The sequence below is a fragment of the Streptomyces sp. NPDC026417 genome (assembly GCF_055567695.1).
This window is the reverse complement of record NZ_JBVHPY010000004.1, coordinates 288,040-373,680: the sequence shown is the minus strand read 5'-3', so window position 1 is coordinate 373,680 and position 85,641 is coordinate 288,040. Positions and strand designations below refer to the sequence as shown.

Here is an 85,641-nt window from a genome sequence, read left to right as displayed (position 1 = left end):
ACCCCGCGTACCCCCTTTTTTGGTGTGGGGGGAAACCCAAAAAAACCCACGCCACCCCCGCGCCCCGTCCTTCCACGCCCGCCCCCCGCGGTCGTCGTGCGTTGCGCCGGACGGGTCGACTTCCGCCGGCCCCGCTGTGGCACGGGTCCGGCGGCTGAGGGCCCGGTCAGCGCGTGAGGGGCGGACGGCCGTCCGCGGTCGGCCCCGCATCCCGCGGATCGTCGTTCCTGATGACCTCGCCCTGGACGACCTTGCCGTCGGGGCGGTGGATACGGGACTGCCGGAAGGCGTCCTCGAAGGCACCGGGAGACGTCCTGCGCATCCTGCGGTCGACCGCGCGCTCCGTGGAGGCACTGACCGCCTTCTGGACCGGCGGGATCAGCAGGAGGAGGCCCAGCACGTCGGAGATCAGCCCCGGGATCATCAGCAGGAGGCCGCCGAGCATCATCGGGCCGTTGCCCTTGGTGCTGCCGCCCGTGGGCGGCACACCGCTCTGCTGCTGTTGCAGCGTCTCGCTGAGATTGCGGAAGGCACGGCGTCCGGCCCGCTTGATCACGACGGCGCCGAGCACGAACCCGGCGATGATCAGCAGCAGGACCGTCCCCCCGCCCGCCGCGCCCGCGACCAGGGTCAGCACCCAGATCTCCAGCACCAGCCAGGCGGCGACGATGAGCGGCAGGAACGTGCGCAGCCGGGAACGCCGGGGCCGGGCGGGATGCGTGGGAGTCGGAGCGCCAGTCGTCATGCATCCAGTGTGCCTGGGCCCGGCTCAGCGCGGGATAAGGGGACGATCAGTCGAACCCGTGCGTCGGCCCGGTCAGGTGGACTTGCGGCCGAGCACCTTGCCGACCCGCTCCCCCACACCCCAGGTGGTGACCCGCCACAGGGCCTCCACCAGGATGTCCCGGCTCATCTTGGAGTCGCCCAGCTCGCGCTCGACGAAGGTGATGGGGACCTCGACGACGTGGTAGCCGGCCTTCACGGCGCGGCGGGCGAGGTCGACCTGGAAGCAGTAGCCCTGCGAGGCCACCTCGCTCAGCCCGAGGCCCTTCAGGGTCTCGGTGCGGAAGGCGCGGTAGCCGCCGGTGACGTCCCGGATCGGTACGTCGAGCAGGACCCGCGAGTACAGGCTGCCGCCGCGCGAGATGAACTCCCGGGACTTGGGCCAGTTGACGACCCGGCCGCCCGGCACCCAGCGGGAGCCGAGCACGAGGTCGGCACCCTTCAGGGCGGTGAGGAGCCGGGGCAGTTCCTCGGGCTGGTGGGAGCCGTCGGCGTCCATCTCGATCAGCACGCCGTAGCCGTGCTCCATGCCCCAGCGGAAGCCCGCCAGGTAGGCGGCTCCCAGGCCTTCCTTGCCCTTGCGGTGCAGCACCTGGACGTGGTCGTCCTCGACGGTCAGCTCGTCGGCGAGCTTGCCCGTGCCGTCGGGGCTGTTGTCGTCGGCCACGAGAACGTGCGCATCGGGCACGGCGGCCCGCACCCGGGCGACGATCTTCTTGATGTTCTCCGCCTCGTTGTAGGTCGGAATGATCACCAAGGCCGTCCCGAGGGGGCCGAACTGTCTCCCCTGGGCGCCTGCCGCGAGGGTCCCGTCGCCGTCGTTCACCACTGCCCCTTCATGTCCGTACGCAGGGGACCACCATAATGGCCGCGGCCTGCATTGCCGTGTCAGCACGTGGGTGTACGGGGTGTCTGTTCCCCCGGAGCGGGGAACCGGGGGGCGCCGGCCCGCCGCCGGCCGCGCACGCGCTGCGGATCGGGGCCCGGCGCCCTTCGGGCCGACCAGGGACCCGCTGGCTGCGGGTCGACCGAAAGCCGTTGTCTACTGAACGTCCGGGCCCCACCCGGGTCGCACCTTCCCCCGCGCTCGCGGGGAGCGGGGAGGGACCCATCCGGCCGGAACGCTCCCTCGCCCCGTGGCGCGGGCGCTGGGCCTGGCACCCAGTGGTGGTGTGCCGGTGCGGCACACCATCCCTGACCCAGTGGCGCTGCGTGCGGCTGAGTGACGTTCCCCGGTCGGACGTCCGATGGTGGACCCGCCGAACCTACCGGCCCTCCGCCGTCGGCTGTCAATAGCCGCCTGACCTGCGACGATTCCGTCAACTGCCTGGTCAGCGCGGAGGATGCGCAGGTCGCGCCACGCGGCGGCGCGCACCGGTCGGGGGCCCGCCGACCCGGGACGTCACTCCTCCGGCCGTACGAATACCGTCCGGCCGCCGACGACGGTGCGCAGGCAGACCGGGAGGTCGACGCCCGGGGTCAGGTCGGGCAGTCCGGGCGTGCCCGAGCGCGGGTCGGTGGACCAGCGCGCCACCCGGTCGTCGGGGGCCTGCACGACGAGGTCCTCGGTGCGCCACACGGCGTAGTCCGCGGGAGCACCGGGGACCAGGACACCCGCGTCGTCCCGTCCGACGGCCCGCCAGCCGCCGCGCGTATGCGCCGTGAACGCGGCGCGTACGGAGACCCGGTGCTCCGGGGTGCGGTGGAAGGCCGCGGCACGGACGGTGCCCCACGGGTCGAGCGGCGTCACCGGGCTGTCGGAGCCGAAGGCGAGCGGGACGCCGGCGCGCAGCAGTCCGGCGAACGGATTGAGCGTGCGTGCCCGTTCGGCGCCGAGCCGCTCGGCGTACATGCCCTCCTCGCCGCCCCACAGGGCGTCGAAGGCGGGCTGCACGGAGGCGGTGAGGCCGAACTCCGCGAAGGCGGCGACGGTGTCCGGGGTGAGCATCTCGGCGTGTTCGATCCGGTGGCGGGCGGCACGCACGCGGGCGAGGCCGACCTTGTCGGCGGCGGCGCGCACTCCGTCGACGACGGCGGTCAAGGCGGCGTCGCCGATGGCGTGGAAACCCGCCTGCAGGCCCGTCTCGGTGCACGCGAGGACGTGGGCGGCGACGGCTTCCGGGTCCAGGTACGCCGCGCCGGTGTGCCCGGCGTCGGTGTACGGCCGGTGCAGACAGGCCGTGTGCGAGCCGAGCGCCCCGTCGACGAAGAGGTCGCCCGCGGCGCCGGCCGCGCCGAGGGCACGCGCCCGGGCGATGCCCTCGTCGCCGGCCTCGGCCCAGTAGCCGACCACGCGGGGGCCCGGTTCCTCGGCGGCCAGGCGCAGCAGCCCGGTGAAGTCGTCCTCGGAGGAGATCTCGGGGCCCGCGCACTCGTGCACCGAGCCGATTCCGAGCGAGGCGGCGTGGGCCAGCGCGGCACGCTGCGCCGCGGTGCGCTGTCCAGGGGTGACGGCGGCGAACGCGGCGGCGCGCACGGCGTGGTGGGCGTCGCGGGTGAGCGGCCCGTCCGCGTAGCCGGCGCGTCCGGTGATGCCGGGGACCAGGTCGAGCAGGGCGGTGGTGACGACGGCGGAGTGCACGTCGATGCGGGAGAGGTAGAGCGGGCGTCCGCCGGTGGCCTCGTCGAGTTCGGCGCGGGCCGGGGGCCGTGCGTCGGGCCAGCGGGCCGCGTCCCAGCCGTGGCCGAGCAGGACCCGGTCGGCGGGGCGCGCGGCGGCGAAGTCGCGGACGAGGGCGAGGGCCGCGCCGAGGGTGGGGGCGCCGGACAGATCCAGGCCGGTGAGGGCGAGTCCGGTGGCGGTGGTGTGGACGTGCGCGTCGGTGAACGCGGGGGTGACGAGCGCACCGTGGAGGTCCACGACCTGGTCGACCCCGCTCGCGAAGGCGTCGGCCGCGCCCTCGGAGCCGACCCAGGCGATCTGCCCGCGTTCCACGACCATCGCGGTGGCGAAGGGGTCGGCGGGGCTGTGGACTTCTCCACCGCGCAGCAGCACGGTGTCCGACGGGGCGGTGCTCTCACTCATGGAGGACAGTCTCGCTCCTCGGGGCGCCCTGTCCGCGCGCGGGGCCCGGGACGGACTGCGGGCGTGTTCAGATGCGGGGCGGCCGCGCCTCGTACGGCGTGGAGAGCACCACGGTCGTGCGGGTGGAGACGCCGGCGAGGGAGCGCACGCGGGCGAGCAGCTCCTCCAGCTCGTGCGGGGTCGAGACCCGCACCTTGAGGATGTAGTTCTCGTCGCCCGCGACGCTGTGGCAGGCCTCGATCTCGGGGACCCCGGCCAGGCGCTCCGCGATGTCGTCCGGGGCGCTGGGGTCGAACGGTTTCACCGAGATGAAGGCGGTGATGGGCAGCCCGACCGCCTCCGGGTCGACGACCGCCGCGTAGCCGCGGATGACGCCGCGCTGCTCCAGCCGGCGCACCCGCTGGTGGACGGCGGACGTGGACAGACCCGTGGCCTTGCCCAGGTCGGTGTAGCTCATCCGCCCGTCCGCGACGAGCAGCTGCACGATCTGTCGGTCGAGCTCCTCCATGGCGCAAGAACCTACAGGGCCCTTGATCCCGGCGGATAGCCGAGCGGCCCAGGTCATACCCGGTTCGTGATGTGCGGAGGGACGGCCGGTGCGCCGGGCGGAAGGGGACGAACCCGGCGGTCCGGGCACCCGCGATCGGCATGTGACGAACGCCACAGCGCTGCGGCGGGCTGCGTGATGTTCTCGTGATTACCTCGCAGACGTGGCGGGAAGTGCTTGCTGTGGTCGAGGTCGCAGCGCCTTGTCGGCCCACCCGAGGGGGAGAATCCCATGCAGAGTCTTAAGCGCCCTGGTCGTACCGCGCCCAAGAGGCAGCAGCCGGTCGTCGAGTCCGAGCCGGAGGGCGTCGAACCCGACGCCCTGGACGGCGAGGACTTCGACGCGTACGACACCTTCGAGATGTACCGGGTGATCTGCCCGGACTGCGCGCAGCCGATCGCGCTGCTGGCGGACGAGGAGATGCTGCCCGAGCACGCGCTGTGCGCCTCGCCGTGGAACCCCTTCGGGCTCACGGTCTGCGCCGGCACGGGGCGGGCGGCGGCCGACGCACGGCCCGCCGACGAGTCGACGGAGCCCCAGGAGCAGGACACCGCGCTGCTGTTGACGCTGCCTCAGGGACTCGACTGGCGCAAGCAGCCCTTCTCCCACGTCGGCGGACCGGGCTCGCGCCCCATGCGGGTCCCCGTCATGCGGCGTCACGCCGCCTGAGCCGGTTCTCGTAGCCGCCCCGCACCGTGGCCCGAGGACGGCCGTGGTGCGGGACCGGTGCGTCCGGAGCCGCCGTGAGGGGCGGCCGGCACCCCCCGTACGGGCTCATCGCGAACTCAAGCCCGATTTCGCGCGCCGGTTACCTGCCCGCCGGTGCGCGCGTTGCCCGGGTATGACCCCCACCTTCCCGGCCACCGGGCGTCGGCGCCGCATCTACGTCCCGCCCCCGGCAGCACCGGTTCCCCCGGGGCCTTCGCAGTACCAGGACCCGCCCATCTACCGCGCGCTGATCCGGACCTGGGCCGACCGCGGCCGCACGCTGCCGGGACAGCACGACCCGGAGTGGGCCCGGCTGGCGGCACCGCCGGTCGGCCTGAGCCAGTTCGGCTCGGGCCTGGACCCGTTCAGCGTGAGTCCGGACCCGCGAGGTGACGGGCGATGACCATCCGCTGGATCTGATTGGTGCCCTCGACGATCTGGAGCACCTTGGCCTCGCGCATGAAGCGCTCGGCCGGGAAGTCGGCGGTGTAGCCGTATCCGCCGAGCACCTGGACGGCGTCCGTGGTGACCTTCATCGCCGCGTCCGTGCACAGCAGTTTGGCCATGGCCGCCTGCTTGGAGAAGGGCCGCTCCGCGTCGCGCAGCCTGGCCGCCGCGAGGTAGAGCGCCCGGCCCGCCTCGATCTGGGTCGCCATGTCGGCGAGCATGAAGCGCAGTCCCTGGAAGTCCGAGATCGGCCGCCCGAACTGCTGCCGCCCGGTGGCGTAGGCGACGGCCTCGTCCAGTGCCGCCTGGGCCACGCCGATGGCGCAGGCCGCGATGCCGAGCCGGCCGGAGTCGAGCGCGGAGAGGGCGATCGCGAAGCCCTGCCCCTCGTCGCCGATGCGCCGGTCGTCGCCGACGCGGACGCCGTCGAAGTGGACCTGCGCGGTCGGCGATCCCTTCATGCCCATCTTCTTCTCGGGCAGGGCGGCGCTCAGCCCCTCGGCGTCGCCGGGCACGAGGAACGCGGAGATGCCCCGGGCGCCCTCACCGCCGGTGCGCGCGAGCACCGTGTAGAAGTCGGCGATCCCGCCGTGCGTGATCCAGGCCTTGGTGCCCGTGATCACCCAGTGGTCGCCGTCCCGGACGGCCTTGGTGCGCAGCGAGGCGGCGTCGGAACCGGAGGCGGGCTCGGAGAGGCAGTAGGCGCCGAGGAGGCCGCCGCCGAGCATGGCGGGCAGATGCTCGGCCTGCTGCTCCTTGGTGCCGTAGTTCGCGAGCGCGTGGCAGGCGAGGGAGTGCACGCTGACGCCGAGGCCGACGGTGAGCCGGGCGGCGGCGAGTTCCTCCAGGACCTGGAGGTAGACCTCGTAGGGCTGGTCGCCCCCGCCGTACTCGGCGTCGTAGGGCAGTCCGAGCAGACCCGACTCCGAGAGCAGTCCGAAGACCTCGCGCGGGAACAGCCCGGCGTCCTCCTCCTCGGCCGCCTTGGGTGCGATCTCGCGCTGCGCGATGTCGCGGACGAGCGAGATCAGATCCCGGGCCTCGTCCGTGGGCAGTTGACGGTCCACCGGCTGCGGGGCGCGGTCGGGCATGGCGACGCTCTCCTCCCTGTCGGGCACATCGGCGGAACCCGCCTGGGATGGGGCGGATCCACCGGGTCTCACAGTGCCCAGCCGATGCTGCCCGTCCGGGTCGCGGAAGGTGCTGATCAGCGGCTGTGGCGCTGTGAGTATGCCCGATCGGAGGCACCGAGTCACCAGTTAACGACCGCTTACTAAAAGAAAGGAGAATTGGTCCGAACCATTGACGCACTGGTCTAGTCCTCCTACTGTTCCTGCAACGCGTCACCGCGTTCATGTCAAACGGCACGAGGGGGGTCCAGGCCGGGCGTCCCCGTACGAGCTCGGGAACCCACCCACAGGTCCGGCAGCACGGCCCCCACACGTTCCCCTCCCCCCACGAGGAGACACAGTGTTCAGACCGCACCGCACCCGCGTCCGCTTCCGGGCGCTCCTGTCCGCCGCGTGTTGCGCCGTCCTCGGCGCCGGGTTGCTCGCCGGCGCGGGCGCCGCGGCCGCCGACGCGTCCGGCACCGCCACGGCTGCCCGGGAGACCACCGCCGCGGCGGCCGGTTCCAAGGTCGTCGGCTACTTCACCGAATGGGGCGTCTACGACCGGAACTACCACGTCAAGAACATCGAGACGTCCGGTTCGGCCGCCAAGCTGACCCACATCAACTACGCCTTCGGCAACGTGACCGGCGGCAAGTGCGCCATGGGCGACGCCTACGCGGCGACCGACAAGGCGTACACCGCCGCCCAGTCCGTCGACGGCGTCGCCGACACCTGGGACCAGCCCTTGCGCGGGAACTTCAACCAGTTGCGCAAGCTCAAGAAGCTGCACCCGAACCTGAAGGTCCTGTGGTCCTTCGGCGGCTGGACCTGGTCGGGCGGATTCACCGAGGCCGCCAAGAACCCGGCCGCGTTCGCCCAGTCCTGCTACGACCTGGTCGAGAACTCCAAGTGGGCCGACGTCTTCGACGGCATCGACATCGACTGGGAGTACCCCAACGCCTGCGGCCTCAGCTGCGACACCAGCGGCCGGGCCGCGTACAAGAACCTGATGGCGGCGCTGCGTGCGAAGTTCGGCAGTGGCAACCTCCTCACCTCGGCGATCCCGGCCGACGCCACGAGCGGCGGCAAGATCGACGCGGCGGACTACGCGGGGGCGGCGCAGTACGTCGACTGGTACAACCCCATGACGTACGACTTCTTCGGCGCCTGGGACGCGACCGGTCCCACCGCGCCGCACTCGCCGCTGAACTCCTACACCGGGATCCCCAAGGCGGGCTACTACACCTCCGCGACGATCGCGAAGCTCAAGGGCCTCGGCGTCCCGGCCTCCAAGCTGCTGCTCGGGATCGGCTTCTACGGGCGCGGCTGGACCGGCGTCACCCAGTCGGCACCGGGCGGCACGGCCACGGGCCCGGCGGCGGGCACCTACGAGCAGGGGATCGACGACTACAAGGTGCTCAAGACCAAGTGCCCGGCCACCGGCACGGTCGGCGGCACCGCGTACGCCAAGTGCGGCAGCAACTGGTGGAGTTACGACACCCCGTCGACCATCGCCGGGAAGATGAGCTACAAGAACGCGCAGGGCCTGGGAGGCACCTTCTTCTGGGAACTGAGCGGCGACACCTCGAACGGTGAGCTGATCAAGTCGATCAACTGACCTCTTCGGCAACAGACTCGGGGCGGGGGTCCGGCGGCTCCCGCCCCGTGCTCAGCCGTCCCGCCGGGCGGCGGCGGGCGCCACGTACGAGGGGTCGAGTTCCTCCAGGGCCCGCAGTGCGCCGCCCAGCATCTTCACCAGCAGTTCGCGCATGGTGTCGCGGGGCAGGTCCCGGCGGCCGATCCAGTCCAGGGTCGCCCCCTCCACACTGCACAGCCAGGCGAGCAGCGCCATCCGCGGCAGGGGCGCGACGCGGGCCGGGGCTCCCCCGGCCGGGCCCGGGCGGGCGGGACCCCAGGCCCCCTCGGCGATCGTGGTGATGATCGCCTCCCGCACCCCGTCCCGGACGGCCTGCACCTCGGCGTCGAACCCCACCCCGCCGCTGATGATCGTGCGGTAGGCGGCCTGGTGCTGTTCGGCGAACCGGAGATAGCCGTCGATCGTGCGGTGCACCCGCTGGTCGGGTGGCAGGTCGAGACCGCCGGCCGCGCGGGATATCAGGTCCGCCACCGAGTCCTCGACGATGGCCAGGTAGTAGCCGCGCTTGGACTGGAAGTAGTAGTAGATCAGCCCCTTGGCCACCTGCGCCTGCTTGGCGATGTCGTCCATCGACAGCGCGTCGTAGGACCGGTCGGCGAACAACTTCCTGCCGACGGCGATGAGTTCGGCACGGCGCGCCACCGAGCGGTCGGTGCCGCGCGCACGGGGGCGGTCGATGCCGCGCTGCTGACTGCTCTTCAGTTCCGGCACGGGTCTCCAACTGCCGACGGGACATCGGCAGTATGGCAGACCCGCGTCACCTGCCCCTTCGACTCCGATCGACAACTCCGGTACCGGGTCGGGCACTTGGGCAGGCAGGATGCCGGGAGACCGCACGGTGGCAACCGGCCGCCGCGGGGGTCTGGCGGCTCAGAGCAGGCCGAGCTGGGTGACGAGCATCGCCAGGACCACGACGAGGGTCCAGCCGAGGACGTGCTCGACGATCTTCGGCCCGTCTTCCCTGGGACCGCCGGTGCGGGCACGGGCACGGGCGGCGGTGGCGGAGGTCGCGGTCATGGCTTCTCGCTGACGTCGTGGTGCAGGGGGTCCCCGCCCCGTCGGCTCCCCACCGACCCCGACCACCTTGCCATCGGACCGGCCCGGCGCGGTAGAGAGCTTGGTCACGCCGAATTGGCGACGGGTGCGAAAGCCCCGGGATTCCACGACGGACGGCGGGGCTGTGCGTCTCCTCACACGGCAGTGGGGCGCCGGAACGGGCGGCCCGCCGGCCGCACCGAGCGGGCCGAGGGGCGGGTGACCCGGTCGTACGCCCGGAGCGTCCGCCGGCGACCCGGCTCGCGATCGGCAGGTGGACCCGGTCCCGAACAGGCCGCGCGGGGCGGCCCCCGTCACCGGGGGCCGCCCGGCGCGCTAGCGGACGCCCACCGCCTGGAGCGCCTTGCGCTGCCGCGCGGAGGGATGTGCCGGGAAGTACAGGTAGCAGACACCGCCGGTGCCGGAGACGACCTTGCCCGAGGCGTTGTACCGCTTGGTCCTGAGCCAGATGTTCTCGAACTCGCGCCGGGCGTAGACACGGCGCACCGCGTCGTCGCTCGGCGAGGCGGGGTCGTTGGCGATCACATCGCCGTCCGCGGTGAAGCCGATCACGGTCATCAGGTGGCCCGACGTCCCGTACCCCGCTCCCGTCAGCTCCGTCTTGAGGAACGACTGGGACGTTATGGCCGGGATGCCGGCCGCGACGAGCGTCTCCAGGTCGGTGAGCGAGCCGAGCCGGGTGACCACTCCCTGGAGGTCCTTGTACGTCGCCGCGTAGGCGGCGTTGAAGGGCCAGTTGCCGCAGCCGTTGTACTGGTAGTCGAAGGTGAAGCGTGCCGCGTGGCACACCTGCGGGTCCTGGTACGCCGGGTCGACCCAGGCGAGCTGCTGCGCCGTGGGCCGGCGCCCCCAGTACTCGATGATCATCTGCGAGGACGTGGGGCTGCACCAGGCCTCGCCGCCGTTGTCGTACTCCGGGTACTGGCCCGCGTGGATCTCCTGCGAGTAGCGCGGGACCTTCAGTTCCCCGGCGGGGCCCGGCGTGGAGGCCGGGACGGTGAAGCGGTCGGGGATGTCGGAACCCATCGCGCCGACCCGCCACACCGTGGGCGTCAGCTTCGTGCCCGGGCTGCGGTACAGCGTCAGCCGCAGCCGGTAGGACACCAGGCGCAGGCCCGAGGCGGTGTCGTCGATGGCGAAGGTGTCCGTCCAGACACTGCTCCTGCCGTCGCTCTGGTCGTCGACCGAGGTCCGCCGGATGTCCTGGTCCCCGGCCGCCCAGCGGCCCATCACGTACCAGGGGGTGTCCGTGCCGTCGGAGTACGTGCCCGTCAGCTCGGCCTGGAGCCAGGTGCCGGCGGGGGTGCGCGCGTTCCAGGAGGCGATGACCTCGCCGGCGGGGACGGTGAGCCGGTGGACCGGCGACGTCCAGGTCGCGTACTCCCAGGCGGCGGTCTTCCCGGTGTGCGGGTCGGTGTACTCGGTGGTCCCGGCCGGGGTGGCGATCACCAGGCCCGGCCGGGCTCCGGCGACGGCCCGGGTGCCCCGGGCGGTGCCCGTGCGCCAGTCGGCGTACGAGGTCCAGGCGTGGTTGTCCACGAGGGCGTTCGGGGCTTTCGCTGAGCGCGTCGGAGTGGCGGCGGCCGCCGGTCCCGCCGCTCCGGCGGCCGCCGCGGCGACGGCCGCGGCGAGGACGGTTCTGCGGGACGGTTCGGAAGCTCTGGTCATGGGTGAGTGACCCCCGGTTGTCCGGAACGGGCGGTTCGACAGCACGGCTGTGGCCCAACTATGGATGCCGGGGACCGACTTCTGCCAGCACTTGGGGCCTCGCCGCGCCCACCAATATTGGTCGGGACCACTGGCATGACCTGGGCGTCCCCTGACGCCCCGTCCCGCGTGCCGCGCGGGCGGCGGCCCCGGCGCACGCGAGGGGCGCAGGCCGGGGCCGCGGGCGGGTGGGTCAGATGAGGTCCATGGCGGCGACCTCGTCGGGACGGCCGTAGCTCACCGGTCCCTGGAAGCGGCGGCGCGCGGTGGCGAACCACCAGACCGTGGCGACGACCAGCACCACGGCGAGGGCGATCGACGCGTAGTTGAAGGTGTCGACGGTGATCGGCGCGGCCTGGGGCAGCATGAACAGCACGCTGCTCAGCAGGATCCAGGTCACGGCGAGGACGCCGACCGGCCTGCTCCAGCGGCCCAGGTTCCACGGGCCGGGCCGGAACTCGTCCCCGAGTCGCAGCCGCAGGTAGATCGGCACGGCGTAGGCGAGGAACAGACCGACGACGTTGACACTGACGATCGCCGTGAACGCGGTGTGGGACCACCAGCCGGGCAGCACCAGCGCGAGCGAGCAGCCGACCGCCAGCCAGACCGCCTTGACGGGGGTGCGGGTGCGCGGCGAGACCGAGTGCCACCAGCGCGAGCCGGGCATCGCGCCGTCCCGGGAGAAGGCGAAGATCTGCCGGGTGTTGCTGGTGAGGTTGGCCAGGCCGCAGAAGAGCATGGCACCGATCACGATCAGCAGGATCAGCTTCGCGGTGCCCGCGCCGAGGCCGTCGAGGAGGATCTGCACGGGCGGCGCCGCGGAGCCGGCCACCCGGTCGTAGTCGTGAATGCTGTAGACGAGGGCGAGCATCAGGACGAGGCCGGTGATCGCCGACCAGCCGATCGCGCGGGTGATCCCCTTCGGCGCGTTGACCGTCGCGCGGACCGTTTCCTCCGACATGTGGAAGCTGCCGTCGAAGCCCGTGAAGGTCCAACTGGTCACGAGCAGGCCGAGCATGCCGCCGTAAAGCCCGTTGGTGAAACCGGTGTTGTTCGCGAAATGCGTGACGAACGAGGCCGACTGATGATCGTCGGGCATCACGACGAGGGTGCTGACGATCACGACGAGTCCGATCAGCAGCCACCAGACCGAGATCCGGTTGAGCAGCGCGACCATCTGGACGGTGTAGGTGTTGGCCAGGCCCTGCAGCACGATGATCAACGCGGTGATCAGGACCGTCTGGTGAGCCGTCGGCCGGTACGAGGACCACTGCAGCGCGACGAAGGCCTGGATGAAGGTGGCGGCCGCGTAGCCGGTGGCCGCCGTGCCGCCCACCTGACCGACGAAGTTCAGCCACCCCGTGTACCAGGACCAGGCGCCCTTGTGCCGTTTGGCGAGTTTCCCCGCGGAGAAATAGAGGGCTCCGCTCGTGGGGTAAGCGGAGGCGACCTCGGCCATCGCGGCACCGATGAAGAGCACCATGACGGAGACGCCTATCCAGCCGAAGACGAGAATGCGCGGACCGCCCGCATTCAAGCCGAATCCGAAGGACGAGAAAATACCGGAGATGATGTTGATGATGGTGAACGAGATCGCGAAGTTGTCGAACGCCTGGAATCGACGCGTGAGCTTTCGCGGATATCCCATCGCATGGAGCGTCGCATCGAGGGCCGCGGGGTCCTCGCCGCCGCGCGCTCTCGTGCGGGGGGCCGATATCCGTTCTGACACAACCGGACCTTTCGTGGGGGAGGAAGGATGTACCGGGTGGACGGGGACGGGGCGGGTCAGGCGGCGCCGGGCACCGGCAGTCCGCACGAGCGCCGGGCGCGGGACAGCTGCTCCGCGGGATCGCCGAACACGCTCCAGGGCATGCGTGAGGCGTACGGGCCCATGGCCATGAAGACGGCGCGCGCCTCGAACTCGCGCTGGGCCATGAAGAGCGCATGGGCCAGGTACGCCAGGTCGATCACCGGCGTGAACTGGTAGCCCGTCACGTGCGGGAGCCAGTTCTGGTAGATGCCGAGCGCCGTGGAACGCCACTGGGGCTGCTCCCAGACGCGATCGGCCAGCAGCTGGGAGGGGTCGTAGCTCTCGACCAGGGCCACCAGCGGCAGCAGCCGCAGGGGTGAGGAGGCGGGGGCCCGCTGGCTCAGGAAGGCGGCGACGTCCCAGGCCGCGTTGACGGAGCCGCCGTGCCGCGTGAAGAAGAACGCCAGGAAGCGGTGGTGGCCCTCACGGTTCCAGGGATCGAGCCGCAGGATGTGCGAGAACAGCTGCCAGGGGCCGGGCGGCGCGGTCAGCAGCCCCTGGGGGGCGGGTTCGCGGATCTGGTGCAGCCGGGCCATGGCCAGTTTCGCCACCGCCGGGGTGGGGTCGTACGGCGCCATCGTGGAGGCCCGGTCGCAGGCCGTCACGGCGATGCGCTCCAGCGCCTCGGCCCGCTCGTCGCGCGCGTCGGCGGCGCGCAGTGCCCGCAGCACCGCGACCCGGGCCCACATGAGCGCCGCTTCGGGGGTGGGCTCCTCGGCCAGCCAGCGCTCCGCGAGGTCGGAATCGGCGGCCTCGGAGGCCAGCACCAGTGAGCGGTGCGCGCGCAGTCCGAAGTCCTGCCGCGATTCGGCCAGCGCCTCGTGCGCACTCAGATAGCGGCCGGCCCGCACATCCGTGCAGACACTCGCGAGCCTGCGGTCGTCGGCCGCCGGATGCCACACATACTGCCCCTCGAATAACCCCGCGGTCATGTTCCCCTGTCCGTCCCCGTACGTCACCACGACACTGCGTCCGCCGCCGTGCTGAATTTCGGTCAGGGCCGGGCCGGGCCCCGCACGGACAGCAACCCGAACACTACTCAGCATCAAGCGGAATCGAAACGTCAGTTCCGAAATGGCAGGTTGTACGCCCCGGGGAACCGCGGGCGGGCCGGATTGCTCCGCCCGCCGACGCGTTCCATTCGGCACCATCCGCCTTCCTCCGAATTCGTCCGTTATCACCCCCTGTAGAATGTGCGGTCGGAATATGCAGACCCCTCGACCCGCCCCGGGAACCGCCATCCACGACCTCGCGTCCCGCATCCGCCTCCTGCCGCCCTCCTGCGGCCCCGTGCGCCTGATCGGCGTCGACGGGCACGCGGGCTCGGGGAAGACGACCTTCGCCGGACGCCTGGCGGGGGCCCTGGACGACGCCCCCGTCCTGCACCTCGACGACGTCGCCACGCACGAGGAGCTGTTCGCCTGGACCGGGCGGCTGCTGCGCGAGGTGGTCGGCCCGTTGAGCCGCGGGGAGACGGCGCGCTACCTCCCCTACGACTGGCATGCGCGGCGCTTCGGGCCGGCGCGGGCGCTCCCGCCGGCCCCTGTCGTCCTGGTCGAGGGAGTCGGCGCCGGGCGCCGGGCGCTGCGCCCGTATCTGGCGGGCCTGCTGTGGATGGAGTTGCCGCGCGAGGAGGCCTGGGCGCGTGGGCGCGGCCGGGACGGTGAGGCGCAGGAGGAGTTCTGGGGCGGGTGGGTTCAGGCGGAGCGCGGGCACTTCGCCAATGACCCCACGCGCCCCTTCGCGGATCTCCTGGTGCGGCAGTGCCCCAAGGGATACGAGGTACTGCCGGGGCCTTCCGAGGCCTCTCGGGCGGGCCACTTCCTCACTCACGGTGACGGGCCGTCCGCTGTGTGCTGAACTTGTGAAGACCCTTGCGGACGAAGTTGCCCGAGTGCTCCAACTCGGCTTGACCCAGGGGCCGTACAGGTCTTACGTTCTGAATGTGCGGCCTCTCGAAGCCGCCCTCAGACGCGAAGCCCCCGGTTGTTCCCCCGTGATCGGGGGCTTCGTTCTGTCCTCGGCCCGGTTTCCGGACGCTCCGAGCCCTCATTTGCTCACCCTGGGTCACCGAGGCGCGTGCGCCCCGTCCGCTCCCACCTCGCAGAACGAGGCGTGCGGCACCCTACGGTCCGGCGCCACCCCGCAGGTACGATGCCTTTCGGTGCGAGCTTCGGACGGCTGCTCTGCGCACCGAGGCAACTCCCGTCCGCGGCACAGCGGTTCGACGAAGGCTGTCGGCGGGCACCGGCCCGGCGGCATACCCATCGGGGGCACGGTTTGTGGGGGACGTGATGGACTTCGGCACGCAGGGCCCGGAGGCCCCGGCCGACCTCGCATGGCTGCGAGGCGTGGACGCCTACACGATGGGCGCCTATCCGCAGGCGGAGGAGGAGTTCCGCGCCGCGGTCCGCATCGATCCCGGGATGGCCGACGGCTGGCTCGGGCTGCATGCGCTGCGCGTGGACACGACCACAGCGCTGCTGCGCATGTTCCGCCACCGGGACCGCTTCGGCGAACAGCGCTCGCGCCACCGGCGCACCCTCAACTCCTGGTACTGGCTGGGCTGGTGGGTGCAGCCGGTCCTGGAGAGCCCGCGCGACCTGCTGCTCGCGCACGCCTCCCACTGGCTCGACGGCCGTCACGTCCCCGAGCTGGACCGGGCACTCGCCGGACTGCCGCCCGTCGACGCCGATCCGCAGGTGCGGTTCCTGCACGCCTGCCGGGCCTATCTGGTCAAGGACTGGGAGCAGTTGGTCCGGCACACGGACCCGCTGATCGACGACCCCATGCTGGGCATCGAGGCGGGCCTGTTCGGCGGGATGGCCCGGGTCCGGCTGGAGATGTTCGGGCACGCCGAGCCGCTCCTGTCGTCCGCGCTGATGCGCTGCCGCAGCGAGCAGCCGCAGCGCAAGGAACTGCGCTACTGGCTGGCGCGGGCGCACGAGGGCACCGGCCGGTCCGCGGCGGCCCTGCCGCTGTACCGGGCGGTGCACCGGGTGGACCCGGCCTTCATGGACACCTCCGCACGGCTGGCCGCGATCTCCGAGGGCGACGGGTACGACGAGGCGGCCGACTTCGCCGCGATCACCCTCGCCGGGGTCGGGCAGGACGTCCTGGAGGGGCCGGACGGAGTGGACCCCCTCTTCGGCACGGAGGGACGGGAGTTGAAGCTCTCCGAGCCCGATCCGCCGCCCACCGGGGCGCCGCCTCCCGAGCGGGACCCGGTGCGGGAGAAGGCCGTGAATCCGGTGCAGCCGCCGCCCACCGGGCCGACCGACCCGGCCCTCCTGGAGGAGGCGCTCGCCGAGCTGGAGGGCATGGTCGGACTGGAACCCGTCAAACGCCAGGTGAAGGCGCTGTCCGCGCAGCTGAACATGGCGCGGCTGAGGGCCGGGCAGGGCTTACCCGTGCAGCCGCCCAAGCGCCACTTCGTCTTCTCCGGACCCTCGGGCACCGGCAAGACCACGGTGGCCCGCATCCTGGGCCGGGTCTTCTACGCCCTCGGCCTGCTGGGCGGCGACCACCTGGTGGAGGCCCAGCGCGCGGACCTGGTCGGCGAGTACCTCGGCCAGACCGCGGTCAAGGCCAACGAGCTGATCGACTCGGCGATCGGCGGCGTCCTCTTCGTGGACGAGGCCTATTCGCTCTCCAACTCCGGGTACGGCAAGGGCGACGCCTACGGCGACGAGGCCCTCCAGGTACTGCTGAAGCGCGCCGAGGACAACCGCGACCACCTGGTCGTCATCCTCGCCGGCTACCCCGAGGGCATGGACCGGCTGCTGGCCGCCAACCCGGGCCTGTCCTCCCGCTTCACCACCCGCGTCGACTTCCCCTCGTACCGCCCGCTGGAGCTCACGGCCATCGGCGAGGTGCTGGCCGCCGAGAACGGGGACGTCTGGGACGAGGAGGCCCGGGACGAACTGCGCTCCATCAGCGGGCACGTGGTCGACCAGGGCTGGATCGACGAACTGGGCAACGGACGGTTCCTGCGCACGCTGTACGAGAAGAGCTGCGCGTATCGCGATCTGCGGCTGACGGGGTACCCGGGGACGCCGTCGCGCGACGACCTGTCGACGCTGCGGCTGCCGGATCTGATGCAGGCCTACGGAGAGGTCCTTTCCGGGCGGGGGCCGCAGGACCCGTCGGCCCTGTGACCCGGGGCCGGCCGCCCGCCGGGCGGTCCGTCGGCTCCCGCCTGCCTCCCCGTGCCGCCCCGGGCTCCCGTTCCGCCATGGCCGGTGGGGCTGGTTCCGGCACCGCGCCGCGGAACGCCGAAGGGGCCGGAGCTTCCCGGCCCCTCCCGCCCGCGGTGGATCAGCTCGCCAGCACTTCCTCCTGGGCCGCGCTCACGCGCGGCTCCGAGACGCGCACGGGCTGCGGAGCGTCCCGGTGGGCCGGGTCGCGGACCTCGCCCACCAGAAGTTCCAGGACGTCCTCCAGGGCGACCAGGCCGAGCACCTTGCCGCCGGCGTCGGCGACCTGGGCGAGGTGCGTCGCGGCGCGACGCATCACCGTCAGGGCGTCGTCCAGCGGGAGTTCGGCCCGCAGGGTGGTCATCGGACGCCACACGTGCTGCGGCACCGCCCGCTGCGACTCCTCCAGGTCGAGTACGTCCTTCACGTGCAGATAGCCCATGAAGGCACCGTTCTCCGCGGCCACCGGGAACCGGGAGTAGCCGGTCCTGGCGGTGAGCGCGACGACCTGGCCGGGGGTGACCGAGGGTCCCACGGTCACCAGGGAGGCGGCGTCGAGGAGGACGTCGGTGACCGGGCGGGATCCCAGTTCCAGCGCGTCCTCCAGGCGTTCCTGCTCCTCGGGCTCCAGCAGGCCGGCCTGCCCGGAGTCCTCGACGAGGCGGTTGAGCTGTTCGCTCGTGAAGACGGCCTCGACCTCGTCCTTCGGCTCGACGCGGAACAGCCGGAGGATGACCCGGGCGCACGCGCCGAGGGCCACGGTGACCGGCCGGCACAGCCGCGCGAAGGCGACCAGTCCCGGGCTCAGCCAGAGCGCGGTCCTCTCGGGCGCCGCCATCGCCAGGTTCTTCGGCACCATCTCGCCGATGACGAGGTGGAAGAAGACGACGAGGGCGAGCGCGATGACGTAGCCGAGGGGGTGGATCACGCCCTCCGGCAGCCGGGCCGCCTCGAAGAGGGGCTCCAGCATGTGGGCGACGGTCGGCTCGGCGACCGCGCCGAGCGTCAGCGAGCAGACGGTGATGCCGAACTGGGCGGCCGCCATCATCTGCGGCAGCCGCTCCAGGCCGTACAGCACCTGGCGGGACCGGGCGGTCCCCAGCGGCTCGATCTGGCTGCGCCGCACGGAGACGAGCGCGAACTCCGCGCCGACGAAGAAGCCGTTGGCGAGCACGAGCAGGGCGGCGAACAGGAGTTGGAGCAGGGTCATCGGACCGCCTCCACGGCAGCCGCGGCGTCCGCGGTCCTGACCAGCCGGACCCGCTCGGCGCGGTAGTGGCCGACCTGCCGGACGGACAGCCGCCAGCCGGGCAGCTCCGCCTTGTCGCCGGGGGCCGGAATGCGGCCGAGCAGGTCGGCGACGAGGCCGGCCACGGTCTCGTACGGGCCCTCGGGCACGACGAGGCCTATGCGCTGCAGGACGTCGACCCGGCAGCTGCCGTCGGCGTCCCACGCGGGCCGTCCGTCCTCCGGCGGCGCCGCCGCGATCTCGGGCAGGTCCTTGGCGTCGTGCTCGTCGCGGACCTCGCCGACGAGTTCCTCGACGATGTCCTCCAGGGTGACCACACCCGCCGTACCGCCGTACTCGTCGACGACCACGGCGATCGGCTGCTGACTGCGCAGCTGCTCCAGGAGGGGTTGCACGGGCAGCGTCTCGGGGACGAGCAGCGGGGCCTGGGCGATCCGGCCGACGGGGGTGCGCAGCCGGTCGTGCGCGGGCACCGCGAGGGCGTCCTTGAGATGGACCATGCCGACGATCTCGTCGATCCGCTCCCGGTACACGGGGAAGCGGGACAGGCCGGTGGCCCGGGTGAGGTTGACGACGTCCTCGGCCGTCGCCGACGACTGCAGAGCGCTGACCTTCACGCGCGGGGTCATCACGTGCTGCGCCGTCAGTTCGCCGAGCGACAGGGTGCGTACGAAGAGGTCGGCCGTGTCCTGTTCCAGCGCGCCGGCCTGGGCCGAGTGCCGGGCCAGCGAGACGAGCTCGCCGGGCGTGCGGGCCGAGGCCAGCTCGTCGGTGGGTTCCACGCCGAGGGCGCGCACCAGCCGGTTGGCCACGGTGTTCAGTGCGGCGATCACCGGGCGGAACAGGCTGGAGAAGATGTGCTGCGGGCCCGCGACGAAGCGTGCGACCTGCAACGGGCGGGACACGGCCCAGTTCTTGGGCACGAGTTCGCCGATCACCATCTGCACGGCCGAGGCGAACAGCATGCCGACGACCACGGCGACGCCGGGGACGGCGCCCTCCGGGACGCCGGCCGCGGTGAACGGGCCGTGCAGCAGCTCGGCGAGCGCCGGTTCGGCGAGCATGCCGACGACGAGCGAGGTGATGGTGATGCCGAGCTGGGTGCCGGAGAGCTGGAAGGAGAGCTCACCGAGCGAGTCCACGACGGTACGGGCCCGTCGGTCGCCGTCGGCCGCGGCGCGTTCCGCGTCGGGGCGGTCCACCGTGACCAGGCCGAACTCGGCCGCCACGAAGAACCCGTTGGCGAGAATGAGCAGGAACGCCGCCCCGAGGAGCAGCAGAGGGATGGTCATGATGCCGCCGCCTCGCCGAGTCGGGAGGGGGCGGCGCAGGTACTACAGGACGATCCGTCCATCGCTGGAGGGAGTCACTCCTCGGGTAGCAGGAGCCCCTGGGAACCGGTCGGAACCACAGGGGCGGGGACGCAGGCAAGCGCCTCCGTCACCAGATTAATCAAGACACGGGTCCGTGCGTCAGGGGAGAATCCCCTGAGTCGGCCCTGATTGTCTGTGAAACGGCTCTCGGTCTACCCCTCGGACTGCCGGGGGTCGTGGACCGAGCGGCTCTCGGCGAGCGCGCGCAGGGCGCGGGCGTCCTCGATGGCCCGCTGCTTGGCGATGCCCGGCTGGATGCCGAGGGCGGGCAGGCTGGTGCCGTCGCTGAGGTCGAGGAACACCCAGGGGTCGCCGGGGCGCAGGTTGACCTGCAGGATCTCCGGCCACGCGAGGCGCCGCCGGGTGACGATGTTCACGACGGTGACGCCGTTCTCGTCGGCGCTGACGCGGGGCCGGGCGAGCAGGACCAGGACGGCGCAGAGCAGCGCCCCGGTGAGGACGAAGCTGAGGCGCTCCCCCGGGCTGAGCTGCTCCAGCAGCAGCGCGACGGTCGTGATCACCACGAGGATCGCGACGCCGGCGGTGAGCAGCACGGCCCGGGTGCGGGACGGCCGGAAGGTGACGGGGAGGTCGGGCAGATCCGCCATGGGTGTGGTCCGTCCCCCGGTCAGAGCCGGCAGGCGTGGATGGCGGTGGTCAGGATGGCCCGGGCACCGAGCTCGTACAGGTCGTCCATGATCCGCTGGGCCTCCTTGGCGGGGACCATGGCGCGGACGGCGACCCAGCCCTCGTTGTGCAGCGGGGAGATGGTCGGCGACTCCAGGCCCGGGGTGAGGGCGACGGCCCGCTCCAGGTGCTCGGCGCGGCAGTCGTAGTCCATCATCACGTAGGTCCGGGCGACCAGGACGCCCTGGAGGCGGCGCAGGAACTGCTGGACCTTCGGTTCCGCGCTCTCGTCCACGTCACCGCCCACCCGGCGGACGACGACGGCCTCCGACTTCATGATGGGGTCGCCGAAGACCTCCAGGCCGGCGTTGCGCAGGGAGGTGCCGGTCTCGACGACGTCCGCGATGACCTCGGCGACGCCGAGCTCGATGGCGGTCTCGACGGCCCCGTCCAGGTGGACGACGGAGGCGTCGACGCCCTTGTCCGCGAGGTACTTGTCGACGATGCCCTCGTACGAGGTGGCGACGGTCATGCCGGCCAGGTCCTCGACCGAGGTGGCCGTGCCCGGCTTGGTGGCGAAGCGGAAGGTGGAACGGGCGAAGCCGAGCGGGAGGATCTCCTCCGCGTTGGCCCCGGAATCGATGAGCAGGTCGCGGCCGGTGATGCCGATGTCGAGCCGGCCGGAGGAGACGTAGATGGCGATGTCGCGGGGGCGGAGGTAGAAGAACTCGACCTCGTTCACCGGGTCGACGATCCGCAGCTCCTTGGACTCCCGGCGCTGCTGGTAGCCGGCCTCATGCAGCATCTCCCCCGCGGGGCCTGACAGGGAACCCTTGTTGGGGACGGCGATGCGCAGCATGAGGTCGGCTTCCTTTGTTCGTTGGTACGCGGGGTGCGGGAGCGGGGGTACGGCTCAGAGGTGGGCGTAGACGTCGTCGAGGGTGATGCCGCGGGCGACCATCATCACCTGGACGTGGTACAGCAGCTGCGAGATCTCCTCGGCTGCCGCCTCCTTGCCCTCGTACTCGGCGGCCATCCACACTTCGGCGGCCTCTTCGACGACCTTCTTGCCGATGGCATGGACCCCCTTCCCGACCAGTTCGGCGGTGCGGGAAGTGGCGGGGTCGCCGCTGGCGGCCTTGTGCTGGAGCTCGGTGAAGAGCTCCTCGAAAGTCTTCTTGGACATGGTGCTGCCTACCCTACGCGCAAGCGCCCGTGCCTCAGCGCCAGGGTTCGGATACCGAGCGCAGTGTGGCAGCGGTCGCGACGGCGGCGGTCACGGCCTCGTGCCCCTTGTCCTCGCGGGAGCCCTCGATGCCTGCGCGGTCGAGCGCCTGCTCCTCGGTGTCGCAGGTCAGCACGCCGAAGCCGACGGGGACTCCGGTGTCGATGGAGACCTGGGTCAGCCCCTGGGTGACGCCCTGGCACACGTACTCGAAGTGCGGGGTGCCGCCGCGGATGACGACTCCGAGGGCGACGATCGCGTCGTACCCGCGGCCCGCGAGGACCTTCGCGACGACCGGGAGCTCGAAGCTGCCGGGGACCCGGAGCAGGGTCGGCTCGTCGATACCCAGCTCGTGCAGGGCGCGCAGGGCGCCGTCCACGAGGCCGTCCATCACCTTTTCGTGCCACTGTGCCGCGATGACCGCGACCCGCAGGTCGCCGCAGTTGCGTACGGACAGTTCAGGTGCACCCTTGCCGCTCACGTCTCTCCTCAGCGTTCTTCTGTTGCTGTTACTGGTTGCCGCAGGCCGACACGGCGGTCGTGTCGAGCCAGGGCAGGTCGTGCCCCATCCGGTCCCGCTTGGTGCGCAGGTAGTGGAGGTTGTGCTCGCCCGCCTGTACGGGCATCGGCTCCCGGCGGGTGACGTCGAGCCCGTGCCGGACCAGTGCCTCGGTCTTCTCCGGGTTGTTCGTCATCAGGCGCAGGCTGCGGACGCCCAGGTCCTGGAGGATCTGCGCGCCGGCACCGTAGTCCCGGGCGTCGGCGGGCAGGCCCAGTTCGAGGTTGGCGTCCAGGGTGTCCCGGCCGCGCTCCTGGAGTTCGTAGGCGCGCAGCTTGGACAGCAGTCCGATGCCGCGCCCCTCGTGCCCGCGCAGGTAGACGACGACTCCGCGGCCCTCGGCCTGGATGTTGCGCAGGGACGCCTCCAGCTGGGGCCCGCAGTCGCAGCGCAGGGAGTGGAAGACGTCGCCGGTGAGGCACTCGGAGTGGATGCGGACGAGGACGTCCTCGCCCTCGCCGATCTCGCCGTGGACGAGGGCGACGTGCTCGACGCCGTCCACGGTGGAGCGGTAGCCGTAGGCCGTGAACTCGCCGAAGGCGGTGGGCAGCAGGACCTCGGCCTCGCGGCGCACGGTCGGCTCGGCGGTACGGCGGTAGGCGATCAGGTCCTCGATCGAGATGATCGTCAGGCCGTGCTTGCGGGCGAAGGGGATCAGCTCGGGCAGCCGCAGCATGTGGCCGTCCTCGCCGGCGATCTCGACGATCGCGCCCGCGGGGCGCAGTCCGGCGAGGCGGGCGAGGTCGACGGCGGCCTCGGTGTGGCCGTTGCGGACCAGGACGCCGCCGGGCTTGGCACGCAGCGGGAAGATGTGGCCGGGGCGCACGAAATCGCCCGCCTGCGAGCGGCCGTCCGCGAGCAGTTGCAGGGTGGTGGCGCGGTCGGCCGCGGAGATGCCGGTGGTCACGCCGTGCGCGCCGCTCGCGTCGACGGAGACCGTGAAGGCCGTCTTCATCGACTCGGTGTTGTGGTCGACCATCTGCGGGAGCTGGAGGCGGTCCAGTTCGTCGCCCTCCATGGGCGCGCAGATCAGGCCGCGGCACTCGCTCATCATGAAGGCGATGATCTCGGGCGTCGCCTTCTCGGCCGCGATGACGAGGTCGCCCTCGTTCTCGCGGTCCTCGTCGTCGACGACCACGACCGGGCGGCCGGCCGCGATGTCGGCGATGGCCCGCTCGACGGGGTCGAGCGCGAAGTCCTCGATGTTGTCGGTGCTGTACCAGACGGGCGCCGTGGTCATGCCGGGGCTCCTTCCAGGGAGGGCCGCGAGCTCCGGCGGGAGCGCAGCCACCAGTCGCGCATGCCCCACAGGACGAGCGCGCCGTAGACGACGTAGACGAAACCGGAGAAGGCGAAGCCGTTGGCGAAGTTGAGCGGGACGCCCACCAGGTCGACCAGCAGCCAGGCGAACCAGAACTCGACCATGCCCCGCGCCTGGGCGTACATGGCGATGATGGTGCCGACGAAGATGTACGCGTCCGGCCAGGGATCCCACGACAGCGTCGGATAGGCGGTGAACAGGCCCCCGACGGCCAGGGTTCCGACGGCGGCGCCGCCCAGCAGGCAGGCGCGTTCGCGCCAGGTGGCGAAGCGTACGGCGATGGAGCCGTCCTGCGCCTGTCCCCGGCCGCGGTTCCACTGCCACCAGCCCCAGAGGGCGACGACCATGACCACGAGCTGCTTTCCGGCGCTGCCGGAGAGGTGGGCGGTGGCGAAGGCGGCGAGCAGGATGACGCCGGACAGGAACTGGGCGGGCCAGGTCCATATCGAGCGGCGCCAGCCGAGCGCGAGGGCGATCAGACCGATCGTGTTGCCGATCATGTCGGACCACTTGATGTGCTGGCCGAAGAGGGTGAAGGCCTCGGAGTTGAGCCAGTTCACGAGGCCGCCCCCGGGGTGCCGGGCAGCCCGGCCGGCTGCTCCGCCCGCGCGCCGAGCAGCCGCTCGACGTACTTGGCGATGACGTCGACCTCGAGGTTGACCGGGTCGCCGGCCTGCTTGAGGCCGAGCGTGGTCAGCGCGAGGGTGGTGGGGATGAGGCTGACGGTGAAGAAGTCGGGGCCCGCTTCGACCACGGTGAGGCTGATGCCGTCGACCGTGATGGAGCCCTTCTCGACCACGTAGCGGGAGAGGTCCGCGGGGAGGGAGATCCTGACGATCTCCCAGTGCTCGGACGGCTTGCGCTCCAGGACCGCGCCGGTTCCGTCGACGTGTCCCTGCACGATGTGCCCGCCGAGACGCGCACCCACCGAGGTGGGGCGTTCGAGGTTGACGCGGGAGCCGACGGACAGGGCGCCGAGGCTGGAGCGGTCGAGGGTCTCGGCCATGACGTCGGCGGTGAACTCGTCGCCCTCGTGGTCCACGACCGTCAGACAGACGCCGTTGACCGCGATGGAGTCGCCGTGTCGGGCGTCCTGGGTGACTACGGGTCCGCGGAGCCTGAAGCGGGAGGCGTCGCCGAGATTCTCGACGGCGGTGATCTCGCCCAGCTCTTCGACGATTCCGGTGAACACTTCCCGGGTCCTCCCTGCCTCATGGGGCACGGACTCCGGGGCCTGTCGATGAGGACAGAATCAACGGACGACGCATCAGGGGCGACGCCGGACGGAAGCCTGTTCCGCGAGGAACGGACCTTCTACGACGGCGTGCATGATGCCCGCCCGCCGCGCACTGCCTCCCATCCGGACTTTCACCGTCGGTCCAGGAATTTCACCTGGTCAACCGGCCACTGGATGCGGCCGGGTCGCGGACTGTAACCGCCGGTTCGGAATTACACCGACCCCGGAGTGCGCTGCTTCTGGTACAGGGCCAGTGTGCCACGCCTGATCGGCACCCATGCGGGTGACGGCCTGTGGGCTGGCTCACAGACGGCCGCCATGGACTTCTGCGCGGGACTGGGCGGGGCCAACTCCCCTGCCTGCGAAGCCGCTTCCCATTGGTCCATACCTATTGACGCTTTGGTCTAGTCCTCTTTAGGGTCGGCGATCACGACCTCGCGATGCCCGTCCCCCGAGCGGCCCGGCGGCGGTGACGGAGGCCCTTGCCCCGCCGCCGGGTCTCACCACGCCCCTCCCGGACATCGCCCCGAGGGGGCGAGTTCCCCCGGCGTGCCGGCACCCTCCCGGCTCAGCCGGTGCGGGAGCGCGGGGACGGGGTGAAGAGGTCGTCCTGGGCGCCGTCGCGGGCCGTCAGCAGCGCGCCGCGCAGCACGGCGCCGCCCCCGAGCGCGCTCGCCCTGACCTCGGTCGGCAGCGGCGACATCCGCACGAGCCGCCGCGCGACCCGTGCGGCGAGCGCGTCCCCGCCCGCCTGCCCGGTCTCGCCGCCGAGGACCACGCAGCCGGGGTCCAGCACGGCGATCACGGACGCGGCACCGATGGCGATCCGGTCGGCGAGGCCGTCGAGGAACCCGGCGCACGCCGCGTCGTCGGGGGCTGCCGCCGCCCGCCGCACCAGCGCCGCCGCGTACGGCTCGTGCGGCGCCGCGTCCGCCGTGAGCCCGTGCCCGGCCGCGAGGGCCGCGATGGCCGCGGACCCCGCCAGCGAGTGGAAGCCGCCCTCGCAGTCCGTCGCGGAGGGGAGGGTCGTGGTGCCCGGGACCGGAAGGAAACCGATCTCGCCGGTGCCGCCGGAGGCGCCGCGGCGCAAGGCGCCGTCCAGCACGACGGCCGCTCCCGTGCCGTGGCCGAGCCAGAGCAGGACGAAGGTCTCGCGGTCGCGGGCCGCGCCGTCGCGCTGCTCGGCCAGGGCGGCGAGGTTGGTCTCGTTCTCCACCAGGACCCGGGCCGGCAGGCGTTCCTGCAGGGCGGCGACCAGCCGCCGGTGCCACGCGGGCAGCCCGGAGGAGTCGCGCAGTTCACCGGTGGCCGGGTCGATCAGACCGGGCGCGCCGATGCCGACGGTGTGCAGCCGCTCCGCGCCCGCCTCCTTGGCCGTCCGCTCGACGAGGGCGGCGGCCTGCTCGACGGCGGCCCCCGTCCCCGCGTCCCCGGCGATCGGCACCGACGCTCGCCCGAGTTCGGCACCGAGCAGGTCGGCCACCACGACCGTGACGCCTTCGGTGCGCACGTCGAGCGCCGCCAGGTGGGCCCGGTCGGCGACGATCCCGTACACCCGCGCGTTCGGGCCGCGCCGCTGCTCCCCCGACTCCCCCACGACCGCGATCAGTCCGGCGGCGCCGAGGCGCTCGACGAGGTCCGCGACGGTGGGCCGGGACAGCCCCGTGAGCTGCTTCAACCGGCCGGCCGTCAGGGGGCCCTCCTGCTGGAGGAGGCGGAGGGCGAGCCGGTCGTTGATGGCCCGGGCGGTGCTCGGAGATGCGGGCATGCCGGGATCCTTCCAGATCGGGAGGGCACACGGCGCCGGGCCACCGGTCCCTGGATCGACTATTTATCAGGCAGGCTTCCTGATAGTTTACGGCGACAGTGCGGGAGGGCGTCCGGGAGGGGCTGCGGCAGCATGGGTGAAGTGGTCTACGACAAGCGCGAGTTGAAGCGGGCGCGATACGCCGTGGCCGCCGTGTTCGCGGTGCACGGCGCCGTCACCGGTTCCTTCGCGACCCGGGTGCCGTGGATCCAGGACCATGCGTCGCTGGGTGCCGGACACCTCGGCATCGCGCTCGCGTTCCCGGCGATCGGCGCGTCCCTCGCGATGCCGCTCGCGGGCCGGATCACCCACACCTTCGGCGCCCGTACGGCGCTGCGCGGCCTGATCGCTTTGTGGACGCTCTCGCTGATCCTGCCCGCCCTCGCCCCGAACCTGCTCACGCTGTGCCTGGCCCTCTTCACCTACGGCGCCACGGCCGGCATGGCGGACGTCGCCATGAACGCGCTCGGCGTCGAGGTCGAGAACCGGCTGGACCAGTCGATCATGTCCGGGCTGCACGGCATGTGGAGCGCCGGAGCCCTGATCGGTTCGGCCGCCGGCACCCTCGCCGCCCACCTCGGCTCGGACGCGCGCCTGCATCACGCGCTGGCGTCGGCGGTGCTGACCGTGCTCGGACTTATCGCCTGCCGGTGGGTGCTCGACCTGAAGCCGACGGAGGACGAGGAGCCGCCGCCGCGCTTCGCGCTGCCGCCGAAGTCGGCGCTGCTCATCGGCGCGGTCGGGTTCTGCGCGGTGTTCGCCGAGGGCGCGAGCCTGGACTGGTCGGCGGTCTATCTGCGGGACCAGCTGGACACCTCGGCGGGACTCGCGGCGGCGTCCACCACCGGGTTCACCCTGACCATGGCGGTCGCCCGGCTCGCGGGCGACCGCGTCGTGGACCGCTTCGGCGCCGTGCGCACCGTGCGGGTCGGTGGCGTCCTCGCCACCCTCGGCGGCCTGCTGGTGGTGTTCGCCGGCCACCCGGCCGCGGCGATGGCCGGGTTCGCCCTGATGGGCCTGGGCATCGCGGTCGTCGTGCCGCTGGCGTTCGCGGCGGCGGGGCGCAGCGGACCCAACCCCAGCCTGGCCATCGCGGGCGTCGCCACCATCACGTACACCTCGGGGCTGGTGGCGCCGAGCGCGATCGGCACCCTGGCCCAGGCGACCAGCCTGATGGTGTCGTTCGGGCTGGTCACGGTGCTCGCCTGCGGGCTGGCCGTGTTCGCGGGCGTGCTGCGCGCCGGCGACCGCGACCGCCCTGCTCCGGTCAGTCCCCCGAGCGCAGCAGTTCCCGGCCCACGGCCCTGAACCGCTCGCTCCACGGCGCCGGGCGCAGTGTTCCGGCGTCGAGCCGGACGAGGACCCGGCTGCCGTGCGCGTAGGTCGTCGCGCCGTCCGCCGAGCAGAACCGGAAGCCGTAGGTCAGTCCGGTGGTGCCGAGCCGTTCGAGCCAGAGGTGGACGGCGTAGGCGCCGGGCCGGTTCACCGGGGCGTCGTACGTGATCCGCAGTTCCTTGACGGCGTTGCAGAAGTCGCCCGCCGCCTCCCAGTCGCCCTCGAACCCGAAGCCGCGCTCGTGCCACAGGGCGGTCCAGGCGCGCTCGACCATCACCGGGTAGCGGGCGTTGTGGAGCAGTCCGAGCGCGTCGAGGTCGTCGAAGTGGACGGTGACGGGGACGAGCCGGCCGTCGGTGGGGACGGAAACGGCGGGTGGTGCTGCGACGGTCACGGGCGGGGCTCCTGAGGGTGCCGGACGGGACGGTGGGGTCACCCCATACTAAGCAACCGCTCAGGAGCCCCCGGCGAGGAGGTGCAGGTCAGCCCGTTATCGAGTCCAGTTGCTCGGCGGCGGGACGCAGGGCCCAGAGGTCTCCGCCGGGCGGCGTCTCCAGCTTCGGCACGGCCGCCCGGGCGGCCCGGTCCCCCGCGTCCGCGGCGGCGTGCACGACGTCGCTCGCGGCGAAGCGGTGGAACTCCTGCTCCGGATACGGCCACGGCTCGGCACCGGTCGCGGCGGGCAGCAGGAAGTCGACCGCCTCGAACAGGCTCTGCCCGTCCGGCCCTTGGTGGGCCCAGAGGTCCACGCCGACGTGCCGCCCGACGGCGGCGAGCCGGGTGTGGGCGACCAGGTCGAAGGTGGAGTAGTGCCAGCTGCGCGTGCGGGCCAGCTCCTGCGGCTGGCTGCCGTCGGCGGCGATCTGCGGGTCGATGCGTACGGACCGCGCGTCCAGGACGGTGCGCCGCGCGAGGTCCGTGTCACCGGTCGCGGCCGCCAGACCGGCGAGCAGCAGGTCGTAGAAGGTGCCGTGGTTGTTCTTCGCGGCACGCTCCTCCGTGCCGAAGGCGCTGTCGGCCAGCCAGTCGCGGAAGCCGGTGTTCCAGGCGCGCATCGCGGCGCGGTCGCCCTTCGACCAGCCGGGGGCGCCGGCGTCCAGGATCGCGATCGCGTCGAGGACAGCGGTGTACGACTGCGAGAAGTCGATGATGCCGATGGCCCGGCCGTCGTACTTGCAGGGGATGAACTGGCCGTGGTCCAGGTCGGGATTCATCCGGGTGTCCGGGTCCAGGAACCACGTCCGCAGCACCGAGGCGGCCTTCTCGGCGTACCGCGGCCGACCGGTGTAGTACCAGGCCAGCGACAGGTCGTACGCCGAGTCGAAGACCTTCTCCACGTCCTGGCGGTCGGTGCCGGTGTCGACCTCGGGATTGCGCAGGCCGTCGCGCTGGACATACGGACAGCCCCAAGGGTTCTCCGCCGTCCTGGGCTGGGAGGGCCACCAGTACGGGGCCTGGCTCAGGTAGTCGTGCGGGTCGCCGCCGGGTGCGGGACGCGGCTTGTCGACGACGGTCCAGGGGCCCTGGTCCAGCCAGGCGTCGGCGCGGGCCGTCAGGTCGTGGAGCGCCCGCCGGAGCCGGGGGTCCCCGCGGTCGAGACGGACCTTGGCCTGCTGGAGCCGGGTGCCGTCGAGGACGACGGTCCTCGGAACCCGGGGCGCGGCGTGCGCGGTGGCGGCGGGGACGGCACCGGCCGCGAGGGCGACCACGGCCGCCAGGACCACGGCCGCCAGGACCACGGCCAGGCGCGAGCGTGCACTCATCTCGAACACTCCGATCAAGAATATGAACGCAGTTCATGAGTGGGACCGTGTGAGCGTAGGGCCGTCGAACAGCCGTGACAATGGTCCGGACCGATTCACGGACGAAGAAAGCGAAGCCTCACATGGATCTCGGCGTGCGCTGGAAGCTGCACGGTGACGGGCGCACACCCGCACCCGGAGCGGTGGTCCGCCCCGACGAACGGCTGTCGTGGCCCCGCACGGTCGGGCTCGGCGCCCAGCACGTGGTGGCGATGTTCGGAGCGTCCTTCGTGGCACCCGTGCTGATGGGTCTCGACCCGAACCTGGCGATCATGATGTCGGGTGTCGCGACGGTCCTCTTCCTGCTCGCGACCCGCGGCCGGGTGCCCAGCTATCTCGGCTGCTCCCTGTCCTTCGTGGGCGTCGCCGCGGTCATCCGCGCGCAGGGCGGCACCAGCGCCACGGTGACGGGCGCGGTGTTCGTGGTCGGCGTCGCCCTGTTCCTGGTCGGACTGGCGGTGCAGCGGTTCGGGGCACGGATCATCCACGCGGCCATGCCGCCGATCGTCACCGGTGCGGTCGTCATGCTGATCGGCTTCAACCTGGCGCCCGTGACCGCGACCACCTACTGGCCGCAGGACCAGTGGACGGCGCTGCTGGTCATGCTGATCACGGGTCTGGCCGTGGTCTGCCTGCGCGGATTCTGGTCCCGGGTGGCGATCTTCCTCGGCCTGGTCTTCGGCTACGCGATCTCGTGGGTCTTCGACCGGGCCTTCGGCCGGATCCACTCGGTGGACGCGAGCGGCAAGGTCACCGACCACTGGCGTCTGGACCTCTCCGGCGTCGGCACGGCCGACTGGATCGGCGTGCCGTCCTTCCACGGCCCGAGCTTCCAGTGGTCGGCGATCCTGGTGGCCCTGCCGGTGGTGATCGCGCTGGTCGCCGAGAACGCGGGCCACGTGAAGGCGGTCGGCGAGATGACCGGCGACCCGCTGGACGACAGGCTGGGCACCGCGATCTCCGCCGACGGCGTCGCCTCGATGCTCTCCACAGCGGTCGGCGGCCCGCCCAACACCACCTACTCCGAGAACATCGGCGTGATGGCCGCGACCCGCGTCTACTCGACGGCCGCCTACTGGGCCGCCGCCGGGTTCGCCCTCCTCTTCGGCCTGTGCCCGAAGTTCGGCGCGATCGTCGCCGCGATCCCGGGCGGCGTGCTCGGCGGCATCACGGTCATCCTGTACGGCATGATCGGCCTGCTCGGCGCCCAGATCTGGCTCAACGCGGGCGTGGACCTGCGCAACCCGCTGAACCTGGTGCCGGCCGCCGCGGGCATCATCATCGGCGTCGGCAACGTCACCATGACGTTCACCGACACCTTCTCCCTGAGCGGCATCGCGCTCGGCACGGTCGTCGTGATCACCGGCTACCACGCCCTGCGCGCCATGGCACCCGCCCACGTCAGGACGCAGGAGCCGCTGCTCGACTCCGGCACCTCCTCGTACGACGACGAGGACGCGGCCCCGTCCCGCAAAGACGCCTGAGAACCGTCAGCGCGCCGACTCGTAGGCCTACGCGGCCGAGAAGGTCCCCGGCGTGCCCCGGCAGCCGTCGGACTCGCCCGGCGGCTCGCCCCGCGGACAGGCGTCGATCCGCGCCTCTCCGGTGCACAGGGTCGGCGCCTGTCCGGTCCGCCGGTCCGCAGGGTCGCACCACTCGCCGCCGGCCGGGGCGCCGTTGCCGTTCCTGCTGGTGTCGGTCACGGCCGCCGGCCCGGCGCACCCGGGCCCGGCGGCCCGCCGAGCGCGGCCGGCACCCCGGCGGGCGTACGCGGTCTCCGCGCTCGTGCGGTGGAAGGTGGACCCACGTCGGTGAAGACGCCGTCGGAGGGCCTGACACCTGCTCCCCACTCCCCCGGGTGGGCACCGTTCCCCCGTTCTGGGGAAGCGTCCGGCCCGGCGGCAGTGCGGCCGGCCCGGGACTGGCACCCTGCCCCCATGGCGCAGTTGGAACAGTTCACCGGGCCCGTCGACGCGGTCGTCCTCCGCATGCGCGCCCTCGACGCGGACCTGCCCGAGCGTGACGGGGTGGCCGTCTTCAACCGCGTCTACCTCGCCGTGACCGAAGAGGTCGCCCGGCGCCTGGCCGTCGGACACTTCCCCGACGCCGAGGCCGCGACCACTCTGGACGTCCGGTTCGCGCAGCGCTACCTCGCGGTGGCCGAGGAGGCGCACCGGCCCGCCTGCTGGCGGCCGCTGTTCCAGTTCCGGCGCCATCCAGGCGTACGCCCGCTGCAGTTCGCCCTCGCGGGGATCAACGCACACATCGGGCACGATCTGGCGCTCGCCGTGGTGGACACCTGTCGTACGCTCGACTGCGAACCGGCCGATCTGGAGGACGAGTTCGAGCGGGTGGGCGATCTCCTCGTCGCGCTGGAGGAGCGCATCCGCGAAGAGCTGATGCCGGGCCCCGACCTGCTCCAGATCGCCGATCCGCTCACCCATCTGCTCGGCTCCTGGAGCCTGGAGCGGGCCCGCGACGCCACGTGGTCGGCGGCCCGGGCGCTGTGGGCCCTGCGCGGACTCCCGGAACTGGCCGAGGAGTTCGGGCGGCGGCTCGACGCGGCGGTGGGCCTGACCGGCCGCATGCTGCTCACGCCGCTGCCGTACTGATCCGGCCACTCCCTCCGGGCCCGGCGCAACTCCCCCACCACCGCTGTACGTTGACCGGTCTGCACATCCGGATGCGAAGGAGCGGACAGGCATGGCGATCGGTCTCGGGCTCGGGCTCCCCCAGATGAAGCACTACGACCTCGGGCGGGACGTGCCGGACGTGGCCCGCGCCGCGGAGGAGATCGGCTACGAGAGCCTGTGGGTGTTCGAGCGCGCCCTGTTCCCCGAACCCGCCACCCAGGGCCTGTACGGCGTCGAGGGACTGCCCTGGCCCGATCGCTACCGTGGCGTGGCCGAGCCCCTGGTGACGCTGACCCTCGCGGCGGCCGCCACCCGGCGCGTCCGCCTCGGCACGAGCGTCCTGGTGGCTCCGCTGCACGTGCCCTTCCAGCTCGCCCGGTCCCTCGCCACCCTGGACGCGGCGAGCGGGGGCCGGGTGGTCGCCGGCTTCGGGACCGGCTGGTCGCACGACGAGTACGCGGCGGCCTCCGTACGGCCGTTCGAGGAGCGCGGCCAGGTGCTGGACGAGGTGATCGAGGTGTGCCGGGCGGTCTGGGGCCCCGACCCGGTGGTCCACGACGGCAAGCTCACCCGCATCGCGTCGGCGGTGGTCGGGCCCAAACCGGCACGGCCCATCCCGATCCTGCTGGCCGCCGGCACCGGCAGGGCGCGGCGGCGGCTCGTCGATCACGCCGACGGCTGGATGCCGGTGGGCGCGGGCGCCGGGCAGGTCGCCGCGCAGTGGCGCGAGTTGCGGGAGCTGGCGGCCGAGCGCGGGCGCACGCAGCCGATCCGGACGGTGCTGCGGGCCAACGCGCAGTACTCGGCCGGGGCGCACCCGGGCGCCGGGCGCCGGCCGTTCCAGGGCGGTGTCGAGCAGATCGTCGCGGATCTGGCCGCGCACGCCGCGATCGGGCTCGACGAGATCTTCATCGACCTCCAGTCCTCGACGCGGGACGCGCGGGAGCTGACGGACGTGGCCGCGGAGGTCTTCACGGCCGCACGGGCGGCCGGGATCTGAGTGCGGGCGGCGGGGAGCCGGCCGGCTCCCCGCTGCCCGGCGCGCTCAGTCCTCGGGGAGCTCCACCGGCGCGATCTCGTCGTAGACGTCGCCGGGTCCCGGGTTCGTCGGGTCGGTGGCGCCGCCGAGCTGGCGCATGACGCCCCAGACCGCGTTCAGCGCGGTCTGCACGGCGCCCTCCGCCCAGCCCGCCGTCCAGGAGATGTCGTCGCCCGCGAGGAAGATGCCGCGCTTGTCCTCGTCGAGGCGGTCCTGCATGAAGTGGGTGAACAGGCGCCGCTGGTAGCGGTAGTGGCCCGGCAGGTTGGCCTTGAACGCGCCCATGAAGTAGGGCTCGTTCTCCCAGGACACGGTCACCGGGTTGCCGATGATGTGCTTCCTGATGTCGACCTTCGGGTAGATCTCGCCGAGCGACTTCAGCATGACCTCCATCCGCTCGTTCGCGGACAGCGGCAGCCACTTCAGGCTGTCGTCGCACCAGGTGTACGACAGGCAGATGACGGCCGGCTTGTCCGGACCGTCGTCGAGGAGGTAAGTCCCGCGCGTCATCCGGTCGGTGAGCGTCATCGACATGACGTCACGGCCCGTCTCCTCGTCCTTGTCCAGCCAGAACGGCCGGTCCACCGGGACGAAGAGCTTGCTGGACTCCATGTAGTGCGTGCGCTCGATCGCCGTCCAGTGGTCGATCGGGAAGAGCGAGTCGTCGCAGGCGATCTTGGAGAGGAGCATCCAGGACTGGGCGGTGAAGATGGCTGCCCGGTAGGTGCGGATGTCGCCGCCCGCGTCCGTCACGGTGATCCGGTTGCCCGCCGTACGACCGAGGCGGGTCACGGCGGGGCGCGGGGTCCCGTCGTGCAGGGTCGCGAGGGACGTGCCGTACGCCCAGTGCACGATCTTCTCCGGCTCGCGCTCCCACAGGCGCAGCGGCAGCTGCTGGGAACCGCCGACGATGCCGCGGTGGTGGTCGTCGGCCTCGGTGTAGACGACGCGCAGGATCTCCAGGATGGAGTTCGGGAAGTCGGTGTCCCAGCCGCCGGTGCCGAAGCCGACCTGGCCGAAGATCTCACGGTGCCGGAAGGACTTGAAGGCGTCCGAGTCGCAGAGGAAGCCGTAGAAGGTCTGGTTGTCGAGCTTCTCGACGAGCTTGGACCAGATCTCGCGGATGCGCGGGACGTCGCGCTCGCGCATGGCCTGGTTCATGTCGGAGAAGTCGGCGCCGTCCTCGAGGCAGGCGTTCCAGGCGGCCGCCACCTGCCGGTAGACCTCGGGGAGGTCCTCGACCGTCTCGGCGTAGTGCGACTCGCCCTTGAGGTCGACGACGGTCGACGGCGTGGTCTCCGCCAGCGGGTTCGGGAACGGCCGGGTCTCCAGGCCCACCAGGTCGATGTAGTGCTGGAGGGCGGTGGAGGACGGCGGGAAGCGCATCGCGCCCATCTCGGCCGTCAGGGACGGGTCGCAGCCCTCGAAGCCGACGGTGCGCAGCCGGCCGCCGATCTGGTCGGCCTCGTAGACGACGGGCTTGAGGCCCATCTTCATCAGCTCGTAGGCGGCCACGATGCCGGACAGGCCGCCGCCGATGACCGCGACCTCGGTGCCGTGCTCGGTCGCGGGTATCTGGCCGAGGCCCGCGGGGTGGGCGAGGAAGTCGTCGTACGCGTAGGGGAAGTCCGGGCCGAACATGGTGATCGGCGGCTGCTGCGCGTCGGCGTGCGGGACGGCGGTGGGCACCGTGGACGTCATGGGGTACGGACTCCTTGCGGGAAAGCTGTGTGCGGGGAGGGGGCGGCCGGGCTCAGACCAGCGACCCGTAGAGGCCGGGGCGGCGGTCCTGGAGGTACGGGTTCGTCTCGCGCGAGGCCCTCAGGAGGACGGGGTCGGCGTCGGCGAGGACGAGTTCCTCGCCGCGGCCCGCCCGGGTACGGGCGACTCCGTCGGGCCCGGCGAGCGTGGAGAGCCCGACGAACTCGAACTCCCCTTCGCGGCCGGTGCGGTTGACGTAGGCGATGTACATCTGGTTCTCGAAGGCCCGCACCGGGACGACGGACTCGGCGACGAACTGGAAGGGGTGCATCTGCGCGGTCGGCACCAGGAGGAGGTCGGTGCCGGCGAGGGCGTGCGCCCGCACGTTCTCCGGGAACTCCACGTCGTAGCAGATCATCAGGCCGATGCGCAGGCCGCCCAGCTCGGCCTGGACGACCGGCTGGTCGCCCGGGGTGAAGTGGTCGCGTTCGAAGCAGCCGAAGAGGTGGGTCTTGCGGTAGTTCGCCACCGGGCCGTCGGCGGAGATCAGCTGCACGGAGTTGTAGACGTGCTCGCCGTCGCGCTCGGGGTAGCCGTAGGCGACGGCGAGGCCGTGCCGGGCGGCGATCCCGGCGACCGCGTCCGCCGAGGGGCCGGCGGCGGGCTCGGCGAGGCGGGCGATGTCGTCACCGATCGCGTACCCGGTCAGGAACATCTCCGGTGCGACGACCAGCCCGGCGCCCGCGGCGGCGGCACGGCCGGCGGCGTCGTCGAGAACCTTGATGTTCTCGTCGACGGAGCCGGGGCGGCCGGAGCTCTGGAGCAGGGCTGTGCGCATGCGTGTTCCTCACCGGGACGGCAGGGGTCGGGGGGTCTCCTAGACCGTACGGTCGGCGCCTGAGCCGGACAAGGAGCAGCCGTTGCGCGCCGGTGAACGATTCGTTGCGTGCGGGGCGGGGCCGCCGGTGATTCGTTGCGCACCCGGAGGCGGGGCTCGCCCACCCGTGGAGGCGCAGGTCACAGGCCTGTCCCCGGCGGAGGGCGGAGGGCGGGTGAGGTCCCCGGGGCGATGCGGGGGTGGGCCGTGGGCCGGGACGGGTGACCGTCGGCCCGACCTGCGGAAAGGGGCCGCGCCGACCGTGACGGGTGCCGCGGTGGGCGCGCCCCGCGACTCACTTTCCCGCCGCTCACGGCACGGCGCACGAAATCGCCGCACCCCCGGCGCGGGTGACCGCGGCGGACGTGAGGTCCGCCGCCGGCGGGCGCCGAGGGCGACGTGCGAGACGAGCCGTCGGGCGCGGGGGCGACGCGAGACGAGCCGGAGACCGCCGAACGCGGCGAGCCGTTGGGCCGCCGGGCGGGGAGGTGGGCCGGTCCTACGTCGGCGACCCGGAGGAGAACCGGCGCAGCAGCGGCGAGAGGACGAGCACGGACTTGGTGCGCTCCACGAACGACTCCCCGGCGATGCGCTCCAGGACCCGCTCGAAATGCCGCATGTCCGAGGCGAAGACCTGGACGACCGCGTCCGCCTCCCCGGTGACGGTGGAGGCGGCCACGACCTCCTGGTAGCGCTCCAGGCCTCGCTGGATGGTCTCCGGCGAGGTGTTGCGCCGGCAGTAGATCTCGACGAACCCCTCGGTCTCCCAGCCGAGTGCCGCCGGGTCCACCCGGACGGTGAACCCGGTGATGGCCCCGGTGGCCCGCAGCCGGTCCACGCGCCGCTTCACGGCGGGCGCGGACAGGCCGACGAGTTGCCCGATGTCGGCGTAGGAGCGGCGGGCGTCCTCGGCGAGGGCGTGCACGATGCGTTCGTCGAGATCGTTCAGCAAGGCGGGTGGTTCACTTCTCTGCGATGGCTGCGGTGTCCGCGGCGGCCGGGGTGCCGGCGGCCAGCTTGGAGCGGCGATAGCCGTAACTGAAGTAGAACACGAGCCCGACGGCCATCCAGACCCCGAAGACCACCCAGGTGACGGCGGAGAGGCTGCCCATCATCCAGACGCAGAAGGCGAAGCCGAGCACCGGCAGCAGCGGCGACAGCGGCACCCGGAACGTGCGGTTCATCTCCGGGCGCGTCCGGCGCAGGACCACGACCGCGATGTTGACCAGCGCGAAGGCGAAGAGCGTGCCGATGCTGGTGGCGTCGGCGAGCTGGCCGAGCGGGATCGCGGCGGCGAGGACACCGCAGAACAGCGAGACGATCACCGTGTTGGCGCGGGGCGCGCCGGTCCTCGGGTGGACGCGGGAGAACACCTTCGGCACGAGTCCGTCGCGGGACATGGCGAACAGGATGCGGGTCTGGCCGTAGAGGACGGTGAGCACGACGCTGGCGATGGCGATGACCGCGCCGGCCGCGAGCAGCGTCCCCCAGACGGTCTGCCCGGTGACGTCCTTCATGATCCCGGAGAGCGCGGCCTCCGAGTCGCCGAACCCCTGCCAGGGCATGGCGCCGACGGCGACGGCGGCCACGACGACGTAGAGCGCCGTGACGATGACGAGGGAGAGCATGATCGCGCGCGGCAGGTCGCGCTGCGCGTTCTTCGCCTCCTCGCCGGCCGTGGAGGCGGCGTCGAAGCCGATGTACGAGAAGAACAGGGTGGCACCGGCGGCGCTGACGCCCGCCATGCCGAGCGGCATGAAGTGCTCGTAGTTGCCGGACCGGAAGCCCTGGACACCGATGGCACAGAACATCAGCAGCGCGGCGATCTTCACGACCACCATGATCGTGTTGGCGCGCGCCGACTCCTTGGCACCGCCGAGCAGGAAGGCCATCGCCAGCAGCACGACGATGAGCGCCGGCAGGTTGAAGATGCCGCCGTCGCCGGGCGGCGCGGAGAGGGCGTCCGGGATGGTGACGCCGATCGTGCCGTCCAGCAGTTCGTTGAGGTACTCGCCCCAGCCGACCGCGACGGCGGCGACCGAGACGCCGTACTCCAGGACGAGACACCAGCCGCAGATCCAGGCGATCAGCTCGCCCATCGTTGCGTACGCATACGAGTAGGAGGACCCGGAGACCGGGATGGTGCCCGCCAGCTCGGCGTAGGAGAGGGCCGAGAAGAGGGCCGTGAGGCCGGCGATCACGAAGGACAGCGTGACCGCGGGACCGGCCTTCGGGACCGCCTCGCCGAGGACGACGAAGATGCCGGTGCCGAGGGTGGCACCGATGCTGATCATGGTCAGCTGCCAGAGGCCGAGGGAGCGGCGCAGAGAGCCGCCCTCACCCTGGCCGCCCTCGGCGACCAGGCGTTCCACGGGCTTGCGCCGCATGAGGCGCGCGCCGACGCCGGGGGACGGTGGGGCGGAGGAGGGGCGGGACTGCGGGGGTGCGCCTTGGTCGAGCACGCGCTGGCTCCTTCATCGCTGCCGGTCGGGAAGGGCGAGGACCGGCGGCACCCCTGACAGCAGGGACCCACCGAGCGGGGTCCCCGCCGCACCATGTACAGCGCTTGACCCTATGAGCCAGGGGTTCACGGGCGTAATGCAGCAACCTTGCGCACCTTCGCAAGATCGTTGCGTTCATCGAATCCCGGCGCACGTTCGTTGCGCCGGGGCTTTCGACCGTTGCGCAGGGCTCCCGCGGGCCGGCGCGGAGGCGGTCGCGGGGCGTGTGGCCCGACGTGTCCGGGGCGGTACGCCGACGGCCCCCGTGGTCGTTCCACGGGGGCCGTCCGGCGTGACAGGGTGTCAGTTCCAGCTGGCGTGCAGGGGCTTGCCCTCCGCGTAGCCGGCGGCGCTCTGGATGCCGACGATGGCCTTCTCGGCGAACTCCTCCAGGGAGTTGGCGCCCGCGTAGGTGCAGGACGAGCGGACGCCCGCGATGATCGAGTCGATCAGGTCCTCCACGCCCGGCCGGGACGGGTCGAGGAACATCCGGGAGGTGGAGATGCCCTCCTCGAACAGCGCCTTGCGGGCGCGGTCGTACGCCGACTCCTCGCTGGTCCGGTTCTTGACGGCACGGGCCGACGCCATGCCGAACGACTCCTTGTACAGGCGCCCGTTGGCGTCCTGCTGCAGGTCGCCCGGGGACTCGAAGGTGCCCGCGAACCAGGAACCGATCATGACGTTGGACGCACCGGCGGCCAGCGCCATGGCGACGTCGCGGGGGTGCCGGACACCGCCGTCGGCCCACACGTGCTTGCCGTACTTCTTCGCCTCGGCGGCGCACTCCATGACCGCGGAGAACTGCGGACGGCCGACGCCGGTCATCATGCGGGTGGTGCACATGGCGCCCGGGCCCACACCGACCTTGATGATGTCCGCGCCCGCCTCGACGAGGTCCTTGACGCCCTCGGCGGCGACGATGTTGCCCGCGGCGATCGGGACCTTCGGGTCCAGGGCGCGCACGGTCCTGATGGCCGCGATCATCGACTCCTGGTGGCCGTGCGCGGTGTCGATGACGAGGGTGTCCACGCCCGCGTCGAGGAGCTGCTTGGCCTTGCCCGCGACATCACCGTTGATCCCGACGGCGGCGGCGATCCGCAGCCTGCCCCGGGCGTCGGTGGCGGGCGTGTACAGCGTGGCGCGCAGGGCGCCCTTGCGGGTCAGGATGCCCGCGAGCCTGCCGTCCCCGTCGACCGCCGGGGCGTACCGCCGGTTGGCGGCGTCGAGGCGGTTGAAGGCCTCGCGCGGCTCGATGTCCGCGTCGAGGAGCAGCAGGTCCCTCGACATGACCTCGGACAGCTGCGTGAAGCGGTCGACGCCGGAGAGGTCGGTGTCGGTGACCACGCCGACCGGCCGGGAGTCCTCGTCCACGACCACACCGGCGTTGTGCGCCCGCTTGGGCAGCAGGGCCAGCGCGTCGGCGACGGTCTGGTGGGGGGCCAGGACGATCGGGGTGTCCAGCACCAGGTGGCGTCCCTTGACCCAGGAGACGACCTCGGTGACGACCTCGATCGGGATGTCCTGCGGGATGACGACGAGGCCGCCGCGGCGGGCGACGGTCTCGGCCATCCGGCGTCCGGCGATCGCGGTCATGTTGGCGACGACGAGCGGGATGGTGGTGCCCGTGCCGTCCGGCGAGGCGAGGTCCACGCCCAGGCGGGATCCGACCGCGGAGCGGCTCGGCACCATGAAGACGTCGTCGTACGTCAGGTCGTACGGAGGCTGGATGTCGTTGAGGAAACGCACGTGCTGCACATCCCAGTCGATCAGAGGTGGCCCCCGGACAGGTCAGCCAGGGGGAAGAGCACGTACTTCATTGTCCCATGGCGACGGGCCCGTGCGTCCCGGACAGATCATCCAGGCTGGTCAGCGGGTGGTTGGTCGGATCCTCCAAGGGCGAGGACGACCGAGAGCGCGGCGTCGGCCCCCGGGTAGCGTCCCGCGGCCGACGCCAGGACCTCCTGGGCGGTCTCCCATTCCCCGGGTCGCGCCGCCGCGTACCCCTGCCAGCCGCCGACCACGAGCAGCCGGCCCGGGCTCGCCGGTCCCCAGTCGGGATCGCCGAGGCAGTCGGCGAGGGCGTCCCAGTTCCGGCCGAACCAGTCCGGCAGGGCCAGGGCGCGGACGCAGCGCTCCATGAAGCCGTCCTTGTCGACGACGCCGGCGAGGTCGAGCACGGTGACCCGCCATCCGGCGGCGCGCAGGGCGCGGGCCGCCTCCTCCTGCGGATCGTGCGTCATCTCAGCACCGCCCGGAACGACGTGTAGTGATCATCGGTGTAGTAGACCTCGTCGCCGCTGCCGGTGACAACGCGCCGGGCCCCGCGGTCGCCCTCGCCGGGCGTTCTGACGGTGTACTCGCGGTAGTACCCGCGCGGCCGGCGCGGCAGCGCGCGTTCGACGTTCCCGAAGACGGTGCCGTCCTGTGCGTACGGGAAGGGGCCGCCCCGGTCGATGCGGGAGAGGGTGGCGCGGGCCTCGGCGGGCAGCCGGGCCTCGGGGACGGCGGGCAGCCCGCCGGCCCAGCCGGGAGCGGTCGTGGCCGCGGAGTCCGGGGTCGCGCCCGGGTCCGCGGCGGAACAGCCCGTCAGCAGGACCGTCAGGCAGACGAGCAGGCTCGCGAGGAGGCGGGGGACGGACCGCGGCAGCATCTCGCCGATGCTGCCACAGCCGCCCCCGCGCGGCGCCGCCGAAGCCGTCAGGGCCCGTCCGGGTCCGCCCGGTCGAGGGCGGGCCGGGGCGCCGGTCCCGCCGTCATGAGGTAGTCCGCGGCCGAGGTGTCCGTCACCAGACTGGTCACGAGCCCGGACCGCAGGACCGCGTCGATCGCGCCGGCCTTGCGCTGGCCGCCCGCGATCGCGACGACCTCCGGGATACGGCGCAACTGGTCCGCCTTGACGGTGATGCACCGCTCGCCCAGGTCGCGGCCGACCCGCCGCCCCTCGGAGTCGAAGAGGTGCGCGGACATCTCGGCGGCGACGCCGAGGGAGGCGTAGTGCCCCCGCTCCTCGTCGCTGAGCATGTCGTGCACCGTCGAGATACCGGGCTCCCAGGAGCCGATGGAGACGCAGGCGACCGTGACCTTGTCGAAGTACTCGAAGGCCCGGGCGATTCCGGTCTGGTTGCGCAGTGCGGCCGCGGTGGCCGCGTCCGGCAGCAGCATCGGCGCGTAGATGGGATGGGCGTCGCCGCCGGACACCTGGGCGGCCCGCCGCACCGCCTCCACCGACCCGCGCTCGGCGGTCCCGGCGTCGTACACCCCCGTCAGCTGCACGACCGTGCAGGGCGGCAGCCGGGAGAGCTCGGCCGCCATGTGGATCGTGGAGCGGCCCCACGCGAGGCCGAGCACGTCGCCCTCGTTGACCAGCTCGCCGAGCAGGTCCGCGGCCACCTCCCCGAGGTTCTCGGGGTCGGGCGACTCCTCGGCGTCGGCCGGGGACTCGACCACGACGGCATGCCTGAGGCCGTAGCGGGCGCGGAGCGCATCGGAGCGCTCCGCGTCCAGCTCGGCGGGGACGCGGATCTCGATCCTCACGAGATCCCGTTCGAGAGCCGTCTCCAGGACCCGGGCCACCTTGAAGCGGCTGACGCCGAACTCCTCGGCGATCTGGATCTTGGATTTGCCCTCGAGGTAGAAGCGGCGGGCCATGGCCGCCGCCTGGACCAGCTCAGCGGGCCCCATCCGCATGGCTGACCGGCCCGCCGACATACCCGACACGGCGATCTCCTCACTGCTGTTCACACTCTGGATTCGCCGTTCATCCTTGCAGATCCGGCGTACTTGATCCGCCCCGATGGGCGGCGTTCACGTTCCCTTGGTTCAGTGGTCGCACGCCCAGGAGGCATGGGCGGTCACCGCCTCCGCCTGCGTGCGCAGTGCACGTACCGCCGCGGCCGGGTCGGACGCCCCGTAGACCGCCGATCCGGCGACGAAGACATCGGCGCCGGCCTCGGCGCACCGCTCGATGGTGGAGGCCGAGACGCCGCCGTCGACCTGGAGCCACAGTTCGAGGCCGTGCTTGCTGATCAACTCGCGGGTGCGGCGGATCTTCGGCAGCATGATGTCGAGGAACGACTGACCGCCGAAGCCCGGTTCGACGGTCATGATCAGCAGCATGTCGAGCTCGGGGAGCAGATCCTCGTACGGCTCGATCGGGGTCGCGGGCTTGAGCGCCATGGAGGCCCGGGCGCCCTTGGCCCGGATCTCGCGGGCGAGCCGCACCGGAGCGGCGGCCGCCTCCACGTGGAAGGTGACCGAACCGGCCCCCGCTTCCACGTACTGGGGCGCCCACCGATCGGCGTCCTCGATCATCAGATGGCAGTCCAGCGGCGTGTCCGTCGCTCGGGCCAGGGACTCTACGACCGGCACACCAAGCGTGAGGTTCGGTACGAAATGGTTGTCCATGACGTCGACGTGGAGCCAGTCGGCTCCTTCCACCGCCTTTGCCTCCTGGGCAAGGCGGGCGAAGTCGGCGGACAGGATGCTGGGGTTGATCTGCACGGCCATGCCCCAAGACTGCCATGCCCGGCCCCGGTTGCTCCCCCCGGTCCATACCTATCTCGTCCCGTTGAGGTTTCGGGCCGTTCCGCGGATGTCGTGCCCGGGCCGGACCTGCCATGCTGGGCGGCCCACCGGCTCCAGACGCGGCTACGGGGGTGGCCATGACGGACGGGAAAGGGCGTCCGGTACGCCAGGGACTCATCGGGTTCGTGTGCGGACGGCGCAGCAAGTGGGTCGTCGTCGGCCTGTGGCTCGTGCTGCTCGTCGTCCTGGCGCCGCTCGCGTCGAAGCTCACCGGCGCCCAGGACAACGACGCGGCCTCCTGGCTGCCCGGGACCGCCGAGTCCACCCAGGTCCTGAACGTCTCGGAGGGCTTCCGCCCCGAGCAGATCCCCGCCGTCGTCGTGTACGCGCGCGACGGTGGCCTGACCGCGCAGGACCGGCGGCAGATCAGTGAGGACGTCCGCGAGATCAAGGCGCTGACCGCCCACGGCGTGCGCGGCACCGAGACCCGCGGCCCGCTCTACAACGACCGGGCGGCGCCCGAGGCCGCCGAGATCTTCGTGCCGATCACCATGGACGAGAAGGGCTGGGAGCGGATCGCACCGGCCGTCGACTCGATCCGGGACGAGGTGGGCGAGGGCGGCGACGGGCTGGCCGTGCACATCACGGGCCCCGGCGGCACCTCCGCCGACTTCTCCGAGGCCTTCGAGGGCATCGACTCGACGTTGCTGGTCGCCGCGATGGCCGTCGTCATCGTGATGCTGCTGCTCACCTACCGCAGCCTGACGCTGATCTTCATCCCGCTGATCGCCGTGGTTGTCGCCCTGTTCACCTCCCAGGCGCTGATCTACCTGCTGGCCGAGCACGCGGGGCTCACCGTGAACGGGCAGAGCGCCGGCATCCTCACCGTCCTCGTCTTCGGCGCCGGCACCGACTACGCGTTGCTGCTCGTCGCCCGCTACCGGGAGGAACTGCGCCGTCACGAGGACCGCCACGAGGCGATGGCCCTCGCCCTGAACCGCGCCGGGCCGGCCGTGCTCGCCTCGGGTGCCACGGTCGTGCTGAGCATGCTGGTCCTGCTGGCCGCCGAGATGAACTCCACGCGCGGCCTCGGCCCGGTGGCCGCCATCGGTGTCGCCGTGGCCCTCCTCGCCATGATCACGCTCTTCCCGGCCCTGCTGCTCGTCTTCGGCCGGTGGATCTTCTGGCCCTCGGTCCCCCACCTCGGTACCCCCGACCCGACGGCGCACGGCGTCTGGGCCCGCATGGGCCGCCGCATCTCGCGCGGTCCGCGGGTCATCTGGGTCGGCACGGCCCTCGCCCTCGCGGTGCTCTCCCTCGGTCTGCTGCAGCTCCGCGCCGAGGGCATCGGCAACGCCGACGCCTTCACCGGCAAACCGGACTCCATCACCGGGCAGGAGGTGTCCGCGCGGTACTTCCCGGCGGGCAGCGGCGACCCGCTGGTGGTCGTGGCCGACCAGACGCGGAACGCCGAGGTGCGCAGCGCGGTCGCGCGCACCGAGGGTGTGGTGCCCGACAGCATCACCGTGCCCGCGGGCACGAAGCCGGCGCACGACGGCAAGGTCCTCTTCGAGGCGACCATGACCGCTCCGTCCGACAGCGAAGCGGCGAAACAGACCGTCGAACGCGTACGGGACGCCGTGCACGCCGTGCCGGACGCCGACGCGCAGGTGGGCGGCGGCACCGCGGCCCTGCTCGACATGGACGCGGCGACCACGCACGACAACCTGGTGATCATCCCGGCGGTCCTGGCGGTCGTCCTGCTGATCCTGATGCTGCTGCTGCGCGCGCTGGTGGCGCCGCTGCTGCTGATCGGAACGGTGGTGCTGTCCTTCGCGGCGGCCCTGGGCGCCAGCGCGCTCGCCTTCCGCCACCTCTTCGACTACGCGGGCGAGTCGACGGACTTCCCGCTGTTCGTCTTCGTCTTCCTGGTGGCCCTCGGCATCGACTACAACATCTTCCTGAGCACCCGCATCCGCGAGGAGGCGATCCGGCAGGGCACCCGTGCGGGTGTCGTCACCGGGCTCGCCGCGACCGGCGCGGTCATCACCTCGGCCGGGCTGGTCCTCGCGGGCACGTTCGCCGCGCTGGGCACCCTGCCGATGGTCGCCTTCGCCGAGATCGGGTTCGCGGTGGCGCTCGGCGTGCTGCTGGACACCTTCATCGTCCGCTCGGTGCTCGTGACGTCGCTGTTCCTGGACGTCGGGCCGAAGGTGTGGTGGCCGCACAGGCTGGCCCGGGAGGACGGCCCGCGGCAGGCCCCGGCGCCCGCCCCCGCGGAACCGGCGTCACGACCGGACGGCTAGCCGGGCCCGCCGGGGCCCGGGCGGGCCCCGCCGGCGGTCACGCGGTCCGGCGGATCAGCGCCAGATACATCGCGTCCGTCCCGTGCAGGTGCGGCCACAGCTGGATGTCGGGACCGTCGCCGAGGGCGGGCACGTCCGCCAGCAGCGGGCGGGCGTCGAGCAGCTCGGCCGAGCCGTCGTAGTGCTTGAGCACGTCGTCGACGACCGCACGGGTCTCGGCGAGGTGCGGTGAACAGGTCGCGTACCCGACGACGCCACCGATGCGGACGGAGTCGAGCGCCGTGCGCAGCAGTCCCCGCTGGAGCGGCGCGAAGCCCTCCAGGTCGTCGGGGCGGCGGCGCCAGCGGGCCTCGGGCCGGCGGCGCAGGGCACCCAGACCCGTACACGGCACGTCCATCAGGACCCGGTCGAAGGTGCCGGGGCGCCACGGCGGCCGGGTGCCGTCGGCGGTGACGACCTGGTACGGCCCGGGGTTGCCCGCGAGCGCCTTGGCGACGAGTCCGGCCCGGTGCGGCTGCTTCTCGGCGGCGAGCAGCACGGCGCCGCGTTCGGCGGCGAGCCCGGCGAGCATGGCCGCCTTGCCGCCGGGGCCCGCACAGCCGTCGAGCCACTTCTCGTCGGGCCCGTCGAGCGGCGCGTTCGCCAGTGCGAGGGCCACCAGCTGGCTGCCCTCGTCCTGGACGCCGGCGCGCCCCTCGCGGACGGCGTCGATGGCACCCGGCTCGCCGCCCTCGGTGAGCCGGACGGCGTACGGCGACCAGCGCCCCGGCAGCGCGTTCTCCTCGCCGAGGACGTCGAGGAGTTCACCGGCGGTGGAACGGCCGGGCCGGGCCACCAGCGTCACCTCGGGGCGCTCGTTGTCGGCTTCCAGCAGGTCCTCGATCCCGGCACGCCCGCCGCCGAGCGAGTCCCACAGCGCGGAGACGATCCAGCGCGGATGCGAGTGCACGACGGCGAGGTGGTCCTCGGCGTCCTCGTCGTACGGCGGCGCGACCCGTTCCAGCCAGGTGTCGAGGTCGTCCTGCGCGATCTTCCGCAGGACGGCGTTGACGAACTTGGCGCGCCCGTCCCCGAGCACGACCCGCGCCAGCTCCACGGAGGCGGAGACGGCGGCGTGCGTCGGGATCCGGGTGCCGAGGAGCTGGTGGGCACCGAGGCTCAGCACGTCGAGGACCGGCGGGTCGACCTCGCGCAGCGGCCGGTCGACGCAGGCCGCGATGACGGCGTCGTACGTGCCCTGCCTGCGCAGCGTCCCGTACACCAGCTCGGTCGCCAGCGCCGCGTCGCGCCCGTCGAAGTCGCCCTTCTCCCGGGCCTTGCGCAGGAGCGGGGGCAGGACGAGGTTCGCGTACGCGTCCCGCTCGTCCACGGCCCGCAGCGCCTCGAAGGCGAGGATGCGGACGGGGTCCTTCTGGGGACGACGGTAGGGCTTGCCCGGCCTGCTCGGCCGACGGGACTGCTCGCTCACGAGAAAGGTGCTCCGGATCCGGGAAAAAGGTGCGCCTCTCAGCGTACGCCGCGCACCGGCGCCGGACGCCGCCGCGGGCACCCGCCGGCGCCGGACGCCCCGGCCGGTGACCGGGCGCCCGCGACCACAGGCCGGGCGCATCCGGGCACCGGTCCCGACGGGCCGGGCCGGGGCCCTCGGGTCCGGCCCCGCCTCAGGACCCGAGCCGCTCCCCCGAGGCGATGCGGACGCCGCGCGCCCAGTCCGCGGCGCGCATCGGCTTCTTCCCCTGTGCCTGGACCCAGAGCAGCTCGACGGCGTACGAACCGGTGCCGACGTGCACGCTGTTCTTGCCGACGGCCAGCTCCCCGGGAGCCAGTTCGGTGCGCTCCGGCACGGACGCCACCTGGATGAGCTTGAGCCGCTCGCCCCGGAACAGGGTCCACGCGCCGGGCGCCGGCGTACAGCCCCGGACCACCCGGTCGACGCGCAGGGCCGGTGCCGACCAGTCGACGTGCGCGTTCTCGACGGTGATCTTCGGCGCCACGGTGACACCGTCGGCGGGCTGCGGCACCGCCTTGAGCGTGCCGTCCTCGATCCCGTCCACGGTCGCGGCCAGCAGCCCCGACCCGGCGAAGGCCAGCCGCGTGAGCAGGTCCCCGCTGGTGTCGCTCGGACGGATCTCCTCGGTGACCGTGCCGTAGACGGGCCCGGAGTCCAGTCCCTCCTCGATCAGGAAGGTGGAGGCACCGGTGATCTCGTCACCGGCCATGATCGCGTGCTGCACGGGCGCGGCGCCCCGCCAGGCCGGCAGCAGCGAGAAGTGCAGGTTGACCCAGCCGTGGGCGGGGATGTCCAGCGCGACCCGGGGCAGCAGCGCGCCGTACGCCACCACGGGGCAGCAGTCGGGCGCGATCTCCCTGAGGCGCGTCAGGAAGTCCTCGTCGCGCGGCTTCGCCGGCTTGAGCACCTCGATGCCGGCCTCCGCCGCCCGCTCGGCGACGGGGCTCGCGACGAGCCTGCGGCCCCGCCCGGCCGGTGCGTCGGGGCGCGTCACGACGGCGGCGACCTCGTGCCGCCCGGAGGCGAGCAGAGCGTCCAGGGCGGGAACGGCGACCTCGGGGGTACCTGCGAAGACGAGCTTCATGGGTGGCGGCTGGCCTCTCGGGCGGAAGTTCAGGTGAGCCCGCACGCGGCCGCCCGGGGCGGTGCGATGCGGGGCAGCGCACCAGTCTATGAGCCCGGCCGCCACCGAGGGCGGCGAACCCCCTCGGGCCGGCCCCGGCACCCGGCCGGCCCCCGGACCTGGTCACCTTGTCGCCCCCACCCCGGGGGCGTGCGGCGAGGCGTGCGCCCCGTGCATATGCCCTTACGCCCCCGCAGCGTGACCACTCACCCCGTGACGCGTTGTCAAGAGAGAGTTGACCTGACGGGCCGCGTTCGCGGCCCGGTCCTTTTCTGCAACGCCGGTTCGAGAGGCTTGTTCATGGCCGACCACGCAACCCACGACGCCCAGGCTCGGGCCAGCCTGCACTTGCTGGTGCGGGACATCGAGCGGGTCCGCCGGCAGGTGGACGCACTGCGCACACTCACCGCCCAGCTGGGCAACGTCTACCGTCCGCGCCGCTCCGGCCCGTCCACGGGCTTCGTCGTCTACGGACGCGCACCCGCCCCGACCGTCCGCCTCGCGCAGGAACTGCGGGACAGCGTCGAGACCCTGGTGACGGCCGCCGTGGACTTCGACCGCTCGCTGGGCTTCTCGTGGGACGCGGTGGGCTCCGCGCTCGGCGTCACCAAGCAGGCCGTGCACCGCCGGTACGGCGCCCGCCGCGCCGCCGCCCAGGCAGCCGCGGACGCCGAGCGCGCCACCGAGTCGTCGAGCACCCGCACGGTCGCCGTCGGCACCGCCATCCCCTCCGTGCCCACGGTCCCCGCCGCCCGTTCGATGCCGACGCAGCCGACCGCCGGCAGCCCGACCCTCCGCGAGGACGTCAGGCCGACGGCCTTCCCCAGCCCGCGCAACGGCTGACCCCGACTCCGCCGCCTCCCGGTGCACCACCGGGAGGCATCCCCGTTTCCGGGTCCCGCATCGCGACGCCCGGCACGGCATCCGGCCGCCCACCGGGAGGGCGCGGCCGCACCCGCGGTCAGCCGATGTCCGGCGGATCGATCCGGATCCGTACGGGCTCGTTTCCCGCACGCGCCATCCGGGCCGCCTGCGCCGTCTTCAGGGCGGCGGCCAGTGCGGCCCCGCTCCCGGGGGGCACGCGGATCAGCACGCGCTCCCAGTGCTCGCCGGCAGGCGGGCCGCCGACCCGCCGCGGTCGCCCCGCCTCGGTGAAGGGCACCGGCACGGGACCGAGGATCTGGGCGTCGCGGGGCAGTTCCGCGCCCGCGAGAAAGCCCGCGAGGCCCTCGGCCGTACCGGACACGGCGGCCATCCGGGACACCGGGGGGAACCCGAGTTCGGCCCGCTCGGAGAGTTCGCGCACCGCGTGCCCGACGGGGTCCCACCGGACGAGGGCCTGCACCGGCCGCAGTGTCGGCTCGGCGACCACGACCACCGTCCCGCCGGCCCCCTGCGGGCGGACGAGGGCCGCCGCCCCCGTCCAGCGCCGCAGGGCGTCCTCCCCGGCCCGCAGATCGGGCCGGCCGAGCATGGCCCAGCCGTCGAGCAGCAGCGCGGCCGCGTAACCGCCCTCGGCCACGGGCTCGGCGCCGGGTGTGCTCACGACGAGCGCGGGCGCCGCCGGCACCGTGTCGAGCACCTGTTCCCGCCCCGAGGTCCGCACCGGCACGGCGGGGAACGCGCGCCCCAGCTCCTCCGCGGTCCGCCGCGCCCCGACGACCTGGGCCCGCAGCCGGAACCCCCCGCACTCGGGGCAGTGCCAGGAGGCCTCGTCCCGGCCGCACCAGGCGCAGCGCAGGGCCTCGGCGTCCTGCGCCTCCAGCGGTCCCGCGCAGTGGCGGCACCGCGCGGGCGCCCGGCACTGCGCGCACGCCATCCGAGGCACGTAACCGCGCCGGGGCACCTGGACGAGGACGGGCCCGTGCCGCAGCCCCTCCCTGGCGACCTGCCAGGCCAGGGTCGGCAGCCGGGCGGCGCGTGCGGCCTCGTCCCGGGCGAGGTCCGTGTCCCCGACCGTGCGGACCAGGGGCGCGCTCGCCCGTACCTGGTCCCGTCCGGCGGCCAGGGGCAGCGCCCAGCCGCTCTCCACGAGCTGCGCCGCCTCCACCGTGCAGCTCCAGCTCCCCAGCAGAAAACCGCACCTGTCGCGGGCGGCCCGCAGCTCCAGTACCTCCCGGACGTGCGGGAAGGGGGCGTTGTCGTCGCTGTGCGCCGCGTCGCCGTCGTCCCAGACGACCACCAGCCCCAGGTCGCGCACGGGCGCGAACATGGCGGCCCGGGTCCCCACGACGGCACGCACCGCACCCCGCCGGACGGCGAGCCACTCCCGGTAGCGCCGCTCCTGTCCCGCGTCGGCGGTCAGGACCGCGTGCTGTCCCTCCCCCAGCAGGGCCGTCAGGGCCGCGTCCACGCGCGCGGCGGGCCGCCCGGCCGGTACGACGACCAGGGCCCCGCGGCCGGAGGCGAGGGTGGCCTGCACGGCCCGGGCGATCTCCTCCGCCCACTGCGGTCCGGGCAGCGCGGTCCACACGGCGCGCGGCGCGCCACCCGCGGCGAGCGCGCCCAGGAACTCGGGGCCGCGCGCGTACCGCGTCCAGGTGCCCGGCTCCGGAGCGGCGGGCGGGGGCGGCGGTTCGGGCATCACGGCCGCCTCGGCGCGGGCGTGCCGGGGCGGTACGGCCAGCTGCAGCACGTCCGCGAGACTGCCCGCGTACCGGTCGGCGACGGCCCGGGCCAGGCCGAGCAGGTCGGGCCCCAGCACCGGTTCGGGCGACACCACCTGGGCCAGCGCGGCGAGCGGTCCCGCGTAGTCGGACTCGGCGACCCGCTCGACGACGAAGCCGTCGATCAGGCTGCCGCCCTCGCGCCGCCCGTCCCGCACGGTGCGCCCGCCGGCGCCGAACCGCACCCGCACCCGCACCCCGGGCCGAGCCGCCTCGTCCAGCTCCTCGGGCACGGCGTAGTCGAAGTACCGGTCGAGGTGGAGCACGCCCTTGTCGACGACGACGCGGGCGACCGGCAGCTCCTTCGCCAGGGCGGCCCCCCGCCAGGTCCGCGGCTTGGCCTTCGGCACCTTCGCCTTGCGCAGCGCGTCCACCCGGTCCGTGCGCTCCCACGTGAAGTCGGGCAGCTCACGGCCGAAGTGGCCGTACGCAGCGGTCTGGGAGTAGATCGGGCGCAGCAGGTCGAGGTCGCGGATGATGGCCGCCGGGCGGAGGTCGAAGACCTCGGTGATGGCGGTCTCGATGCGCTCGGCGTCGACCTTGGCGGTGCCGAAGGTCTCGACGAAGAGGCCGACGGGCTCGGCCTTGCCGATCGCGTAGGCCACCTGGACCTCGCAGCGGGTGGCCAGGCCCGCCGCGACCACGTTCTTGGCGACCCAGCGCATCGCGTACGCGGCCGAGCGGTCGACCTTGGACGGGTCCTTGCCGGAGAAGGCGCCGCCGCCGTGGCGGGCCATACCGCCGTACGTGTCAATGATGATCTTGCGGCCGGTCAGGCCGGCGTCGCCCATCGGGCCGCCGATCTCGAAGCGGCCGGTCGGGTTCACCAGCAGGCGGTACCCGTCCGTGTCCAGCTTGATGCCGTCGTCGAGGAGAGCCTTCAGCTCCGGCTCCACGACGAACTCGCGGATGTCGGGCGCGAGCAGCGAGTCCAGGTCGATGTCGGACGCGTGCTGCGAGGAGACGACGACGGTGTCCAGGCGGACAGCCTTGTCACCGTCGTACTCGATGGTGACCTGGGTCTTGCCGTCGGGCCGCAGGTACGGGATGGTCCCGTTCTTGCGCACCTCGGACAGGCGGCGGGAGAGCCGGTGCGCCAGGTGGATCGGGAGCGGCATCAGGTTCGGCGTCTCGTCGGTGGCGTAGCCGAACATCAGGCCCTGGTCGCCGGCGCCCTGCCGGTCCAGCTCGTCGTCGTCGCCCTCGACCCGGTTCTCGTACGCCGTGTCGACGCCCTGCGCGATGTCGGGGGACTGCGAGCCGATGGACACGGAGACGCCGCAGGACGCGCCGTCGAAGCCCTTCTTCGAGGAGTCGTAACCGATCTCGAGGATCTTGTCGCGGACCAGCTGGGCGATCGGCGCGTAGGCCTTGGTCGTGACCTCGCCGGCCACGTGCACCAGGCCGGTCGTGATCAGCGTCTCCACGGCGACCCGGGACGTCGGGTCCTCACGCAGAAGCGCATCGAGAATGGTGTCGCTGATCTGGTCAGCGATCTTGTCGGGGTGACCCTCGGTCACAGACTCCGAGGTGAACAGGCGACGGGACACAACGCTCCCTGAGGTTGCAGCGGCTGCTGGCTGATCATTGGCGGACGGGACGGGAGCTGCGCCCGGCGTCGTCCGAGAACAGTTTATCGGTCGCGCTCGTCCGCGGGCCCACCTGTCTCGCCTCTCGGGAGCGCTGTGACCTGCGGCACGGGCATTCTGCCCAATGCGGATCGCACTTCGCCAGGGTCGCCACGCGCCAATTCGCGTGGCGCGTGACACCGGACGGAGCTATCGGGACGGCCGGGCGAGTCGGTCGGCCACCAGATCCCACACGATATCGGCCAGGGCCTCCTTCGGCCCGTGGGGCACCGGGGTCTCGCTGCCGTCCGCGCCGAGCACCACGGCCTCGTTCTCCTCGGAGCCGAAGGTCTTGCGCTCCCCCACCTCGTTGACCACGAGGAGGTCGCAGCCCTTGCGCTCCAGTTTCCTGCGGCCGTTGGCGAGGACGTCGTCCGTCTCGGCGGCGAAGCCGACGACGATCCGACCTTCCCGGGCCCGGTCGGCGGCGACCTCGGCGAGCACGTCCGGGTTGCGGACCAGGACCACCGGTTCGGGCTCCTCGCCGTCCTTCTTCTTGATCTTGCCGGCCGCGTAGCTGGCCGGGCGGAAATCGGCCACCGCGGCGGCCATCACCACGACGTCGGCGTCGGCGGCGGCCTTCAGCACGGCCTCGCGCAGCTGGACGGCGGTCCCCACCGGGACCACGTCGACGCCCGCGGGGTCGGGCAGCCCGGTGTTCGCGGAGACGAGGGTGACCCGGGCGCCGCGGGCCGCCGCGGTGCGGGCGAGCGCGTAGCCCTGCTTGCCGGAGGAGCGGTTGCCGAGGAAACGGACGGGGTCGAGCGGCTCGCGCGTGCCGCCCGCGCTGACGACGACATGGCGGCCGGCGAGGTCGGGCCCGCTCACGCCGCGGGCGAGCACCCGGCGGCAGACCTCGAAGATCTCGGTGGGGTCGGGCAGCCGGCCCTTGCCGGTGTCGACGCCGGTGAGCCGACCGACGGCCGGCTCGATCACCACGGCACCGCGGCGGCGCAGCGTGGCCACGTTCTCCTGCGTGGCCGGGTGCTCCCACATCTCGGTGTGCATGGCGGGGGCGAAAACGACCGGGCAGCGGGCGGTGAGCAGGGTGTTCGTGAGGAGGTCGTCGGCGAGGCCGTGGGCCGCCTTGGCGAGCATGTCGGCCGTGGCGGGGGCCACGACGACGAGGTCGGCGTCCTGTCCGATCCGGACGTGCGGGACCTCGTGGACGTCGGACCAGACCTCGGTGGAGACGGGGTGGCCGGACAGGGCGGACCAGGTGGCGGCACCGACGAAGTGCAGCGCCGACGCGGTCGGCACGACCCGTACGTCGTGACCGGACTCCGTCAGCCTGCGCAGCAGCTCACAGGCCTTGTACGCGGCGATGCCACCGCTGACGCCCAGAACGACTTTCGGCTTGCCCACCAGGGTCTCCCCGCACTCGAGAACGACTCGCACCAGAAGAAGTACGACTCCATGCTGCATCACCGCGCGGGGGCGGCTCGGGCGCCCCCGACACACCGCAGGCCCGGCAGTCGTGCTGCCGGGCCTGCGATGAGTGAACGGACGATCAGGTCGCGGGGCCCTCGACGGCCTCGGACGTCAGCAGGCCCGCGTTGATCTCGCGCAGGGCGATCGAGAGCGGCTTCTCGTGGACGTGGGTGTCCACGAGGGGACCGACGTACTCGAGGAGACCCTCGCCGAGCTGCGAGTAGTAAGCGTTGATCTGACGAGCGCGCTTGGCCGCGTAGATCACCAGGCTGTACTTCGAGTCGGTGGCCTCGAGGAGCTCGTCGATCGGAGGGTTGATGATGCCCTCGGGAGCGGTGATGGAAGAGGACACGCTCTGCCTTCCGAAAGGTGGGATGAGATCAGTGAAGATCACACAACGTTCATCAAGGCTAGCAGCTCGCGCGCCACGTCCTCGACGGAGGTGTTGACCAGCGTGACGTCGAACTCGGACTCGGCGGCCAGTTCGATCTTGGCGGCGGCGAGCCGGCGCTCGATGACCTCGGGGGGCTCGGTGCCGCGTCCGGTGAGCCTGCGCACCAGCTCCTCCCAGGAGGGCGGGGCCAGGAACACCAGCTGGGCGTCCGGCATGGACTCGCGGACCTGCCGGGCTCCCTGGAGGTCGATCTCCAGGAGGACGCCCTCGCCCGCCTCCAGCCGCTCCATGACGGCGGCACGTGGCGTGCCGTAGCGGTTGCCGGCGAACTCGGCCCATTCGAGCAGCTCGCCGTTGGCGATCAGCTTGTCCATCTCCTCGTCGGTGACGAAGAAGTAGTGGACCCCGTGCTTCTCTCCGGGGCGGGGCCTGCGGGTCGTCGCCGACACCGAGAGCCAGACCTCGGGGTGTTCCTTGCGCATATGAGCGACGACCGTGCTCTTGCCGACCCCGGAGGGGCCGGAGAGCACGGTCAGCCGCGAACGTTCACTCATGCAGCGATTATCCAGGTTCTCAGGAGTGCCCGAGAACGTCAGCCGGCGGTGCTGCCGAACTCGCGCTCCAGGGACGCGATCTGGTTGGAGCCGAGACCCCGCACACGGCGGCTCTCGGAGATCCCGAGTCGCTCCATGATCTGCTTGGCGCGGACCTTGCCCACGCCCGGCAGGGACTCCAGGAGAGCGGAGACCTTCATCTTGCCGATGACGTCGTTCTCCTGACCCTGCTTGATGACCTCGTGAAGGGAGGCGCCGGAGTGCTTGAGTCGATTCTTGACCTCGGCCCGCTCCCGGCGAGCCGCGGCGGCCTTTTCGAGCGCGGCTGCGCGCTGTTCAGGGGTAAGGGGCGGAAGAGCCACGCCTACGTCACCTCGGATGTCGAACTGTCGGATACGGACCGGTGAGGAACCTAGTCGCCCCACACCTGGGGAGAAACGAGCAACACGCTTGCCCGTCCTCCCCCACTGCCTTGAGGGCGTGGGAGGTGCCCTCACTCGACGGAGACTAGCGGCCAAGTCCGCCAGAGTCAGCGAGAACAGCGGAAAAGTCCTGGTCAGCCTCCGTCGAGCCTGGCATTCCAGACATTACGCCCCGGATTTGAGGATGTATTCAGACTCGGGACCGCCGGGAGACGCTCATCGACGGACTCAAACGGTCGCGACCGCCGCCCGGATCTCCTCGGCGAAGCGCTCGGCGGAGCCGCGCAGCGCGACGACGTCGGGGCCGTGCCGCAGCACTCCCCGGCTGACGTTCGGGACGACCTGGCGCACGGCTGCGCCGAAGACGCCCGGGAGATCGGCCGGCGTGGCCCCCTGGGCGCCGATACCGGGCGCGAGGAGCGGTCCGTTGATGTCCAGGTCGTACGAGGAGAGATCGCCGAGCGTGGCGCCCACCACGGCGCCGAAGGAGCCCAGGGGCGTCTCTTCCGCGTTCTCCGCAGCGAGGTGGGCCAGCATGGTCGCCCCGACGTCACGGCCGTCGGCGCGGACCGCGTGCTGCACCTCGCCGCCCTCCGGGTTGGAGGTCAGGGCGAGGACGAACAGCCCGGCACCGCTCTCGCGCGCCAGGTCCACCGCGGGCCGCAGCGAGCCGTAGCCGAGGTACGGCGAGACGGTGAGGGCGTCCGAGAAGAGCGGGGCGTCCTTGCGCAGGAAGGTCTCCGCGTACGCGGCCATGGTCGAGCCGATGTCGCCGCGCTTGGCGTCCATCACGACCAGGGCACCGGCCGCGCGCGCCTCCTCGACCGACTTCTCCAGGACGGCGACGCCCCGGGACCCGAAGCGCTCGAAGAACGCGCTCTGCGGCTTCAGCACGGCGACCCGGTCGGCCAGCGCCTCGACGACGGTGCGGCTGAAGCGCTCCAGGCCCGCGATGTCGTCGTTCAGGCCCCAGGCGGTGAGCAGGGAGACGTGCGGGTCGATGCCGACGCACAGCGGGCCACGCTCGTCCATGGCACGGCGCAGGCGGGCGCCGAAGGGCTCCAGGGTCATACGGACTTCCTCACGTCGGCGCCGACCGCGTCGGCGAGGGTGGCGTAGGGGCTCGTCCGCAGCCGGGCGGCGAGGCCCTTGTGGACGGCGCGCCCCCAGAAGGGGCCCTCGTAGACGAAGGCGCTGTAGCCCTGGACCAGCGTGGCGCCGGCCAGGATGCGCTGCCAGGCGTCCTCGGCGTTCTCGATGCCGCCGACGCCCACCAGGGTGATGCGGTCGCCCACGCGCGCGTAGAGGCGGCGCAGCACCTCCAGGGAGCGTGCCTTGAGCGGGGCGCCGGACAGGCCGCCGGTCTCCTTCACCAGGGCGGGGGCGGACCGCAGGCCCAGTCCCTCGCGCGCGATGGTGGTGTTCGTGGCGATGATTCCGTCGAGGCCGAGTTCCACGGCGAGGTCGGCGACGGCGTCGACGTCCTCGTCCGCGAGGTCGGGCGCGATCTTGACGAGGAGCGGCACGCGGCGGTCGGTGACCGTCCGGTCCGCGGCCTCGCGCACGGCGCTCAGCAGCGGGCGCAGTGCCTCGGTGGCCTGGAGGTTGCGCAGGCCGGGGGTGTTCGGGGAGGAGACGTTGACGACCAGGTAGTCGGCGTGCCGGGCGAGCCGCTCGGTGGACTTCACGTAGTCGCCGACGGCCTCGTCCTCGGGGACGACCTTGGTCTTGCCGATGTTGACGCCCACGACGGTCCGGAAGACGGGCGTCCGGGCGCCCAGCCGCTCGGAGACGGCCGCCGAGCCGTCGTTGTTGAATCCCATGCGGTTGATCAGCGCCCGGTCCGGCACGAGCCGGAACAGCCGCTTGCGGGGGTTCCCGGGCTGCGGCTCGCCGGTGACCGTGCCGATCTCGACGTGGTCGAAGCCGAGCATCGACATCCCGTCGATGGCCACCGCGTTCTTGTCGAAGCCGGCCGCGAGCCCGAAGGGGCCGTGCATGCGCAGGCCGAACGCCTCGGTGCGCAGTTCCTCGTACCGCGGTGCCAGCGCGGCCGCGACGAAGGTCCGCAGCACCGGGACGCGGACGGCCAGGCGGATCCAGCGGAAGGCCAGGTGGTGCGCCTGCTCCGGGTCCATCCGCTGGAAGATCAGGCGGAAGAAAAGCTTGTACATGTCTCAGTCCTCATGAAGAGGGGGACACCGTTTCCGGTGTCCCCCCTCGGGCTGCTAGTCGCGGGCCGCGATCAGATGCTCGGCGTGTTCCTGGAGGGAACGCACGCCCACGTCGCCGCGGTTGAGCGCGTCGATGCCCTGGACGGCGGCGGCGAGCGCCTGGACCGTCGTCAGACACGGGACGGACCGGGCCACGGCCGCCGTGCGGATCTCGTAGCCGTCGAGGCGGCCGCCGGTGCCGTACGGGGTGTTGACGATGAGGTCGACCTGGCCGTCGTGGATGAGCTGGACGATGGTCTTCTCGCCGTTCGGGCCCTCGCCCTCGCTCTGCTTGCGCACGACGGTGGCGTTGATGCCGTTGCGCTTGAGCACCTCGGCGGTGCCGGACGTGGCGAGCAGTTCGAAGCCGTGCGCGACGAGCTCACGCGCCGGGAAGATCATCGAGCGCTTGTCGCGGTTGGCGACCGAGATGAAGGCGCGCCCCTTGGTGGGCAGCGGCCCGTAGGCGCCTGCCTGGGACTTGGCGTACGCGGTGCCGAACACCGAGTCGATGCCCATGACCTCGCCGGTGGAGCGCATCTCCGGGCCGAGGACGGTGTCCACGCCCCGCCCGTGGATGTCGCGGAAGCGCGACCACGGCATGACGGCCTCCTTGACGGAGATCGGCGCGTCGAGCGGCAGGGTGCCGCCGTCGCCGTTCGCCGGGAGCAGCCCTTCCGCGCGCAGCTCGGCGACGGTCGCGCCCAGCGAGATGCGGGCGGCGGCCTTCGCGAGCGGCACCGCGGTCGCCTTCGAGGTGAAGGGCACGGTGCGCGAGGCACGCGGGTTGGCCTCGAGGACGTAGAGGATGTCCCCCGCCATGGCGAACTGGATGTTGATCAGTCCGCGCACGCCGACGCCCTTGGCGATGGCCTCGGTGGAGGCCCTCAGCCGCTTGATGTCGAAGCCGCCGAGCGTGATCGGGGGCAGGGCGCACGCCGAGTCGCCGGAGTGGATGCCGGCCTCCTCGATGTGCTCCATGACGCCGCCGAGGTAGAGCTCCTCGCCGTCGTACAGGGCGTCGACGTCGATCTCGATGGCGTCGTCGAGGAAGCGGTCGACCAGGACCGGCCGGGAGGGGCTGATCTCGGTGGACTCGGCGATGTACGACTCCAGGCGGGTCTCGTCGTACACGATCTCCATGCCGCGCCCGCCGAGGACGTACGACGGCCGCACGAGGACCGGGTAGCCGATCTCGTCGGCGATGGCCTTGGCGCCGGCGAAGGTGGTGGCGGTGCCGTGCTTGGGGGCCGGCAGACCGGCCTCGGCCAGGACGCGGCCGAAGGCGCCGCGGTCCTCGGCGGCGTGGATCGCCTCGGGCGAGGTGCCCACGACGGGGACGCCGTTGTCCTTGAGGGCCTGTGCCAGGCCGAGCGGGGTCTGGCCGCCGAGCTGGACGACCACGCCCGCGATCGGGCCGGCGAGGGACTCCGCGTGGACGATCTCCAGCACGTCCTCGAGCGTCAGCGGCTCGAAGTACAGGCGGTCGGAGGTGTCGTAGTCGGTGGAGACGGTCTCGGGGTTGCAGTTGACCATCACGGTCTCGTAGCCGGCGTCGCTGAGCGCGAAGGAGGCGTGGACGCAGGAGTAGTCGAACTCGATGCCCTGGCCGATGCGGTTCGGGCCGGAGCCCAGGATGATGACGGCGGGCTTCTCGCGGGGCGCGACCTCGCTCTCCTCGTCGTAGGAGGAGTAGAAGTACGGCGTCTTCGCGGCGAACTCGGCGGCGCAGGTGTCGACCGTCTTGTAGACCGGGCGGACGCCCAGGGCGTGCCGCACCTCGCGGACGACGTCCTCGCGCAGGCCGCGGATCTCGGCGATCTGGACGTCGGAGAAGCCGTGCCGCTTGGCCTCGGCGATCAGGTCCTGGTCCAGCCGGTCGGCGGCGGCCAGTTCGTCCGCGATCTCCTTGATCAGGAACATCTGGTCCACGAACCAGGGGTCGATCTTCGTGGCGTCGAAGACCTCCTCGGGGGTGGCTCCGGCGCGGATGGCCTGCATGACGGAGTTGATGCGCCCGTCGGTCGGCCGTACGGCCTCCTCCAGCAGCTGCTTCTTGTCGCCGGGCTCGCCCACGAACGTGAACTGCGAGCCCTTCTTCTCCAGCGACCGCAACGCCTTCTGCAGCGCCTCGGTGAAGTTGCGGCCGATGGCCATCGCCTCGCCGACCGACTTCATGGTGGTCGTGAGGGTGGAGTCCGCGGAGGGGAACTTCTCGAAGGCGAACCGGGGCGCCTTCACGACGACGTAGTCGAGCGTGGGCTCGAAGGAGGCCGGCGTCTTCTCCGTGATGTCGTTCGGGATCTCGTCGAGGGTGTAGCCGACGGCGAGCTTGGCGGCGATCTTGGCGATCGGGAAGCCGGTCGCCTTCGACGCGAGCGCCGAGGAGCGCGACACACGCGGGTTCATCTCGATGACGATGATGCGCCCGTCCTCGGGGTTCACCGCGAACTGGATGTTGCAGCCGCCGGTGTCGACGCCGACCTCGCGGATGATCGCGATGCCGATGTCGCGCAGCCGCTGGTACTCGCGGTCGGTCAGCGTCATCGCGGGCGCGACGGTGATCGAGTCGCCGGTGTGGACGCCCATCGGGTCGAAGTTCTCGATGGAGCAGACGACCACGACGTTGTCGTTCTTGTCGCGCATCAGCTCCAGCTCGTACTCCTTCCAGCCGAGGATGGACTCCTCCAGGAGCACTTCGGTGGTCGGGGAGAGCGTGAGGCCCTGGCCGGCGATGCGGCGCAGCTCGTCCTCGTCGTGGGCGAAGCCGGAGCCGGCGCCGCCCATGGTGAAGGAGGGCCGGACGACGACGGGGTAGCCGCCGAGGGTGTCGACGCCCTTGAGGACGTCGTCCATGGAGTGGCAGATGACCGAGCGGGCGGACTCGCCGTGGCCGATCTTCTTGCGGACCTCTTCGACGACGTCCTTGAAGAGGTCGCGGTCCTCGCCCTTGTTGATGGCCTCGACATTGGCGCCGATCAGCTCGACGCCGTACTTCTCCAGCACACCCTGCTCGTGCATGGAGATCGCGGTGTTGAGCGCGGTCTGGCCGCCGAGGGTGGGCAGGAGGGCGTCGGGGCGCTCCTTGGCGATGATCTTCTCGACGAACTCGGGGGTGATCGGCTCGACGTAGGTCGCGTCGGCGATCTCCGGGTCGGTCATGATCGTCGCCGGGTTGGAGTTGACCAGGATCACCCGCAGGCCCTCGGCGCGCAGGATGCGGCACGCCTGGGTGCCGGAGTAGTCGAACTCGGCGGCCTGGCCGATGACGATCGGGCCGGAGCCGATGACCAGGACGGACTGGATATCGGTGCGCTTAGGCACGCTGGCCCTCCATCAGGGATACGAAGCGGTCGAACAGGTAGGCGGCGTCGTGCGGGCCCGCTGCCGCTTCGGGGTGGTACTGGACGCTGAAGGCCGGCTGGTCGAGGAGCTGGAGTCCCTCGACGACCTGGTCGTTCAGGCAGACGTGGGAGACCTCGGCGCGGCCGAAGGGGGTCTCGGAGACCCGGTCGAGCGGGGCGTCGACGGCGAAGCCGTGGTTGTGGGCGGTGACCTCGACCTTGCCGGTCGTGCGGTCCTGCACCGGCTGGTTGATCCCGCGGTGGCCGTACTTCAGCTTGTAGGTGCCGAAGCCGAGGGCGCGGCCGAGGATCTGGTTGCCGAAGCAGATGCCGAAGAGCGGGGTCTTCCGGCTGAGGACCTCCTGCATCAGCGCGACCGGCTGGTCGGCCTTCTCGGGGTCGCCGGGGCCGTTGGAGAAGAAGACTCCGTCGGGGTTGACGGCATAGAGCTCCTCGGCGGTCGCGGTGGCGGGCAGCACGTGCACCTCGATGCCGCGCTCGGCCATCCGGTGCGGGGTCATGCCCTTGATGCCGAGGTCGACGGCGGCGACGGTGAACTTCTTCTCGCCGACCGCCGGGACGACGTAGGTCTCCTGGGTGGCGACCTCTTCGAAGAGGCTGGCGCCCTTCATCTCGGGGGCCTGGCGCACCTCGGCGATCATCGTGCCCTCGTCGGGCAGCGCGTTGCCGGAGAAGATGCCGACGCGCATGGCGCCGCGCTCCCGCAGGTGGCGGGTGAGGGCGCGGGTGTCGATCCCGCTGATGCCGACCACGCCCTGGGCACGCAGTTCGTCGTCCAGGGAGCGGCGGGAGCGCCAGTTGGAGGGCACGCGCGCGGGGTCGCGCACCACGTATCCGGCGACCCAGATCCGCTTCGACTCGGGGTCCTCGTCGTTGACGCCGGTGTTGCCGACGTGCGGCGCCGTCATCACAACGACCTGGCGGTGGTACGACGGGTCGGTGAGGGTCTCCTGGTAGCCGGTCATGCCGGTGGAGAACACCGCTTCGCCGAAGGTCTCCCCCACGGCCCCGTAGGCGCGGCCGCGGAAGATCCGGCCGTCCTCCAGGACGAGTACGGCGGAAACCTTCCCGGCTTCCCTGGTGGAGGTCGTCATCGTGCGCCTTCCGTCTCGTTGCTCTTGTTGATCATGCCGTTCAGTGCCTCGACCCACTCGTTGTGCTCGGCCGCGCGGTCCGAACGGAACCCGGAGTCGATCAGCCGGTCTCCGTGGGCCCAGGTGACGACGAGCAGACCGCCCTCGGTGAGGACCTTGCCGGCGATGCCCTTGTCCAGCCGGGCCTCGCGCAGCGCCCCGGCCGGGACGAAGAAGTCGGTGGCCCCGGGCCGTACGACGTCCAGTCCCGCGTCCGTCAGCGTGAGCTCGACCCGGCTCCGGGTGCCCAGGCCGCGCGCCACGATGCGGTCGAGCCACTGTCCGGCGGTGGTGGAACCGTGGTAGCGGCCGCTCATGCTCAGTCTGGCCGGAGCCGCTCCCTCCGGCATTCCCGGCAGCGGCGGTTCGCCGCTTCCGTCGGCGGGCGCCGGACGGACGGGCAGCTCGGGCAGGTCGCCCTGGAGCGTGCCGCGCCACTTCCAGCCCTCGCGCATCAGCCAGTAGACGAGCGCGACGAAGAGGGCGAGGCCGACGAGCCAGCCGATCCGGGCGGCCCAGTCGGTCACCTCCGCCGACTTCTGTCCGGCGGCGAGGTGGGTCAGTTGCAGAGATGTCACGCGAGCTTCCCGTCGACGAGCGTGGCCCGGCCCCGCAGCCATGTGTGCGTGACACGGCCCGGCAGCTCACGGCCCTCGTACGGAGTGTTGCGGCTGCGCGAGGCGAAGCCCGCGGGGTCCACGGACCCACGGTATTCGGTGTCGACCAGGGTGAGGTTCGCGGGCTCACCTGCCGAGACGGGGCGTCCGTGCCCGGTGGCCCGGCCGATCAGCGCGGGCTTGACGGACATGCGGTCGGCGACGCCGGCCCAGTCCAGCAGGCCGGTCTCCACCATCGTCTGCTGCACCACCGAGAGCGCGGTCTCCAGGCCGACCATGCCCATGGCGGCCGCGGCCCACTCGCAGTCCTTGTCCTCGTGCGGGTGCGGGGCGTGGTCGGTGGCGACGATGTCGATCGTGCCGTCGGCGAGCGCCTCCCGCAGGGCCAGCACGTCCCGCTCGGTGCGCAGCGGCGGGTTGACCTTGTAGACCGGGTTGTACGACCGCACCAGCTCGTCCGTGAGGAGCAGGTGGTGCGGGGTCACCTCGGCGGTCACGTCGATGCCGCGGGACTTGGCCCAGCGGACGATCTCGACGGACCCGGCGGTGGACAGGTGGCAGATGTGGACGCGGGAGCCGACGTGCTCGGCGAGCAGCACGTCGCGCGCGATGATCGACTCCTCGGCGACGGCGGGCCAGCCGCCGAGACCCAGCTCGGCGGAGACGACGCCTTCGTTCATCTGGGCGCCCTCGGTGAGCCGCGGCTCCTGGGCGTGCTGGGCGACGACACCGCCGAAGGCCTTCACGTACTCCAGCGCCCGGCGCATGATCACCGCGTCGTCGACGCACTTGCCGTCGTCCGAGAAGACGGTGACGCCGGCCGCGGACTCGTGCATCGCGCCCAGCTCGGCGAGCTTCTTGCCCTCCAGGCCGACGGTGACGGCGCCGATGGGCTGCACGTCGCAGTAGCCGCCCTCCTGGCCGAGCCGGTAGACCTGCTCGACGACACCGGCGGTGTCGGCGACCGGGAAGGTGTTGGCCATGGCGAACACGGAGGTGTAGCCGCCGCTCGCGGCGGCCCGGGTGCCGGTCAGGACGGTCTCGGAGTCCTCGCGGCCCGGCTCGCGCAGATGGGTGTGCAGGTCGACGAGACCCGGCAGGAGCACCTTGCCGCCGGCCTCGACGACCTCGGCACCCTCGGCGCCGAGGCCGGTGCCGACCTCGGCGATGGTCTCGCCGTCGATCAGAACGTCCTGCGGGTCCCCGCCGAGCACCTTCGCACCACGAATAAGGATCTTGCTCATCTGTCTTACTTCTCCTCGGTACGGGTGTGGGTGACGGCGGGCTCGTTGCCGCCCAGCAGCAGGTACAGGACGGCCATGCGGATGGACACGCCGTTCGCCACCTGCTCGATCGCGGTGCACCGGTCCGAGTCGGCGACCGCGGCGGTGATCTCCATGCCGCGGACCATCGGGCCGGGGTGCATCACGATGGCGTGCTCCGGCATCTTCGCCATCCGGTCGCCGTCGAGGCCGTAGCGACGCGAGTACTCGCGCTCGGTCGGGAAGAACGCCGCGTTCATCCGCTCCCGCTGGACGCGCAGCATCATCACCGCGTCGGACTTGGACAGCGTGCCGTCGAGGTCGTAGGCGACCTCGCAGGGCCACGCCTCGACCCCGACGGGCAGCAGCGTGGGCGGGGCGACGAGGGTGACCTCGGCGCCGAGGGTGTGCAGCAGGTCGACGTTGGAACGGGCGACCCGGCTGTGCAGGATGTCGCCGACCAGCGTGATGCGCTTGCCGGCCAGGTCCTGGCCGAGTCCGGCGTCCCGGCCGACGAGCCGGCGCCGCATGGTGAAGGCGTCGAGCAGGGCCTGGGTGGGGTGCTGGTGGGTGCCGTCGCCCGCGTTGATGACCGCGGCGTCGATCCAGCCGGAGGTCGCGAGGCGGTAGGGGGCACCGGAGGCGCCGTGCCGGATGACGACGGCGTCGACGCCCATGGCCTCCAGGGTCTGGGCGGTGTCCTTGAGGGACTCGCCCTTGGAGACGCTGGAACCCTTGGCGGTGAAGTTGATGACGTCCGCCGAGAGCCGCTTCTCGGCGGCCTCGAAGGAGATCCGGGTGCGGGTCGAGTCCTCGAAGAAGAGATTGACGACGGTGCGGCCGCGCAGGGTCGGCAACTTCTTGATCGGCCGGTCGGCGACCCGCGCCATTTCCTCGGCGGTGTCGAGGATGAGCACGGCGTCGTCGCGGGTGAGGTCGGCGGCCGAGATGAGATGACGCTGCATCTGTCAGGCTCCGTAAGGCAGTTCAGGGTATTTCGGGCATACGGGCGCGCAGGGGCGCACTCGGGGGACGTACCTCCGAGTGGGACTACTGCTCGCCGGCCGGGGAGGTCCGCTTCGCTCCGAGCAGCACGGTGTCGCGACCGTCCTCCTCGGCGAGCTGGACCTTGACCGTCTCCCGCAACGACGTCGGGAGGTTCTTGCCGACGTAGTCGGCACGGATGGGCAGTTCGCGGTGGCCGCGGTCGACGAGGACGGCGAGCTGCACCGCGCGCGGACGCCCGATGTCGTTGAGGCCGTCGAGGGCCGCGCGGATCGTGCGGCCGGAGAAGAGCACGTCGTCGACGAGGACGACCAGCCGGCCGTCGATGCCGTCACCGGGGATCTCGGTGCGGGCCAGCGCACGCGGCGGGTGCATGCGCAGGTCGTCGCGGTACATGGTGATGTCGAGGGAGCCGACCGGGATCGTGCGGCCGGTGATCTCCTGGAGCTTGACCGCCAGTCTGCGGGCCAGGAAGACGCCTCGGGTCGGAATGCCGAGGAGCACCACGTCGTCGGCGCCCTTGGCGCGCTCGACGATCTCGTGGGCGATGCGGGTCAGCACCCGCGCGATGTCGGGGCCTTCGAGGACGGGCCGCGCATCGGACTCGTACTGCTGCTTGTCCTGCTCTGTGTCCATACGAAACGGACCTCCTTCTCCGCCTCACGGGACGGATCATTAAAGGACGTCGGAATTGCGCCACCCACGTTACCAGCAAGGCAACGCGCCTGATCACCCCCGCGGATTCACCCGGACGGCGGCTGCCGGGGAGGGGTGGGCGGGCAGCCCTCGGCTTGACGGGGGAGAGTAACGCTGCGTAACCTCACAGTGAGTCACCAGCCGCGCGGCGGAGCCGCACGTTGATACAGCGTCCGGGGAGCTATATGTCCAGCGAATACGCCAAACAGCTCGGGGCCAAGCTCCGCGCCATCCGCACCCAGCAGGGCCTTTCCCTCCACGGCGTCGAGGAGAAGTCCCAGGGCCGCTGGAAGGCGGTCGTGGTCGGTTCGTACGAGCGCGGCGACCGCGCCGTCACCGTACAGCGCCTCGCCGAGCTGGCGGACTTCTACGGGGTCCCCGTGCAGGAGCTGCTGCCGGGCACCACGCCGGGCGGGGCCGCCGAGCCGCCGCCGAAGCTGGTCCTGGACCTGGAGCGGCTGGCGCACGTGCCGGCCGAGAAGGCGGGCCCGCTGCAGAGGTACGCGGCCACGATCCAGTCCCAGCGCGGTGACTACAACGGCAAGGTGCTGTCGATCCGCCAGGACGACCTGCGCACACTCGCCGTCATCTACGACCAGTCGCCGTCGGTGCTCACCGAGCAGCTGATCAGCTGGGGCGTGCTGGACGCGGACGCGCGCCGCGCGGTCTCCCACGACGAGGGCTGACCCCTTGCCGCGCTTGTGAAGAAACGTGCCGCCGGGGTGGCTGGAACATAGCGTTCCGGCCACCCCGGCGGCTTTCTGCGCGCCTCGCAGGTCTCCGGGGCCCCGGAGGGCGCCGGGTGGCCCGGGAGGGCGCAGGAGGGCACACGAACGCCGGAGGGCCCGCAGCAGGTGATGCTGCGGGCCCTCCGGCGTTTCGTACGTCGTCATCCGGCGCCGTACGACCGGGGCGTGCCCCGACCGGAGCAGCCGGGGCCAGGACGTGTCCCGGAGGGGACCGCCTAGCCCTCGTCCCGGCGGAGCGACGGCTTCAGGTCCTTCAGACGGCCCAGCAGGCCGTTGACGAACGCGGGCGACTCGTCCGTGGAGAACTCCTTCGCCAGCTGGACCGCCTCGTCGAGCACCACGGCGTCCGGGGTCTCGTCGACCCAGATCAGCTCGTAGGCACCGAGGCGCAGGACGTTGCGGTCGACGACCGGCATCCTGTCGAGCGTCCAGCCCACGGAGTACTGCGCGATGAGATCGTCGATGCGGCGGGCCTTCTCGGCGTACCCCTCGACCAGCTGCATCGTGTACTCGCTGACCGGCGGCTGCCGGGTGTCGGACCGGGAGTGCCGGATCCAGTCCGCGAGGACCGTCAGGACGTCCACATCGCGCTGGTCACCCTCGAAGAGGATCTGGAAGGCGCGCTTGCGGGCCGTGTTGCGGGCAGCCACGGTTAGCTGTTCACCCGGCCGAGGTAGTCGCTCGTACGGGTGTCGACCTTGATCTTCTCACCGGTGGTGATGAAGAGCGGCACCTGGATCTGGTGGCCGGTCTCCAGGGTGGCGGGCTTGGTGCCACCGGTGGAGCGGTCGCCCTGGACACCGGGCTCGGTCTCCTGGATGGTCAGCTCGACGGCGGCCGGCAGCTCGACGAAGAGCACCTCGCCCTCGTGCTGCGCGACGGTGGCGGTGAAGCCCTCGATCAGGAAGTTGGCGGCGTCGCCGACGGACTTGCGGTCGACCATGAGCTGGTCGTAGGTGTCCATGTCCATGAAGACGAAGTACTCGCCGTCCATGTACGAGAACTGCATGTCGCGTTTGTCGATCGTGGCCGTCTCGACCTTGACGCCGGCGTTGAACGTCTTGTCGACGACCTTGCCGGAGAGCACGTTCTTCAGCTTGGTGCGCACGAAGGCCGGGCCCTTGCCGGGCTTGACGTGCTGGAACTCGACGACGGACCAGAGCTGGCCGCCTTCGAGCTTGAGCACCAGGCCGTTCTTGAGGTCGTTCGTGGAAGCCACGGTTGCGGAATCTCCTGGACTGACGTGGACGACCAGAAGACACGCGCTACAGCGCGAGCAGCTCCTTGGTCGTGATGGTGAGCAGTTCGGGTCCGCCGTCCGCCTCGTGGCGCACGACGAGCGTGTCATCGATCCTGACACCGCCCCGGCCCGGAAGGTGGACCCCCGGTTCGACGGTGACCGGCACGCAAGCGTCCAGTTTACCCATGGCCGCGGGGGCCAACTGCGGGTCCTCGTCGATTTCGAGCCCGACGCCGTGCCCGGTGAGCACCGGAAGGCCCTCGGTGTGCCCCGCGGAGTCCAGTACCTGACGGGCCGCCCGGTCCACGTCGCGGTAGCCGGCACCGGGCACCAGAGCCTCCCGCCCGGCCCGCTGAGCGGCGAAGACGAGGTCGTACAGCTCGATCTGCCAGTCCGCCGGCGAGGTCCCGATGACGAACGTGCGGCCGATCTCGCAGCGGTATCCGCGGTACACGGCGCCCAGGCAGACGGACAGGAAGTCCCCCTCCTCGACCCGCCGGTCGGTGGGCCGGTGGCCGCGGCGCCCGGAGTTCGGACCGGTGCCCACGGAGGTCGCGAACGCCCGGCCGTCCGCACCGTGGTCGACCAGCCTGCGCTCCAGCTCCAGCGCGAGATGCCGCTCGGTGCGACCCACCAGGATCGATTCGAGGAGCTCGCCCAGCGCCTGGTCGGCGATCTCGGCGCCGATGCGCAGGCAGGAGATCTCCTCCTCGTCCTTGACCACCCGCAGCTGCTCCACCGCACCGCCCAGGTCGGCCAGCCGCAGCCGGGGCGCCACCGAGCCGATCGCGCGATGCCGCCGCACCGTCAGATGGTGCTCCTCGACCGCCAGGGACTCCGCGCCCTGTCCGGCGGCGAGGTCGGCCGCCGCGACGGCGGCGTCACCGCCCGGCGCGGCCAGGAGCTGCACCCGCAGCGCCTCGTCGGGCCGCCCCTCGACGGCGTCCCCGCTCGGCAGGGAGGCGCAGAGCAGCAGGTCCTCGGACCTGCCGAGCAGCAGGACGGCGCCGTCCGGCGCCGTGCCCGCGAGATACCGCACGTTGGCCGGACGGGTGACGAGCGCCGCGGCGCTGCCGCCCGCCGCACTGCGTTCCCGGAGCCGCTCGCGGCGCGCCGCGTACACCTCTGACATGTTCCGAGCCTACGAGTGGTGGCCGGAAACCGCCGGTCCAGCGGGGCCGACCGGGGACGGGCCGGGCCCGCCCGCCACCGCGCGAGAGGCCGCCGCGGAACCCCGTCGCCGTCAGCCGTCGCAGGTCACCACTGGGGCGGGCTCGCGATCGAGCGGGCGAGGACGTCGTCCAGGATGCGCGCGGTGGCCGGCACGTCGAGCTGCGAGTTGTCGATGATGGGGAGTCCGGAGCCGTACCAACCGGCCATGCGGCCGTGGATGCGGGCGACCTCCTCGTCGGTGAGGCGGCGGTTGCCGGACCGCTCGGCGTTGCGCTCCAGGACGATCTCCAGGCCGGGCAGCAGCACGACCGGCAGCAGCCCCGGCCCCACATGGCGCTTCCAGCCGCCGAGGCCGACCACCGGCCGGTCCGGGAAGACGGCGTCGTCGAGGATGCAGGAGATGCCGTTGGCCAGGAAGTTCCGCGCGGCGAAGCCGCAGGTACGGCGGGCGAGCCGGTACTGCGCCTCGGAGTGGTCGTTCCACCCCGACTGGGGGTCCGCGAACCCCGAGCGCACCCACTCCCGGACGTCGTCGAGGCTGATGTGGGCCGTGGGGACCCGCCGGTGCTCCGCCCAGTACTTGGCGACGCTGGTCTTGCCCGCGCCGGCCGGGCCGATCAGCAGGACGGCCAGCGTGGTGGCGGCCGGGTCCGGGGTGCCCACGGCGGGCGGCGGGGACGGCACGGCCACGGGGGCGCCGGGGGGCAGTTGCACATGACCGGTCGTGTCCGGCGCCGGCGGCACCGGGGCGTGGTGCGCGGGTGGGTGGTGCGGGGCCTGGGCGGGCGGGACCCCGGGCGGGACGGGTGCCCCGGCGAAGCCCGGGGCGGGCGGGGGTGCGGGTACGGGACCCGGCCCCGGGTGCTGTCCGGCAGATGACCAGCCGACGGCCGGTCCGTGCCCCGGCTGATGGGGCGGCGGCAGCGGAGCCCCCACTGCGTGCTGCATCCGGTGCCACTCCGTCTCGTGTCTTTCGGCGCGCTCGCCTCCGGGGCACCTCCGTCGCTGCCGAAGGCCCCGACCGCGGCGGCCCCTGCGGGCCGCACGCGCTCTCCCCCTCGACACCGAACGGCCCCTCGAGCTCGCTCGCCGCAGGCAATTGGCGCTGGCAGCGGGGCCTGGACCCCGCTGCCTACCGAACGGTACCGTCCCCGGCCGCCGTTGTGTGAACGGCCGGGGACGGCCCCGAGTGCCCGTGGGCGCAGCCGAATCGGACAACCGGGGCCGAGCGGAACTACTCGCCCACTTCGCCGTAGGCGGCGAGCAGAACGGCCGGGTCCGGTCCCTCCAGGACGGTCGGCTTGGCCAGCCCGTCCAGGACGATGAACCGGAGCAGGTCGCCGCGGGACTTCTTGTCGACCTTCATGTTCTGCAGCAGCTTGGGCCACTGGTCGTACCGGTAGTGCAGCGGAAGGCCGACGGCCTCCAGGATCGTGCGGTGCCGGTCGGCGGTGGCGTCGTCGAGGCGGCCCGCCAGCCGGCCGAGTTCGGCGGCGAAGTGCATGCCGACGGCGACGGCCGCACCGTGGCGCCACTGGTAGCGCTCGTTCTTCTCGATGGCGTGGGCCAGGGTATGCCCGTAGTTGAGGATCTCCCGCAGGCCCGACTCCTTGAGGTCTCCGGAGACGACCTCGGCCTTCACCCGGATGGAACGCTCGATGAGTTCGGCGGTGTGGGGTCCGGCCGGGGTGCGCGCCGCCTGGGGGTCGGCCTCGATGAGCTCCAGGATCGCCGGGTCGGCGATGAAGCCGGCCTTGATGATCTCCGCGAGCCCGGACACGAAGTCGTTGACCGGCAGCGAGTCCAGCGCGGCCAGATCGCAGAGCACACCGGCCGGCGGGTGGAAGGCACCGACCAGGTTCTTGCCCTCGGCGGTGTTGATGCCGGTCTTGCCGCCCACCGCCGCGTCCACCATGCCGAGCACGGTGGTCGGGACGGCGATCCAGCGCACTCCGCGCAGCCAGGTCGCGGCGACGAACCCGGCGAGGTCGGTGGTGGCGCCGCCGCCCACCCCCACGATGACGTCGGTGCGGGTGAACCCGGAGGTGCCGAGCGCCTTCCAGCAGTACGCGGCGACCTCGGCCGTCTTGGCCTCTTCGGCGTTCGGCACCTGGATGGCGATCGCCTCGAAGCCCTGTCCGGCCAGGTCGGCACGCAGCGCCTCGCCGGTGTCGGCCAGCGCCTCGGGGTGGACGACCGCCACCCGCTTGGCGCCCTCGCCGATCAGGCCGCCCAGTTCTCCCAGGAGTTGGCGGCCGACCAGGACCTCGTAGGGGTCGGTGCCCGCGGTGCCGCCGACGTGGATCCGGGTCACAGCCTCGCTCATGCTTCCTTCAACTCCAGTGCGTCGAGGACCGCCTGGGCGACCTCTTCGGGGGTACGGCCGTCGGTGGCGACCACCGCGTGGGCCACTTCCGTGTACAGGTGGCGGCGGGCCTCCATCAGCTCGCGCCACTGCCGGCGCGGGTTGACCGCGAGCAGCGGCCGCGCCGAGTTGAGGCCGGTGCGCTGCACCGCCTCCTCGACGTCCATCGAGAGGTAGACGACCCGGTGACCGGCCAGCAGCGTCCGCGTCTCGTCGTCGAGGATCGCGCCGCCGCCCAGCGCCAGCACACCGTCGTGCTCGGCGAGTGCGCGGCGCACGGCCTGCTTCTCGACGGCGCGGAAGGCGGGCTCGCCCTCGTCCACGAAGATGTCGGCGACGGTCCGGCCCTCGGCGGCCACGATGTCGTCGTCCGTGTCCCGGTAGGCGCAGCCCAGCCGCCCGGCGAGCAGCGCGCCCACCGTGGACTTGCCGACACCCATCGGGCCCACCAGCACGACCAGGGGCGCGGGGCTCACCGGATGGCCAGGTTCTCGAGGTACGACTCGACGTTGCGGCGGGTCTCGGGGACGCTGTCGCCGCCGAACTTCTCGGCCACCGCGTCCGCCAGGACCAGCGCCACCATGGCCTCGGCGACGATGCCGGCGGCCGGGACCGCGCACACGTCGGAGCGCTGGTGGTGGGCCTTGGCGGCCTCGCCGGTGGCCACGTCGATGGTGGCCAGGGCCCGCGGCACGGTCGCGATCGGCTTCATCGCGGCTCGTACACGCAGGAGTTCACCGGTGGTCAGGCCGCCCTCGGTGCCGCCGGAACGCCCGGTGGAGCGCCGGATGCCGTCCTCGGTGTGGACGATCTCGTCGTGCGCCTGGGAGCCGGGCACGCGGGCCAGGTCGAAGCCGTCGCCGACCTCGACGCCCTTAATGGCCTGGATGCCCATGAGCGCCGCGGCGAGCCGGGCGTCGAGCCGCCGGTCCCAGTGCACGTGCGAGCCGAGGCCGACCGGCACGCCGTACGCGAGTACCTCGACGACACCGCCCAGGGTGTCGCCGTCCTTGTGGGCCTGGTCGATCTCCGCGACCATCGCCTTCGACGCGTCGGCGTCGAGGCAGCGCACCGGATCGGCGTCGAGCTTCGCCACGTCCGAGGGCTCGGGGTACACCCCGTACGGCGCCTTTGCGCCCGCCAGCTCGGTGACATGGCTGACGATCTCGATGCCGGCCGTCTCCTTCAGGTACGAGCGGGCCACCGCGCCGAGCGCCACCCGGGCCGCGGTCTCCCGGGCCGAGGCGCGCTCCAGGATCGGCCGGGCCTCGTCGAAGCCGTACTTCTGCATGCCCGCGAGGTCCGCGTGGCCGGGCCGGGGCCGGGTCAGCGGCGCGTTGCGGGCGAGGTCGGCGAGGATCTCCGGGGCGACCGGGTCGGCCGCCATGACCTGCTCCCACTTCGGCCACTCGGTGTTGCCCACCATGATCGCCACGGGCGAGCCGAGGGTGAGACCGTGCCGGACACCGCCCAGGAAGGTGACCTCGTCACGCTCGAACTTCATCCGCGCACCGCGCCCATAGCCGAGGCGCCGCCGGGCCAGGTGGTCCGCCACCATGTCCGTGGTGATCGGCACGCCGGCGGGAAGTCCCTCCAGCGTCGCGACAAGTGCGGGACCGTGGGACTCCCCCGCGGTCAGCCAGCGCAACCTGCTCAACGGTGCTCCTCATGCTCGCGCCCTGGTACTGCTGCTGCGTACGCGTGTCCTCGCGTACGGCGACGGCGCGACCGGGTGCGCGGCCCTGGCCCGCCACCTCCGATCCTCCCACGTCCGGCGGCGGCGACCGGCCGCAGGTCCATCAGGCGGACGGCTCACCCGGCGGGCGCGGGGATCGTCCGGAGGTCGTCAGTGCCCGGCGAGGGCGTGCTCGCCCGCCTTGCGCATGGCGTCCAGCGGCGCGGGGGCCCGCCCGGTCATCTGCTCGACCTGGAGCACCGCCTGGTGCACCAGGAGGTCGAGGCCGCTCACGACCGCGCCTCCGTACGCCGACCAGCGGGCGGCGAGATCGGTGGGCCAGGGGTCGTACAGCACGTCGAACAGGGTGGCGGGCCGCTCGGGGACGGCGGCGGCCAGCGCGTCCGTGGTGCCCGCGGGGGTGGTGGCGATCACGAGGGGCGCGCGCAGGGCCTGTGCCGCGTCCGCCCAGTCCGCCGTCCGCACGTCGAGGTCGAGCCGCTCGCCCCACTGCCGCATCTCGGCGGCCCGGGCCTCGCTGCGGACGTAGGCGACGACCTCACCGGTGCAGATCCGCGCGAGCGCGGCCAGCGCGGAGGACGCGGTGGCACCGGCGCCGAGGACGGCGGCGGAGTCGACCTGCTCGATGCCCCGCTCCCGCAGGGCGGCGACCATGCCGGGGATGTCCGTGTTGTCGCCGACGCGGCGGCCGTCGTCGGTGAACACGACCGTGTTCACCGTCTCCACGGAGGCGGCCGTCTCGCTGATCTCGTCGAGCAGCGGGATGACGGCCCGCTTGAGCGGCATCGTCAGCGACAGCCCGGCCCACTCCGGGCCGAGCGTCCCGATGAAGCCGGGCAGCGTCTCCTCGTCGACCTCGAACCGGTCGTAGGACCAGCCGTCGAGGCCGAGGTGCTCGTACGCCGCCCGGTGCAGCACCGGGGAGAGGGAGTGGGCGATGGGAGAGCCCAGGACGGCGGCTCTGCGCCCGCTGTCGTTACCGGTGCCGCTCATTGCCCCTTCTGCTCCTCGAGGTACTTCTCACGGTTGCGGTTCTGCTCTTCGTTCGTCTCGGCGAACAGCGTCTTGTCCTCGCTGATCGAGACGAAGTAGTACCAGTTGCCCTTGGCGGGCTTGAGCGCGGCCTCGATGGCCACCTGGCCGGGGTTGCCGATCGGTCCGGGCGGCAGGCCCTTGATCTTGTACGTGTTGTACGGGTCGTTGAGCCGGCGCAGGTCGTTGACCGAGCCCGTGGCCAGCTTGGACTCCCCGCGGAGGTAGTTCACCGTGGAGTCGAAGTCGAGCAGGCCGTAGGTCTCGGTGTTGTCGCGCTTGAGGCGGTTGTAGACGACTCGCGAGACCTTCTCGAAGTCGTGCTTGTACTTGCCCTCCGCCTGGACCAGGCTCGCGACGGTGAGCACCTGCAGGGGGTTCTTGAGGTTCAGCTCCGCGGCCTTGGACTCGATGCCGAGCGCGGCGTACTTCTCCTTGGCCAGGTCGACCATCTGCTCCAGGACCTCCTTGGGCTTCATGCCCTTGGCCACCGGATAGGTCGACGGGTAGAGGAATCCTTCCAGCGGGTCCTTGATGTCCTTGCCCGTGTTGGCCCACGACGGCAGGCCGAGGTCCGACCACTGCTTGTCGGCGACGCCCTCGGTGGTGCCCTTCTTGAGCTCCAGCGCCTTGTCGACTGCCGCGTAGACCTGCGCGTTGCGCTCGCCCTCGAAGACCGTCAGGTTGTTCCTGCTCTTGGGGTCGAGCATCAGCGCCACCGCGCTCTCGGCGGACATCTGCTTGTTGAGCAGGTAGGAGCCGGGCTGGATCTTGCCGCCGTCGGGGTTCTTGGACTGGGCGGCCACGAAGGCGTCGACACTCCTGACGACGCCGGCGTCCTTCAGCCGCTGCCCGATGGCGAAGCCGAGGGCGCCCTTCGGGATGACGACGGTCACCTTCTCGTCCTTGCCGTCCCCCGCGTAGTCGGGCGCCGAGCCGAAACGATTTTGGTAGAACTGGTACCCGAAATATCCGACACCACCGAGACCGCCGCCGAACACCAGCACGACCACGAGGCAGGCGCATCCGCTACGGCGCTTGCGGTCCTTGCCGCCGCCCCGGCCCCGCCGGTCCCCGCGCCCGCCACGGCCGTCCGCGTCGTCGTCATCGTCGTCGTCGCCGCCCGCGAAGAAGGCGTGTTCACCCTGATCGGGCCCGGGATCCCAGTCCGTCTGCGGCTCGGGTTCGGCACGGCGCCGGGCGGGGGGCTCGGGCGGCGGATACGCGTCGGGCGTGTTGTAGAAGTCGGGCTGTTCGCCGCCCGCGTAGGGGGCGCCCTGACCGCCGTAGGGGTCTGACACATCGGCGGGATAGGCGACTTGGGGGTGCGCGCCCGTGTCCCAGCCGCCGTTGTCGTACTGCTGCCCCTGCTCGCCGTACTGCTGGCGGCCCTGACCGGGGTACGGCTGCTGGTCCTGGCCGGGGTACTGCTGCCCCTGGCCGTCGAACTGCTGCCCGGCCCCCTGGCCGTACTGCTGCTGACCGTCGTACTGCTGTCCGCCCTGCGGCGCGTACTGCTGCTGGTTCGGGTCGTACACGGCCTGCGGGCCGGTGCCCCACTCGCCGTGCTGCTGCGGCTGCTGCGGATAGTGCTGTGGCTGGCCGCCGTAGGGGGACTGGCCGTCCTGGGCCTGTCCTCCCCATCCGCCGTCCCCGTACAACGGGTCCTCCGGATGCCACGGTTCGGAGCCTGGGCCCCGGCCATACTCAGTCATCGATCCCCTAGAGCCGCGAGGCGGTGGCTGCTGGCGCGTGTGGCACGGTTCCCGTCCGCCTCTTTCGCTGTGCGGTGGCTGTTCGAACACCGCCGCATCGCGCGGAACGTTACCGTATCGCGATCAGATGACCACTTCGACGCCCTCACCCGGCGCCGTGCCCGACGCCCGTTCGGACTCCAGGGCCTGCTGCAGGATGACGACGGCCGCCGCCTGGTCGATGACGGACCTGCCCTTCTTGGACTTCACGCCCGAGGCACGCAGTCCCTGACTGGCCGTCACTGTGGTCATCCTCTCGTCGAGGAGCCGCACCGCGACGGGTGCGATCCCGCGGGCGAGCGCCTCGGCGAAGGCACGGACCTTGACCGCGGCCGGGCCCTCGCCCCCCTTGAGGGAGCGAGGGAGTCCGACGACGACCTCGATCGGCTCGTACTCGTCGACGAGCTGCTTCAACCGGCGCTGCGCGGCCGGGACATCACGCCCCGGCACCGTCTCGACCGGTGTCGCGAGGATCCCGTCGGGGTCGCACGAGGCGACCCCGATGCGGGCGTCCCCGACGTCGATCGCGAGCCGACGTCCTCTGCGCATCTCCAGACCCCTACTTGGCCGTCTCGGCGACGAGGCGCTCGACGGCGTCGACCGCGTCACCGATGGCGGCCGGGTTCTGCCCACCGCCCTGGGCGACGTCCGGCTTGCCGCCACCGCCGCCACCGAGGGTCTTGGCGGCCGTGCGGACCAGCTCACCGGCCTTCAGACCGCGCTCACGGGCCGCCTCGTTGGTGGCGATGACCGTGAGCGGCTTGCCGCCCACCGTGCTGAACAGGGCCACGACGACGGCCCGTCCGCCCTGGATGCGGCCGCGCACGTCGAGGACCAGCCTGCGCAGGTCGTCGGCGCCCGTGCCGTCCGGGACCTGCCCGGTGACCAGCGCGACACCGTGCACGTCCTTGGCGGACTCGGCCAGACCGGCGGCGGCCTGGAGGACCTTCTCCGCGCGGAACTTCTCGATCTCCTTCTCGGCGTCCTTCAGCTTGCCGAGCATGGCGGAGATCTTCTCCGGAAGCTCCTCGGGGCGGCCCTTGACCAGCTCCTGGAGCTGGGCGACGACCGTGTGCTCCCGGGCGAGGAAGTTGTAGGCGTCGACGCCGACGAGGGCCTCGATGCGCCGCACCCCGGATCCGATGGACGACTCGCCCAGCAGCTTGACCAGGCCGAGCTGGGCGGTGTTGTGGACGTGCGTGCCGCCGCACAGCTCCTTGGAGAAGTCGCCGATGGTGACGACGCGCACCCGCTCGCCGTACTTCTCGCCGAACTCGGCGATGGCGCCCTGCTTCTTCGCCTCGTCGATGCCCATGACCTCGGCGTGCACGTCGAGGTCGCGGGCCAGCACCTCGTTGATCTGCTGCTCGACGTCGGTCATCACGGCCGTGGGCACGGCCGACGGGGAACCGAAGTCGAAGCGGAAGCGGCCGGGCTGGTTCTCGGAACCGGCCTGGGCGGCCGTCGGGCCGAGGGCGTCGCGCAGGGCCTGGTGGGTGAGGTGCGTGGCCGAGTGGGCGCGGGCGATGGACTTGCGGCGGCGCACGTCGATCGTGGCCTGGGCCTTGGCGCCGACGGTCACCTCGCCGACCTGGACGACGCCCTTGTGGACGTAGACCCCGGGGACCGGCTTCTGGCAGTCGCGGACCTCGATCACGGCACCGGTGTCCACCCTGATGCGGCCGGTGTCGCCGATCTGGCCACCGCCCTCGGCGTAGAACGGCGTGCGGTCGAGGACGATCTCGACCTCGTCGCCCTCCGAGGCGGCCGGGGAGGAGGCGCCGTCGACGAGGATGCCGACGATCGTCGACTCGCCCTCGGTCTGCGTGTAGCCGACGAACTCGGTCTCACCGGCGGCGTCGGCGATCTCGCGGTAGGCGCCGAGGTCGGCGTGGCCGGTCTTCTTGGCCTGGGCGTCGGCCTTGGCGCGCTCCCGCTGCTCCTTCATCAGGCGGCGGAAGCCGTCCTCGTCCACGGACAGGCCCTGTTCGGCGGCCATCTCCAGGGTGAGGTCGATCGGGAAGCCCCAGGTGTCGTGGAGCAGGAACGCCTTGTCACCGGAGAGGACCGTGCCACCGGAGGCCTTGGTCTCGGTGACGGCCGTGTCGAGGATGTTGGTGCCGCCCTTGAGGGCCTTGAGGAACGCGGCCTCCTCGGCGAGGGCGACGGTCTCGATGCGCCGGCGGTCGGAGATGAGCTCCGGGTACTGCTGGCCCATCATCTCGATCACGACGTCGATGAGGTCCTTGACGACCGGACCGGTGGCGCCGAGCAGCCGCATGTTGCGGATGGCGCGGCGCATGATGCGGCGCAGCACGTAGCCGCGGCCCTCGTTGCCGGGGCTGACGCCGTCGCCGATGAGCATCACCGACGTGCGCATGTGGTCGGTCACCACGCGCAGCGAGACGTCGGAGCCGTGGGCGGCGCCGTACTCGACACCGGTCAGCTCGGTGGCCTTGTTGATGACGGCCATGGAGGTGTCGATCTCGTACATGTTCTGCACGCCCTGCAGAATCATCGCGAGGCGTTCCATGCCGAGGCCGGTGTCGATGTTCTTCTGGGGCAGCTCGCCGAGGATCTCGAAGTCCTCCTTCGAGGTGCCCTCGCCGCGCTCGTACTGCATGAAGACCAGGTTCCAGATCTCCACGTACCGCTCGTCGTTGACGGCCGGGCCGCCCTCGACGCCGAACTCGGGGCCGCGGTCGTAGTTGATCTCGGAGCACGGGCCGCAGGGGCCGGGCACGCCCATGGACCAGTAGTTGTCCTTCTTGCCGAGGCGCTGGATGCGCTCGGCGGGCACGCCGATCTTCTCGCGCCAGATCTGCTCGGCCTCGTCGTCGTCCAGGTAGACGGTCACCCACAGCCGCTCCGGGTCGAGCCCGTAACCGCCCTTGTCCTGGGGCGAGGTGAGCAGCTCCCAGGCGTAGGTGATGGCACCTTCCTTGAAGTAGTCCCCGAAGGAGAAGTTGCCGCACATCTGGAAGAAGGTGCCGTGGCGGGTGGTCTTGCCGACCTCTTCGATGTCGGGCGTGCGCACGCACTTCTGCACGCTGGTGGCGCGCGAGAACGGCGGCTTGACCTCACCGAGGAAGTACGGCTTGAAGGGGACCATGCCCGCGGGGACCAGGAGCAGAGTCGGGTCGTCCGCGATGAGCGACGCCGAAGGGACGACGGTGTGACCGCGCTCCTCGAAGAAGCTCAACCAGCGGCGGCGAATCTCGGCCGACTCCATCAGTGGTCCTCATTCCGGTTGTACGAGTACGTCGACCTCTCGACGTACTTGGGGTTGCTGCGGTTCTCGATGGCGGCGACGCGCCGCGGTGCGGGCAGTTCGGGGTCCGTCCCGGCGTTCAGCCCGAGTGCCTCGTCGAGTTCGGCCTCGCGCTGGGCCATGCCCTCGCGGACGTCGAGCGCAAAGTCCTTGAGCCGGTGGCCCGCTTCGATCGCCTTGTTCGCGGCCTGGGCCGCGAGGCTCTCGGGCGTCAGCTGCCTGATCTTGCGGTTGACCTTGGTGGTGGCCCACACGCCGGCGGCTGCGCCCGCGGTGAACCAGAACGTACGGCGGAACATCGCTGCGTCAGTCCTTCTTCCGCTTTCCCCGTCGCGCGGACGGGACGGTGCGTCCCACGATCACGGTGCGGCGGGACGCCCTGGGTGGCTCGTTCTCACGTCGGACCCCGAGTGCCCGGCGGACGCCGTAGCCGAACGCCGCGACCTTCACCAGCGGGCCGCCGAAGGTGGAGGCGACCGTCGTGGAGAGCGCCGACGCGTTCGACGTGACCTCCTGGACGTCGGAGGCGATGGCGTCGACGCGCTCGATCTGGGTCTGTGCGGAGCGCACCGCCGTGGAGGCGTCGGCCAGCAGCGGGACGGCCTGGTCGGTCACGTCCGCCACGAGCTTGGTGGTCGCCTTGAGCGTCTGGGCCAGCCTCGCCAGCGCGACGGCGAGGAAGGAGACCAGGATCGCCCAGAACACGGCCACCAGGATCCCGGCCACCTCTCCACCGGACACTGATTGCACCCGCTCCCTGATACGTGCCTGAACATCGAAAAGTCGTCCCCCGAGCCTATCGCGCCGGGGCCGCCGCTCCGCACCGGATTACCGCCGCCCCACAGCGCGAATGTGCCCGAACCGATTGTACGGACCGCTTATGGCTCAGTACGCTCCGTATCCCATGCACCGATCTCACCCCGCCCGGCGCCCCGGCTCCCCGCCCCCGGGCAATCTGCCCCTGGAACTCGACGCGTTCGTGGGGCGCTCGGCGGAACTGGCTCAGCTGGCCGACGCGCTGGAGTCCGCGCGCCTGGTGACCGTGACGGGCCTCGGCGGCGTCGGGAAGTCGCGGCTCGCGGCGCATGCGGCCGCACGGACGGAGCTGCCCAACGGGGCGTGGCGGGTGGAACTGGCCGCGCTCCGCGAGCCGGAGCTCGTCGAGTACGCGGTGCTGGAGGCCCTCGGTCTGACGGACCACACGTCCAGGCTGCCCCGCCAGGTGCTCCTCGACCATCTTGCCGAGCGCCGGCTCCTGCTGATCCTCGACGGTTTCGAGCATCTGGTGGACGCGTGTGCCTCGCTGGTCGGCGAACTGCTGAGGGCCGCGCCGGGGCTGCGCGTGCTCGCCGTGGGACGCAGGCCGCTGGAGGTCGGGGGTGAGCGGCTGTTCCCGCTGGCGCCGATGACCGGGCCGGAGGCGGCGGAGCTGTTCGCCCATCGCGCGGCGGCACGGGTGCCCGGCTTCGCGGTGGACGACGCCAACCGGTCCGACGTGCTGGAGCTGTGCCGGCGCCTCGACGGGATCCCGCTCGCCGTCGAACTGGCCGCCGGCCGCCTGAGCACCCTGTCCCCCGCCCAGCTGCTGTCGCGGCTGGAGGACCGCTTCCGGCTGCTCACGGGAGGCGGCCGGGACGCGCCGCCGCGCCACCAGACGCTGCGTACGGCGATCGGCTGGAGCCACGAGCTGTGCACGCCGGAGGAGCGGCTGCTCTGGTCCCGCCTCTCGGTGTTCGCGGGCCGGTTCGACCTGGAGGCCGCCGAGTACGTGTGCAGCGGTGACGGGCTGCACGCCGAGGACGTCCTCGACGTACTGGGTGAGCTCCTCGCCCAGTCCGTCGTCTCCCGCGAGGAGACGCCCGTCGGTGTGCGCTACCGGATGCTCGACACGGTCCGCGCGTACGGCGCCGAGTGGCTGGAGGCGATGGGGGACGCGGGGCGGCTGCGCCGACGTCACCGCGACTGGTTCATGGGGCTGGCCACCTGGTGCGAGCTGGACTGGTTCTCCCCGCGCCAGGCCGAGGTCGCGGCGCGCGTCGAGACGGAGCTGCCGAATCTGCGGTGCGCCCTGGAGCACTGCCTGACGGAGCCGGGCGAGGCGCATCTGGGCCAGTACCTGGCGGCCAGCCTCTGGTTCTACTGGGTCGGCTGCGGCCGGCTCACCGAGGGGCGGCACTGGCTGGACCGGAGCGTCGAACTGTCCGCGGAGGACGGGACGTACGAGCAGTCCCGGCTGAAGGCGCTCTGGGTGCTCGGCTACGTGGCGGTCCTCCAGGGCGACGCGGTGCCCGCGCTCGCGGCGCTCCAGGAGTGCCGTGAGGAGGCGGAGCAGGCCGGGAACGCCACGGCGGTGGCGTACGCGGAGCACCGCACCGGATGCCTGGCGCTCGTCACGGACGACATGCCGCGCGCGGAGAGCCTGCTGCGCTCGGCGCTGGACCGCTATCACGAGATCGGCGAGCTCAACAGCAACGTATTGATGGGCCAGGTGGAGCTGGCGATGGCGAAAGCCTTCCAGGGGGACCTGCCGGGCGCGGTCAGGCTGTGCGAGGACGTCCGCCGGGTGTGCGAGGACCACGGGGAGCGGTGGGCGCTGGCGTACGCGCTGTACGTGCTGGCATACGGGTCCTGGACCGAGGGCGACCTGCGGCGGGCCCGGGACCTGCTGGAGGAGTGCCTCGGCATCGGGCACGCCTTCCACGACCTGCTCGGCACGGTCCTCGCCGTCGAGCTGCTCGCCCTGGTCACGGCGGAGGACGGCGACCCGGCCGAGGCCGCGGTGCTGCAGGGCGCGGCGTCCCGGATGTGGCCCTCGGTGGGCCTGCCGCTGTTCGGCTCGGCGTACTACAACGCGCCGCACGAGCGCTGCGAGGCGACGGCGCGGGCGCGGCTGGGCGACGAGCGGTACGAGGAGTGCGTGGCGGAGGGGGCCCGGCTGGAGCAGGAGGCGGCGGTGGCCCGGGCGCTCGGGCGGTCCGGGGAGCGGACGCTCGGCGCGGTGCCGTCGCCGCGGGCGGTGCCGGCTCCCCCGGACGTGCGAAAGCCCGCCGCCTCGCCCACCCGGAAGGGCGGGGAGACGACGGGCTGACACGCAGTGGTGCTACGTCCGCCGGAAAGCGATCAGCGGGCGTAGTACTCGACGACGAGCTGCTCGTCGCAGATCACCGGGATCTCCTTGCGGTTCGGCTCACGGTCCAGGCGGAAGGCCAGGGCGCGGAGGTTCACCTGGAGGTAGCGCGGGGTCTCGCCGTCGGGGGCGAAGCCACCCTCACGCGCGACCTCGAACAGCGGCTTCTGGCGGCTGCGCTCGCGGACCATGACGACGTCGTCCGGCTTGACGCGGAAGGACGGCTTGTCGACCTTCTGGCCGTTGACCTCGATGTGGCCGTGGACGACCATCTGGCGGGCCTGGTAGATCGTGCGGGCGATGCCCGAACGGAGGACCAGGGCGTCGAGACGGCGCTCGAGCTCGATGACCAGGGCCTCACCGGTCTTGCCCTGGGTCTTCGCGGCACGCTCGTAGGCGCGGACGAGCTGGCGCTCGGACACGTCGTACTGCGCGCGCAGACGCTGCTTCTCGAGCAGACGGACCTTGTAGTCCGAGTTCTGCTTGCGGCCGCGGCCGTGCTCACCCGGCGGGTAGGGGCGGGCCTCGAAGTACTTGACGGCCTTCGGGGTCAGCGCGATGCCGAGGGCACGCGACTTCTTGACCTTGGGGCGGGACTGGTTCGCCATGAACCAAACACCTCGTGTCTCTGATGTGAATACGGCTTCACCAGGGTTAGGGGAGGTCGCAATCCGCAGCCGGGGAAACCCTGCGGGTCCTGTCGGACCTACCGGGCAGCCGCTCCCTGGTCTGGGCACATACGTGCAGCACGCGAGTGGCCCACCGACCTGTCCCCGGGATTCCGGGAGGGTGGTGGGCTGCCCGCGACACCTTCGACGGTGCGCGACGCTCCTGGATCCCCCGCGCCTTGCGGCGCACGGGTTCCGGCTGGATGTCCCGTTCTGGTGGTGCCGACCGGAGCCGGACACGGGACGCAGCGCTTCAGGGAGTCTACAGGGTGGTCAGGGCCGTCCTCGACCGAGGTGCTTCCTGGTCCACTCGACCGCGTCCGCGTAGCGTGCCTCGGCGCCGTGGCGGGTGGGTGTGTAGTACTCCCGGTCCTTGAGCTCCTCCGGTGCGTACTGCTGGGCGGCGATGCCCTCGGGCAGGTCGTGCGGGTACACGTAGCCCTGGGCGTGCCCGAGCTTGGCCGCGCCCTTGTAGTGCCCGTCACGCAGATGGGTGGGCACGGGGCCCGCGTGGCCCTTGCGCACGTCCTCCATGGCGGCGCCGATCGCGGTGGTCGCGGCGTTCGACTTCGGGGCCAGCGCGAGGGCGATCGTGGCGTGGCTGAGGGTGAGCGCGGCCTCGGGGAAGCCGATCATCGCGACGGCCTGCGCGGCGGCGACGGCGATGGGCAGGGCGTTGGGGTCGGCGAGGCCGATGTCCTCGCTGGCGGAGATCATCAGGCGGCGGGCGATGAACCGGGGGTCCTCGCCGGCCTCGATCATCCGCGCCAGGTAGTGCAGGGCGGCGTCCACGTCCGAGCCGCGGATCGACTTGATCAGGGCGCTGGCGACGTCGTAGTGCTGGTCGCCGTCGCGGTCGTACTTCACGGCGGCGCGGTCGACCGTCTCCTCCAGGGTCCGGAGGGTGATCTCCGGCTCGCCCTTGTCGAGCGCGGAGCCGGCCGCGGCCTCCAGGGCGGTCAGGGCCCGGCGGGCGTCGCCGCCCGCGATCCGCAGCAGGTGCTCCTCGGTGTCCTCGGGGAGGGTGACGGCCTCCTTGAGACCCCGCTCGTCGGCGAGCGCCCGGCGCAGCAGGCCGCGCAGGTCGTCGTCCGTGAGCGGTTCGAGGGTGAGCAGCAGGGAGCGGGACAGCAGGGGGGAGATCACCGAGAAGTACGGATTCTCGGTGGTCGCGGCGATCAGGGTCACCCAGCGGTTCTCGACGGCGGGGAGCAGGGAGTCCTGCTGGGCCTTGCTGAAGCGGTGGATCTCGTCGAGGAAGAGGACGGTCTCCTTGCCGAAGCCTCCGGTGGCCCGGCGCGCGCCCTCGATGACGGCGCGGACCTCCTTGACGCCCGCGGTGATCGCGGACAGCTCGACGAAGCGCTTGTTCGTGGCCTTGGAGACGACGTACGCGAGGGTGGTCTTACCGGTGCCCGGCGGGCCCCAGAGGATCACGGACGACGGTCCCGCCGGTCCCCCGCCGCTCTCGCCGACGAGTCTGCGCAGGGGCGAGCCCGGCTTCAGCAGGTGCTGCTGGCCCACGACCTCGTCGAGGGTGCGCGGGCGCATCCGGACCGCCAGGGGGCTGCTGGACGGGTCCTTCTCCTGGCGTTCTTCTGCTGCGGCGGTGAACAGGTCGGGCTCCACGTACAAAACCCTATGTCACGCCACTGACAACGCCGCCGGGCCCGGTCCGCCGGGCCCCGGGGCGGGGTCAGCTCGTCCAGAAGTCCCACCAGCGGGTCAGGATCAGCATGCCGATGATGCCGATGTGCAGCACGGGCAGCACCCAGGTGAACTCGCCGAAGAAGCTCCTGAGCCACTGGGGTGCGGGCAGGAAACCGTGGCGCACGTTGGACGAGGTCACGTACCAGAACATGAGGATCGTGGCGACCCAGGCCAGGCTGCACCACAGGCACAGCGAGTTGATCCGGTACAGCGACTGGAACTGCAGCCAGGTGCAGAAGGCGACCCCGAAGAGGGTGCCGGCGTTGAAGGTCAGCCAGTACCAGCGCGGGAAGGTGGCCCGGGCCAGCAGGCTCACGCCGACGCAGATCACGATGCCGTAGGCGACGAGCCCGATCATCGGGTTGGGGAAGCCGAAGGCGGAGGCCTGGTCGCTCTTCATGATGTTGCCGCAGGAGACGACCGGGTTGAGGCTGCAGCCCGGCACGAAGTCCGGGTTCTCCAGCAGCTTGAACTTGTCGATCGTGATGACCCACGCGGCGAGCAGGCCGGCGGCACCGGTGATCACCAGCAGCAGCGCGAAGGCGAGGCTGCCGCCCACCGTCCGTGGGACGTCGACGCGCTCCTGGTCGATGGAGACGCCGTCCTTGACTGTCGTCTTGCTCATCACGCCGATCCGTTACGGGAGAGGGGGGTCCGTGGCACGGTCATTGTGCCGCACGCACGCCCGTGTCCACCGTTCGATGGACATAAGGAGGTACGCACGGTCGTCCCGGAGCGTTCGGTCCGCATGACAGCTCACAGGGAACAACTCGCGGTCGACGTACGGGGACTGCGCAAGCGGTACGGGGACGTGGCCGCCGTCGACGGACTGGACCTGCGCGTCCGGCGCGGTGAGGTCTGCGGCCTGCTCGGGCCGAACGGCGCCGGCAAGAGCACCACGGTGGAGGTCCTCCGGGGCAGCAGGGTGGCGTTCGCGCGGCGACGTCGTCCGGCAGGACGAATCGGCGCCCATGGAGTTGACGGTGCGCGAAACCGTGCGGCATTTCTCCCGTTACCACCCGAATCCGCAGCACCCCGGACGAGGGCGTCGCCCTGGTCGGTCCCCGCCACCCGGCATCCGCAGGTCCATCAGGACGATGTCGGGCCGGAGTTCGGCGGCCGGCGCCTCGGCCCGCGGCGTCGAGTCGATCGCCCGGATGACCGCGGCGCGCCTGCCGTGCCGGGTGGTCGTGCTCACCACCCATGAGACGGACCGGGGACATCCTGCGCGCGGTGAGCTGGCGGAGGCGGTGCGGGCCGTGGGGCGAGACCGTGCCGGCTCCGTCCGTGGCCGTCCGGCTGGCCGACCGGCCGCGCGCGACGCAGGAGCGGCCGCGGCTGTCGGAGCGGGAGGTCGCGGTGCTCCGGCTGGTGGCCGAGGGATGCACGCACGCCGAGGCCGGCCGGCGGCTGTTCATCGGCGAGTCGACCGTGAAGACCCATCTGCTGCGGGCCGTCGGCACGTTGGGGGTCGACGACCGCACGGCGGCGGTGATGTCCGCGATGCGGTGGGGCCTGCTGGACCGAGGCCGGGCAGCGTCCCAGGTTCGGTCGGGGGGGGGGGGGGGGGGGGGGGGGGGGGTGGGCGGGGGGGGGGGGGGGGGGGGGGGGGGGGGGGGGAGGAGGAAAACAGGGGGAGAGGTGCACAGAAAAACCGGCGGGAGCCGGTGGGG

At 72.1% G+C, this 85,641-nt stretch carries 78 protein-coding genes and 1 riboswitch; of the genes, 15 read left to right on the top strand and 63 right to left on the bottom strand.

Going from position 1 to position 85,641, the window contains the following annotated elements; translation table 11 throughout:
• Positions 1 to 166: 166 nt before the first annotated feature.
• From fxsA to ACZ4NT_RS09350, 4 genes are all read right to left on the bottom strand, one after another.
• Complete coding sequence (gene fxsA / locus ACZ4NT_RS09365; protein WP_121404473.1) at positions 167 to 745, bottom strand: FxsA family membrane protein; 579 nt, start codon at positions 743 to 745, stop codon at positions 167 to 169.
• A gap of 72 nt (positions 746 to 817) precedes the next feature.
• The gene (locus ACZ4NT_RS09360) at positions 818 to 1,609 is read right to left on the bottom strand and encodes a polyprenol monophosphomannose synthase (protein WP_121404831.1); all 792 of its coding nucleotides are present in this window, start codon (positions 1,607 to 1,609) and stop codon (positions 818 to 820) included.
• Between the two features lie 576 nt (positions 1,610 to 2,185).
• Positions 2,186 to 3,808, bottom strand: coding sequence for an amidohydrolase (locus tag ACZ4NT_RS09355; protein ID WP_467724460.1), 1,623 nt, complete (start codon positions 3,806 to 3,808; stop codon positions 2,186 to 2,188).
• A 67-nt stretch (positions 3,809 to 3,875) separates the two neighbouring features.
• Positions 3,876 to 4,316, bottom strand: a complete 441-nt coding sequence (locus tag ACZ4NT_RS09350; RefSeq protein ID WP_121404471.1) for an Lrp/AsnC family transcriptional regulator — start codon at positions 4,314 to 4,316, stop codon at positions 3,876 to 3,878.
• A 270-nt stretch (positions 4,317 to 4,586) separates the two neighbouring features.
• Between ACZ4NT_RS09350 and ACZ4NT_RS09345 the strand changes: the two genes are divergently transcribed.
• Both ACZ4NT_RS09345 and ACZ4NT_RS09340 read left to right on the top strand, forming a co-directional pair.
• Entirely contained in the window at positions 4,587 to 5,024 is a 438-nt protein-coding gene (locus ACZ4NT_RS09345) for a hypothetical protein (RefSeq protein WP_121404470.1), read from the top strand.
• Between the two features lie 172 nt (positions 5,025 to 5,196).
• Positions 5,197 to 5,466 (top strand): hypothetical protein, encoded by a 270-nt coding sequence (locus ACZ4NT_RS09340; RefSeq protein ID WP_183116903.1) that lies wholly within the window; start codon positions 5,197 to 5,199, stop codon positions 5,464 to 5,466.
• Here the strand turns inward: ACZ4NT_RS09340 and ACZ4NT_RS09335 are convergent.
• The gene (locus tag ACZ4NT_RS09335) at positions 5,429 to 6,601 is read right to left on the bottom strand and encodes an acyl-CoA dehydrogenase family protein (protein ID WP_121404469.1); all 1,173 of its coding nucleotides are present in this window, start codon (positions 6,599 to 6,601) and stop codon (positions 5,429 to 5,431) included. The genes ACZ4NT_RS09340 and ACZ4NT_RS09335 overlap by 38 nt on opposite strands.
• Positions 6,602 to 6,980: 379 nt before the next feature.
• On the opposite strand from ACZ4NT_RS09335, the gene ACZ4NT_RS09330 reads away from it, so the two are divergent.
• The gene (locus ACZ4NT_RS09330) at positions 6,981 to 8,240 is read left to right on the top strand and encodes a glycoside hydrolase family 18 protein (RefSeq protein ID WP_121404468.1); all 1,260 of its coding nucleotides are present in this window, start codon (positions 6,981 to 6,983) and stop codon (positions 8,238 to 8,240) included.
• A 51-nt stretch (positions 8,241 to 8,291) separates the two neighbouring features.
• On the opposite strand, the gene ACZ4NT_RS09325 is transcribed toward ACZ4NT_RS09330, so the two are convergent.
• From ACZ4NT_RS09325 to ACZ4NT_RS09305, 5 genes are all read right to left on the bottom strand, one after another.
• Positions 8,292 to 8,981, bottom strand: coding sequence for a TetR/AcrR family transcriptional regulator (locus ACZ4NT_RS09325; RefSeq protein WP_121404829.1), 690 nt, complete (start codon positions 8,979 to 8,981; stop codon positions 8,292 to 8,294).
• 168 nt (positions 8,982 to 9,149) lie between these two features.
• The gene (locus ACZ4NT_RS09320) at positions 9,150 to 9,296 is read right to left on the bottom strand and encodes an SCO1431 family membrane protein (RefSeq protein WP_467724457.1); all 147 of its coding nucleotides are present in this window, start codon (positions 9,294 to 9,296) and stop codon (positions 9,150 to 9,152) included.
• 354 nt (positions 9,297 to 9,650) lie between these two features.
• Complete coding sequence (locus ACZ4NT_RS09315; protein WP_467724455.1) at positions 9,651 to 11,003, bottom strand: peptidase C39 family protein; 1,353 nt, start codon at positions 11,001 to 11,003, stop codon at positions 9,651 to 9,653.
• A gap of 232 nt (positions 11,004 to 11,235) precedes the next feature.
• Positions 11,236 to 12,771 carry an amino acid permease gene (locus tag ACZ4NT_RS09310; RefSeq protein ID WP_467724453.1) on the bottom strand — a complete coding sequence of 512 codons (1,536 nt, stop codon included), beginning with the start codon at positions 12,769 to 12,771 and terminating at the stop codon, positions 11,236 to 11,238.
• Between the two features lie 56 nt (positions 12,772 to 12,827).
• The gene (locus ACZ4NT_RS09305) at positions 12,828 to 13,784 is read right to left on the bottom strand and encodes a hypothetical protein (RefSeq protein ID WP_183116902.1); all 957 of its coding nucleotides are present in this window, start codon (positions 13,782 to 13,784) and stop codon (positions 12,828 to 12,830) included.
• Positions 13,785 to 14,058: 274 nt separating this feature from the next.
• On the opposite strand from ACZ4NT_RS09305, the gene ACZ4NT_RS09300 reads away from it, so the two are divergent.
• Positions 14,059 to 14,712 carry a hypothetical protein gene (locus ACZ4NT_RS09300; RefSeq protein WP_121404463.1) on the top strand — a complete coding sequence of 218 codons (654 nt, stop codon included), beginning with the start codon at positions 14,059 to 14,061 and terminating at the stop codon, positions 14,710 to 14,712.
• Positions 14,713 to 15,146: 434 nt separating this feature from the next.
• The gene (locus ACZ4NT_RS09295) at positions 15,147 to 17,009 is read left to right on the top strand and encodes an AAA family ATPase (RefSeq protein WP_121404462.1); all 1,863 of its coding nucleotides are present in this window, start codon (positions 15,147 to 15,149) and stop codon (positions 17,007 to 17,009) included.
• A 160-nt stretch (positions 17,010 to 17,169) separates the two neighbouring features.
• Here ACZ4NT_RS09295 and ACZ4NT_RS09290 read toward each other — a convergent pair whose 3' ends face one another.
• From ACZ4NT_RS09290 to ACZ4NT_RS09245, 10 genes are all read right to left on the bottom strand, one after another.
• Positions 17,170 to 18,258, bottom strand: a complete 1,089-nt coding sequence (locus ACZ4NT_RS09290) for a hemolysin family protein (RefSeq protein WP_121404461.1) — start codon at positions 18,256 to 18,258, stop codon at positions 17,170 to 17,172.
• Positions 18,255 to 19,589 (bottom strand): hemolysin family protein, encoded by a 1,335-nt coding sequence (locus ACZ4NT_RS09285; RefSeq protein ID WP_121404460.1) that lies wholly within the window; start codon positions 19,587 to 19,589, stop codon positions 18,255 to 18,257. The genes ACZ4NT_RS09290 and ACZ4NT_RS09285 overlap by 4 nt, the downstream gene beginning before the upstream one ends.
• Positions 19,590 to 19,822: 233 nt before the next feature.
• Positions 19,823 to 20,278 (bottom strand): PH domain-containing protein, encoded by a 456-nt coding sequence (locus ACZ4NT_RS09280; RefSeq protein ID WP_121404459.1) that lies wholly within the window; start codon positions 20,276 to 20,278, stop codon positions 19,823 to 19,825.
• A 20-nt stretch (positions 20,279 to 20,298) separates the two neighbouring features.
• The gene (gene hisG, locus ACZ4NT_RS09275; protein WP_121404458.1) at positions 20,299 to 21,156 is read right to left on the bottom strand and encodes an ATP phosphoribosyltransferase; all 858 of its coding nucleotides are present in this window, start codon (positions 21,154 to 21,156) and stop codon (positions 20,299 to 20,301) included.
• 54 nt (positions 21,157 to 21,210) lie between these two features.
• A complete protein-coding gene (locus tag ACZ4NT_RS09270) occupies positions 21,211 to 21,483 on the bottom strand; it encodes a phosphoribosyl-ATP diphosphatase (protein WP_121404457.1) in 273 nt (90 codons plus the stop codon).
• 34 nt (positions 21,484 to 21,517) lie between these two features.
• Complete coding sequence (gene ribH / locus ACZ4NT_RS09265; RefSeq protein ID WP_121404456.1) at positions 21,518 to 22,003, bottom strand: 6,7-dimethyl-8-ribityllumazine synthase; 486 nt, start codon at positions 22,001 to 22,003, stop codon at positions 21,518 to 21,520.
• Between the two features lie 28 nt (positions 22,004 to 22,031).
• A complete protein-coding gene (locus ACZ4NT_RS09260; protein ID WP_121404455.1) occupies positions 22,032 to 23,321 on the bottom strand; it encodes a bifunctional 3,4-dihydroxy-2-butanone-4-phosphate synthase/GTP cyclohydrolase II in 1,290 nt (429 codons plus the stop codon).
• Positions 23,318 to 23,962: a nicotinamide mononucleotide transporter family protein gene (locus ACZ4NT_RS09255; RefSeq protein ID WP_121404454.1), complete on the bottom strand. Its 645-nt coding sequence runs from the start codon at positions 23,960 to 23,962 to the stop codon at positions 23,318 to 23,320. Before ACZ4NT_RS09255 ends, ACZ4NT_RS09260 begins: the two co-directional genes overlap by 4 nt.
• Positions 23,959 to 24,594 carry a riboflavin synthase gene (locus ACZ4NT_RS09250; RefSeq protein WP_121404453.1) on the bottom strand — a complete coding sequence of 212 codons (636 nt, stop codon included), beginning with the start codon at positions 24,592 to 24,594 and terminating at the stop codon, positions 23,959 to 23,961. The genes ACZ4NT_RS09255 and ACZ4NT_RS09250 overlap by 4 nt, the downstream gene beginning before the upstream one ends.
• A 150-nt stretch (positions 24,595 to 24,744) precedes the next feature.
• A riboswitch (FMN riboswitch) is annotated at positions 24,745 to 24,875 on the bottom strand.
• Positions 24,876 to 25,207: 332 nt separating this feature from the next.
• The gene (locus ACZ4NT_RS09245; RefSeq protein WP_467724449.1) at positions 25,208 to 26,407 is read right to left on the bottom strand and encodes an ROK family transcriptional regulator; all 1,200 of its coding nucleotides are present in this window, start codon (positions 26,405 to 26,407) and stop codon (positions 25,208 to 25,210) included.
• A 132-nt stretch (positions 26,408 to 26,539) separates the two neighbouring features.
• On the opposite strand from ACZ4NT_RS09245, the gene ACZ4NT_RS09240 reads away from it, so the two are divergent.
• Positions 26,540 to 27,754, top strand: a complete 1,215-nt coding sequence (locus tag ACZ4NT_RS09240) for an MFS transporter (RefSeq protein ID WP_121404451.1) — start codon at positions 26,540 to 26,542, stop codon at positions 27,752 to 27,754.
• On the opposite strand, the gene ACZ4NT_RS09235 is transcribed toward ACZ4NT_RS09240, so the two are convergent.
• Both ACZ4NT_RS09235 and ACZ4NT_RS09230 read right to left on the bottom strand, forming a co-directional pair.
• Positions 27,714 to 28,175 (bottom strand): acyl-CoA thioesterase, encoded by a 462-nt coding sequence (locus tag ACZ4NT_RS09235; RefSeq protein ID WP_467724447.1) that lies wholly within the window; start codon positions 28,173 to 28,175, stop codon positions 27,714 to 27,716. The genes ACZ4NT_RS09240 and ACZ4NT_RS09235 overlap by 41 nt on opposite strands.
• 88 nt (positions 28,176 to 28,263) lie before the next feature.
• On the bottom strand, positions 28,264 to 29,544 hold the full coding sequence (locus ACZ4NT_RS09230; protein WP_467724445.1) for an alginate lyase family protein: 1,281 nt from the start codon (positions 29,542 to 29,544) through the stop codon (positions 28,264 to 28,266).
• Positions 29,545 to 29,666: 122 nt separating this feature from the next.
• Here ACZ4NT_RS09230 and ACZ4NT_RS09225 point away from each other — a divergent pair, with 122 nt between their 5' ends.
• Positions 29,667 to 31,067: a uracil-xanthine permease family protein gene (locus ACZ4NT_RS09225; RefSeq protein ID WP_467724443.1), complete on the top strand. Its 1,401-nt coding sequence runs from the start codon at positions 29,667 to 29,669 to the stop codon at positions 31,065 to 31,067.
• A gap of 27 nt (positions 31,068 to 31,094) precedes the next feature.
• Here the strand turns inward: ACZ4NT_RS09225 and ACZ4NT_RS09220 are convergent, their stop codons facing one another.
• Positions 31,095 to 31,286, bottom strand: a complete 192-nt coding sequence (locus tag ACZ4NT_RS09220; RefSeq protein WP_467724441.1) for a glycoside hydrolase family 6 protein — start codon at positions 31,284 to 31,286, stop codon at positions 31,095 to 31,097.
• Positions 31,287 to 31,520: 234 nt separating this feature from the next.
• Here ACZ4NT_RS09220 and ACZ4NT_RS09215 point away from each other — a divergent pair, with 234 nt between their 5' ends.
• Together ACZ4NT_RS09215 and ACZ4NT_RS09210 are read left to right on the top strand one after the other, a co-directional pair.
• Positions 31,521 to 32,195 carry a DUF5995 family protein gene (locus ACZ4NT_RS09215; protein ID WP_467724440.1) on the top strand — a complete coding sequence of 225 codons (675 nt, stop codon included), beginning with the start codon at positions 31,521 to 31,523 and terminating at the stop codon, positions 32,193 to 32,195.
• A gap of 91 nt (positions 32,196 to 32,286) precedes the next feature.
• Positions 32,287 to 33,216, top strand: coding sequence for an LLM class F420-dependent oxidoreductase (locus ACZ4NT_RS09210; protein ID WP_121404447.1), 930 nt, complete (start codon positions 32,287 to 32,289; stop codon positions 33,214 to 33,216).
• A gap of 45 nt (positions 33,217 to 33,261) precedes the next feature.
• On the opposite strand, the gene ACZ4NT_RS09205 is transcribed toward ACZ4NT_RS09210, so the two are convergent.
• The 9 genes from ACZ4NT_RS09205 to rpe form a co-directional block, all read right to left on the bottom strand.
• Positions 33,262 to 34,956 (bottom strand): FAD-dependent oxidoreductase, encoded by a 1,695-nt coding sequence (locus ACZ4NT_RS09205; RefSeq protein ID WP_121404446.1) that lies wholly within the window; start codon positions 34,954 to 34,956, stop codon positions 33,262 to 33,264.
• A 52-nt stretch (positions 34,957 to 35,008) separates the two neighbouring features.
• Positions 35,009 to 35,794, bottom strand: a complete 786-nt coding sequence (locus ACZ4NT_RS09200; protein WP_121404445.1) for a carbon-nitrogen hydrolase family protein — start codon at positions 35,792 to 35,794, stop codon at positions 35,009 to 35,011.
• Positions 35,795 to 36,332: 538 nt separating this feature from the next.
• Positions 36,333 to 36,785 carry an Lrp/AsnC family transcriptional regulator gene (locus ACZ4NT_RS09195; RefSeq protein ID WP_037621108.1) on the bottom strand — a complete coding sequence of 151 codons (453 nt, stop codon included), beginning with the start codon at positions 36,783 to 36,785 and terminating at the stop codon, positions 36,333 to 36,335.
• 10 nt (positions 36,786 to 36,795) lie between these two features.
• Positions 36,796 to 38,295 carry an amino acid permease gene (locus tag ACZ4NT_RS09190; RefSeq protein ID WP_121404444.1) on the bottom strand — a complete coding sequence of 500 codons (1,500 nt, stop codon included), beginning with the start codon at positions 38,293 to 38,295 and terminating at the stop codon, positions 36,796 to 36,798.
• A 342-nt stretch (positions 38,296 to 38,637) separates the two neighbouring features.
• Entirely contained in the window at positions 38,638 to 40,080 is a 1,443-nt protein-coding gene (locus ACZ4NT_RS09185) for a GuaB1 family IMP dehydrogenase-related protein (protein WP_183116953.1), read from the bottom strand.
• Between the two features lie 107 nt (positions 40,081 to 40,187).
• Entirely contained in the window at positions 40,188 to 40,574 is a 387-nt protein-coding gene (locus ACZ4NT_RS09180) for a barstar family protein (RefSeq protein WP_121404442.1), read from the bottom strand.
• A complete protein-coding gene (locus ACZ4NT_RS09175) occupies positions 40,571 to 40,984 on the bottom strand; it encodes a guanyl-specific ribonuclease (RefSeq protein WP_467724438.1) in 414 nt (137 codons plus the stop codon). Before ACZ4NT_RS09175 ends, ACZ4NT_RS09180 begins: the two co-directional genes overlap by 4 nt.
• Before the next feature lie 47 nt (positions 40,985 to 41,031).
• Positions 41,032 to 42,075 carry a sugar-binding domain-containing protein gene (locus ACZ4NT_RS09170; RefSeq protein ID WP_121404440.1) on the bottom strand — a complete coding sequence of 348 codons (1,044 nt, stop codon included), beginning with the start codon at positions 42,073 to 42,075 and terminating at the stop codon, positions 41,032 to 41,034.
• Positions 42,076 to 42,153: 78 nt separating this feature from the next.
• Complete coding sequence (gene rpe, locus ACZ4NT_RS09165) at positions 42,154 to 42,840, bottom strand: ribulose-phosphate 3-epimerase (protein ID WP_121404439.1); 687 nt, start codon at positions 42,838 to 42,840, stop codon at positions 42,154 to 42,156.
• 155 nt (positions 42,841 to 42,995) lie between these two features.
• On the opposite strand from rpe, the gene ACZ4NT_RS09160 reads away from it, so the two are divergent.
• Positions 42,996 to 45,164: an MMPL family transporter gene (locus ACZ4NT_RS09160; protein WP_467724435.1), complete on the top strand. Its 2,169-nt coding sequence runs from the start codon at positions 42,996 to 42,998 to the stop codon at positions 45,162 to 45,164.
• A 37-nt stretch (positions 45,165 to 45,201) separates the two neighbouring features.
• Here the strand turns inward: ACZ4NT_RS09160 and ACZ4NT_RS09155 are convergent, their stop codons facing one another.
• Entirely contained in the window at positions 45,202 to 46,632 is a 1,431-nt protein-coding gene (locus ACZ4NT_RS09155) for an RsmB/NOP family class I SAM-dependent RNA methyltransferase (protein WP_467724433.1), read from the bottom strand.
• Between the two features lie 193 nt (positions 46,633 to 46,825).
• Positions 46,826 to 47,758 carry a methionyl-tRNA formyltransferase gene (gene fmt / locus ACZ4NT_RS09150; RefSeq protein ID WP_467724431.1) on the bottom strand — a complete coding sequence of 311 codons (933 nt, stop codon included), beginning with the start codon at positions 47,756 to 47,758 and terminating at the stop codon, positions 46,826 to 46,828.
• Between the two features lie 339 nt (positions 47,759 to 48,097).
• Here fmt and ACZ4NT_RS09145 point away from each other — a divergent pair, with 339 nt between their 5' ends.
• Positions 48,098 to 48,640, top strand: coding sequence for a hypothetical protein (locus ACZ4NT_RS09145; protein WP_121404435.1), 543 nt, complete (start codon positions 48,098 to 48,100; stop codon positions 48,638 to 48,640).
• Between the two features lie 118 nt (positions 48,641 to 48,758).
• On the opposite strand, the gene ACZ4NT_RS09140 is transcribed toward ACZ4NT_RS09145, so the two are convergent.
• From ACZ4NT_RS09140 to pyrR, 13 genes are all read right to left on the bottom strand, one after another.
• Positions 48,759 to 52,013, bottom strand: a complete 3,255-nt coding sequence (locus tag ACZ4NT_RS09140) for a primosomal protein N' (RefSeq protein ID WP_467724429.1) — start codon at positions 52,011 to 52,013, stop codon at positions 48,759 to 48,761.
• Positions 52,014 to 52,241: 228 nt separating this feature from the next.
• A complete protein-coding gene (gene coaBC / locus ACZ4NT_RS09135) occupies positions 52,242 to 53,456 on the bottom strand; it encodes a bifunctional phosphopantothenoylcysteine decarboxylase/phosphopantothenate--cysteine ligase CoaBC (protein ID WP_467724428.1) in 1,215 nt (404 codons plus the stop codon).
• Positions 53,457 to 53,601: 145 nt separating this feature from the next.
• Positions 53,602 to 53,874 carry a DNA-directed RNA polymerase subunit omega gene (gene rpoZ / locus ACZ4NT_RS09130; protein ID WP_019059732.1) on the bottom strand — a complete coding sequence of 91 codons (273 nt, stop codon included), beginning with the start codon at positions 53,872 to 53,874 and terminating at the stop codon, positions 53,602 to 53,604.
• A gap of 38 nt (positions 53,875 to 53,912) precedes the next feature.
• Positions 53,913 to 54,470 carry a guanylate kinase gene (gene gmk / locus ACZ4NT_RS09125; RefSeq protein WP_121404431.1) on the bottom strand — a complete coding sequence of 186 codons (558 nt, stop codon included), beginning with the start codon at positions 54,468 to 54,470 and terminating at the stop codon, positions 53,913 to 53,915.
• 38 nt (positions 54,471 to 54,508) lie between these two features.
• Positions 54,509 to 54,832 carry an integration host factor gene (locus ACZ4NT_RS09120; RefSeq protein WP_010988268.1) on the bottom strand — a complete coding sequence of 108 codons (324 nt, stop codon included), beginning with the start codon at positions 54,830 to 54,832 and terminating at the stop codon, positions 54,509 to 54,511.
• A 288-nt stretch (positions 54,833 to 55,120) separates the two neighbouring features.
• Positions 55,121 to 55,963 carry an orotidine-5'-phosphate decarboxylase gene (gene pyrF, locus ACZ4NT_RS09115; RefSeq protein WP_121404430.1) on the bottom strand — a complete coding sequence of 281 codons (843 nt, stop codon included), beginning with the start codon at positions 55,961 to 55,963 and terminating at the stop codon, positions 55,121 to 55,123.
• Positions 55,960 to 57,066, bottom strand: coding sequence for a quinone-dependent dihydroorotate dehydrogenase (locus ACZ4NT_RS09110; protein WP_467724426.1), 1,107 nt, complete (start codon positions 57,064 to 57,066; stop codon positions 55,960 to 55,962). The genes pyrF and ACZ4NT_RS09110 overlap by 4 nt, the downstream gene beginning before the upstream one ends.
• A gap of 54 nt (positions 57,067 to 57,120) precedes the next feature.
• Entirely contained in the window at positions 57,121 to 60,429 is a 3,309-nt protein-coding gene (gene carB, locus ACZ4NT_RS09105; RefSeq protein ID WP_121404428.1) for a carbamoyl-phosphate synthase large subunit, read from the bottom strand.
• Complete coding sequence (gene carA, locus ACZ4NT_RS09100; RefSeq protein WP_121404427.1) at positions 60,422 to 61,564, bottom strand: glutamine-hydrolyzing carbamoyl-phosphate synthase small subunit; 1,143 nt, start codon at positions 61,562 to 61,564, stop codon at positions 60,422 to 60,424. Before carA ends, carB begins: the two co-directional genes overlap by 8 nt.
• Positions 61,561 to 62,181 carry a PH-like domain-containing protein gene (locus ACZ4NT_RS09095; protein ID WP_467724424.1) on the bottom strand — a complete coding sequence of 207 codons (621 nt, stop codon included), beginning with the start codon at positions 62,179 to 62,181 and terminating at the stop codon, positions 61,561 to 61,563. The genes carA and ACZ4NT_RS09095 overlap by 4 nt, the downstream gene beginning before the upstream one ends.
• Positions 62,178 to 63,464 carry a dihydroorotase gene (locus ACZ4NT_RS09090; protein ID WP_121404425.1) on the bottom strand — a complete coding sequence of 429 codons (1,287 nt, stop codon included), beginning with the start codon at positions 63,462 to 63,464 and terminating at the stop codon, positions 62,178 to 62,180. Before ACZ4NT_RS09090 ends, ACZ4NT_RS09095 begins: the two co-directional genes overlap by 4 nt.
• Before the next feature lie 5 nt (positions 63,465 to 63,469).
• Complete coding sequence (locus ACZ4NT_RS09085; RefSeq protein WP_121404424.1) at positions 63,470 to 64,447, bottom strand: aspartate carbamoyltransferase catalytic subunit; 978 nt, start codon at positions 64,445 to 64,447, stop codon at positions 63,470 to 63,472.
• Between the two features lie 85 nt (positions 64,448 to 64,532).
• A complete protein-coding gene (gene pyrR, locus ACZ4NT_RS09080) occupies positions 64,533 to 65,123 on the bottom strand; it encodes a bifunctional pyr operon transcriptional regulator/uracil phosphoribosyltransferase PyrR (protein ID WP_121404423.1) in 591 nt (196 codons plus the stop codon).
• 245 nt (positions 65,124 to 65,368) lie between these two features.
• On the opposite strand from pyrR, the gene bldD reads away from it, so the two are divergent.
• Entirely contained in the window at positions 65,369 to 65,869 is a 501-nt protein-coding gene (gene bldD, locus ACZ4NT_RS09075; RefSeq protein WP_067366005.1) for a transcriptional regulator BldD, read from the top strand.
• Between the two features lie 278 nt (positions 65,870 to 66,147).
• Here the strand turns inward: bldD and nusB are convergent, their stop codons facing one another.
• From nusB to ACZ4NT_RS09010, 13 genes are all read right to left on the bottom strand, one after another.
• The gene (gene nusB / locus ACZ4NT_RS09070; protein ID WP_121404422.1) at positions 66,148 to 66,582 is read right to left on the bottom strand and encodes a transcription antitermination factor NusB; all 435 of its coding nucleotides are present in this window, start codon (positions 66,580 to 66,582) and stop codon (positions 66,148 to 66,150) included.
• A 2-nt stretch (positions 66,583 to 66,584) separates the two neighbouring features.
• Positions 66,585 to 67,151, bottom strand: coding sequence for an elongation factor P (efp, locus tag ACZ4NT_RS09065; protein WP_121404421.1), 567 nt, complete (start codon positions 67,149 to 67,151; stop codon positions 66,585 to 66,587).
• Between the two features lie 46 nt (positions 67,152 to 67,197).
• Positions 67,198 to 68,304: an aminopeptidase P family protein gene (locus ACZ4NT_RS09060; protein ID WP_121404420.1), complete on the bottom strand. Its 1,107-nt coding sequence runs from the start codon at positions 68,302 to 68,304 to the stop codon at positions 67,198 to 67,200.
• A 125-nt stretch (positions 68,305 to 68,429) separates the two neighbouring features.
• Complete coding sequence (locus ACZ4NT_RS09055) at positions 68,430 to 69,293, bottom strand: Pro-rich N-terminal domain-containing protein (protein ID WP_121404419.1); 864 nt, start codon at positions 69,291 to 69,293, stop codon at positions 68,430 to 68,432.
• Between the two features lie 286 nt (positions 69,294 to 69,579).
• Positions 69,580 to 70,671, bottom strand: a complete 1,092-nt coding sequence (gene aroB / locus ACZ4NT_RS09050) for a 3-dehydroquinate synthase (RefSeq protein ID WP_121404418.1) — start codon at positions 70,669 to 70,671, stop codon at positions 69,580 to 69,582.
• Entirely contained in the window at positions 70,668 to 71,186 is a 519-nt protein-coding gene (locus ACZ4NT_RS09045) for a shikimate kinase (RefSeq protein ID WP_121404417.1), read from the bottom strand. Before ACZ4NT_RS09045 ends, aroB begins: the two co-directional genes overlap by 4 nt.
• Positions 71,183 to 72,367, bottom strand: a complete 1,185-nt coding sequence (aroC, locus tag ACZ4NT_RS09040; RefSeq protein ID WP_121404416.1) for a chorismate synthase — start codon at positions 72,365 to 72,367, stop codon at positions 71,183 to 71,185. Before aroC ends, ACZ4NT_RS09045 begins: the two co-directional genes overlap by 4 nt.
• A gap of 189 nt (positions 72,368 to 72,556) precedes the next feature.
• The gene (locus ACZ4NT_RS09035) at positions 72,557 to 73,399 is read right to left on the bottom strand and encodes a shikimate dehydrogenase (protein WP_467724420.1); all 843 of its coding nucleotides are present in this window, start codon (positions 73,397 to 73,399) and stop codon (positions 72,557 to 72,559) included.
• Positions 73,396 to 75,153: an endolytic transglycosylase MltG gene (mltG, locus tag ACZ4NT_RS09030; protein ID WP_121404413.1), complete on the bottom strand. Its 1,758-nt coding sequence runs from the start codon at positions 75,151 to 75,153 to the stop codon at positions 73,396 to 73,398. The genes ACZ4NT_RS09035 and mltG overlap by 4 nt, the downstream gene beginning before the upstream one ends.
• Positions 75,154 to 75,276: 123 nt before the next feature.
• Complete coding sequence (gene ruvX / locus ACZ4NT_RS09025; RefSeq protein ID WP_121404411.1) at positions 75,277 to 75,741, bottom strand: Holliday junction resolvase RuvX; 465 nt, start codon at positions 75,739 to 75,741, stop codon at positions 75,277 to 75,279.
• A gap of 10 nt (positions 75,742 to 75,751) precedes the next feature.
• Positions 75,752 to 78,424 (bottom strand): alanine--tRNA ligase, encoded by a 2,673-nt coding sequence (gene alaS, locus ACZ4NT_RS09020; protein WP_121404409.1) that lies wholly within the window; start codon positions 78,422 to 78,424, stop codon positions 75,752 to 75,754.
• Positions 78,424 to 78,762, bottom strand: a complete 339-nt coding sequence (locus ACZ4NT_RS09015; RefSeq protein WP_121404408.1) for a DUF6167 family protein — start codon at positions 78,760 to 78,762, stop codon at positions 78,424 to 78,426. Before ACZ4NT_RS09015 ends, alaS begins: the two co-directional genes overlap by 1 nt.
• Positions 78,763 to 78,769: 7 nt before the next feature.
• Positions 78,770 to 79,204 carry a DUF948 domain-containing protein gene (locus ACZ4NT_RS09010; protein ID WP_121404407.1) on the bottom strand — a complete coding sequence of 145 codons (435 nt, stop codon included), beginning with the start codon at positions 79,202 to 79,204 and terminating at the stop codon, positions 78,770 to 78,772.
• Between the two features lie 163 nt (positions 79,205 to 79,367).
• Here ACZ4NT_RS09010 and ACZ4NT_RS09005 point away from each other — a divergent pair, with 163 nt between their 5' ends.
• Positions 79,368 to 81,551 carry an ATP-binding protein gene (locus ACZ4NT_RS09005; RefSeq protein ID WP_467724419.1) on the top strand — a complete coding sequence of 728 codons (2,184 nt, stop codon included), beginning with the start codon at positions 79,368 to 79,370 and terminating at the stop codon, positions 81,549 to 81,551.
• A gap of 32 nt (positions 81,552 to 81,583) precedes the next feature.
• Here ACZ4NT_RS09005 and rpsD read toward each other — a convergent pair whose 3' ends face one another.
• The 3 genes from rpsD to ACZ4NT_RS08990 all read right to left on the bottom strand — a co-directional run bounded on the left by rpsD (position 81,584) and on the right by ACZ4NT_RS08990 (position 84,593).
• Complete coding sequence (gene rpsD, locus ACZ4NT_RS09000; RefSeq protein WP_010988245.1) at positions 81,584 to 82,198, bottom strand: 30S ribosomal protein S4; 615 nt, start codon at positions 82,196 to 82,198, stop codon at positions 81,584 to 81,586.
• Positions 82,199 to 82,531: 333 nt separating this feature from the next.
• Entirely contained in the window at positions 82,532 to 83,887 is a 1,356-nt protein-coding gene (locus tag ACZ4NT_RS08995; RefSeq protein ID WP_121404826.1) for a replication-associated recombination protein A, read from the bottom strand.
• A gap of 67 nt (positions 83,888 to 83,954) precedes the next feature.
• Entirely contained in the window at positions 83,955 to 84,593 is a 639-nt protein-coding gene (locus tag ACZ4NT_RS08990; protein ID WP_121404405.1) for a vitamin K epoxide reductase family protein, read from the bottom strand.
• A 123-nt stretch (positions 84,594 to 84,716) separates the two neighbouring features.
• On the opposite strand from ACZ4NT_RS08990, the gene ACZ4NT_RS08985 reads away from it, so the two are divergent.
• On the top strand, positions 84,717 to 85,175 hold the full coding sequence (locus tag ACZ4NT_RS08985) for an ATP-binding cassette domain-containing protein (protein ID WP_467724416.1): 459 nt from the start codon (positions 84,717 to 84,719) through the stop codon (positions 85,173 to 85,175).
• A partial coding sequence (locus tag ACZ4NT_RS08980) for a LuxR C-terminal-related transcriptional regulator (RefSeq protein ID WP_467724515.1) occupies positions 85,172 to 85,641 on the top strand: 470 nt, incomplete at its 3' end. The genes ACZ4NT_RS08985 and ACZ4NT_RS08980, both read left to right, overlap by 4 nt.

Bases quoted from the DNA above. Each gene is read 5' to 3' on its own strand.
- fxsA (WP_121404473.1), bottom strand. From the start codon at position 745: ATGACGACTGGCGCTCCGACTCCCACGCATCCCGCCCGGCCCCGGCGT.
- ACZ4NT_RS09355 (WP_467724460.1), bottom strand. From the start codon at position 3,808: ATGAGTGAGAGCACCGCCCCGTCGGACACCGTGCTGCTGCGCGGTGGA.
- ACZ4NT_RS09350 (WP_121404471.1), bottom strand. From the start codon at position 4,316: ATGGAGGAGCTCGACCGACAGATCGTGCAGCTGCTCGTCGCGGACGGG.
- ACZ4NT_RS09345 (WP_121404470.1), top strand. From the start codon at position 4,587: ATGCAGAGTCTTAAGCGCCCTGGTCGTACCGCGCCCAAGAGGCAGCAG.
- ACZ4NT_RS09340 (WP_183116903.1), top strand. From the start codon at position 5,197: ATGACCCCCACCTTCCCGGCCACCGGGCGTCGGCGCCGCATCTACGTC.
- ACZ4NT_RS09335 (WP_121404469.1), bottom strand. From the start codon at position 6,601: ATGCCCGACCGCGCCCCGCAGCCGGTGGACCGTCAACTGCCCACGGAC.
- ACZ4NT_RS09320 (WP_467724457.1), bottom strand. From the start codon at position 9,296: ATGACCGCGACCTCCGCCACCGCCGCCCGTGCCCGTGCCCGCACCGGC.
- ACZ4NT_RS09315 (WP_467724455.1), bottom strand. From the start codon at position 11,003: ATGACCAGAGCTTCCGAACCGTCCCGCAGAACCGTCCTCGCCGCGGCC.
- ACZ4NT_RS09305 (WP_183116902.1), bottom strand. From the start codon at position 13,784: ATGACCGCGGGGTTATTCGAGGGGCAGTATGTGTGGCATCCGGCGGCC.
- ACZ4NT_RS09300 (WP_121404463.1), top strand. From the start codon at position 14,059: ATGCAGACCCCTCGACCCGCCCCGGGAACCGCCATCCACGACCTCGCG.
- ACZ4NT_RS09295 (WP_121404462.1), top strand. From the start codon at position 15,147: ATGGACTTCGGCACGCAGGGCCCGGAGGCCCCGGCCGACCTCGCATGG.
- ACZ4NT_RS09290 (WP_121404461.1), bottom strand. From the start codon at position 18,258: ATGACCCTGCTCCAACTCCTGTTCGCCGCCCTGCTCGTGCTCGCCAAC.
- ACZ4NT_RS09285 (WP_121404460.1), bottom strand. From the start codon at position 19,589: ATGACCATCCCTCTGCTGCTCCTCGGGGCGGCGTTCCTGCTCATTCTC.
- ACZ4NT_RS09280 (WP_121404459.1), bottom strand. From the start codon at position 20,278: ATGGCGGATCTGCCCGACCTCCCCGTCACCTTCCGGCCGTCCCGCACC.
- hisG (WP_121404458.1), bottom strand. From the start codon at position 21,156: ATGCTGCGCATCGCCGTCCCCAACAAGGGTTCCCTGTCAGGCCCCGCG.
- ACZ4NT_RS09270 (WP_121404457.1), bottom strand. From the start codon at position 21,483: ATGTCCAAGAAGACTTTCGAGGAGCTCTTCACCGAGCTCCAGCACAAG.
- ACZ4NT_RS09260 (WP_121404455.1), bottom strand. From the start codon at position 23,321: ATGACCACGGCGCCCGTCTGGTACAGCACCGACAACATCGAGGACTTC.
- ACZ4NT_RS09245 (WP_467724449.1), bottom strand. From the start codon at position 26,407: ATGCCCGCATCTCCGAGCACCGCCCGGGCCATCAACGACCGGCTCGCC.
- ACZ4NT_RS09240 (WP_121404451.1), top strand. From the start codon at position 26,540: ATGGGTGAAGTGGTCTACGACAAGCGCGAGTTGAAGCGGGCGCGATAC.
- ACZ4NT_RS09230 (WP_467724445.1), bottom strand. From the start codon at position 29,544: ATGAGTGCACGCTCGCGCCTGGCCGTGGTCCTGGCGGCCGTGGTCCTG.
- ACZ4NT_RS09225 (WP_467724443.1), top strand. From the start codon at position 29,667: ATGGATCTCGGCGTGCGCTGGAAGCTGCACGGTGACGGGCGCACACCC.
- ACZ4NT_RS09215 (WP_467724440.1), top strand. From the start codon at position 31,521: ATGGCGCAGTTGGAACAGTTCACCGGGCCCGTCGACGCGGTCGTCCTC.
- ACZ4NT_RS09210 (WP_121404447.1), top strand. From the start codon at position 32,287: ATGGCGATCGGTCTCGGGCTCGGGCTCCCCCAGATGAAGCACTACGAC.
- ACZ4NT_RS09205 (WP_121404446.1), bottom strand. From the start codon at position 34,956: ATGACGTCCACGGTGCCCACCGCCGTCCCGCACGCCGACGCGCAGCAG.
- ACZ4NT_RS09200 (WP_121404445.1), bottom strand. From the start codon at position 35,794: ATGCGCACAGCCCTGCTCCAGAGCTCCGGCCGCCCCGGCTCCGTCGAC.
- ACZ4NT_RS09180 (WP_121404442.1), bottom strand. From the start codon at position 40,574: ATGACGCACGATCCGCAGGAGGAGGCGGCCCGCGCCCTGCGCGCCGCC.
- ACZ4NT_RS09175 (WP_467724438.1), bottom strand. From the start codon at position 40,984: ATGCTGCCGCGGTCCGTCCCCCGCCTCCTCGCGAGCCTGCTCGTCTGC.
- rpe (WP_121404439.1), bottom strand. From the start codon at position 42,840: ATGGCCGTGCAGATCAACCCCAGCATCCTGTCCGCCGACTTCGCCCGC.
- ACZ4NT_RS09160 (WP_467724435.1), top strand. From the start codon at position 42,996: ATGACGGACGGGAAAGGGCGTCCGGTACGCCAGGGACTCATCGGGTTC.
- fmt (WP_467724431.1), bottom strand. From the start codon at position 47,758: ATGAAGCTCGTCTTCGCAGGTACCCCCGAGGTCGCCGTTCCCGCCCTG.
- ACZ4NT_RS09145 (WP_121404435.1), top strand. From the start codon at position 48,098: ATGGCCGACCACGCAACCCACGACGCCCAGGCTCGGGCCAGCCTGCAC.
- gmk (WP_121404431.1), bottom strand. From the start codon at position 54,470: ATGAGTGAACGTTCGCGGCTGACCGTGCTCTCCGGCCCCTCCGGGGTC.
- pyrF (WP_121404430.1), bottom strand. From the start codon at position 55,963: ATGACCCTGGAGCCCTTCGGCGCCCGCCTGCGCCGTGCCATGGACGAG.
- ACZ4NT_RS09110 (WP_467724426.1), bottom strand. From the start codon at position 57,066: ATGTACAAGCTTTTCTTCCGCCTGATCTTCCAGCGGATGGACCCGGAG.
- carA (WP_121404427.1), bottom strand. From the start codon at position 61,564: ATGACGACCTCCACCAGGGAAGCCGGGAAGGTTTCCGCCGTACTCGTC.
- ACZ4NT_RS09090 (WP_121404425.1), bottom strand. From the start codon at position 63,464: ATGAGCAAGATCCTTATTCGTGGTGCGAAGGTGCTCGGCGGGGACCCG.
- ACZ4NT_RS09085 (WP_121404424.1), bottom strand. From the start codon at position 64,447: ATGCAGCGTCATCTCATCTCGGCCGCCGACCTCACCCGCGACGACGCC.
- pyrR (WP_121404423.1), bottom strand. From the start codon at position 65,123: ATGGACACAGAGCAGGACAAGCAGCAGTACGAGTCCGATGCGCGGCCC.
- bldD (WP_067366005.1), top strand. From the start codon at position 65,369: ATGTCCAGCGAATACGCCAAACAGCTCGGGGCCAAGCTCCGCGCCATC.
- ACZ4NT_RS09060 (WP_121404420.1), bottom strand. From the start codon at position 68,304: ATGTCAGAGGTGTACGCGGCGCGCCGCGAGCGGCTCCGGGAACGCAGT.
- ACZ4NT_RS09055 (WP_121404419.1), bottom strand. From the start codon at position 69,293: ATGCAGCACGCAGTGGGGGCTCCGCTGCCGCCGCCCCATCAGCCGGGG.
- aroB (WP_121404418.1), bottom strand. From the start codon at position 70,671: ATGAGCGAGGCTGTGACCCGGATCCACGTCGGCGGCACCGCGGGCACC.
- ACZ4NT_RS09035 (WP_467724420.1), bottom strand. From the start codon at position 73,399: ATGAGCGGCACCGGTAACGACAGCGGGCGCAGAGCCGCCGTCCTGGGC.
- mltG (WP_121404413.1), bottom strand. From the start codon at position 75,153: ATGACTGAGTATGGCCGGGGCCCAGGCTCCGAACCGTGGCATCCGGAG.
- ruvX (WP_121404411.1), bottom strand. From the start codon at position 75,741: ATGCGCAGAGGACGTCGGCTCGCGATCGACGTCGGGGACGCCCGCATC.
- alaS (WP_121404409.1), bottom strand. From the start codon at position 78,424: ATGGAGTCGGCCGAGATTCGCCGCCGCTGGTTGAGCTTCTTCGAGGAG.
- ACZ4NT_RS09015 (WP_121404408.1), bottom strand. From the start codon at position 78,762: ATGTTCCGCCGTACGTTCTGGTTCACCGCGGGCGCAGCCGCCGGCGTG.
- ACZ4NT_RS09005 (WP_467724419.1), top strand. From the start codon at position 79,368: ATGCACCGATCTCACCCCGCCCGGCGCCCCGGCTCCCCGCCCCCGGGC.
- rpsD (WP_010988245.1), bottom strand. From the start codon at position 82,198: ATGGCGAACCAGTCCCGCCCCAAGGTCAAGAAGTCGCGTGCCCTCGGC.
- ACZ4NT_RS08990 (WP_121404405.1), bottom strand. From the start codon at position 84,593: ATGAGCAAGACGACAGTCAAGGACGGCGTCTCCATCGACCAGGAGCGC.
- ACZ4NT_RS08985 (WP_467724416.1), top strand. From the start codon at position 84,717: ATGACAGCTCACAGGGAACAACTCGCGGTCGACGTACGGGGACTGCGC.